The organism is Variovorax sp. AB1(2024) (assembly GCF_037482385.2).
Taxonomy (GTDB): domain Bacteria; phylum Pseudomonadota; class Gammaproteobacteria; order Burkholderiales; family Burkholderiaceae_C; genus Variovorax.
The window spans coordinates 3435839-3547322 of sequence record NZ_JBBHKP020000001.1 but is presented as its reverse complement, the minus strand read 5'-3'; the positions used below and the strand labels follow the sequence as shown (position 1 = coordinate 3547322).

The 111484-nt window shown below is 67.8% G+C and carries 112 protein-coding genes and 1 tRNA gene (2 of these 113 cut by a window edge); 57 read left to right on the top strand and 56 right to left on the bottom strand.

Translation table 11 applies throughout. From position 1 onward, the window contains the following. On the bottom strand, positions 1-127 hold the beginning of the coding sequence (hrpA, locus tag WIX39_RS16595; protein WP_409195417.1) for an ATP-dependent RNA helicase HrpA. Its footprint begins 3857 nt before the window's first position; 127 of the gene's 3984 nt are visible here — the first part of the coding sequence; it begins with the start codon at positions 125-127; the stop codon falls past the left edge of the window. Between hrpA and argA the strand changes: the two genes are divergently transcribed. The 10 genes from argA to WIX39_RS16545 all read left to right on the top strand — a co-directional run bounded on the left by argA (position 126) and on the right by WIX39_RS16545 (position 11359). Then, the gene (gene argA, locus WIX39_RS16590) at positions 126-1472 is read left to right on the top strand and encodes an amino-acid N-acetyltransferase (RefSeq protein WP_409195416.1); all 1347 of its coding nucleotides are present in this window, start codon (positions 126-128) and stop codon (positions 1470-1472) included. The genes hrpA and argA overlap by 2 nt on opposite strands. Before the next feature lie 17 nt (positions 1473-1489). Next, the gene (locus WIX39_RS16585) at positions 1490-2128 is read left to right on the top strand and encodes a LysE family translocator (RefSeq protein ID WP_409195415.1); all 639 of its coding nucleotides are present in this window, start codon (positions 1490-1492) and stop codon (positions 2126-2128) included. 79 nt (positions 2129-2207) lie between these two features. Beyond that, positions 2208-3218: a DUF3829 domain-containing protein gene (locus tag WIX39_RS16580; RefSeq protein ID WP_409195414.1), complete on the top strand. Its 1011-nt coding sequence runs from the start codon at positions 2208-2210 to the stop codon at positions 3216-3218. 51 nt (positions 3219-3269) lie between these two features. After that, the gene (gene dapC, locus WIX39_RS16575; protein WP_409195413.1) at positions 3270-4490 is read left to right on the top strand and encodes a succinyldiaminopimelate transaminase; all 1221 of its coding nucleotides are present in this window, start codon (positions 3270-3272) and stop codon (positions 4488-4490) included. Between the two features lie 40 nt (positions 4491-4530). After that, positions 4531-5364, top strand: a complete 834-nt coding sequence (gene dapD, locus WIX39_RS16570; RefSeq protein ID WP_081270524.1) for a 2,3,4,5-tetrahydropyridine-2,6-dicarboxylate N-succinyltransferase — start codon at positions 4531-4533, stop codon at positions 5362-5364. A gap of 64 nt (positions 5365-5428) precedes the next feature. After that, the gene (locus WIX39_RS16565) at positions 5429-6577 is read left to right on the top strand and encodes a PilT/PilU family type 4a pilus ATPase (protein WP_285410251.1); all 1149 of its coding nucleotides are present in this window, start codon (positions 5429-5431) and stop codon (positions 6575-6577) included. Positions 6578-6607: 30 nt separating this feature from the next. Next, positions 6608-7798 (top strand): succinyl-diaminopimelate desuccinylase, encoded by a 1191-nt coding sequence (gene dapE, locus WIX39_RS16560; protein ID WP_409195412.1) that lies wholly within the window; start codon positions 6608-6610, stop codon positions 7796-7798. After that, positions 7795-8673: a 50S ribosomal protein L3 N(5)-glutamine methyltransferase gene (gene prmB, locus WIX39_RS16555; RefSeq protein ID WP_409195411.1), complete on the top strand. Its 879-nt coding sequence runs from the start codon at positions 7795-7797 to the stop codon at positions 8671-8673. The genes dapE and prmB overlap by 4 nt, the downstream gene beginning before the upstream one ends. 170 nt (positions 8674-8843) lie before the next feature. Continuing rightward, positions 8844-10826, top strand: coding sequence for an ABC-F family ATP-binding cassette domain-containing protein (locus tag WIX39_RS16550; RefSeq protein ID WP_409195410.1), 1983 nt, complete (start codon positions 8844-8846; stop codon positions 10824-10826). A 29-nt stretch (positions 10827-10855) separates the two neighbouring features. Continuing rightward, a complete protein-coding gene (locus tag WIX39_RS16545) occupies positions 10856-11359 on the top strand; it encodes a hypothetical protein (protein WP_081270519.1) in 504 nt (167 codons plus the stop codon). Here WIX39_RS16545 and WIX39_RS16540 read toward each other — a convergent pair. Further along, positions 11310-11546: a hypothetical protein gene (locus WIX39_RS16540; protein WP_155742639.1), complete on the bottom strand. Its 237-nt coding sequence runs from the start codon at positions 11544-11546 to the stop codon at positions 11310-11312. The two genes, WIX39_RS16545 and WIX39_RS16540, sit on opposite strands and share 50 nt — an antisense overlap. 4 nt (positions 11547-11550) lie before the next feature. Then, on the bottom strand, positions 11551-11808 hold the full coding sequence (locus tag WIX39_RS16535; protein ID WP_409195409.1) for a helix-turn-helix domain-containing protein: 258 nt from the start codon (positions 11806-11808) through the stop codon (positions 11551-11553). A 47-nt stretch (positions 11809-11855) separates the two neighbouring features. Here WIX39_RS16535 and WIX39_RS16530 point away from each other — a divergent pair, with 47 nt between their 5' ends. Further along, positions 11856-12572: a helix-turn-helix domain-containing protein gene (locus WIX39_RS16530; protein ID WP_285410246.1), complete on the top strand. Its 717-nt coding sequence runs from the start codon at positions 11856-11858 to the stop codon at positions 12570-12572. Between the two features lie 198 nt (positions 12573-12770). Here WIX39_RS16530 and WIX39_RS16525 read toward each other — a convergent pair whose 3' ends face one another. After that, a complete protein-coding gene (locus WIX39_RS16525) occupies positions 12771-13331 on the bottom strand; it encodes a fasciclin domain-containing protein (protein WP_409195408.1) in 561 nt (186 codons plus the stop codon). Positions 13332-13588: 257 nt separating this feature from the next. On the opposite strand from WIX39_RS16525, the gene WIX39_RS16520 reads away from it, so the two are divergent. From WIX39_RS16520 to WIX39_RS16510, 3 genes are all read left to right on the top strand, one after another. Then, positions 13589-15193, top strand: coding sequence for an efflux transporter outer membrane subunit (locus tag WIX39_RS16520; RefSeq protein WP_409195407.1), 1605 nt, complete (start codon positions 13589-13591; stop codon positions 15191-15193). 81 nt (positions 15194-15274) lie between these two features. Continuing rightward, on the top strand, positions 15275-16453 hold the full coding sequence (locus tag WIX39_RS16515) for an efflux RND transporter periplasmic adaptor subunit (protein WP_081270515.1): 1179 nt from the start codon (positions 15275-15277) through the stop codon (positions 16451-16453). Between the two features lie 10 nt (positions 16454-16463). Beyond that, positions 16464-19556: an efflux RND transporter permease subunit gene (locus WIX39_RS16510; protein ID WP_285410242.1), complete on the top strand. Its 3093-nt coding sequence runs from the start codon at positions 16464-16466 to the stop codon at positions 19554-19556. 70 nt (positions 19557-19626) lie between these two features. On the opposite strand, the gene WIX39_RS16505 is transcribed toward WIX39_RS16510, so the two are convergent. From WIX39_RS16505 to WIX39_RS16480, 6 genes are all read right to left on the bottom strand, one after another. Next, complete coding sequence (locus WIX39_RS16505) at positions 19627-19869, bottom strand: hypothetical protein (protein ID WP_409195406.1); 243 nt, start codon at positions 19867-19869, stop codon at positions 19627-19629. Between the two features lie 66 nt (positions 19870-19935). After that, the gene (locus WIX39_RS16500; protein ID WP_409195405.1) at positions 19936-20799 is read right to left on the bottom strand and encodes an isocitrate lyase/PEP mutase family protein; all 864 of its coding nucleotides are present in this window, start codon (positions 20797-20799) and stop codon (positions 19936-19938) included. Positions 20800-20837: 38 nt separating this feature from the next. Beyond that, complete coding sequence (prpF, locus tag WIX39_RS16495; protein ID WP_285410237.1) at positions 20838-22028, bottom strand: 2-methylaconitate cis-trans isomerase PrpF; 1191 nt, start codon at positions 22026-22028, stop codon at positions 20838-20840. A 28-nt stretch (positions 22029-22056) separates the two neighbouring features. After that, positions 22057-24663 (bottom strand): Fe/S-dependent 2-methylisocitrate dehydratase AcnD, encoded by a 2607-nt coding sequence (gene acnD / locus WIX39_RS16490; RefSeq protein ID WP_409195404.1) that lies wholly within the window; start codon positions 24661-24663, stop codon positions 22057-22059. Positions 24664-24727: 64 nt separating this feature from the next. Then, complete coding sequence (gene prpC / locus WIX39_RS16485; protein ID WP_285410235.1) at positions 24728-25891, bottom strand: bifunctional 2-methylcitrate synthase/citrate synthase; 1164 nt, start codon at positions 25889-25891, stop codon at positions 24728-24730. Beyond that, complete coding sequence (locus WIX39_RS16480) at positions 25888-26298, bottom strand: acyl-CoA thioesterase (protein WP_285410233.1); 411 nt, start codon at positions 26296-26298, stop codon at positions 25888-25890. Before WIX39_RS16480 ends, prpC begins: the two co-directional genes overlap by 4 nt. Before the next feature lie 138 nt (positions 26299-26436). On the opposite strand from WIX39_RS16480, the gene WIX39_RS16475 reads away from it, so the two are divergent. Further along, a complete protein-coding gene (locus WIX39_RS16475; protein ID WP_285410231.1) occupies positions 26437-27858 on the top strand; it encodes a short-chain fatty acyl-CoA regulator family protein in 1422 nt (473 codons plus the stop codon). 167 nt (positions 27859-28025) lie between these two features. Here the strand turns inward: WIX39_RS16475 and WIX39_RS16470 are convergent, their stop codons facing one another. Beyond that, the gene (locus WIX39_RS16470; protein ID WP_409195403.1) at positions 28026-29081 is read right to left on the bottom strand and encodes an RNA methyltransferase; all 1056 of its coding nucleotides are present in this window, start codon (positions 29079-29081) and stop codon (positions 28026-28028) included. A gap of 74 nt (positions 29082-29155) precedes the next feature. On the opposite strand from WIX39_RS16470, the gene WIX39_RS16465 reads away from it, so the two are divergent. Continuing rightward, positions 29156-29428 carry a helix-turn-helix domain-containing protein gene (locus tag WIX39_RS16465; RefSeq protein ID WP_081270505.1) on the top strand — a complete coding sequence of 91 codons (273 nt, stop codon included), beginning with the start codon at positions 29156-29158 and terminating at the stop codon, positions 29426-29428. Here the strand turns inward: WIX39_RS16465 and WIX39_RS16460 are convergent. Further along, positions 29425-30810 carry an MFS transporter gene (locus tag WIX39_RS16460; protein ID WP_409195402.1) on the bottom strand — a complete coding sequence of 462 codons (1386 nt, stop codon included), beginning with the start codon at positions 30808-30810 and terminating at the stop codon, positions 29425-29427. The two genes, WIX39_RS16465 and WIX39_RS16460, sit on opposite strands and share 4 nt — an antisense overlap. A 177-nt stretch (positions 30811-30987) precedes the next feature. On the opposite strand from WIX39_RS16460, the gene WIX39_RS16455 reads away from it, so the two are divergent. Further along, positions 30988-31488: a pyridoxamine 5'-phosphate oxidase family protein gene (locus tag WIX39_RS16455; RefSeq protein ID WP_409195401.1), complete on the top strand. Its 501-nt coding sequence runs from the start codon at positions 30988-30990 to the stop codon at positions 31486-31488. 94 nt (positions 31489-31582) lie between these two features. Here WIX39_RS16455 and WIX39_RS16450 read toward each other — a convergent pair. The 5 genes from WIX39_RS16450 to tolB all read right to left on the bottom strand — a co-directional run bounded on the left by WIX39_RS16450 (position 31583) and on the right by tolB (position 35091). Continuing rightward, positions 31583-31658 (bottom strand) — tRNA-Lys (locus WIX39_RS16450). Positions 31659-31707: 49 nt separating this feature from the next. After that, positions 31708-32553 (bottom strand): tRNA threonylcarbamoyladenosine dehydratase, encoded by an 846-nt coding sequence (locus tag WIX39_RS16445; protein ID WP_409195400.1) that lies wholly within the window; start codon positions 32551-32553, stop codon positions 31708-31710. Positions 32554-32572: 19 nt separating this feature from the next. After that, positions 32573-33322 (bottom strand): tol-pal system protein YbgF, encoded by a 750-nt coding sequence (gene ybgF / locus WIX39_RS16440; protein WP_081270502.1) that lies wholly within the window; start codon positions 33320-33322, stop codon positions 32573-32575. Beyond that, positions 33322-33840, bottom strand: coding sequence for a peptidoglycan-associated lipoprotein Pal (pal, locus tag WIX39_RS16435; protein WP_106934644.1), 519 nt, complete (start codon positions 33838-33840; stop codon positions 33322-33324). Before pal ends, ybgF begins: the two co-directional genes overlap by 1 nt. A 24-nt stretch (positions 33841-33864) precedes the next feature. After that, positions 33865-35091 (bottom strand): Tol-Pal system beta propeller repeat protein TolB, encoded by a 1227-nt coding sequence (gene tolB, locus WIX39_RS16430; protein ID WP_409196350.1) that lies wholly within the window; start codon positions 35089-35091, stop codon positions 33865-33867. A gap of 252 nt (positions 35092-35343) precedes the next feature. Here tolB and msbA point away from each other — a divergent pair, with 252 nt between their 5' ends. Next, entirely contained in the window at positions 35344-37128 is a 1785-nt protein-coding gene (gene msbA, locus WIX39_RS16425; protein ID WP_409195399.1) for a lipid A export permease/ATP-binding protein MsbA, read from the top strand. Positions 37129-37147: 19 nt separating this feature from the next. Here msbA and rng read toward each other — a convergent pair whose 3' ends face one another. The 8 genes from rng to WIX39_RS16385 form a co-directional block, all read right to left on the bottom strand. Further along, positions 37148-38674 carry a ribonuclease G gene (gene rng, locus WIX39_RS16420; protein WP_081270498.1) on the bottom strand — a complete coding sequence of 509 codons (1527 nt, stop codon included), beginning with the start codon at positions 38672-38674 and terminating at the stop codon, positions 37148-37150. A gap of 10 nt (positions 38675-38684) precedes the next feature. Continuing rightward, positions 38685-39287, bottom strand: coding sequence for a Maf family protein (locus WIX39_RS16415; RefSeq protein WP_081270497.1), 603 nt, complete (start codon positions 39285-39287; stop codon positions 38685-38687). Positions 39288-39385: 98 nt separating this feature from the next. Then, positions 39386-39853, bottom strand: a complete 468-nt coding sequence (gene rlmH, locus WIX39_RS16410; RefSeq protein WP_081270496.1) for a 23S rRNA (pseudouridine(1915)-N(3))-methyltransferase RlmH — start codon at positions 39851-39853, stop codon at positions 39386-39388. Then, on the bottom strand, positions 39850-40545 hold the full coding sequence (gene rsfS, locus WIX39_RS16405; protein ID WP_081270495.1) for a ribosome silencing factor: 696 nt from the start codon (positions 40543-40545) through the stop codon (positions 39850-39852). The genes rlmH and rsfS overlap by 4 nt, the downstream gene beginning before the upstream one ends. Further along, positions 40545-41174 (bottom strand): nicotinate-nucleotide adenylyltransferase, encoded by a 630-nt coding sequence (nadD, locus tag WIX39_RS16400; protein WP_409196349.1) that lies wholly within the window; start codon positions 41172-41174, stop codon positions 40545-40547. Before nadD ends, rsfS begins: the two co-directional genes overlap by 1 nt. Beyond that, the gene (gene hemF, locus WIX39_RS16395; protein ID WP_409195398.1) at positions 41174-42091 is read right to left on the bottom strand and encodes an oxygen-dependent coproporphyrinogen oxidase; all 918 of its coding nucleotides are present in this window, start codon (positions 42089-42091) and stop codon (positions 41174-41176) included. Before hemF ends, nadD begins: the two co-directional genes overlap by 1 nt. After that, a complete protein-coding gene (gene purD, locus WIX39_RS16390) occupies positions 42091-43389 on the bottom strand; it encodes a phosphoribosylamine--glycine ligase (protein ID WP_081270493.1) in 1299 nt (432 codons plus the stop codon). The genes hemF and purD overlap by 1 nt, the downstream gene beginning before the upstream one ends. 48 nt (positions 43390-43437) lie before the next feature. Continuing rightward, positions 43438-44163: a YebC/PmpR family DNA-binding transcriptional regulator gene (locus WIX39_RS16385; protein WP_081270492.1), complete on the bottom strand. Its 726-nt coding sequence runs from the start codon at positions 44161-44163 to the stop codon at positions 43438-43440. A 116-nt stretch (positions 44164-44279) separates the two neighbouring features. Here WIX39_RS16385 and WIX39_RS16380 point away from each other — a divergent pair, with 116 nt between their 5' ends. The 4 genes from WIX39_RS16380 to WIX39_RS16365 are packed head-to-tail and all read left to right on the top strand — an operon-like array spanning position 44280 to position 47683. Further along, positions 44280-45068 carry a class I SAM-dependent methyltransferase gene (locus tag WIX39_RS16380; protein ID WP_081270491.1) on the top strand — a complete coding sequence of 263 codons (789 nt, stop codon included), beginning with the start codon at positions 44280-44282 and terminating at the stop codon, positions 45066-45068. An 8-nt stretch (positions 45069-45076) separates the two neighbouring features. Then, complete coding sequence (locus WIX39_RS16375; RefSeq protein WP_409196348.1) at positions 45077-46111, top strand: hypothetical protein; 1035 nt, start codon at positions 45077-45079, stop codon at positions 46109-46111. A 31-nt stretch (positions 46112-46142) separates the two neighbouring features. Continuing rightward, positions 46143-46940, top strand: a complete 798-nt coding sequence (locus tag WIX39_RS16370; protein WP_081270489.1) for a lysophospholipid acyltransferase family protein — start codon at positions 46143-46145, stop codon at positions 46938-46940. Then, the gene (locus tag WIX39_RS16365; RefSeq protein ID WP_106934650.1) at positions 46907-47683 is read left to right on the top strand and encodes a glycosyltransferase family 2 protein; all 777 of its coding nucleotides are present in this window, start codon (positions 46907-46909) and stop codon (positions 47681-47683) included. Before WIX39_RS16370 ends, WIX39_RS16365 begins: the two co-directional genes overlap by 34 nt. Positions 47684-47799: 116 nt before the next feature. On the opposite strand, the gene fabG is transcribed toward WIX39_RS16365, so the two are convergent. Genes fabG through WIX39_RS16315 form a run of 10 tightly spaced genes read right to left on the bottom strand, consistent with a single transcriptional unit; the run spans position 47800 to position 57327 of the window. Continuing rightward, the gene (fabG, locus tag WIX39_RS16360) at positions 47800-48531 is read right to left on the bottom strand and encodes a 3-oxoacyl-ACP reductase FabG (protein ID WP_081270487.1); all 732 of its coding nucleotides are present in this window, start codon (positions 48529-48531) and stop codon (positions 47800-47802) included. Further along, positions 48528-49001: a hydroxymyristoyl-ACP dehydratase gene (locus tag WIX39_RS16355; protein ID WP_106934651.1), complete on the bottom strand. Its 474-nt coding sequence runs from the start codon at positions 48999-49001 to the stop codon at positions 48528-48530. Before WIX39_RS16355 ends, fabG begins: the two co-directional genes overlap by 4 nt. After that, entirely contained in the window at positions 48998-49774 is a 777-nt protein-coding gene (locus WIX39_RS16350; protein WP_106934652.1) for a class I SAM-dependent methyltransferase, read from the bottom strand. The genes WIX39_RS16355 and WIX39_RS16350 overlap by 4 nt, the downstream gene beginning before the upstream one ends. Further along, on the bottom strand, positions 49771-50592 hold the full coding sequence (locus WIX39_RS16345; protein ID WP_199851920.1) for a polysaccharide deacetylase family protein: 822 nt from the start codon (positions 50590-50592) through the stop codon (positions 49771-49773). The genes WIX39_RS16350 and WIX39_RS16345 overlap by 4 nt, the downstream gene beginning before the upstream one ends. A gap of 17 nt (positions 50593-50609) precedes the next feature. After that, on the bottom strand, positions 50610-53006 hold the full coding sequence (locus WIX39_RS16340; protein ID WP_106934654.1) for an MMPL family transporter: 2397 nt from the start codon (positions 53004-53006) through the stop codon (positions 50610-50612). Next, positions 53003-53635 (bottom strand): LolA-related protein, encoded by a 633-nt coding sequence (locus WIX39_RS16335; protein ID WP_106934655.1) that lies wholly within the window; start codon positions 53633-53635, stop codon positions 53003-53005. Before WIX39_RS16335 ends, WIX39_RS16340 begins: the two co-directional genes overlap by 4 nt. Continuing rightward, entirely contained in the window at positions 53607-54638 is a 1032-nt protein-coding gene (locus tag WIX39_RS16330) for an acyl-CoA synthetase (protein WP_081271699.1), read from the bottom strand. Before WIX39_RS16330 ends, WIX39_RS16335 begins: the two co-directional genes overlap by 29 nt. Next, complete coding sequence (locus WIX39_RS16325; protein WP_234382614.1) at positions 54638-56350, bottom strand: AMP-binding protein; 1713 nt, start codon at positions 56348-56350, stop codon at positions 54638-54640. The genes WIX39_RS16330 and WIX39_RS16325 overlap by 1 nt, the downstream gene beginning before the upstream one ends. Before the next feature lie 16 nt (positions 56351-56366). After that, positions 56367-56996, bottom strand: coding sequence for a hypothetical protein (locus WIX39_RS16320; protein ID WP_409195397.1), 630 nt, complete (start codon positions 56994-56996; stop codon positions 56367-56369). A 19-nt stretch (positions 56997-57015) separates the two neighbouring features. Then, positions 57016-57327, bottom strand: a complete 312-nt coding sequence (locus tag WIX39_RS16315; RefSeq protein WP_081271696.1) for a phosphopantetheine-binding protein — start codon at positions 57325-57327, stop codon at positions 57016-57018. Positions 57328-57419: 92 nt separating this feature from the next. On the opposite strand from WIX39_RS16315, the gene WIX39_RS16310 reads away from it, so the two are divergent. Continuing rightward, positions 57420-58937 carry a helicase HerA-like domain-containing protein gene (locus WIX39_RS16310; RefSeq protein ID WP_106934657.1) on the top strand — a complete coding sequence of 506 codons (1518 nt, stop codon included), beginning with the start codon at positions 57420-57422 and terminating at the stop codon, positions 58935-58937. 22 nt (positions 58938-58959) lie between these two features. On the opposite strand, the gene WIX39_RS16305 is transcribed toward WIX39_RS16310, so the two are convergent. Then, positions 58960-59601, bottom strand: a complete 642-nt coding sequence (locus WIX39_RS16305; RefSeq protein ID WP_106934658.1) for an NrsF family protein — start codon at positions 59599-59601, stop codon at positions 58960-58962. Continuing rightward, positions 59598-60188, bottom strand: a complete 591-nt coding sequence (locus tag WIX39_RS16300) for a sigma-70 family RNA polymerase sigma factor (RefSeq protein WP_106934659.1) — start codon at positions 60186-60188, stop codon at positions 59598-59600. The genes WIX39_RS16305 and WIX39_RS16300 overlap by 4 nt, the downstream gene beginning before the upstream one ends. Before the next feature lie 111 nt (positions 60189-60299). On the opposite strand from WIX39_RS16300, the gene WIX39_RS16295 reads away from it, so the two are divergent. The 14 genes from WIX39_RS16295 (at position 60300) to WIX39_RS16230 (ending at position 76225) form a co-directional block, all read left to right on the top strand. Then, positions 60300-61610: a GTP cyclohydrolase II gene (locus WIX39_RS16295; protein ID WP_199851921.1), complete on the top strand. Its 1311-nt coding sequence runs from the start codon at positions 60300-60302 to the stop codon at positions 61608-61610. Continuing rightward, positions 61607-63013 (top strand): URC4/urg3 family protein, encoded by a 1407-nt coding sequence (locus tag WIX39_RS16290; protein ID WP_409195396.1) that lies wholly within the window; start codon positions 61607-61609, stop codon positions 63011-63013. Before WIX39_RS16295 ends, WIX39_RS16290 begins: the two co-directional genes overlap by 4 nt. 38 nt (positions 63014-63051) lie before the next feature. Further along, a complete protein-coding gene (upp, locus tag WIX39_RS16285; RefSeq protein ID WP_081265876.1) occupies positions 63052-63681 on the top strand; it encodes a uracil phosphoribosyltransferase in 630 nt (209 codons plus the stop codon). A 154-nt stretch (positions 63682-63835) separates the two neighbouring features. After that, positions 63836-64840 carry a BMP family protein gene (locus tag WIX39_RS16280; RefSeq protein ID WP_106934661.1) on the top strand — a complete coding sequence of 335 codons (1005 nt, stop codon included), beginning with the start codon at positions 63836-63838 and terminating at the stop codon, positions 64838-64840. A 16-nt stretch (positions 64841-64856) separates the two neighbouring features. Next, positions 64857-67676, top strand: a complete 2820-nt coding sequence (locus WIX39_RS16275; protein ID WP_409195395.1) for a polysaccharide deacetylase family protein — start codon at positions 64857-64859, stop codon at positions 67674-67676. After that, positions 67676-68644, top strand: coding sequence for a 5'-methylthioadenosine/S-adenosylhomocysteine nucleosidase (locus tag WIX39_RS16270; RefSeq protein ID WP_234382622.1), 969 nt, complete (start codon positions 67676-67678; stop codon positions 68642-68644). The genes WIX39_RS16275 and WIX39_RS16270 overlap by 1 nt, the downstream gene beginning before the upstream one ends. 44 nt (positions 68645-68688) lie before the next feature. Next, positions 68689-69387 (top strand): alpha/beta fold hydrolase, encoded by a 699-nt coding sequence (locus WIX39_RS16265; RefSeq protein WP_240204896.1) that lies wholly within the window; start codon positions 68689-68691, stop codon positions 69385-69387. Further along, positions 69384-70991 (top strand): ABC transporter ATP-binding protein, encoded by a 1608-nt coding sequence (locus WIX39_RS16260; protein ID WP_106934663.1) that lies wholly within the window; start codon positions 69384-69386, stop codon positions 70989-70991. The genes WIX39_RS16265 and WIX39_RS16260 overlap by 4 nt, the downstream gene beginning before the upstream one ends. Beyond that, on the top strand, positions 70991-72055 hold the full coding sequence (locus tag WIX39_RS16255) for an ABC transporter permease (protein WP_199851959.1): 1065 nt from the start codon (positions 70991-70993) through the stop codon (positions 72053-72055). The genes WIX39_RS16260 and WIX39_RS16255 overlap by 1 nt, the downstream gene beginning before the upstream one ends. A gap of 133 nt (positions 72056-72188) precedes the next feature. Further along, a complete protein-coding gene (locus WIX39_RS16250) occupies positions 72189-73112 on the top strand; it encodes an ABC transporter permease (protein WP_409195394.1) in 924 nt (307 codons plus the stop codon). A 2-nt stretch (positions 73113-73114) separates the two neighbouring features. Next, positions 73115-73573 carry a hypothetical protein gene (locus WIX39_RS16245; RefSeq protein WP_409195393.1) on the top strand — a complete coding sequence of 153 codons (459 nt, stop codon included), beginning with the start codon at positions 73115-73117 and terminating at the stop codon, positions 73571-73573. A gap of 9 nt (positions 73574-73582) precedes the next feature. Further along, complete coding sequence (locus WIX39_RS16240) at positions 73583-74056, top strand: hypothetical protein (RefSeq protein ID WP_409195392.1); 474 nt, start codon at positions 73583-73585, stop codon at positions 74054-74056. Positions 74057-74084: 28 nt separating this feature from the next. Then, the gene (locus WIX39_RS16235; RefSeq protein ID WP_409195391.1) at positions 74085-75365 is read left to right on the top strand and encodes an amidohydrolase family protein; all 1281 of its coding nucleotides are present in this window, start codon (positions 74085-74087) and stop codon (positions 75363-75365) included. Positions 75366-75379: 14 nt separating this feature from the next. Next, the gene (locus tag WIX39_RS16230; RefSeq protein WP_409195390.1) at positions 75380-76225 is read left to right on the top strand and encodes an alpha/beta hydrolase; all 846 of its coding nucleotides are present in this window, start codon (positions 75380-75382) and stop codon (positions 76223-76225) included. Here the strand turns inward: WIX39_RS16230 and WIX39_RS16225 are convergent. From WIX39_RS16225 to icd, 7 genes are all read right to left on the bottom strand, one after another. Next, entirely contained in the window at positions 76178-76774 is a 597-nt protein-coding gene (locus tag WIX39_RS16225; protein ID WP_409195389.1) for a GNAT family N-acetyltransferase, read from the bottom strand. The two genes, WIX39_RS16230 and WIX39_RS16225, sit on opposite strands and share 48 nt — an antisense overlap. Positions 76775-76847: 73 nt before the next feature. After that, positions 76848-77576, bottom strand: coding sequence for a CatB-related O-acetyltransferase (locus tag WIX39_RS16220; protein WP_409195388.1), 729 nt, complete (start codon positions 77574-77576; stop codon positions 76848-76850). A gap of 41 nt (positions 77577-77617) precedes the next feature. Continuing rightward, positions 77618-79057 (bottom strand): exodeoxyribonuclease I, encoded by a 1440-nt coding sequence (sbcB, locus tag WIX39_RS16215; protein ID WP_106934670.1) that lies wholly within the window; start codon positions 79055-79057, stop codon positions 77618-77620. Beyond that, entirely contained in the window at positions 79058-80503 is a 1446-nt protein-coding gene (gene cls, locus WIX39_RS16210) for a cardiolipin synthase (protein ID WP_106934671.1), read from the bottom strand. It abuts the gene before it with no gap. 116 nt (positions 80504-80619) lie between these two features. After that, on the bottom strand, positions 80620-82941 hold the full coding sequence (clpA, locus tag WIX39_RS16205; protein ID WP_106934672.1) for an ATP-dependent Clp protease ATP-binding subunit ClpA: 2322 nt from the start codon (positions 82939-82941) through the stop codon (positions 80620-80622). 67 nt (positions 82942-83008) lie between these two features. After that, entirely contained in the window at positions 83009-83368 is a 360-nt protein-coding gene (clpS, locus tag WIX39_RS16200) for an ATP-dependent Clp protease adapter ClpS (RefSeq protein ID WP_042674481.1), read from the bottom strand. A gap of 241 nt (positions 83369-83609) precedes the next feature. Continuing rightward, on the bottom strand, positions 83610-84869 hold the full coding sequence (gene icd, locus WIX39_RS16195) for an NADP-dependent isocitrate dehydrogenase (protein ID WP_081270366.1): 1260 nt from the start codon (positions 84867-84869) through the stop codon (positions 83610-83612). 220 nt (positions 84870-85089) lie between these two features. Here icd and WIX39_RS16190 point away from each other — a divergent pair, with 220 nt between their 5' ends. From WIX39_RS16190 to WIX39_RS16180, 3 genes are all read left to right on the top strand, one after another. Next, positions 85090-85413, top strand: coding sequence for a cell envelope biogenesis protein TolA (locus WIX39_RS16190; protein WP_081270367.1), 324 nt, complete (start codon positions 85090-85092; stop codon positions 85411-85413). A 154-nt stretch (positions 85414-85567) separates the two neighbouring features. Then, positions 85568-85759: a hypothetical protein gene (locus WIX39_RS16185; protein ID WP_081270368.1), complete on the top strand. Its 192-nt coding sequence runs from the start codon at positions 85568-85570 to the stop codon at positions 85757-85759. Positions 85760-85860: 101 nt separating this feature from the next. Continuing rightward, the gene (locus WIX39_RS16180; RefSeq protein ID WP_409195387.1) at positions 85861-86319 is read left to right on the top strand and encodes a DUF192 domain-containing protein; all 459 of its coding nucleotides are present in this window, start codon (positions 85861-85863) and stop codon (positions 86317-86319) included. A 70-nt stretch (positions 86320-86389) separates the two neighbouring features. Here WIX39_RS16180 and WIX39_RS16175 read toward each other — a convergent pair whose 3' ends face one another. Both WIX39_RS16175 and xseA read right to left on the bottom strand, forming a co-directional pair. Then, on the bottom strand, positions 86390-86971 hold the full coding sequence (locus WIX39_RS16175) for a Fe-Mn family superoxide dismutase (RefSeq protein WP_081270370.1): 582 nt from the start codon (positions 86969-86971) through the stop codon (positions 86390-86392). Positions 86972-87020: 49 nt separating this feature from the next. Further along, positions 87021-88334, bottom strand: a complete 1314-nt coding sequence (xseA, locus tag WIX39_RS16170) for an exodeoxyribonuclease VII large subunit (RefSeq protein WP_409195386.1) — start codon at positions 88332-88334, stop codon at positions 87021-87023. A 313-nt stretch (positions 88335-88647) separates the two neighbouring features. Here xseA and WIX39_RS16165 point away from each other — a divergent pair, with 313 nt between their 5' ends. The 6 genes from WIX39_RS16165 to adk all read left to right on the top strand — a co-directional run bounded on the left by WIX39_RS16165 (position 88648) and on the right by adk (position 92479). Continuing rightward, complete coding sequence (locus WIX39_RS16165) at positions 88648-89280, top strand: MotA/TolQ/ExbB proton channel family protein (protein ID WP_081270371.1); 633 nt, start codon at positions 88648-88650, stop codon at positions 89278-89280. A gap of 19 nt (positions 89281-89299) precedes the next feature. Next, positions 89300-89725 carry an ExbD/TolR family protein gene (locus WIX39_RS16160; RefSeq protein ID WP_409196347.1) on the top strand — a complete coding sequence of 142 codons (426 nt, stop codon included), beginning with the start codon at positions 89300-89302 and terminating at the stop codon, positions 89723-89725. After that, entirely contained in the window at positions 89726-90751 is a 1026-nt protein-coding gene (gene lpxK, locus WIX39_RS16155) for a tetraacyldisaccharide 4'-kinase (RefSeq protein ID WP_409195385.1), read from the top strand. Next, positions 90732-90914: a Trm112 family protein gene (locus tag WIX39_RS16150; RefSeq protein WP_007836935.1), complete on the top strand. Its 183-nt coding sequence runs from the start codon at positions 90732-90734 to the stop codon at positions 90912-90914. The genes lpxK and WIX39_RS16150 overlap by 20 nt, the downstream gene beginning before the upstream one ends. Next, positions 90911-91684, top strand: a complete 774-nt coding sequence (gene kdsB / locus WIX39_RS16145) for a 3-deoxy-manno-octulosonate cytidylyltransferase (RefSeq protein WP_409195384.1) — start codon at positions 90911-90913, stop codon at positions 91682-91684. The genes WIX39_RS16150 and kdsB overlap by 4 nt, the downstream gene beginning before the upstream one ends. 138 nt (positions 91685-91822) lie before the next feature. Further along, positions 91823-92479 (top strand): adenylate kinase, encoded by a 657-nt coding sequence (gene adk, locus WIX39_RS16140; RefSeq protein WP_081270374.1) that lies wholly within the window; start codon positions 91823-91825, stop codon positions 92477-92479. 34 nt (positions 92480-92513) lie between these two features. Here the strand turns inward: adk and WIX39_RS16135 are convergent, their stop codons facing one another. Continuing rightward, positions 92514-93476 carry an asparaginase gene (locus tag WIX39_RS16135; protein ID WP_409195383.1) on the bottom strand — a complete coding sequence of 321 codons (963 nt, stop codon included), beginning with the start codon at positions 93474-93476 and terminating at the stop codon, positions 92514-92516. A gap of 73 nt (positions 93477-93549) precedes the next feature. On the opposite strand from WIX39_RS16135, the gene lexA reads away from it, so the two are divergent. From lexA to WIX39_RS16090, 9 genes are all read left to right on the top strand, one after another. Then, entirely contained in the window at positions 93550-94233 is a 684-nt protein-coding gene (gene lexA, locus WIX39_RS16130) for a transcriptional repressor LexA (protein ID WP_013541704.1), read from the top strand. A gap of 129 nt (positions 94234-94362) precedes the next feature. Next, a complete protein-coding gene (locus WIX39_RS16125) occupies positions 94363-94725 on the top strand; it encodes a hypothetical protein (protein WP_409195382.1) in 363 nt (120 codons plus the stop codon). Positions 94726-94815: 90 nt separating this feature from the next. Next, positions 94816-95823 carry a D-2-hydroxyacid dehydrogenase family protein gene (locus tag WIX39_RS16120; RefSeq protein ID WP_409195381.1) on the top strand — a complete coding sequence of 336 codons (1008 nt, stop codon included), beginning with the start codon at positions 94816-94818 and terminating at the stop codon, positions 95821-95823. Further along, complete coding sequence (locus tag WIX39_RS16115; RefSeq protein WP_409195380.1) at positions 95820-96977, top strand: MFS transporter; 1158 nt, start codon at positions 95820-95822, stop codon at positions 96975-96977. Before WIX39_RS16120 ends, WIX39_RS16115 begins: the two co-directional genes overlap by 4 nt. A 131-nt stretch (positions 96978-97108) precedes the next feature. Continuing rightward, positions 97109-98629 (top strand): 3-hydroxyacyl-CoA dehydrogenase, encoded by a 1521-nt coding sequence (locus tag WIX39_RS16110; protein WP_409195379.1) that lies wholly within the window; start codon positions 97109-97111, stop codon positions 98627-98629. A gap of 11 nt (positions 98630-98640) precedes the next feature. Then, entirely contained in the window at positions 98641-99420 is a 780-nt protein-coding gene (locus tag WIX39_RS16105) for an oxepin-CoA hydrolase, alternative type (protein WP_081270380.1), read from the top strand. Between the two features lie 61 nt (positions 99421-99481). Beyond that, a complete protein-coding gene (locus WIX39_RS16100; RefSeq protein WP_081270381.1) occupies positions 99482-100201 on the top strand; it encodes a Crp/Fnr family transcriptional regulator in 720 nt (239 codons plus the stop codon). Between the two features lie 17 nt (positions 100202-100218). Further along, on the top strand, positions 100219-101328 hold the full coding sequence (locus WIX39_RS16095) for a phosphotransferase (RefSeq protein ID WP_081270382.1): 1110 nt from the start codon (positions 100219-100221) through the stop codon (positions 101326-101328). 31 nt (positions 101329-101359) lie between these two features. Continuing rightward, positions 101360-102631 carry an acyl-CoA dehydrogenase family protein gene (locus tag WIX39_RS16090; protein ID WP_081270383.1) on the top strand — a complete coding sequence of 424 codons (1272 nt, stop codon included), beginning with the start codon at positions 101360-101362 and terminating at the stop codon, positions 102629-102631. 82 nt (positions 102632-102713) lie between these two features. Here WIX39_RS16090 and WIX39_RS16085 read toward each other — a convergent pair whose 3' ends face one another. The 5 genes from WIX39_RS16085 to WIX39_RS16065 form a co-directional block, all read right to left on the bottom strand. Next, entirely contained in the window at positions 102714-103208 is a 495-nt protein-coding gene (locus WIX39_RS16085) for a GNAT family N-acetyltransferase (RefSeq protein WP_409195378.1), read from the bottom strand. Continuing rightward, positions 103205-104554 (bottom strand): phosphoglucosamine mutase, encoded by a 1350-nt coding sequence (gene glmM / locus WIX39_RS16080; RefSeq protein WP_106934683.1) that lies wholly within the window; start codon positions 104552-104554, stop codon positions 103205-103207. Before glmM ends, WIX39_RS16085 begins: the two co-directional genes overlap by 4 nt. Continuing rightward, positions 104551-105369 carry a dihydropteroate synthase gene (gene folP / locus WIX39_RS16075; RefSeq protein WP_409196346.1) on the bottom strand — a complete coding sequence of 273 codons (819 nt, stop codon included), beginning with the start codon at positions 105367-105369 and terminating at the stop codon, positions 104551-104553. The genes glmM and folP overlap by 4 nt, the downstream gene beginning before the upstream one ends. A 109-nt stretch (positions 105370-105478) precedes the next feature. After that, positions 105479-107395, bottom strand: a complete 1917-nt coding sequence (ftsH, locus tag WIX39_RS16070) for an ATP-dependent zinc metalloprotease FtsH (RefSeq protein ID WP_081267244.1) — start codon at positions 107393-107395, stop codon at positions 105479-105481. A 167-nt stretch (positions 107396-107562) separates the two neighbouring features. Continuing rightward, positions 107563-108231 carry an RlmE family RNA methyltransferase gene (locus WIX39_RS16065; RefSeq protein ID WP_106934684.1) on the bottom strand — a complete coding sequence of 223 codons (669 nt, stop codon included), beginning with the start codon at positions 108229-108231 and terminating at the stop codon, positions 107563-107565. A 33-nt stretch (positions 108232-108264) separates the two neighbouring features. On the opposite strand from WIX39_RS16065, the gene WIX39_RS16060 reads away from it, so the two are divergent. Then, positions 108265-108744, top strand: a complete 480-nt coding sequence (locus tag WIX39_RS16060; protein WP_106934685.1) for a YhbY family RNA-binding protein — start codon at positions 108265-108267, stop codon at positions 108742-108744. Between the two features lie 41 nt (positions 108745-108785). Further along, positions 108786-109505 (top strand): glycosyltransferase, encoded by a 720-nt coding sequence (locus WIX39_RS16055; protein ID WP_409195377.1) that lies wholly within the window; start codon positions 108786-108788, stop codon positions 109503-109505. Between the two features lie 40 nt (positions 109506-109545). Here WIX39_RS16055 and WIX39_RS16050 read toward each other — a convergent pair whose 3' ends face one another. The 4 genes from WIX39_RS16050 to carB all read right to left on the bottom strand — a co-directional run. Further along, entirely contained in the window at positions 109546-109962 is a 417-nt protein-coding gene (locus WIX39_RS16050) for a DUF4149 domain-containing protein (RefSeq protein ID WP_409195376.1), read from the bottom strand. A 14-nt stretch (positions 109963-109976) separates the two neighbouring features. Continuing rightward, positions 109977-110453 (bottom strand): transcription elongation factor GreA, encoded by a 477-nt coding sequence (gene greA / locus WIX39_RS16045; protein WP_081267249.1) that lies wholly within the window; start codon positions 110451-110453, stop codon positions 109977-109979. A 66-nt stretch (positions 110454-110519) separates the two neighbouring features. Beyond that, the gene (locus tag WIX39_RS16040; protein WP_409195375.1) at positions 110520-111389 is read right to left on the bottom strand and encodes a Kdo hydroxylase family protein; all 870 of its coding nucleotides are present in this window, start codon (positions 111387-111389) and stop codon (positions 110520-110522) included. 11 nt (positions 111390-111400) lie between these two features. Next, positions 111401-111484, bottom strand: partial view of a carbamoyl-phosphate synthase large subunit gene (carB, locus tag WIX39_RS16035; protein ID WP_409195374.1) — the 3' portion only. 3165 nt of this gene lie beyond the right edge of the window; 84 of the gene's 3249 nt are visible here — the last part of the coding sequence; its start codon lies beyond the right edge, outside the window; its stop codon occupies positions 111401-111403.

Genomic DNA, 111484 nt, shown 5'->3' with positions numbered 1-111484 from the left:
AGGGGAAACAGTCGTCGGAACCGGCGCGGCGGGCAAACCGTCGATTATCGGTGCGAGCGGGGCGTGGCCGCCCGACTTCGGCCAGGTCAGGCAAACGCCTTTTCATGAATGCACAATCACGCCCCATGTCCACCGTCTTCAATTTCACCTTCGTGCCCTGGTTCCGCTCGGTCGCGCCCTACATCCACACGCATCGCGGTAAGACTTTCGTGGTCGGGCTGGCGGGTGAGGCGATCGCGGCTGGCAAGCTGCAGAACATCGCGCAAGACCTGGCGCTGATCCAGAGCATGGGCGTCAAGATCGTGCTGGTGCACGGCTTCCGCCCGCAGGTCAACGAGCAGCTCGCGGCCAAGGGCCACGAGGCAAAGTACTCGCACGGCATCCGCATCACCGACGAAGTGGCGCTCGACTCCGCCCAGGAAGCCGCCGGCCAGTTGCGCTACGAGATCGAGGCCGCCTTCAGCCAGGGCCTGCCGAACACGCCGATGGCAGGCTCGACGGTGCGCGTGATCTCCGGCAACTTCATCACCGCGCGCCCCGTGGGCGTGGTCGACGGCGTCGACTTCAAGCATTCGGGCCTGGTGCGCAAGGTGGACGCGGCGGGCATCCGCCGCACGCTCGACTTCGGCGCGATGGTGCTCATGTCGCCCTTCGGCTTCTCGCCGACCGGCGAGGCCTTCAACCTGACGATGGAAGAAGTCGCCACCAGCGTGGCCATCTCGCTGCAGGCTGACAAGCTGATCTTCCTGACGGAGATCCCGGGCATCCGCATCGACAGCGAGCTGCCCGAAAGCGAAGACAACCCCATCGACACCGAACTGCCGCTGGACGCCGCCGAAAAGCTGCTCGCCTCGCTGCCGCCGCCGCAGAAGCCGACGGACACAGCCTTCTACCTGCAGCACTGCGTGAAAGCCTGCAAGGCCGGCGTGGAGCGCAACCACATCCTGCCGTTCGCGCTCGACGGCTCGCTGCTGCTCGAGGTCTACGTGCACGACGGCGTTGGCACCATGGTGATCGACGAGAAGCTCGAAAGCCTGCGCGAAGCCACGGTGGACGACATCGGCGGCATCCTGCAGCTGATCGAGCCCTTCGAGCGTGACGGCACGCTGGTCAAGCGCGACCGCAACGAGATCGAGCGCGACGTGGGCCACTACACGGTGATCGAGCACGACGGCGTGATCTTCGGCTGCGCGGCGCTCTACCCCTATCCCGAGGAGCGCACCGCCGAGATGGCCGCGCTCACGGTGTCGCCGCATACGCAGTCGCAAGGCGACGGCGAACGCATCCTCAAGCGCATCGAGCACCGCGCCAAGGCCATGGGCCTGGACAGCATCTTCGTGCTCACCACGCGCACCATGCACTGGTTCCTCAAGCGCGGATTCCAGCAGGTCAACCCCGACTGGCTGCCCGAGGCCCGCAAGCGCAAGTACAACTGGGACCGCAAGAGCCAGGTTCTGGTCAAGAAGATCTGACGCGAAGGAAACCCGCGATGACGCTCGCCACCGCCCTGCTGTTCGCCATCGTGGCCTTCGCCGCCATCGCCACGCCCGGCCCCACGGTGCTGCTGGCGCTGAGCAACGGATCGCGGCACGGCGTGCGGCGCGCGCTGCCGGGCATGCTCGGCGCGGTGCTTTCCGACTTCGTGCTGGTGGGCGCCGTGGCGCTCGGGCTCGGCGCGCTGCTGGCGGCGTCGGAGTTCTGGTTCTCGATGCTGAAGTGGGTCGGCGCGGTGTACCTGGCATGGCTGGGCCTGCGCATGCTGCGCTCCAAGGGCGGCTTGCACCTGCCGGCGGCCGATTCCGCCGCATCGGTGACGGCGGGCGAAAGCCGCCGGATCTTCTTCAAGTCCTTCCTGGTGGCGGTGACCAACCCGAAGGGCTACATCTTCTGCTCGGCGCTGTTGCCGCAGTTCATCGATCCTTCGGCTGCGCAGGCACCGCAGTACCTGATCATTGCGCTGATATTCGCGGGCCTGGACATGGCCGTGATGCTGGCCTATGCCTTCGTCGGCGCCCGCGCGATCCGGCTTCTGACCGTGTCGGCCACCCGCTGGATCGACCGCGCCTGCGGCGGCATGCTGCTGGCGCTGGCCGGTTCGCTGGCCTTCTACCGGCGCAGCGCGGCCTGAGCGCCCCTGCCCCCCCAATGTTCCCGCCTGGCCGGCCAGGCATGTCTGCGCGTTTCTTTTTAACGGAGGAGAAGAAAGAATGAATCACTGGAACTGGAAAACTGCCCTGGGCGCGTCGCTCTTCGCGGCATCGGCACTGCTGGCCGGCTGCGGCGACAAGACGGCACCGGCCGACAAGACAGGCGCGGCCCCGCAGGCCAAAGCCGCGCCCGCCGACACCGAGCAGCAGCAGATCGAGAAATACAACATCTACGTCGACGTATCGAACAACCTGCGCACCTCCTTCCAGCAGGCGCGCGAGGAATACATCGCGCAACAGGTTCCGCTGCTGCAGGCCAAGGCGCCGCTGACCAGCCTGCGCATCCAGAACGACATCCTGATCGACCGCTCGGCGAAGAAGCTCGACACGGCCGCGGCCATCGGCGTGCCGATGCCAGAGATCGATGAATCGGCCAAGGCGTTTTCCGCCGCGCTCAAGGTGCTTTCGCCGCTGAGCCGCGAGCTCAACAACTATGCCAACTCCAAGGGCTACCTTGCCGACAACGGCGACAAGGCCCGCCAGATGAACACCGACTACCTGGCCGCGCTCACCAGCGTCGCGAAGGCCGAGGCCGCGTTCGACGACGGCCTGAGCGCCCGCGACCGGGCGCTGACCAAGGAGGCCTTCGAGAAGGCTCCGAAAGACACCGCCGCCTACTACCGCGCCGGGCTCATCTACCACGGCAAGCTCAACCACGCCGACGCCAATGCGTTGTTCGAATCGCCCAACGACCCCAAGGCGCTGGCTGCCTTCGAGGCCTCGCTGGCGCTGGTGGCCCAGTCGGCCGAGGGCTGGAGCAGGAAGATGGGCGAGCAGTCGGCCAAGAGCGGCAAGGTCTGCGACGGCGGCATGCTGAAGATCAACGAGTTCATCGGCCAGTCGCGCTCGATGGCCAAGGACATCAAGGACGGCGTGTTCAAGCGCAAGGAAAGCGGTGCGATGGCACGGCTGCCGGCGCACATGCGCAGCTCCAGCATCGTCAACTCGGCCAACCGCTACAACCAGAACTTCGCGAACATGATCGGCCAGTTCAACCACCCGCTCTGCTGAAGCCCTGCCGGCCGCCATCGGCGGCCCGGGCTGTCGCCGATAATCCGGGCCATGAATCCCTTGCTCTCCAGGTTGCAGCCCTATCCCTTCGAGCGGCTGAAGCAACTGTTCGCGGGCGTCACGCCCAACCCCGAATTCCCCGCCATCAGCCTGGGAATCGGCGAACCCAAGCACGCCACGCCGGCGTTCATCAAGGAGGCGCTGAGCAACAGCCTGGGCGCGCTGGCGGCCTACCCGGCCACCGCCGGCGACCTGAAGCTGCGCACCGCCTTCACCGACTGGCTCCAGACCCGCTACAGCCTGGCGCTCGACCCGGCCACCCAGGTGCTGCCGGTCAACGGCTCGCGCGAGGCGCTGTTCTCGCTGGCCCAGACCGTGATCGACGCCACCGTGTCGCCGCAGCCGGTGGTGATCTCGCCCAATCCGTTCTATCAGATCTACGAGGGCGCGGCCCTGCTGTCGGGCGCCGAGCCGTACTACGCGCCGAGCATTCCCGCGCGCAATTTCGCGGTCGACTGGGACAGCGTGCCCGAAGCCGTCTGGGCACGCACCCAGCTGGTGTTCGTGTGCTCGCCGGGCAACCCGACCGGCGCGGTGATGTCGCTCGACGAATGGAAGAAGCTCTTCGCCCTGTCGGACCGCCATGGCTTCGTGATCGCGGCCGACGAGTGCTACAGCGAGATCTACTTCCGCGACGAGCCGCCGCTCAGCGGCCTGGAGGCCTCGGCGAAGCTGGGCCGGCCCGACTTCAGGAACCTGATCGCGCTGACCTCGCTTTCCAAGCGCAGCAACGTGCCCGGCCTGCGCAGCGGCTTCGTGGCCGGCGACGCGGCCATCATCAAGAAGTTCCTGCTCTACCGCACCTACCACGGCAGCGCCATGAGCGGCACCGTGGCGGCGGCCAGCATCGCCGCGTGGGGCGACGAGGCCCACGTGGTCGAGAACCGCGCCATGTACCGCGCCAAGTTCGCGGCCGTCACGCCGCTGCTCGAACCGGTGCTCGACGTGCGGCTGCCCGACGCCAGTTTCTACCTCTGGGCCGGCGTGCCCCAGGTGTGGGCTGGCGACGACGAAGCCTTCGCCCGTGCGCTCTACGCTCAATACAATGTCACGGTTCTGCCGGGCAGCTATCTGGCGCGCGACACCAGCCACAGCGCCAACCCCGGCCGGGGCCGCATCCGCATGGCGCTGGTGGCCGAGACGGCCGAGTGCGTCGAGGCCGCCGAGCGCATCGTCCGCTTCTGCAACGACAACACGGCCGGCCGCCGCTGAACCGCGCCCCGGCTCCCATTTTTCACACGAGACCTTCTCCATGACCCAGCAACTGCAACAAATCATCGACGCCGCGTGGGAAGACCGCGCCAACATCTCGCCATCCGCCTCGTCGGCCGAAGTGCGCGACGCCGTCGATCACGTCATCACCGAACTCAACAACGGCAAGCTGCGCGTGGCCACCCGCGAAGGCGTGGGCCAGTGGACCGTGCACCAGTGGATCAAGAAGGCCGTGCTGCTGTCGTTCCGCCTGAAGGACAACGAGCAGATCCAGGCCGGCTCGCTCGGCTTCTACGACAAGGTGCCGACCAAGTTCTCGCACCTGTCGGCCAGCGAGCTGAAGGAATCGGGCGTGCGCATCGTGCCGCCGGCCGTGGCCCGCCGCGGCAGCTACATCGCCAAGGGCGCGATCCTGATGCCCTCGTACGTGAACATCGGCGCCTACGTGGGCGAGGGCTCCATGGTCGACACCTGGGCCACCGTGGGTTCCTGCGCGCAGGTCGGTGCCAACGTGCACCTGTCGGGCGGCGTGGGCCTGGGCGGTGTGCTCGAGCCCCTGCAGGCCAACCCGACCATCATCGAGGACAACTGCTTCATCGGCGCGCGCTCCGAAGTGGTCGAAGGCGTGATCGTCGAAGAGAACTCGGTGCTCGGCATGGGCGTCTACATCGGCCAGAGCACCCCCATCTTCAACCGCGACACCGGCGAAATCTCCTACGGCCGCGTGCCGAGCGGCAGCGTGGTCATCAGCGGCAACCTGCCCAAGAAGACCAAGTCGGGCCAGGACTACAGCACCTACGCCGCGATCATCGTCAAGACGGTCGACGCGCAGACGCGCTCCAAGACCAGCCTGAACGACCTGCTGCGAGACTGACCGCTCCCCCCGGAGCGAGCGCCTTTCCGCCTGAGAGAACAACAGCACCCGAGGAGAGAGACCGATGAACATGATGGAGCGAATCCTTCGCCTGATGGCCGAGCGCAGGGCCTCCGACATCTATCTGTCGGCCCACTCCCCGGTGCTGATCCGCATCAACGGCAACTGCGTGCCCATCAACGCGCAGGTGCTGCCGCCCACGGCGCCGCTGGCGCTGCTGTCCGAGGTGGCGCCTCCCGAGCGCATCCAGGAACTGGAGAGCACCGGCGAGCTCAACATGGCGCTGGCCCTCGAGGGCACCGGCAACTACCGCATCAGCGCCATGCGCCAGCGCGGCTCCTATGCGGTGGTGGTGCGCTACATCAGCCACACCATTCCGCGCTTTGCCGACCTGAACCTGCCCGACATCCTGAAGACGCTCATCATGGAACGCCGCGGGCTGATCCTGATGGTGGGCGCCACGGGCGCGGGCAAGACCACCACGCTGGCCTCGATGCTGGACTACCGCAACGAGAACGCCAGCGGCCACATCATCACGGTCGAAGAGCCGATCGAGTTCACCTTCACCAACAAGAAGTCGGTGGTGAACCAGCGCGATGTGGGCAGCGACACCGCTTCGCTGCATGTCGCGCTGAAGAACGCGCTGCGCCAGGCGCCCGACGTGATCCAGATCGGTGAAATCCGCGACCGCGAGACCATGACGGCCGCCATCGCCTACGCGCAGTCGGGCCACCTGTGCGTGGCCACGCTGCACGCCAGCAACAGCTACCGCGCGCTCAACCGCATCCTGGGCTTCTACCCCGTCGAGGTGCGCGCCACGCTGCTGGGCGACCTGGGCGGCGCGCTGCGCGCCGTGATCTCGCAGCGCCTGCTGCGCACCCAGGCCGGCAGCCGGGTGCCCGCGGTCGAGGTCATGCTCAACACCGCGCTGGTGGCCGAACTCATCGAAAAAGGCGACTTCTCCGGCGTCAAGGAAGCCATGGAGAAGTCGATGGCCGAGGGCTCGCAGACCTTCGAGGAAGACATCGCCCGCCTCATCACCGAAGAGCGCGTGACCCGCGAAGAAGGCCTGGCCCAGGCCGACTCGCCCACCAACCTGCTGTGGCGCCTGCAGAACCGCGCCGCGCCCAAGGCGGCGGCCGACGACCGCAGCCTGACCGACCAGGTCGACGAACCCACCTTCACGGACATCACGCTCGACGTCCGCTTCTAGTTTCCAGCGCCCCTCTCTCCGCCCTCCGACATGTCCCGCACCCTCCAGCTCGTCGAACAACTCATCTCGCGTCCCTCGGTCACTCCCGACGACGCGGGCTGCCAGCAGATCCTCGGCGAACGGCTGGCGCAACTGGGCTTCACGCTGGAGACCATCGAGAGCGGCCCGGCGGACTTCCGCGTGACCAACCTCTGGGCCGTGCGCCGCCCGGCCAACGCCGCCGCCGCTACAAAGACGCTGGTGTTCGCCGGCCACACCGACGTGGTGCCCACCGGCCCCGTCGAGCAATGGACCAGCCACCCGTTCACGCCCACGCACCGCGACGGCAAGCTCTATGGCCGCGGCGCCTGCGACATGAAGACCTCGGTGGCCGCATTCGTCACCTCGATCGAAGAATTCCTGCAGGCCGTGCCGCAGCCCCGGCTCACCCTGGCCCTGCTGCTCACCAGCGATGAAGAAGGCCCCGGCGTCGACGGCACGGTCGTCGTCTGCAATGCGCTGGCCGCGCGCGGCGAGGTCATCGACTACTGCATCGTCGGCGAGCCCACGGCCGTGGAGCGCTGCGGCGACATGATCAAGAACGGCCGCCGCGGCACCATGAGCGGCAAGCTCACGGTCAAGGGCGTGCAGGGCCACATCGCCTACCCGCATCTGGCGAAGAACCCGGTGCACGCCGTGGCGCCCGCGCTGGCCGAGCTGGTGGCCATCAACGCCGCCGGCGGCTGGGACGCCGCGAGCAACCCCTACTTCCAGCCGACCAGCTGGCAGATCAGCAACTTCCACGCAGGCACCGGCGCGAGCAACGTGATCCCGGGCAGCGCGGTGATCGACTTCAACTTCCGCTTCTCGACCGAATCCACGCCCGAGTCGCTGCAGCAGCGCGTGCAAGCCGTGCTCGACGCGCACCAGGTCGACTGCACGCTGGCCTGGACCATCGGCGGCCTGCCCTTCCTGACCACGCCGGGCGAGCTCGTCACGGCCGTGCAGGGCGCCATCCGCGACGAGACCGGCATCGAGACCGAGCTGTCGACCAGCGGCGGCACCAGCGACGCGCGCTTCATCGCCAAGATCTGCAGGCAGGTGGTCGAACTCGGCCCGGTGAACGCCAGCATCCACAAGATCGACGAGCACATCGACGTGGCCGAGATCGAGACGCTGAAGAACATCTACGTGCGCACGCTGAAGCAACTCGATGCTGCGCTTGCCGCCCTTGCCGCATGAGCACCGTCATCGAGCTCATCGAATCGGGCGCTAACCAGCTCGAAGCCGCCGGCGTGGCTTTCGGTCACGGCACCGCCAACGCCTTCGACGAAGCCGCCTGGCTGGTGCTGTGGCGGCTGAAGCTGCCGCTGGACGACATCGACGCCGTGGCCGACAAACCCGTGTCGCCCGCCGACGCCGCCAAGGTGGCCGCGCTGATCGACGAGCGCATCGCCAGCCGCAAGCCCGCCGCCTACCTCACGAAAGAAGCGTGGCTGCAGGGCGTGCCCTTCTACGTGGACGAGCGCGCCATCGTGCCGCGCAGCTTCATCGCCGAGCTGATTGCCGACGGCAGCATCGACTACTGGCTGGGCGAGCACACCAGGCGCGTGCTCGACCTGTGCACCGGCAACGGCAGCCTGGCGGTGCTGGCCGCCCTCACCTATCCGGACGTGAGCGTGGACGCGGCCGACCTGTCGACCCCGGCGCTGGAGGTGGCGGCCATCAACGTCACCCGCCACCAGCTGGATGCGCGCGTCACGCTGATCGAGTCGGACGGGCTGAAGAACCTGCCCGGCCCCTACGACCTGGTGCTGTGCAACCCGCCCTACGTCAACAGCGCGAGCATGGCCGCGCTGCCCGCCGAATACCGCGCCGAGCCCGAACTGGCCCTGGCCGGCGGCGCCGACGGCATGGATTTCGTACGCCAGCTGTTCGCCGACGCGCCTTCGCGCATGAGCGAGCAGGCGGTGCTGGTGCTGGAAATCGGCAACGAGCGCGACTACTTCGAGGCGGCGTTTCCGCAGCTCGAGGTGGTATGGCTCGAAACCTCCGCGGGCGAAGACCAGGTGCTGCTCGTGACCCGGGCGGCCCTGGCGTCGCTCACCACGCCATGAGGGCCGGTGCCGGCGTGCGTTAGCTGCGCCAGTCCACGCCCCCCTTTCAGCCGCTTTCTCGCAGCAACTGGCTGCGAATCCCCCTTTACCGGGCGATTCCCCCGCGCCCAAGCCCCTTTTCGCCGAGCCGGAGGGGCCGGGCGGGATAATCGCCCCTACGGTTCTTTTTCATGATCACTCTCAAAAACGTCATTCTTCGCCGCAGCGCCAAGGTCCTGCTCGACGGCGCCACCGTCACCCTCAACCCCGGTGAAAAGGTCGGCCTGGTGGGGCGCAACGGCGCCGGCAAGTCGACCCTGTTCGCCCTGCTCAACGGCACGCTGCACGAAGACGGCGGCGATTTCTACGTGCCCAAGCAGTGGCGCATGGCCCAGGTGGCGCAGAACATGCCCGAGACGGACGAGTCGGCCACCGACTTCGTGGTCGGCGGCGACACCCGCCTCACCGAGCTGCGCGAGGCGCTCGCCACCATCGAGGCCGCCTACGCCGAGAACCCCGACGACGCCGACATCGGCATGCAGCTGGCCCATGCCTATACCGACCTGGCCGACGCCGGCGAGCACGACGCCGTGCCGCGCGCGCAGGCGCTGATCCTGGGCCTGGGCTTCAAGGCGCACGAGGTCGACGAGCCGGTCAACAGCTTCTCGGGTGGCTGGCGCATGCGCCTGCAGCTGGCCCGCGCGCTGATGTGCCCGAGCGACCTGCTGCTGCTCGACGAACCCACCAATCACCTGGACCTGGACGCCCTGGTCTGGCTCGAAGCCTGGCTGCAGAAGTACCCCGGCACCATGATCGTCATCAGCCACGACCGCGAGTTCCTCGACGCCGTGACCGACGTCACCCTGCACATCGCCAACGCCCAGCTCACGCGCTACGGCGGCAACTACAGCAAGTTCGAGGACATGCGCGCGCTGCAGATGGAGCAGCAGCAGCAGGCCTTCGTCAAGCAGCAGGACAAGATCGCCCACCTGCAGAAGTTCATCGACCGCTTCAAGGCCAAGGCCAGCAAGGCCAAGCAGGCGCAGAGCCGGGTCAAGGCGCTGGAGCGCATGGAGCGCGTGGCGCCGCTGCTGGCCGAAGCCGACTTCACCTTCGAGTTCAAGGAGCCCGGCAACATTCCCAACCCGATGCTGTCGATCACCAACGCGAGCTTCGGCTATGAGATCGAGAACGAAGAGCCCAAGACCATCCTGCGCGGCGTGAGCCGCTCGGTGCTGGCCGGGCAGCGCATCGGCATCCTGGGCGCCAACGGCCAGGGCAAGTCGACGCTGGTGAAGACCATCGCGCGCGAAATGGGCGCGCTGGCCGGCCAGGTGACCGAGGGCAAGGGCCTGAACATCGGCTACTTCGCGCAGCAGGAACTCGACGTGCTGCGCCCGCAGGACACCCCGCTCGAGCACATGGTGCGCATGGCGCGCGAGCTCGGCAGCAATGCCAAGGAAGCCACCGGCGAGCAGGCCCTGCGCGGCTTCCTGGGCAGCTTCAACTTCAGCGGCGACATGGTCAAGCAGCCCGTGGGCACCATGAGCGGCGGCGAAAAAGCCCGCCTCGTGCTCGCGATGATGGTGTGGCAGCGCCCCAACCTGCTGCTGCTGGACGAACCCACCAACCACCTGGACCTGGCCACCCGAGAGGCCCTGGCCGTGGCGCTGAACGAGTTCGAGGGCACGCTGATGCTGGTGAGCCACGACCGCGCGCTGCTGCGCTCGGTGTGCGACGAGTTCTGGCTGGTCGGCCGCGGCGTGGTCGGCGACTTCGACGGCGACCTGGACGACTACCAGCGCTACCTGCTCGACGAAGCCAAGCGCCTGCGCGAAGAAGCCAAGGTCGCCACGCGCGAGGCCGTCTCGGCGGCGGCCGCCGCACCGGTGGCCGCGCCCGCCGCGCCGCAGCAGCGCAAGCAGGACGCCCAGGAGCGCCAGCAGCGCAGCGACCAGGCCAAGCCGATCAAGCGCGAGATCGCCCAGATCGACGAACGCCTGGCCGCCGCCGGCACCGAGCGCGCCGCGCTCGAGGCTCGCATGAGCCAGCCGCTGCCTTCCGCCGAGATTGCCGAAGCCGGCAAGCGGCTGAAGGCACTGAACGACGAAATCGGCCGCCTCGAGGAGCGCTGGCTGGCCCTGTCGGACCAGCTCGAAGCGCTCGCGGCCTGACCCAACCTGGAACCTGAAAGGGGCACTGGATGCCGTCTGCCATCGAACTGGCCCGGGGTGACGAGAAGCTCGTCGCCGCCGTGCACCGCGCGCGCCGGCTGATCGGCCGCAAGGCCCTCATGGCGGCCGCGGCCAGCGCCGTGCCCCTGCCCGGCGTCGACTGGATGGCCGACGCGGCGCTGCTCTCGCGGCTGGTGCCGCAGATCAGCGCCGAGTTCGGCCTGTCGGTCACCCAGGTCGAACGGCTCGCGCCGCACCAGCGCGAGCGCATCCAGAAAGCCGCCACCACGGTGGGCGCCCTGCTGGTGGGGCGGCTGGTCACGCGCGACCTGCTGATCCGGCTGGCCAAGCATGCGGGCGTGCGCCTGACCGCCAAGCAGGCGACCAAATACGTTCCCATCGCCGGGCAGATCGTTTCGGCGGCGCTCGGCTATGCCGCGCTGCGCGCGCTGGGCGAGCAGCACATCAAGGACTGCGTGCGCGTCAGCGCCACTCTCGCCTTAACGCCGCCCGAACCGCACGCGAGCGCCTGAGCGCATCGCCGTCCAGCAGCACCATCGCGGCCTGCAGCGCACCGGCCAGGCCGAACACGCCCGCGCCCGAAAAGGCCGGCCTCGCGGCGCACAGCCCGTAGATCAAGGACAAGGCCGACAGCAGCGCCAGCAGCACGCACAACACGCGGTCGAGGCGCGGCCCCGACGGCAATGGAAGGCGGCGCACCGCTTCACTCGCCGGCCCGCTTGCGCGGCGTGTAGACCCGGGCCGGCTGCACGAGCTGGCCCGTCACCTCCTGCTCATAGACCTTCAACAGCGCCAGGTAGTGGCGCGACATCACGTCGCGCACCCGCCCGAGGCCGATCTTGCTGATCGTCGGTTGCGGAATACCTGTTCTCGCCTCGATCTGCTTCTGCGTGAGCCCCATGGCTCTCAGCGCCTGTACCAACTCGCGTGGTTTCACGGCAATTTCCTCCCTGTTTTTCATATTCTAGAGTCCACTCAGAATATTCATTTGAGCTTAAATCCCGGCGCATGGACAGCATTGCCAGCCGCGCCCTTGCAGCGCGCAAATTCGCGAAGATGACGCAGAAGCAGGCGGAAGCCGTGTCGGGCGTCAAGCAGTCGAGCATTTCGAAGATCGAGCGCGGCGACACCAGCCGTTCGATGAGCGTGCTCGCACTGGCGCGCGCCTACCGTGCCGACCCGAACTGGCTCGACACCGGCGACGGCCCCGCGCCCTGGGACGAAGACCAGGTCCGCCCCGCACGGGACCGGGCCAACGAGCCGCCCGGCCCTTACCGCGTGACCCGCACGCCGCCCGCGGGCCCTTCGTACAACCCGCGCACCCCGCAGACCGTGCCGCTCATCGAGTGGACGGATGCCGCACGCTGGGACAGCCGCGAAGTTTCGGACCAGCCCCGGGCCGAGCGCTGGATTCCGTGCATCGCCCACCACAGCCTGCAGACCTACGCGCTGCGCATGCGCGGCGACAGCATGACCGCGCCCAGCGGCCACCTCAAGAGCTACCCCGCCGAGTCGATCATCTTCGTCGACACCCAGCTCAGAACGCCGGCCGACGGCGAGCGCATCGTCGCCAGGCTGGAGGACACCGGCGAAGTCACCTGCAAGGTCTACAAGGAAGAAGACGGGCGCCGCTGGCTGCTGCCGCTGAACCCGAGGCACGAGCCCATACGCACCGCCTTCACCGTGCTGGGCACGGTCATCGGCAAATGGGAAGACGAGGACTGACCGCGCTGGCCGCCCTGGCCACGCGAGGCGCGGGCAAAAAAAAGCCCGCACGAAGGCGGGCTTCAAGGTGACCTGCTGGAGGAGGGAGGATCAGAGGATTGCAGGCCACAGGGAGAAACTTGAATATCGCTTGCGAACCTGCTTGCAACCTGACCTCGCCGGAATCTAATTTCCGGCTAATTGTTCTCCCGCGCTGCCTTACTTGGGCAGCAGCACCTTGTTCACGACGTGGATCACGCCGTTCGACTGGTAGACGTTGGGGATCGTCACCGTGGCGGTACCGCCCTTTTCGTCGGTGATCATGATCTTGCCGCCCTTTTCCTTGGCCACGAGCACGCCGCCGGCCACGGTCTTCAGCTCGGCGGAGCCCTTGCCGGCCTTGATTTCCTTCTTGAGCTCGGCCGCGTCGAGCTTGCCCGACACCACGTGGTAGGTCAGCACGCCGGTCAGCGCGTCCTTGTTCTCGGGCTTGAGCAGGGTGTCGACGGTGCCGGCCGGCAAGGCGGCGAAGGCCGCGTTGGTGGGAGCGAACACGGTGAACGGGCCCGGGCCCTTGAGGGTGTCGACCAGGCCCGCGGCCTTGACGGCGGCCACCAGCGTGGTGTGGTCCTTCGAATTGACGGCGTTGTCGATGATGTCCTTGGTCGGCAGCATCGGTGCACCGCCCACCATGACCGATGCCGCGATGGCCGAAACGGCACCGGCGGATATGGCGAATGCGAGAGTGACGGCTGCGAGACGATGAAGTTTGCGTTGCATGGAAATGCTCCAGGTTGTTGAATGGACCCCCGTGAAAATCGCGGCGGCTGCGATCAGTACGGCGCCACGTGCACAACAGATTCGGCCCGGGCGATAAAAAAGCCGGCCGCGTCCGCCCGCACTTGACGCCGCGCCGATGCATTTCGCGCCGGGTAATACCAATTTCGTCGCGCCGGCCTCGCGGCATGAAGCGATTGCTGCGAGATTCACGAAAGAGTCAGGTCTCCCGGCGTTTCCGGGTGTACAACCGCTGCCCCATGCATATCCAAGAAAACAAAGCGTCGGAGGATCACCCCGTCGAGCCGCGCGCGGTTGCTGCGCGCCGGCTCGCCAGGTGGCCCGTTCAAGGTGCCCTGCTCGGCACCGCCCTGCTGCTGGGCGCCTGCGCGGTCGGCCCGGACTTCAAGCCCCCGGAGCTGCCCGCCGCCGCCCAGGGCCCTGACTACACGCCCGCGCCGGTGCCCGCGCGCACGGCGCAGGCCGAAGGCCCGTCCGGCCAGGCACAGGAGCTGGTGGCCGGCCGCGACATTCCGGCCCAGTGGTGGGACGTGTTCCGCTCCGAGCCGCTCGATCAGCTGATCCGCGCATCGCTGGCCCAGAGCCCCACGCTCGCGTCGGCCCAGGCTGCGCTGCGCCAGGCCGAGGCCACCTACGAGGCCAGGACCGGCAGCCTGTGGCCGCAGGTCTCGGCCCAGCTCGGCGCGCAGCGCGAGCGCGCTTCCGAAATCACAAGCCAGGTGCCCGGCGGCCAGTTGCTCACGCTGTACAACGCCAGCGTCAACGTCTCCTACAACCTCGACGTGTTCGGCGGCACGCGCCGCCAGATAGAAGGCGCGCAGGCCGCCGTCGACACGCAGCGCTACCAGGTGGAGGCGGTGTACCTTACGCTCACCTCCAATCTGGTGACCACCGCCATCCGCGAGGCCTCGCTGCGCGCGCAGCTGCAGGCCACGCGCGAAGTGCTGCAGGCGCAGACCGAGCAGCTCAACGTGATCGAAAAGCAGTTCGACACCGGCGCGATCCCAAAGTCGATCGTGCTGCAGCAGCGCACGCAGGTGGCGCAGACCCAGGCCACCCTGCCGCCCATCGAGAAGGCGCTGGCGCAAACCCGCCACCAGCTCGCGGTGTTCGCCGGCCGGCTGCCGTCCGAGGCGGGCCTGCCCGAATTCGACCTCGCCAGCCTCACGCTGCCGCAGGCGCTGCCGCTCTCGCTGCCGTCCGAACTCGCACGCCAGCGGCCCGACGTGCGCGCCAGCGAAGCGCAGCTGCACCAGGCCAGCGCGGCGGTCGGCGTGGCCACCGCCAACCTCTATCCGCAGATCCAGCTGAGCACGAGCTACGGCAACAACGCGCTGCGCGCGCGCGACCTGTTCACCGGCCCGACCACGCTGTGGAGCATCGGCGCCGGGCTCACGCAGCCGATCTTCAACGGCGGTGCACTGCGCGCGCAGCAACGCGCCGCGGTGGCGGCCTACGACTCGGCGGCGGCGCAGTACCGCAACACCGTGCTCGGCGCCTTCCAGAACGTGGCCGACGCGCTGCGCGCACTGGAGCTGGACGCCGTCGCGCTGCAGAACCAGGCCGCGGCCGAATCGCTCGCCAGGCAGTCGCTCGACCTGTCGACCGCGCAGTTCCGCGCCGGCGCGGTGAGCTACGTCACGCTGCTCACCGCGCAGCAGGCCTGGCTGCAGACGCACACCGCGCTGGTGCAGGCGCAGGCCGCGCGCTATGCCGACACCGCCGCGCTCTTCCAGGCGCTGGGCGGCGGCTGGTGGAACCGCGCCGAGCTGGCCAACGCGACCTTGGCGCCGACCGTGCCCGCGACGCCCGCTGCGGCAACCGCGGCCCCGGTCCGCAACTGACCCCATCGACCCCGCGACGGCACCCCACTCCCCTGCCGCCGCGCCCAACCCCTCATCCATAACTCGAAGAGAAGCCTACCCATGACCCGGAGAATGATCATCATGATCGGCTGCGTGCTGCTGCTGGTCGCCGCGCTGGCGCTCGGCAAGTTCCTGCAGATCCGCGCGCTGATTGCGGCCGTGCCCAAGCCGGGTCCGCAGACCGTGTCGACCGCCGAAGTGCAGAAGCTGCAGTGGCAGTCGCAGTTCACCGCCGTCGGCACGCTCAACCCGGTGCGCGGCGCCGACCTGAGCACCGAAGTCGCGGGCCTGGTGCGCACCGTGCATTTCAAGTCGGGCCAGGACGTGAAGGCCGGCGCGCTGCTGGTCGAGCTCAACGCCGATTCCGACATCGCCCTGCTGCACTCCGCCGAAGCCGCCGCCGCGCAGGCCGCCACCGTGCTCAAGCGCGACCAGGCGCAGCTCGCGGTGCAGGCCGTGAGCCAGGCGCAGATCGACGCCGACACCAACGACCTGAAGGCCAAGCGCGCGCAGGTGGAGCAGCAGGCCGCCGTCGTGGCCAAGAAGTCGATCCGCGCGCCCTTCGCGGGCCGCCTGGGCATCAGCGGGCTCAACCCCGGACAGTACGTGAACGCCGGCGACAAGCTGGTCACGCTGCAGACGCTGGACCCGATCTACGTCGACTTCACGCTGCCGCAGCAGCAGCTCGCAGGGCTCGCGGTCGGCCAGGTGGTGAACCTCACGGTCGACACCTTCCCGGGCCAGGGCTTCAGCGGCAAGATCAACGCGATCAGCCCCAAGGTGGACGCCGCCACGCGCAACGTGCAGGTCGAGGCCACCATCGCCAACCCCAGGCAGGTGCTGCTGCCGGGCATGTTCGCGAACGTGAAGATCGACATCGGCGGCATGCAGGAATACCTGACGCTGCCCTCCACCGCCGTGACCTACAACCCCTATGGCTCGACCGTGTACGTGGTGAAGCCGGCCGATCCGCCCAAGGCCGGCGCGCCCGGCACGCCAGGCACGCCGGCACCGGCGAGCGCCACCGACGCCTCCGGCAAGCCCCAGCTCGTGGCGCAGCAGATCTTCATCGAGACCGGCCCGACGCGCGGCGACCAGATCGCCATCGTCAAGGGCCTGCAAGCCGGCCAGGTGGTGGTGAGCAGCGGGCAGAACAAGCTGAAGAACGGCACGCCGGTCACGGTGGACAACAGCGTCAAGCCATCCAACGACCCGGCGCCGACGCCGCAGGAAAAGTGAGGCCCCGCGCATGAACTTCACCGACATCTTCATCCGCCGGCCGGTGCTGGCGATGGTGGTGAGCCTGCTGATCGTGGTGCTGGGGCTGCGTGCGCTGGCGGGCCTGCCCGTCAACCAGTACCCCAAGACCGAGAACGGCGTGGTCACCATCAGCACCGCCTACTACGGCGCGGACGCGGCCACGGTCGCGGGCTTCATCACGCAGCCGCTCGAAGCCGCCGTGTCGCAGGCGCAGGGCATCGACTACCTGTCGTCATCGAGCAGCCTGGGCGTGTCGACCATCACCGCCACGCTGCGGCTGAACTACGACTCCAACCGCGCGCTGACCGAGATCAACACGCAGGTCAACTCCGTGCGCAACCAGCTGCCGCCGCAGGCGCAGCAGCCGGTGCTCACGGTGGCCACGGGCCAGACGACCGACGCGATGTACATCGGCTTCTACAGCGACACGCTGCCCAACAACAACGTGACCGACTTCCTGGTGCGCGTGGTGCAGCCCAAGCTGAACGCCATTGCGGGCGTGCAGACCGCGGAAATCCTGGGTGCGCGCACCTTCGCGCTGCGCGCCTGGCTGGACGCGCAGAAGATGGCCGCCTTCGGCGTGACCGCCACCGACGTGAGCGCGGCGCTCTCGGCCAACAACTACCTGGCCGCCGTCGGCCAGAGCAAGGGCCAGATGGTGAGCGTGCCGCTCACGGCCGGCACTTCGCTGCACAGCGTGGACGAGTTCAAGCAGCTGTCCATCAAGAGCAGCAACGGCGCCATCGTGCGGCTGCAGGACGTGGCCAACGTGACGCTGGGCTCGGAGAACTACGACTTCAACGTGGCGTTCAACGGCGTGCGCTCGGTGTTCATCGGCATCAAGGTCGCGCCCGAGGCCAACATCCTGGACGTGGCCAAGCAGGTGCGCACCGTGTTCCCCGACCTGCAGTCGCAGTTGCCCTCGGGGCTGACGGGCAAGATCGTCTATGACTCGACCGACTTCATCAACACCTCCATCAGCGAAGTGATCAAGACGCTGGTCGAGGCGCTGGTGATCGTGACGGTGGTGATCTACCTGTTCCTGGGCAGCTTCCGCGCGGTGGTGGTGCCCGTCATTGCGATGCCGCTGTCGCTCATCGGCACCTTCTTCATCATGCTGGTGCTGGGCTACTCCATCAACCTGCTCACGCTGCTGGCGCTGGTGCTGGCGATCGGGCTGGTGGTGGACGACGCGATCATCGTGGTGGAGAACGTCGACCGGCACATGCGGGAGGGCAAGTCGCCCATGCAGGCCTCGCTGCTCGCGGCGCGGGAGCTGGGCGGGCCCATTCTTGCCATGACGGTGGTGCTGGTGGCGGTGTACGTGCCCATCGGCTTCCAGGGCGGGCTGACCGGATCGCTCTTCACCGAGTTCGCGTTCACGCTCGCCGGCTCGGTGGTGGTGTCGGGCATCGTGGCGCTCACGCTGTCGCCGATGATGTGCTCGCGCTTCTTCAAGCCCGAGCAGGACAGCGGCAAGTTCGCGATGAAGATCGAGCACATCTTCGAGCGGGTGCACCACCGCTACCAGCTCATCCTGCGCAGCGTGCTCAAGACCTGGCCGGTGATGATCGTCATGGGCGTGATCCTGGTGGCGCTGCTGTTCGTGATGTTCAAGATGTCGAAGTCGGAGCTCGCGCCCGAGGAAGACCAGGGCATCGTGCTGTCGCAGGTGGTGGGCGCGCCCACGGCCACCATCAACCAGATGCAGACGTACGCCGACCAGATCTTCAAGGTCGCGCACGACACGCCCGAATACGCGCAGCTGTTCCAGCTCACCGGCGTGCCCAGCACCAACGCGGGCATTGCCGGCGTGCTGCTCAAGCCCTGGGACGAGCGCACCCGCAGCGCGCACGACATCCAGACCGACCTGCAGAAGCGCTGGAACGGCATTGCCGGCGCCAAGGTGGTGGCCTTCCAGTTCCCGGCGCTGCCGGGCGCCTCGGGCCTGCCGGTGCAGTTCGTCATCAAGACGACCGAGCCGTTCGAGAACCTCAACACGCTCGCGCAGCAGGTCATGGACAAGGCGCGCGCCGACGGCAAGTTCTACTACATCGACGCCGACCTGAAGATCGACCTGCCGCAGGCCACCGTGGTGGTCGACCGCGACAAGATCGCCACGCTGGGCATCACCCAGCAGGACGTGGGCAACGCGATGGGCGCGGCGCTGGGCGGCGGCTACGTCAACTACTTCTCGATCTCGGGGCGCTCCTACAAGGTGATTCCGCAGGTGCAGCAGGTCGACCGGCTCAATCCGTCGGATGTGCTCAACTTCTACATCAAGACGCCCAACGGCGTGGTGCCCGCGAGCACCGTGGCGAGCCTGAAGTACTCGGTGCAGCCGGAAACGGTCAACCACTTCCAGCAGCTCAACTCGGTGACCATCCAGGGCGTGCCCAGCGGCACCCAGGGCGAGACGCTGGAGTACCTGCGCGGCGTGGTGCAGCAGCTGGCGCCGAGCGGCTATTCGGTGGACTACTCGGGCCAGTCGCGCCAATTCGTGCAGGAGTCGGGCAACTTCGCCGTCACCTTCGTGTTCGCGCTGATCATCGTGTTCCTGGCGCTGTCGGCGCAGTTCGAGAGCTTCCGCGACCCGGTGGTGATCCTGGTGTCGGTGCCGCTCGCGCTCTTCGGCGCCATGATCTTCATCTTCTGGGGCTTCGCCTCGATGAACATCTACACGCAGGTGGGCCTGGTGACGCTGATGGGCCTCATCAGCAAGCACGGCATCCTGATCGTCGAAGTGGCCAACCGGCTGCAGAAGCAGGGCCTGAGCAAGCTCGACGCCATCGTCGAGGCGGCCGGCACCCGGCTGCGCCCGATCCTGATGACCACGGCCGCGATGGTGTTCGGCGTGCTGCCGCTGGTGATTGCCTCGGGCGCGGGCGCCGCCGGCCGCAAGGCGATGGGCATCGTGATCTTCAGCGGGCTGTCGATCGGCACGCTGTTCACGCTGTTCGTGGTGCCCGCGATGTACTTGGCCATCGCGGCGCGGCACCAGAAGGAAGACAAGGAAGACGAAGAGAAACGCAACGCCAACGGCGCGCCCGCACTGCCGGGCAGCGTGGCGCCGGAGGCCTGAGCGCCGGGCTCATCCATTCATCCGGCATGAAGAAGCCCGCAGTCGAGAAGGCCGCGGGCTTTTTTTTGCTTCAGTCGCAGCGGTAGAACACCTCGCCCTCGGAAACGCGCCTGGCCGGGTCTTCCGCCCCCTGGTTGGCCAGGAAGCGCATCGGCGCGCCGAAGTTGCGGCAGTAGTTCTCGGCATCCTGCGCGGTCGGCGACTTGAAGACGCCGTTGCCGAGCGGTGTGTAGCGAGGCGCCGTGCGGGTGACGCAACCTGTGGCCAATGCCGCGGCCAGGACGAGGACGGGAAGAGAAATGGAGTTGCGCATCGGAAAGGTCGGTGGCCGCACGACGAGCCGGCCGGAGATGGGGAACGGGCGACTGTAGCCGCTTCCTCAGCTCGCGTAGCGCTTTTCGAGCGCGTCCAGCTCGGGCTTGCGCACCAGCCGCTGGCGCTCTGCGAAGGGCACGACCAGCGCCGGGTCTTCGTCCACGCGCCTGGTCTCGCGCAGCACCGTCAGCGCCTTCTGCATGCCCGCGACCGCGCCCTGCAGCGCCGCATTGGCGTACAGCACGATGCCGTAGCCCAGGCCGGCCAGTTCCTCGGCGCCGAAGATCGGCGTCTTGCCGCCGATCACCATGTTCATGAGCTGCGGCTTGTTCAGCCGCTTCGGCAGCGCGCGGATTTCGTCGGCCGTGGTCACGGCCTCCACGAACAGGATGTCGGCGCCGGCCTCGCTGAACTTCTGCGCACGCTCGATGGCGGCCTCGAAGCCCAGGGTGGCGGCTGCGTCGGTGCGGGCCATGATGAGCAGGTCGGCGTCGGTGCGCGCATCGACGGCGGCCTTGATCTTGTTCACCGCTTCCTCGGTGGAGATCACGTCCTTGCCCGAGAAATGGCCGCAGCGCTTGGGCGCGACCTGGTCCTCGAGCTGGATGCAGTCGGCGCCCGCGCGCTCGAGCACGCGCACCGTGTGGCGCACATTGAGCGCATTGCCGAAGCCGGTGTCGGCATCGACGATCAGCGGCAGGCCGACCGCGTCGCGGATGCGCGCGGTGTGGTCGGCGATTTCGTGCAGGCCCATGAAGCCCTGGTCGGGCAGGCCGAACCACATGTTGGTGACGCCCGCGCCGGTGACGTAGATGGCTTCGAAGCCCAGGTCTTCGATCACGCGCGCCGACAGTGCATTGAAGGCCCCCGGCACCAGCACGCCGCGGCGCGCCTCGGCCAGGGATCGGAGGGTCTTGCGAGTCGACATCGGTTTTTCCTGTGTATGAGTCGATGAAAAAGGAGAGGTCAGATGGCGTCGCCGGGCACGCGTACCCAGCCTTCCATCAGCACGCGGGCGCTGCGGCTCATGACCGCCTTGGTCACTTGCCATTCGCCGTCCACCTTGCTCGCCTGCGCACCCACGCGCAAGGTGCCCGAAGGATGACCGAAGCGCACGGCCTCGCGCTCGCCGCCGCCGGCCGCAAGGTTCACCAGCGTGCCCGGAATGGCGGCGGCCGTGCCGATGGCCACGGCCGCCGTGCCCATCATGGCGTGGTGCAGCTTGCCCATGGACAGCGCGCGCACCAGCAGGTCGACATCGCCCGCGCCCACCTGCTTGCCGCTGGAGGCGGTGTAGCACGCGGGCTTTGCCACGAACGCGACCTTGGGCGTGTGCTGCCGGCCGGCCGCTTCGCCGATGTGCCTGATGAGGCCCATGCGCACCGCGCCGTGGGCGCGTATGGCCTCGAACCTGGCCAGCGCGGCGGGGTCGCCGTTGATCGCGTCCTGCAGTTCGGTGCCGGTGTAGCCGATGGCTTCCGCATTGACGAAGATGGTCGGGATGCCGGCGTTGATCATCGTTGCCCGCAGCGTGCCGACGCCCGGAACCTCCAGTTCGTCGACAAGCTGGCCGGTGGGGAACATCGCACCGCCAGCGCCCTCTTCTTCCGCCGCGGGGTCCATGAATTCGAGCTGCACTTCGGCCGCCGGGAAGGTCACGCCGTCGAGTTCGAAGCCGCCGGTTTCCTGAACCTCGCCGTCGGTCATGGGCACGTGCGCCACGATGGTCTTGCCGATGTTGGCCTGCCAGATGCGCACCACCGCCACGCCGTTGCGCGGAACCCGCTCTGCGTCGATCAGGCTGTTGCTGATGGCGAAGGGCCCGACGGCGGCCGAGAGGTTGCCGCAGTTGCCGCTCCAGTCGACGAAGGGCTGGTCGATCGACACCTGGCCGAACAGGTAGTCCACGTCGTGGCCCGGCCGCTCGCTCTTCGAGAGGATGACCGTCTTGCTCGTGCTCGAGGTGGCGGCGCCCATGCCGTCGATCTGCTTGCCGTAGGGGTCGGGGCTGCCGATGACGCGCAGCAGCAGTGCGTCGCGCGCCTTGCCGGGCACCCGGGCCGCCTCGGGCAGGTCCTGCAGGCGGAAGAACACGCCCTTGCTGGTGCCGCCGCGCATGTAGGTGGCGGGAATCCTGATCTGTGGTGCGGAAGCCATGATGCGTGTGATTGTCGGTTCTGTCGGTTCAGGAGGCCGCGGAGGCAGCCTTGGTAGAAGCCAGGAAGTCCTGCGCGAAGCGCTGCAGGACGCCGCCGGCTTCGTAGATCGACACTTCCTCGGCAGTGTCGAGTCGGCAGGTCATGGGCACGTCGAGCCGTTGGCCGTTGCGGCGGTGGATGACGAGGATGAGCTCGGCGCGCGGCTTGCGCTCGCCGGTCACGTCGTAGGTCTCTGTGCCGTCCAGGCCCAGCGTCAGGCGGTTGGTGCCGGGCTTGAACTCCAGCGGCAGCACGCCCATGCCGATCAGGTTGGTGCGGTGGATGCGCTCGAAGCCCTCCGCCGCAATGGCTGCCACGCCCGCCAGCCGCACGCCCTTGGCGGCCCAGTCGCGCGACGAGCCCTGGCCGTAGTCGGCCCCGGCCACGATGATGAGCGGCTGCTTGCGCTGCATGTAGGTCTCGATGGCCTCCCACATGCGCATGACCTGCCCTTCCGGCTCCACACGCGCCAGCGAGCCGGCCCGCACCGTGCCGTCGGCGTTGCGCACCATCTCGTTCCTGAGCGTGGGGTTGGCGAAAGTGGCGCGCTGCGCGGTGAGGTGGTCGCCGCGGTGGGTGGCGTAGGAATTGAAGTCTTCCTCGGGCAAGCCCATCCTGTGCAGGTACTCGCCGGCCGCGCTGTCCATCATGATCGCGTTGGACGGCGACAGGTGGTCGGTGGTGATGTTGTCCGGCAGCACCGCCAGCGGACGCATGCCGCTGAGCGTGCGTTGGCCGGCCAGCGCGCCTTCCCAGTACGGCGGGCGGCGGATGTAGGTGGACGCGGCGCGCCAGTCGTACAGCGGCGTCACCTTCTCGCCGGTGTCGGGCTGGATGGCGAACATCGGTTCATACACCTGGCGGAAGTGCTCGGGCTTGACGCTCGACTTCACGATGGCGTCGATCTCTTCGTCGGCCGGCCAGATGTCCTTCAGGCGAATCTCCTTGCCGTCGACCACGGTCAGCACGTCTTTCTCGATGTCGAAACGCACCGTGCCGGCAATGGCATACGCCACCACCAGCGGCGGCGAGGCAAGAAAGGCCTGCTTCGCATACGGGTGTATGCGGCCGTCGAAGTTGCGGTTGCCCGAGAGCACGGCCGTCGCGTACAGGTCGCGCTCGACGATCTCCTGCTGGATGACGGGGTCCAGCGCGCCCGACATGCCGTTGCACGAGGTGCAGGCATAGGCCACCACGCCGAAGCCGAGCTTTTCCAGCTCGCCCATGAGGCCCGCTTCCTGCAGGTACAGCGTCACGGCCTTGGAGCCGGGCGCCAGCGACGACTTGACCCAGGGCTTCCGGGCCAGGCCGACGCGGTTGGCGTTGCGCGCCAGCAGCCCGGCGGCGATCACGTTGCGCGGATTGCTGGTGTTGGTGCAGCTGGTGATGGCCGCAATGATCACGGCGCCGTCGGGCATGCGGCCCGGCTCGTCCTTCCACGGCGCGGCAATGCCACGGGCCGCGAGGTCGGCGGTGGCCACGCGCGCATGCGGGTTCGACGGGCCGGCCATGTTGCGCACAACCGTTGAAAGGTCGAACTGCAGCACGCGTTCGTACTGAGCGTCTTTCAGCGCGTCGGCCCACAGGCCGGTGTGCCTGGCGTAGGTCTCGACCAGCCGCACCTGCTCGTCGGCACGGCCTGTGAGGCGCAGGTAGTCGATGGTCTGCGGGTCGATGGCGAACATGGCCGCGGTGGCGCCGTATTCGGGCGCCATGTTGGAGATGGTCGCGCGGTCGCCGAGCGTGAGGCTCGAGGCGCCCTCCCCGTGGAACTCCAGGTACGCCCCCACCACCTTCGACTTGCGCAGGAACTCGGTCAGTGCCAGCACCACGTCGGTGGCCGTGATGCCCGGCTGCGGCCGGCCCGAGAGCTTCACGCCGACGATGACGGGCAGGCGCATCCACGAGGCGCGGCCCAGCATCACGTTCTCGGCCTCCAGCCCGCCCACGCCGATGGCGACAACGCCCAGCGCATCGACGTGCGGCGTGTGGCTGTCGGTGCCGACCAGCGTGTCGGGGAAGGCCACGCCGTCCTGCGCATGCACCACGGGCGACATCCGCTCCAGGTTGATCTGATGCATGATCCCGTTCCCCGGCGGTATCACCTCCATGTTCTTGAAGGCCCGCTTCGTCCACTCGATGAAGTGGAAGCGGTCTTCGTTGCGCCGGTCTTCGATGGCGCGGTTCTTCTCGAAGGCATCGGGGTCGAAGCCGCCGCACTCCACCGCCAGCGAATGGTCGACGATGAGCTGCACCGGCACCACCGGGTTCACCTGGGCCGGGTCCCCGCCCTGCCGGGCAATGGCGTCGCGCAGGCCGGCCAGGTCGACCAGCGCAGTCTGGCCGAGGATGTCGTGGCACACCACGCGTGCAGGGAACCACGGGAAATCGTGTTCCCTCTTGCCCTCGACGATCTGCGTCAGGCTCTGCCGGAGGATGGCCGGATCGCAGCGGCGCACGAGGTTCTCGGCATGCACGCGCGAGGTGTAGGGCAGCGTGGCCCAGGCGCCCGGGCGGATGGCCTCGACGGCTTCGCGCGCGTCGAAATAGTCCAGCGAGGTGCCGGGAAGCTGCTTGCGGTATTGCTTGTTCATGGGGCGGCGCTCGGGCCCGCACATCGCGTGCGGACCTGCTTTCTCTCTTGTCTCTTCTCGAGTTTTACTTCCGATCCTGGATCGGCGCGAACTTCAGGTCTTCCGGCCCGGTGTAGTTGGCGCTGGGCCGGATGATCTTGTTGTCGATGCGCTGCTCGATGATGTGCGCGGCCCATCCCGAGGTGCGCGCGATGACGAACAGCGGCGTGAACATGGCCGTGGGCACGCCCATCATGTGGTAGCTCACGGCGCTGAACCAGTCGAGGTTGGGGAACATCTTCTTGACCTCCCACATCACGCCCTCCAGCCGCTCGGCAATGTCGAACATCTTGGTCGAGCCGGCCTCTTCGGACAGCGACTTCGCCACGCCCTTGATGACCACGTTGCGCGGATCGCTCACGGTGTAGACCGGGTGGCCGAAGCCGATCACCACTTCCTTCGCCTCCACGCGGCGGCGGATGTCGGCCTCGGCTTCGTCGGGCGAGTCGTAGCGCTTCTGGATCTCGAAGGCCACCTCGTTGGCGCCGCCATGCTTGGGGCCGCGCAGCGCACCGATGGCGCCGGTGATGGCCGAGTACATGTCGGAGCCGGTGCCGGCCACCACGCGCGCGGTGAAGGTGGAGGCGTTGAACTCGTGCTCGGCGTAGAGGTTGAGCGACGTGTGCATCGCCCGCTCCCAGCTCGCCGAGGGCTTGCGCCCGTGCAGCAGGTGCAGGAAGTGCGCGCCGATCGAGTCGTCGTCGGTCTCCACGTCGATGCGCCTGCCCTGCGTCGACCAGTGGTACCAGTACAGCAGCATCGAGCCCAGCGACGCCATCAGCCGGTCGGCGATGTCGCGGGCGCCGGGCAGGTTGTGGTCTTCCTTCTCGGGGAGCATGCATCCCAGCGACGAGACGCCGGTGCGCATCACGTCCATCGGGTGGGCGCCGGCGGGCAGTTGCTCCAGCGCTTCCTTCAGGCTCGCGGGCAGGCCGCGCATCGACTTGAGCCTGGCCTTGTAGGCGCGCAGTTCCGCCGCCGTGGGCAGCTTGCCGTGCACCAGCAGGTGCGCGATTTCCTCGAACTCGCAGACCTGCGCGATGTCGAGGATGTCGTAGCCGCGGTAGTGCAAGTCGTTGCCGGTTCGCCCGACCGTGCACAGCGCGGTGTTGCCGGCGGCCACGCCGGACAGCGCTACGGATTTCTTGGGCTTGAAGCCGGGGGCGGCGAGGGTTGCGGTGTCGTTCATGCTTCTTCCTTTTCCGGATTCGGGTGTGCTGGATATGCCTTGGGTATGCGCGTGGGCCGTCCGCTCTTGTCGACGACGACCATCTCGAAGAAGGAGCGCAGCGCCTCGCGCGCCGGCTGCCCCGGTCGCTCGAAGGTGCCGGTGACGCTGACCGTGAGCGAGCTGCGGCCCTGCCGGCTGACCCACGCGCGCAGCCGCAGCACGCTGCCGACCGGCACGGGTGCGAGGAACTGCGCGTCGCCGCAGCCGGCCATGACCACGTCGGCCTGCGCGAAGGCGCGCGCCGCCAGGAAGGCCGCCTTGGACATCAGCATCAGCGCGTTGCCGCCGAACAGCGTGCCGTAGTGGTTGGCGTGCTCCGGGAACACGATTTCCATGAGTTCGAGCGCCGCGTCCTGGTTTGTCATGGTTCGCAATTTACGCAAATGCGTGGCCATAATGAAGGACTGAATTAGCCAATCATTGCGAATGAGAAAGCCCTGTTTTGCAAATCTTGCGAATGCACAGGTTTCGCAAAACGGCGCGCATTCCGAAGGAGCTTCACGATGAGCAAGACATTCATGGGCGTGCGACTGCGCAAGCTGCGCGCCGAACGCGGCATGACGCAGGTGGCGCTTGCCCAGGCGCTGGGCCTGTCGCCCAGCTACCTCAACCAGCTGGAGCAGAACCAGCGGCCGCTGACCGTGGCCGTGCTACTGAAGATCAGCCGCACGCTCGGCGTCGACGTGCAGCAGTTCTCGGAAGACGAGGAAGCCCGGCTCGTCTCGAGCATGCGCGACGCGCTGGCCGACAACCCCGGCGGAGAAGCCGTCGCCCTGCCCGAGCTGCGCGAAGTGGCCTCGCAGATGCCCGCGGTGGCGCGCGCGCTGCTCGCGCTGCACCGCCGCCACCAGGAAGCGATGGAGCGCCTGGAGATCATGGCCGGCGAACTCGGCGACGGCCGGGGCGAACTGACGAATGCGCGTCCCATGCCCTTCGAGGCGGTGCGCGACTTCTTCTTCGCCCACCAGAACCATTTCGAGGAACTGGACCTGCTCGCGGAAAAGCTCGCGGACGAGGCGCGCGGCCACGGCGGCTCGCTGTCCGAATGGCTGCAGTCGCGGCTCATGAACCAGCACGGCGTGCGCGTGGTGCCCACGGACGACGACGCCATCGACAGCCAGCGCCGCTACGACCCCGCCAGCCGCGTGCTTCGCCTGTCGGGCAGCCTGGAGCCCGGCCAGCAGTCGTTCCAGCTGGCAACCCAACTGGCTCTGCTGGAGCAGACGACGCTGATCGAATCACTGCTGCAGAGCGCCAGCTTCAACGACGCCCCCACGCACGCGCTGGCCCGCATCGGCCTCGCGAACTACTTCGCCAGCGCCGTGCTGCTGCCCTACGGCCTTTTCCTGAAGGCCGCGGAAACCCTGCGCTACGACATCGACCTGCTGGCGCGCCGCTTCGGCGTCGGCTTCGAGACCATCTGCCATCGCCTGAGCGCCATGCAGCGGCCCGGGGCACCCGGCGTGCCCTTCTTCTTCATTCGCGTGGACCGCGCCGGCAACATCTCCAAGCGGCAGTCGGCCACGCACTTCCACTTCTCGAAGACCGGCGGCACCTGCCCGCTGTGGAACGTGTACGAAGCCTTCGCGCAGCCCGGGCGCGTGCTGCGGCAGCTCGCGCGCATGCCCGACGGGCGCACCTACCTGTGGGTGGCGCGCACGGTATCGCACGGGCAGCGCGGCTTCGCCTCGCCCAGCAAGACCTTCGCCATCGGCCTGGGATGCGACATTCGCCATGCGCCGCGCTTGATCTATTCCAAGGGCCTGGACCTGACCGACCAGGACGTGCCCACCCCCATCGGCATGGGCTGCAAGGTGTGCGAGCGCGTCGCCTGCCCGCAGCGGGCGTTTCCGTTCATCGGGCGGCCGCTGGACGTGAACGAGAACGAAAGCCGGTTCACGCCCTACGCAGTGGCGGATGCCTGAACCCCCCAAAAAAAGCAGCCCGCACGAAGGCGGGCTGAATGGCCCCCATCTCGCAAAGGGCCTGTGGAGGGAGGTGCCCGCCGGAGGAATCGAACGGGCAACGCGATGATCGCGGCCAATCTGGGAGACTTCGTGGAGGACGCCAGCGCCGGCGGGCTCTTCGGCGGCTATTTGCGGTTCGCGGCTCTTGTCGGCATCGCGACCCGCACTTCAGCCACTGCGGCCACTTCGGCGGCGCGCGCCCTCAGCTGGCCGCAGCCGCCGTCGACATCCTGCCCCGCCGAATTCCGCAGCTTGGTCAGGATGCCGCGCTCGTGCAGCGTGCGAGCCACCTGCTCGCAGCGCTCCCACGACGGCCGGCTGAACGCCACGCCGTCGACCGCGTTGAAGGGAATCATGTTCAGCACGCAGTACTTGCCGGAAAGCAGCCGCACGATGCCGTCGATCTCGTCCTGCCCGTCGTTCACGCCTTCGAGCAGCGTCCACTGGTACTGGATCGGGTAGCCCGTAGCGCGCGCATAGCATTCGCCTTCGGCGACCAGTTCTTCCGGCGTCATGTTCGGCGCGCGCGGAAGCAGCTTCCGGCGCAGCTCGGCCTTGGTGGTGTGCAGCGAAAGCGCCAGCGCGGGCCTCACGCGCTCCTGCAGCAGCCGCTCGAACACGCGCGGATCGCCCACGGTGGAGAACACCAGGTTCTTGTGGCCGACGTTGCCCACGGTGCCGAGGAGCTCGATGGCTTCCAGCACGTTGTCCAGGTTGTGCGCCGGCTCGCCCATGCCCATGAACACCACCTTGCGCACCGGCCGGCGCATGCGCGCGAGCGCCACCTGGGCAATGATCTCGGCGCTGCCCACCTGGCGCAGCAGGCCGTCGCGGCCCGTCATGCAGAACTGGCACCCGACGGCACAACCGACCTGCGAGGAAACACAGAGGCCATCGCGCGGCAGCAGCACGCTTTCGACGGTCTGGCCGTCCGCGAGCGCGACCAGCAGCCGCTCGGAACCGTCGGCGCCCGGGTGGACCGCATGGATGCGCGCCAGCCCGGCGAGCTCGGCTTCGATGGACGGCAGCGCTTCCATCAGCGACGACGGGAAGAAGCTCGCCGGCAGGCGCCTGCCGCTGTTGCGCGGCAGCGCATGGGACCACAGCCGCAGGATCCGCTGCTCGTGGCTGGGACCCGCGCCGGCTTCCCGGAGTCGTCGTTTCAGTTCGTGGATTCGCATGCAATGTGGGGGCTGTAGCCCCGGATTGTGCCCGCCGGGCGCCGCGCGCCCATCCGGTGGCAGACAATGCGCAAATGGCCCAAGGCAAACGAATTTCAGTCGATATCGGGGAAGACGCCCTCCAGACCATCAAGGCGCTGGGCGCCGCGGCCAAGCTGGCGCGCACGAGCGCCGGCGAAGGCCAGGCCGCCGCGGGTGCGCGGCTGGGCGTGCATGTGCAGACGATCGCGCGCATCGAATCGGGCGAGCCCGGGGTTTCGGTCGGGCACATGGTGGGGCTGCTGGCGCTCTATGGCATCTCGGTGAAGCTGGAGCAGCCCGGGGCGAATGAATCGCAAAAGCCCTAGCGCAAGCCCGCGCCCTCTTCCTTCGACAGCTTGGTGAACGACAGCAGCGACAGCAACGTCATCGCTCCCACTACGCCAAATGCCGGAGAAAAATCTTCCGCCGTGAGCCGATCCGCGCCGCTGCCGTTCCACCACGCGGCCAGCGTGACCAGCGTGGCGCCGAGCGTCACGCCCAGGCTCAGCGACAGCTGCTGCGCCATGCTGTTGAGCGTGGCCGCGTGGCTCATGCGTGGCTTGGGAATCTGCGAGAAGCCGAGGGTCTGCAGCGACACCATCGCCATCGAGTTCACCAGCCCGCCGAACAGCAGCGTGACGAAGATCTGCACATGCGGGGTGGTCGGGTGGAAGTGGCCGTAGCTCACGTAGCAAAGGCTGGTCAGGCAGGTCGCGCCGATGAGCAGCGAGCGGAAACCGATCGTGCGGATCGCCTTGGCCATCAGGGTGCGCGTGGCCAGCGAGCCCAGCGCGGTGGCCATCGTCAGGCTGCCCGAGGCCAGCGGCGATAGCCCGAAGCCCAGCTGCAACATCAGCGGCAGCAGGAACGGCGAGGCACCGATGGCGATGCGCAGTGGCGTGCCGCCGATGATCGATGCACGGTAGGTACTGAACCGCAAGATGCCCAGGTCGATCAGCGGCGCTGCCTTGTTGCGGCTTCGCAGGTGATACACCAGCGACACCAGCAAGCCGAAGCCCGCCATCGCCCAGATCGCCTGCACCGGCAACAGCGACTTGCCGACCATCTCCAGGCTGCCGAGCAGCGACGTCAGGCCCACGGCCAGCAGCACGAAGCCCTCGATGTCGAAGGGCGCGGGCGAGCTGTCCTCGGGCAGGTCGTTGATGAAGCGCAGCGCACCGGCAATCGCCAGCAGGCCGAACGGGATGTTGACGAGGAAGATCCACCGCCACGAAGCCAGCGTGACGATGGCGCCGCCGAACAGCGGACCGGCCAGCCGGCCGAACGCGGGCGGCACGGTGAACCACACCATGGCCGACACCATCCGCGCCGGCGGCACGCTGCGCAGAAGAATCAGCCGCCCCACCGGCAGCATCATCGCGCCGCCCAGCCCCTGCAGCACCCGGAACGCCACCAGCTGCGGCAGCGTCTGCGCGGCGCCGCACAAGGTCGAGCCCAGCGAGAAGAAAGCCACCGCCACGCAGAACACCCGCCTGGGCCCGAAGCGCTCGGCCAGCCAGCCGCTCACGGGAAGAAACACCGCCAGGCTCAGCAGGTAGGAAGTGATCGCGAGGTTCAGGTGCAGCACGCTCACATCGAGCGCACTCGCGATGGTCGGCAGCGCCGTTGCCATGACCGAGGTGTCGAGGTTCTGCAGGAACAGAGGCGAGGCGACGATGAGGGGAACGATGCGGTGGCGGGGCGGCATGAGGACATTGTCAACGGCGAGCGTTGCCCCTGGCAGGTCTTGTCGGCGTGGGACCACACGGCTGTGCGCCGTGTGTCCTCACGGCGCGGCGTGCGGCGCGCTTACGGTGAGGTCTCTTCCTGATCGCACACATCCATCGCGATCCCTTCTTTAGCTTCACTTTTCTGGAGTTTCGACATGACGACGACCACCAACGACCAAAGCAAGCTCTGGGACCTCATCAAGGACACCCGCTTCGGCATGCTGACCCACCGCCACGGCGACGGCCAGCTGCACAGCCATCCCCTGACCACGCAGAACAAGGACGGCGACGACGTGCGCACGCTCTACTTCTTCGTGCCCAAGAACGGCGATATCGCGCGCCACATCGCCAGCGACCCGGTGGTGAACCTCGCGTATGCGAACACCGACGACGACAGCTACGTGTCTGTGTCGGGCAATGCCGCGCTGCTCGAAGACCAGGCGAAGAAAGAGGCGCTCTTCAACAAGATGGCGCAGGCCTGGTTCCCCAACGGCCCGACCGACCCCAACCTCGGCCTGCTCGCCGTGACCGTGGTCGGTGCGGAATACTGGGACGTGGACGACAGCAAGATGGTGCAGCTGTACAAGATGGCGAAGGCCGCCATCACGGGCGAGCCGCCGAAGGATCTCGGCGAACACAAGAAGGTCGCGATCTGAGCAGAGCGTAGAGGGCTGCGCGCCGTTGATATTGCGAGCTGGCCCGCCGCAAAAAAAAGAGCGCTCGGCCTGTATGGCGAGCGCTCTGGAGTTCTGGTAGGACGTACTGGATTCGAACCAGTGACCAACGGATTAAAAGTCCGCTGCTCTACCAACTGAGCTAACGTCCCGGAACCATTCTTTGCTTCTTGCCGGCGTTGAATCCAGCAAAGCCTAAGATTATAGCGTGAGGTTTGAGGCGATTTTGTCGAGAACCCAACCTGCCGCACATTGGCCGAAAGTCGCAGTCACGCTGACGACTGATCCATAGCCGTGGCAGTTGAGCGACCCGTCGCCTTCTATAGCGCACGAAGCATCGGGCGGCGCCACGCTCTCGCGGCTGAAGACGCAGGTCACACCGATCTTGCGGCCTTCGCGTGGAGCGCCGTGCTCTTTGCGCAGGCGCTGGCGCAGTTGCGCCAGCAGCGGGTCGTGCGTGACGAGCGACAGGTCGTCGATGTCGACCTTGTGTGCCTGCCGCTTGCCGCCCGCCGCGCCCACGGTGATGAAGGCGGCGCGCGAAGCGCGCGCCCATGCGGCCATCGTCAGCTTGGCCTTCACCTGATCGCATGCGTCGACGACGGCAGTCACCGGCCCGTTCGCTGCCTGCGCCGCCTCGAGCACGCTCGTCCAGTTGCCCGGCTCCACGAACTCGTCCACCGCGAGCACCCTGCAGTCCGGGTTGATCTGCGCAATGCGGTCGCGCATGGCCTCGACCTTCGCCTGGCCCACGGTCGCATCGAGCGCGTGGATCTGGCGGTTGATGTTGGATTCGGACACGTGGTCCAGGTCGACCAGCGTCAGCCGCCCGACCCCGCTGCGTGCCAGCGCCTCGACCGCCCACGACCCCACCCCGCCGATGCCGACGACCAGCACGTGCGCATGGCGGATGCGTGCCGCACCCGCCACGCCGTACAGGCGCTCCAGTCCGCCGAAGCGGCGCGCATGGTCAGGCGCCGCGGTGTCGATGACGACATCCGCGGCGGCAGGAGGAGTGGTGATTGCGGCAGTGATGATCGCGCTCAAGCGGAAAGCTCCGCCTGCATCAGCGCAAACGCGAAAGGCGCTCGCGGCCGGCTTGCGCGGCTTCCGACTGCGGGTAGGCCTTGGTCAGGTCTTCCAGCGTGCGGCGAGCGGCGCGCGTGTCCTTCAGTTCGATCTGGCAGTTCGCGATCGACAGCACGGCCTCGGGGGCCTTGGCATGGTCGGGCGCGAGCGACAGCATCGAGCGGAAATTCGCGATGGCTTCGTTGTAGTTGCGCGTGGCGTACTGGGCGTTGCCCAGCCAGAACAGCGCCGAGGCGTTGTAGCCGCTCTGCGGGTAGCGCTTGACGAATTCGGCGAACGCGGTCTGCGCCTGCGCGAACTGGCCCGAGCGGAACACACCGAGGGCAGCGTCGAAATCGGCCTTTTCCTTCGGATCGGCGTTGAACTCGCGGCCGTCCACCGACACCTTCGAAGGCTCGCTCTGCTTGAGCTTGTCGTCGAGGGTGGTCTGGCGCGACTGCATTTCGCTCACGGTGCGCGTGAGCTGCTCGTTCTGGCCGGTCATGCGCGCCAGGTCGCCTCGCATCTGCTCGATCTGGTTCTGCAGATCGAGCAGGCTGCGACGCAATTGGCCGTTCTCGTCGGTCAGTCGCTGGTCGGTTTGCTGGCGCATGGCCTCGACGCGCTGGCGCAAGTCGAGGATGGCGCGGCGAGCCTCGTCATCCTCGAACAGTGCGGCCTGCGACCCCACCGAGACACAAAGCAAGGCGGCAGCCAGCGCCGCGCCTCGCAACACAGCGCGGTGCATCACTGGCGGTACGTGATTTCGGCGCGGCGGTTCTGCGCCCAGACTTCTTCACCCGAACCCTGGACGGCCGGCTTTTCCTTGCCGAAGCTCACGGCTTCGATCTGGTTGTCGTTCACGCCCAGCAGGGTCAGTGCACGACGCACGGCTTCGGAGCGCTTCTGGCCCAGTGCCAGGTTGTATTCACGGCCGCCGCGTTCGTCGGTGTGACCTTCGATCGACACGCGGCGCTGCGGGTTGGCCTTGAGGAAACGTGCATGACCGTCGATGGCCGACTGGAACTCGGGCTTGACCGTGTAGCTGTCGTAATCGAAGTAGATGATGCGCGCCACGCCCACCGGACCTTGCGCGGTGCCCGCGTTCGGATCGATGGTCACGGGAGCCACGGCGCTAGCGCCACCTTGCTGGCCGCCGGCGGTGCCGGAGCGGTCGGTCACCGGCGTTTCGTTGAGCTTCGTGCCCGACGAGCAACCGGCAATAAGAGCCACGATGGCCAGCGAATAGATCGTACGTTTCAACATTTGGAACTCCTCAAGTAAACCTAATCATTGCTTTTGAAACGGACCCCAGTCCGGTTCTCTTATGTCTCCCGCCTGCCCAGCCAGTCGTGCCTTTATTTTTCCATCCAAAGTGGTCGTCATCAGGGCCTCGCGGCCTTGCAGCTGCGTGGCGTAGACGATCAATTTGCTGTTCGGGGCAAAACTCGGGCTCTCGTCGGCGGTGGTATCCGTGATGGCGCTGACATTGCCGGTGGCCAACTCCATCACATGGAGTTTGAATGCACCTCCCACACGGGAGATGTAGGCCAACCACCGGCCATCGCCGCTGACAGCCGGAGAAATGTTGTAGGTGCCGCTGAAGGTCACGCGCGTCGGGTTGCCGCCACCAGCGCCCATCTTGTAGATCTGCGGGGCACCGCCACGGTCGCTGACGAAGTAGATGGTGCTGCCGTCGGCCGAGAACGCCGGCTCGGTGTCGATGCTCGAGCTTTGCGTGAGGCGGCGCGGTTCGCCGCCGCCGGCCGGAATGGTGAAGAGCTGCGAGCCGCCGTCACGGCTGAGGGTGACCGCCAGCGAATTGCCATCGGGCGCCCATGCAGGTGCGCTGTTCGATCCCTTGAAGTTCGCGAGCAGGCGGCGCTGGCCGCTGGCCACGTTGTGCACGTAGACGACCGGCTTGCGCGACTCGAAGGACACATACGCCAGTTGCTGGCCGTTGGACGACCAGCAGGGCGAGATGATCGGCTCGGGGCTGGCCAGCGCGGCTTGCGCGTTCTCGCCGTCGGCGTCGGCCACCCACAGCGAATAGCGGCTGCCGGCCTTGGTGACGTAGGCGATGCGGGTCGAGAAGATGCCTTTTTCGCCGGTCAGCTTTTCATAGACGTAGTCAGCGATGCGGTGCGAAGCCAGGCGCAGGTCGCCTTGCGGCACCGTGTAGCTCTGGCCGCCGAGGTCCTGGCCCTTGACCACGTCCCACAGGCGGAAACGCACGTCGAAACGGCCGTCGGCCAGGCGGCTGACGCTGCCCACCACGAGCGAGTCGGCGGTGCGCTGCCGCCACAGCGACAGGTCGGGGCGCGATGCTTCGTCCAGCGCCTGGCCGGAAGCATCGACGCCACGGAACTGGCCGCTTCGCTCCAGGTCGGCCTGGACGATGTCGGAGATTTTGTGCGGGGAGGATTCCTGGCCCTTGAAGGGAACAAGCGCGATTGGCAGCTGCGTCAGCCCGACGCCCGACACTTCGACCCGGAATTGGGCCAGTGCAGGAAGCATGGGAGTGGCGGCAAGTGCCGCAATGAGAGTGCGGCGTGCAAATAGCGATGAAGAAGGAGTTGGAATTGGAGTTGGCAACGGCTTGTTCATGCGGTTCGGAGAGGTTTCCGGGTAAAAAGTTCTCCCCGGCTTGACGGGCCACATGTTACACACTGGTTTGGAGACGCCGTCACAAAACGTTTATCCAGCGGCGCGGTCCTACAGAATCACTTCAGGAAGCCCGAAACGGGCCCACCCGTAGAATCCGCCGCCATGCAAGCTTCCCCCGGCGGCGAGACTCCTCGCCCTCCCCTGATGCGCCGCCTGGCGCGACTCATGACCTGGTTCGGCGGCTCGCGCCAATGGTGGGCCCTTGGATTGAGCGGGGCGATGCTGGCGGCAATCACCGAGCCGCTCATGGCCGCCCTGCTCAAGCCGCTGCTCGACCGCGGCTTCACACGCGGCGAGATGCCGCTCTGGTTCGTGCCCGCCGCCGTGCTGCTGCTGTTCGCGGTGCGCGGCATCGCCCAGTTCATTTCCCAGTACGCCCTCTCGCGCATCGCCAACGAGGGCATGCAGAAGCTGCGGCGGGTGATGTTCGAGCGCCTGCTCGGCGCCGAGCTCGCGCTGTTCGCGCGGCAGTCTGCCAGCGCGCTTTCGAACACCGTGGTCTACGAAGTACAGACCGGCGCGATGCTGCTGGTGCAGGCGCTGCTCGGCCTGTCGCGCGACGGCTTCACGCTGATCGCGCTGCTGGGCTATCTGGTCTACCTGAACTGGAAGCTCACCCTCATCGTCGCCTTCCTGGTGCCCAGCATCTCGTGGATCATGAAGGTGTTCTCCAAGCGGCTCTACCGGCTCACGCAGCAGGGCCAGCAGGCCACCGACGAGCTGGCCTACGTGGTCGAGGAAAACGTGCTCGCCCACCGCGTGGTGCGCCTGCACGGGGCCGAAGGCGCGCAGGGCCATCGCTTCGAACAGCTGAGCCAGCGCCTGAACCGCCTGGCCGTGAAGTCGACCATCGCCCAGGCCGCGACCACGCCGCTCACGCAGATGATGGCCTCGCTGGCGCTGTCGGTGGTGGTGATGATCGCGCTGTGGCAAAGCGGCAAGCAGGGCTTCACGGTGGGCGGCTTCGTGGCCTACATCACGGCCATGCTGATGCTGATCGCGCCCATCCGCCGGCTGGCCGAGGTGGCCGGGCCGATCACGCGCGGACTGGCCGCGCTGGAGCGCGGACTGGTGCTGATCGACGAGGTCGCCCCGGAGTCGCAGGGCACGTTCAGCCTCGAGCACGCCGATGGCCACATCGAACTGCGCAATGTGCAGGTCAGCTACCGCGGCGACGACGAGCAGCGCGCCCTCGACGGCGTGAGCCTGACGATCCAACCCGGCCAGGTGGTGGCCTTCGTCGGGCCTTCGGGTTCGGGCAAGACCACGCTGGTGAACCTGCTGCCACGCTTCGTGCAACCCAGCAGCGGCCAGGTGCTGCTCGACGGACACGACACCAGCGAATGGCAGCTGAAGAGCCTGCGTGCGCAGTTCGCGATGGTCAGCCAGGACGTGGTGATGCTCAACGAGACCCTCGCGGCCAACGTGGCGCTGGGCGCGGAAATCGATCGCGAACGCGTGCTGCAATGCATAGAGGCGGCCAACCTGAGCTCGCACGTGGAGAACCTGCCCCAGGGCATCGACACCGTGCTGGGCCACAACGCCACGCAGCTCTCGGGCGGCCAACGCCAGCGCTTGGCCATCGCCCGTGCGCTCTACAAGAATGCGCCGGTGCTGCTGCTCGACGAGGCCACCTCCGCGCTCGACACCGAATCGGAGCGCCTCGTGCAGGACGCCCTGCAGCGCCTGATGCAGAACCGCACCACGCTGATCGTGGCCCACCGCCTGTCGACCATCCAGCACGCGGACCGCATCATCGTGATGGAGCAAGGCCGCATTGCCGAGCAAGGCAGCCACGAGCAGCTGATGCAGCTCGACGGCCTGTATGCGCGGCTGCAGACGCTGGCGGTGCGCAGCGCGCCGCCGGGGCAAGACCCGACGCTCTGATCAGCGCAATGCGGTCAGGTCAGAGCAGCACGATGTCGTACTGTCCCTGCCCGATCGCCGGCTCGGACTGCAGCGAAATCGGCTTGCCGATGAAGTCGCTCAGGCCCGCCAGGTGCTGGCTTTCCTCGTCGAGGAACAGTTCGATCACCTGCGGCGACGACACGATGCGGAACTCGCGAGGCGTGAACTGGCGCGCCTCGCGCAATATCTCCCGCATCACGTCGTAGGCCACGCTGCGCGCGGTCTTCACGATGCCCTGCCCGCCGCAGGCCGCGCAGGGTTCGCACAGCATGTGCGCCAGCGATTCACGCGTGCGCTTGCGCGTCATCTCGACCAGGCCAAGCTGCGAGAAGCCGCCAGCCGTCGTCTTCACCCGGTCGCGCGCCAGTTGCTTGCGGAATTCGGCCAGCACCTGCTCGCGGTGGTCGTCGCGCCCCATGTCGATGAAGTCGACGATGATGATCCCGCCCAGGTTGCGCAGCCGCAGCTGCCGCGCAATGGCCTGCGCCGCCTCCAGGTTGGTCTTGAAGATGGTGTCGTCGAAGTTGCGTGCGCCGACGAAGCCGCCGGTGTTCACGTCCACCGTGGTCAGCGCCTCGGTCTGGTCGACCACGAGGTAGCCGCCCGACTTGAGCTCGACGCGCCGCCCCAGTGCCTTGGCGATTTCCTCGTCGACCGAATACAGGTCGAAGATCGGCCGCTCGCCCTTGTAGTGCTGCAGCTTGCCCGCCGCCTTGGGCATGAATTCGAGGCCGAACTTCAGCAGCACCTCGAACTGCTCGCGCGAGTCGATGCGGATGGTCTGCGTGTCTTCGCCCGTCATGTCGCGCAGCACCCGCTGCAGCAGGCTCAGGTCCTGGTGCAGCAGCGACATCGCCGGCATGCGCATCGAGGCGTCGCGGATGCGCGACCATGTCTTGCGCAGGTAGGCGATGTCTTCGGCCAGCTCGGGGTCGGAGGAATCCTCGCCGTTGGTGCGCAGGATGAAGCCGCCGGTGTTGGCCGGCACCACGCCGCCGCTGTCGGCCGCCGCGGCCGCCTCGATCAGCGCCAGCATGCGGTTGCGCAGCGACTCGCGCTGGTCCGAAGGGATCTTCTGCGACACGCCGATGTGGTTGTCCTGCGGCAGGAACACCAGCAGCCGCCCGGCGATGCTGATCTGCGTCGACAGCCGCGCGCCCTTGGTGCCGATCGGGTCCTTGATGACCTGCACCAGCAGCGACTGGCCTTCGAACACCTGCTTCTCGATGGGCACCATCGGCCCGCCGTTGCGGTGGTCCCGTTCCGGCGCCGGCGCGCTGGGCCGCGAGCCCGGCGTGAACGGCGCCACGATGTCGGCCACGTGCAGGAAGGCGGTGCGCTCCAGGCCGATGTCGATGAAGGCCGACTGCATGCCCGGCAGCACACGCGACACCTTGCCGAGATAGATGTTGCCGACCAGCCCGCGCTCCAGCGTGCGCTCGACGTGCAGCTCTTGCACCGCGCCGTGCTCGACCAGCGCCACACGGGTCTCCTGCGGGGACCAGTTGATCAGGATGTCTTGCATGGAATTCTTGTTAGGTATTGAAACCGGCGCCACGGAGCAGCTCGGCGGTCTCGAACATGGGAAGTCCCATGATGCCCGAATAGGACCCGCTGATGTGCTCGATGAACGCAGCCGCCGCGCCCTGGATGGCATAGGCCCCGGCCTTGCCGAGCGGCTCGCCGCTTTCGGCGTAGCGGGCAACCTGCGCCTCGGTGATCTTCGCGAAGCGCACGCGCGAGACGCTGAGCGCGGCATGGCGCCGGTCGCCGTCCTGCAGGGCCACGGCCGTCAGCACGCGGTGCGTGGTGCCCGAGAGCATGGCGAGCATGCGCGCGGCATCCGCCGCGTCTTCGGGCTTGCCGAGGATGGTGCGGCCCAGCGCGACGGTGGTGTCGGCGCAGAGCACCGGCGCGCTGGCCAGCCCCCGCCGCTGCAGCCGCGCAACGGCCGCATCGAGCTTGAGGGCGGTCACGCGCTGCACGTAGGAGGCCGGCGCCTCGTTCGGCAGCACCGCTTCGAGCGACTCTGCGTCTTCGTCGGCGTCGGCGAGCAGCAATGCATGGCGAATACCGAGCTGGCCGAGCAGCTGCGCACGGCGCGGGCTTTGCGAGGCGAGGTAGATGAAATCGGACAAGGTTCAGTTCTCCTGCGAAGCTGCTGCCCGCCGCGCCGCAGCCGGCCGGCCTGGTGGATGAAGCCGCGCAGCGGCCGCATCCCGCCCGCCGGGGCGCTTCATTCGCGGTGGTAGGGATGGCCTGCGTTCACCGACCAAGCCCGGTACAGCTGCTCGACCAGCAGTACCCGCGCCATCGCGTGAGGCAGGGTCAGGTCGGACAGCCGGATGCGCTCGTGGGCCGCGGCCTTGAAGGCCGGATCGAGTCCGTCGGGACCGCCGATGACAAGCGCGACATCGTCGCCCTCGCCTTGCCAGGACTGCAGCCGGGCCGCCAGCGCCTTGGTGGTCAGCGCGGTGCCGCGCTCGTCGAGCACGACGATTCGCATGCCGCGCGCAATGGCGCCTTCGATGCGCTCGCGCTCGGCGGCGTAAAGGGTTTCGAGTGATTTGGAGCCGCGCGGCTCGGTCTTGACCGCGCGCAGCTCGAGCTTGAGTTCGGGCGGAAAGCGCTTGGCGTAGTCGTCCCAGGCAGTCTGTGCCCAATCGGGCATGCGCTGCCCGACGGCAACCACCAGCAGCTTCATGCGCGGCGGGCTGGCGCCTTCTTGGCTGCCGCCTTCTTGGCAGCGGGCTTCTTGGCCGCCGGCTTGCCGACGACCTTGACCGGCACGCGCGCCGTGGTGGAGCCGGCCTTCTTGGCGGGCGCCTTCTTCGCTGCAGTCTTGGCCGTGGTCTTGGAGGCAGCCTTCTTCGCCGGTGCCTTCGCTGCCTTGGCTTCCTGCTCGGCTGCGCGGATCGCGGTCTTGGCGGCGCTCGAGCGGCGCAGCGTGGGCTCCTTGGCGGCGCCCTTCTTCTTGGTTTCCGGCTCGTCCTTGGTGGACGAACTCGTGGACGCGGCGGGCTTGGCACCGCCGAGCTTGGCGCGCACCGGCTTGTCGCCCCAGATCTCTTCGAGGTGGTAGTACTGGCGGATGGCCGGCTGCATGATGTGCGCGACCGCGGCGCCGCAGTCCACGATGATCCACTCGCCGTTTTCCTCGCCCTCGATGCGCGGCTTGCCGAAACCGGCTTCGCGCACGGCGTCGCGCACGCTGGCGGCAAGCGCCTTGGTCTGGCGGTTCGAGGTGCCCGACGCGACGATCACGCGCTCGAACAGCGGTGACAGATGCTCCGTGTCGAATACCTGGATGTCCTGCGCCTTGACGTCTTCGAGACCATCGATGATGGCTCGCTGGAGTTTCTGGGTGTCTTTTTTGGCGGCGGCTTCAGTGGTCATCAGGCAGAGCGGTAGAGGTGGTGTTGGTCAATATAGCGTGCAACCGTGGCCGGAACCAGCGAGGAAATGTCCACGCCAAGCGCCGCGCGCCGCCGAATCTCGGTGGCGCTGATGTCCATAGGTGGCAATTCGAGCGCCTCGAAACGCGCACCGGCCGGGAGGCCGGGCAGCATCTTCGGATCAAAACGAGCAGTGTCGCCCGTCGATAATGCGCGATACGCTACAGAAACGATAGCAATGCCGAGTATATCCTGCCAGCCATGCCAGGTCGGCAGCGCGCTCGCCTGGTCGGCTCCCATGATCAGCACGAGCTGCGCGCCGGGCTGCTCTTTCTGCAGTTCGTGCAGGGTGTCGAGCGTGTAGGTGGGCCCGTCGCGCAGCACTTCGCGGCTGTCGACGACGACGGTGCCTTTCAGTCCCGCGAAGGCGAGCCGCGTCATCGCGAGGCGGTCTTCCTTCGGCGTGAGCGCCCTGCTCTTGTGCCAGGCCTGGCCGGTGGGAATGACATGCAGCTCGGACAGATCGAGCTGCGCAAGCGCGGCATCGGCCAGCGCCACATGGGCGTTGTGCGGCGGATCGAACGCGCCGCCGAAGACACCGATGCGCGGCACCTTGCCGGAAGAGGAAATCACAGCCAGTCGCGCCGCACGATGAAGTCGCTGTACAGCGCGGCTTCCGGGCTGCCCGGCTCGGGCCGTTGCTGGTAGGCCCAGCTCGCCAGCGGCGGCATCGACAGCAGGATCGATTCCGTGCGCCCACCGGACTGCAGGCCGAAGTGCGTGCCGCGGTCCCACACGAGGTTGAACTCGACATAGCGTCCGCGACGGTAGAGCTGGAAGTTGCGCTCGCGCTCGGTGTAAGGCATGGCGCGGCGGCGCTCGACCACGGGCAGGTAGGCAGGCAGGAAGCCGTCGCCCACCGAACGCATCAAGGCAAAGCCGTTCTCGAAGCCGCCTTCCGAAAAGTCGTCGAAGAAGATGCCGCCGATGCCGCGCTGCTCGTTGCGGTGCTTCAGGAAGAAATACTCGTCGCACCACGTCTTGAAGCGCGGGTATTTGTCTTCGCCGAAGGGCGCGAGCGCATCGCGGCACACGGTGTGGAAGTGCACCGCGTCTTCCTCGTAGCCGTAGCACGGCGTGAGGTCCATGCCGCCGCCGAACCAGCAGACCGGTTCGCCGCCTTCAGGAAGTGCCGCGAGCATGCGCACGTTCATGTGGACGATCGGCACATAGGGGTTGCGCGGATGGAACACCAGCGACACGCCCATCGCCTCGAAAGGCGCGCCCGACAGCTCGGGCCGGTTCTGCGTGGCCGATGGCGGCAGCCTGGGGCCGCGCACCTGCGAGAAGCCGCAGCCGGCGCGCTCGAACAGTTCCCCCCCTTCGAGGATGCAGGTCAGGCCCTGGCCCTGCAGCGGCTCACCGGGCTCTTTTTGCCAGGCGTCGCGCACGCAGGCGCCACCGTCGGCCTTTTCCACCGCTGAAATGATCGACTGCTGCAGACCGCGCAGGTAGTCGCCGACCGCCGCCGGGTTGGTTTGCTGCATCAAGCGTTGGGTGTGTTGCGCGCGTGCACGGCGCGGAATCCGATGTCCTTGCGGTATTGGGCGCCGTCGAAATTGACGCGCGCCGCCACCTCGTAGGCTCGCTGCTGCGCAAGCTTGACGCTGTCGGCCAGCACGGTGACGCAGAGCACGCGGCCGCCGCTGGTCTTGAGCTCGCCGTTTTCCAGCGTGGTGCCGGCGTGGAACACCACGGCATCGGGCGCCTCGGCCGGGATGCCGGTGATGCGGTCGCCCTTGCGCGGCGACAGCGGGTAGCCGTGCGCGGCCATCACCACGCCCAGCGCCACGCGGCGGTCCCACTGCAGCTCGACCTGGTCGAGCGTGCCGTCGGTGGCGTGCCAGAACACCTCGAACAGGTCGGACTTCAGCCGCATCATGATGGGCTGCGTCTCGGGGTCGCCCATGCGGCAGTTGAATTCGAGCGTCTTCGGATGGCCGGCCGCGTCGATCATCAGGCCGGCGTACAGGAAGCCGGTGTAGGGAATGCCGTCTTTTTCCATGCCGCGGATGGTCGGCAGGATGATTTCGCGCATGGCGCGCGCATGCACCTCGGCCGTGACCACCGGCGCGGGCGAATACGCGCCCATGCCGCCGGTATTGGGGCCTTCGTCGTTGTCGAGCAGGCGCTTGTGGTCCTGGCTGGTGGCCAGCGCGGTGACGTTCTTGCCGTCGCACAGCACGATGAAGCTGGCTTCCTCGCCCTGCAGGAATTCTTCGATGACGACGCGCGCGCCGCCTTCGTTGTGCGACACGCCAAACTTGTTGTCGACCAGCATGAAGTCGACCGCCTCGTGCGCTTCCTGCGCGGTCATGGCCACCACCACGCCCTTGCCTGCCGCCAGGCCGTCGGCCTTGACGACGATGGGCGCGCCCTTGGCGTCGATGTAGGCATGCGCCGCGGCGGCGTCGGTGAAGGCTTCGTATTCGGCCGTGGGGATCTTGTGGCGCTTCATGAACGCCTTGGAGAACGCCTTGGAGCTCTCGAGCTGCGCGGCGGCCTGCGTCGGCCCGAAGATGCGCAGGCCGTGCGCGCGGAACTCGTCGACCACGCCCGCGGCCAGCGGCGCCTCGGGGCCGACCACGGTCAGCGCGATCTTTTCCTTGATGGCCCATTCGCGCAGCGCGGCGGGCTCGGTGATGTCGATGCAGTCGTAGCGCTCGTCGCTCGCGGTGCCGCCGTTGCCCGGCGCCACGTACACGCGGCTCACCCGGGTGGCCTGCGCCAGGCGCCACGCCAGAGCGTGTTCACGGCCCCCTCCCCCAATTACCAGTACCTTCATTCGCGGGCCTTCATTTCTCGCTGTGATTCAACAAACATTCATTCGTGCCTACTCGGACAACGAGGCGTTGTGATAAACGTCCTGCACGTCGTCCAGGTCCTCGAGCACGTCGAGCAATTTCTGCATTTTCGCGGCGTCTTCGCCGGTGACTTCGACCGGGTTCTCCGCGCGCATGGTGACTTCGGCCACCTCGGGCTTCAGGCCGGCGGCCTCGAGCGCGTTCTTGACGGCTTCGAAATCCGCGACCGCGGTGAGCACCTCGATGGCGCCGTCGTCGTCGGTGACGACGTCTTCGGCGCCGGCTTCGAGCGCCACTTCCATCACCTTGTCTTCGTCGGTGCCGGGCGCAAAGACGATCTGGCCGCAGTGCTTGAACTGGAAGGCCACCGAGCCTTCGGTGCCCATGTTGCCGCCGTGCTTGGAGAAGGCGTGGCGCACTTCGGCCACAGTGCGCACGCGGTTGTCGGTCATGGTGTCGACGATGATGGCCGCGCCGCCGATGCCGTACCCTTCGTAACGAATTTCTTCGTAGTTGACGCCTTCGAGGTTGCCGGTGGCCTTGTCGATGTTGCGCTTGATGGTGTCGATGGGCAGGTTCACGGCCTTGGCCTTTTCCACCGCCAGCCGCAGCCGGGGGTTGGAGCCGAGGTCAGCGCCGCCTGCGCGTGCCGCCACCGTGATTTCGCGAATGGCACGGGTCCAGAGCTTGCCGCGTTTTTCGTCCTGGCGGCCCTTGCGGTGCTGAATGTTTGCCCATTTGCTATGTCCGGCCATGGCTTTCTATCTCGCTGTCTTGTGTTTTCAAAGCAAGCTCCGAGTTTACTGTCCGGCGCACGCAACGCCCGGCGCCCCCCGGATTTCGCGCCCGGGCTTTTGGTGATAATCGTTCGATGACACCATCGCCTACAGGCGGCCCCGCGACACCCGTCGTCCTGCCGCCACACGCTCCCCTGCCGCTGTACTACAGCAACGAGGCAGAGCACCAGGCGTTCCTGCGTCGAATCTTCGACGACACGGCGGCCGACTACGATCGCATCGAGAGCGTGCTTGCTTTCGGCACCGGCCCCGCCTACCGCCGTGCGGCACTGCAGCAGGCGGGCCTCGCGACCGGCGCCGAGGTGCTCGACGTGGGCATCGGCACCGGCCTGGTGGCGCGCGAGGCGCTGAAGCTCATCGGCCCGGCCGGCAAGCTCGTGGGCGTGGATCCAAGCGCCGGCATGATGGACCAGGTGAAGCTGCCCGGCGTGGAACTGGTGCAAGGCGTGGCCGAGGCCCTGCCCCGGCCCGACGCCAGCTGCGACTTCGTGAGCATGGGCTACGCCATGCGCCACATCAGCGACGTGGCCGCCGCCTTCGGCGAATTCCATCGCGTGCTGCGCCCCGGCGGGCGCGTGGTGGTGCTTGAAATTACCAAGCCCGAGGGCCGCGTCGCGACGGCGCTGCTCAAGGGCTACATGCGCGCCGTGGTGCCGCTGATCGCCCGCGTGGTCGGTCGCCGGCGGGACACCTCGGAACTGTGGCGCTACTACTGGGACACGATCGAGGCCTGCATTCCCCCCGAGCAGGTGGTGCAGGCGCTGGCCGACGCGGGTTTCCGCGACGTGCGCCGGAATGCCAGCCTCGGCGTGTTCTCTGCCTATACCGCCATCAAACCAGACCACATCGTCGAGGCAAGGTGACAGTGACAGTGCAAGTCCAGGACGCAAGCTCTTCTTCCCATCTGCGCGTGGAGCGCCTTTCGTTGCCCGACAGCCTGGCGCTTGCCGCCGGCGGCAAGGCGCCCTTCGCGGCGCTGGGCTACGGCACGCCGCACGGCGTGGCGTGGATGCCGACGGTCAATGCCCGCGTGCTCTCGCCCAACGGCGCAATGGCCGACGTGTGGCACCTCACGGCCCCGCACATCGAGTCGGGTACCACCGGCATTGCGCGCTGGCGCACCGACGGCCACTGGCTGCTGGGCGCCATCGACCTCGACGAGGCGGCCGAGAAACAAGGCCTGACCGAACTCGCGCACCGCGCCTACAGCGACCTGTTCAAGACCCTCGACCAGGCCGGCACGCCGCACCTGCAGCGCATCTGGAACTACTTGCCGCAGATCAACGCCGACGGTGGCGGGCTCGAACGCTACCGCCAGTTCAATGCCGGCCGCCAGGAAGCCTTCCTCGAAGCCGGGCGCGCCGCCTTCGAGGGCGCGCCGGCGGCCTGCGCGCTGGGCATCCACCAGGGCGCGCTGTCGATCCGCTTCCTGGCGGGCAAGCAGGCGCCGCTGCCGGTGGAAAACCCGCGGCAAGTCTCCGCCTACCGCTACCCCGAAACCTACGGCCCGCGCTCGCCGACCTTTTCGCGCGCGGCGCTGTCGGACATCGGCGACGGCAACATCGCGCTATTCATTTCCGGCACCGCGAGCATCGTCGGGCACGAAACCGTCCACCACGGCGACGTGCTCGAGCAGACCCGCGAAACGCTGCGCAACCTGCAGGCCGTGATCACCGCCGCCAATGAGCGCGGCACTGCGAAATTCGCGCTGGCAGAGCTCGACTGCGTGGTGTACGTGCGGCACCCATCGGACACCGAGGCGGTGCGCGGCATCATCGAGAGCACGCTCGGCGCCGACGCGCCCATGGCGCGCCACGCCGTGTACCTGGAAGCCGACATCTGCCGCAGCGACCTGCTGGTCGAGATCGAGGCGCACACGGTCGCCGCCGGTCGATTGCGGGCCTGAATTGCCGGTGCCCGATCGCCCGACTGACTCAATGACCCGAGTGCTGCGTATTCTCACGTCGATCCCGCTTGCGTTGATGCTTTACGCACTGCTGCTTTTCCTGGGCCTGATCTCGCTGGTCTGGAATTTCGTGGCCATGCTGATCTACCCCGTGATGCCCACGCGGCCGGCCCGCGCGCTGGGCCGCATGACCATCGCGTTCGCCTACCGCATGTTCTGGTGGCTCGCGTCGGTGACGGGCATGATGCGCATCGACTCCACCTGCCTCGACCCGATGCGCAACGAGCCCGGCGTGATCTTCGTGGCCAACCATCCGACCATGCTCGACGCCCTCCTGCTGGTGGCGCGGCTGCCGCGCAGCGCCTGCATCATGAAGGCCGACCTGATGGGCAACATCTTCCTCGGCGCGGGTGCGCGGCTGGCGCGCTACATCAGCAACAAGTCGGCGCGCATGATGGTGCGGCTGGCGGTGAACGACCTGCGCAACGGCGGGCAGCTGGTGATCTTCCCCGAGGGCACGCGCACGGTGACGCCGCCGCTCAACCCATTTCGCCCCGGCGTGACGCTGATCGCCAAGCTGGCGCAGGCGCCGATCCAGACGGTGTTCATCGACACCGACTCGCCCTACCTCAGCAAGGGCTGGCCGCTGTGGCGCGTGCCGCCGCTGCCCATCGTCTTCACGCTGCGGCTGGGCAAGCGCTTCGCGGCCACGCAGGACAGCGACGTGCTGCAGGCCGAGCTGGAACACTACTTTCGCCAAAACATGGAACAGCGCGCCACCGACGCGTCCCCCGAATGCCAGACGCCTCGCGCACCCACCTTGTCCTGATTCCCAGCTACAACACGGGAGAACGCGTGTTCTCCACGGTCGAGGCCGCGCGCGCGCAGTGGAACCCGGTGTGGGTGGTGGTCGACGGCAGCGACGACGGCACGGGCGAGCGGCTGCAGCAGATGGCGGCCAACGACCCCGGCCTGCGCGTGTGGGTGCTGCCGCAGAACCAGGGCAAGGGCTCGGCGGTGCTGCATGGGCTGCGCGCCGCGCAGGACGCGGGTTTCACGCATGCACTGACCATGGACTCCGACGGGCAGCATCCGGCGGACCTGATCCCCGCGTTCATGAAAGCCTCGCTGGAGCGGCCCGAGACGATGGTACTGGGGCGTCCGGTGTTCGATGCGAGCGCGCCGCTGTTGCGCGTGCGCGGGCGGCGCGTGTCGAACGGGTGGACGCAGCTGGAAACCCTGTTTGCCGGCGTGGGCGATTCGCTCTACGGCTTTCGCGTGTATCCCGTGGCCGACCTGATCGCGGTGATGGCAAAGCAGCCGTGGATGCGGCGCTTCGACTTCGACACCGAAGCCGTCGTTCGGCTCGCGTGGCGCGGGGTCAAGCCGGTAAACATCGATGCGCCGGTGAAATACCTGAGCGCCGAGGAAGGCGGGGTTTCGCACTTCCGCTATGGACGCGACAACGTGCTGCTGACGTGGATGCACACGCGGCTGATGGTGGAGTTCGTGCTGCGGCTGCCGGGTTTGGTGTTTCGGAAGCTGGCTGGGAAGCCGCCGTTTCAGGACTGAATCTTCGTTCTTGTTGAGTAGCGCCCGTCGCGAGCAGCGCAGGGAAGCCCGAAGGGCCGGTGACGTCGGCCGCCCAAGGGCACAGCACCCACCGCCGCACCCCAAAAGTCAAAGCGTCAGATCATCCCGCCGTTGACAGAAATCACCTGCCCAGTGATGTACCCGGCCTCGTCACCAGCCAGGAAAGCAGCCAAGGCAGCCACCTCTTCCGGCGTCCCCGCCCGCTTCACCGGCACCATCTGGTTGATGACTGCCGGATCGAACACCGCGTCAGCCATGGGCGAGGCAATGATCCCCGGCGCGATCGCATTCACCGTCACGCCGCGCGACGCCACCTCGAGCGACAGCGCCTTGGTCGCGCTGTTGAGCGCGCCCTTGGCTGCCGCGTAGTTGACCTGCCCCCGGTTGCCCGCGATGGCGGCGACCGACGAGATGTTCAGGATGCGCCCCCAGCGCGTGCGCATCATCGGCAGCAGCAAGGGCTGCGTGACACGGAAAAAGCCGTTGAGCGACACGTCGATCACCTTGTGCCACTGCTCGGCGCGCATGCCCGGGAGCACCGCGTCGTCGTGCACCCCCGCGTTGTTGACGAGGATCTGGACCGGGCCGCCTTCCAGGATGCGCGCGCATGCCGCCGCGCAAGCCTCGTCGCTGCGCAGGTCGAACACATGGCATTCGGCCTTGCCGCCTTCGGCCGAGATGGCCGCGGCCAGTTGCTCGACCGCTTCCGGCCGCGAGTTGGCGTGCAGCAGCACCGTGGCGCCCTCGCGCGCGAAGCGGCGGGCCATGGCCGCGCCGAGCGCGCCGCTGGCGCCGGTGATCAGGGCGCGTTTTCCTTCGAGACTCATGACGATGTGCTTTCTTCCGCAGCCAGCGGCGTGTTCAGGACCACCACGGCTCGCCCCTCGGCCAGCGATCGGCCGTCGTCGGCCTTCACCGTGAATTCATAGAGAACCTGGCGGTCGTCGCCCGACAGGCGCTTCGCCCGTACCTGCAACGCGCCGTCGACGTCGTCCAGCCGCGCCACCGCCAGCTTGACGTTGCGCGCACTCGCCAGGAAGCCGGCCGATGGCGTGCTGCCCTCGGCAGCCAGCAGGCTGCCGTGCAGTGCCATCGCCTGCGCGGCGTATTCGATGGCGTTCGGCGCAAGCAGGCCACTCTCGGTGCGCAGCGGGTTGCCGGCTTGCGCGTGCGTGGTGGTGCTGCAATGGATCGCGTCGGCGTCCCAGCTTTCGAGGCGCTCCAGCAGGCACATGCTGCCGCTGTGCGGAATGCGCTGCGCGATGCCGGCGCGGTCGAGCGTCTGTGGTGCGGTCATGCGGCCTGTCTCTCCTCGAGGTCTGCCACCAGCAGCACGTTGGCAAAGGGCGTGCCCTCGCTCATCGGAATGCTGTGCACGCGAAAGCCCAGGCGGTCGAGCAATGCGGTCCATTCGGCCAGCGGCCGGCCCCAGGTCGGCGATACCTTGTGGCCGCGGATGCGCGTCACGGTGCGGTCGACCCACTGGCTGATCGCAAAGCCGCGGCGGCTCGACGCATCGCCCACGCGCAGCAGCAGGCGCGCCTGCGGATTGCCGCCGCGGCGCAGCGCGTCGCGCACGCGCGTCAGCACGCCTTGTTGCGCTTCGAGGTCCACGTAGTGCAGCACGTCGAGGATCACGACAAGGTCGCAGTCCGGCAGTTCGGCCGAGCACATGTCGGCGCAGACCAGCTTGGGCGCCGGCTGCAGATGGCCGATAGACGCCTCGGCGCGCGCCACGTCCTTGGGCATCAGCTCGATGCCGGTGTAGTCGGCGCTTTCCGGCGTGGCGGACCACGACGCGGGCCAGCGGCCGTTTTTCTGCATTGCGCTCATCGATGCGAGCAGGCTGGCGAACAGGCCCTGCCCGCAGCCGATGTCGACCACGCGACGGTGCTGCGCATCGATCAGCCCGCGCTCGAGCAGGCCGCGGAACACCGGGTCGCGACCCAGCTTGCCGCGCGCGAAATGCCAGGCAAAGCTGCCGCCCTTCTTGTAGGGGATGGTCGCGGCTTCGTGCAGCTCGCGCCACGCTTTGTCGGTGGCGCCCCGCGAAGGCAGCACCGCACTCATGATTTCATGCCCTCGGGCAAGGTGACAGCGCGCAGTCCATCGGCGCGCAGGCGTTCGAGCAACAAGGGCAATACCTCCAGCAAAACGGGTTGTCCCGCAGCGGTGCGCGCGGCGTTGCCGTCGTGCAGCAACAGGATGTCGCGCGCCTGCAGGTTGCGGTCCAGGCGCGCCATCACCTTGGCGGCGTCGCCTTCGCGCGTGTCGAAGCCGCGCCGCGTCCAGCTCACCAGCGAAAGGCCGAGGCGGTGCAGCACGGGCTCCAGGAAGGGGTTGCGCAGGCCGGCCGGCGCGCGGAAGCAGGTCGGACGCTGGCCGGTCACGTCGCTCAGGATGTCCTGCGCGCGTGCGATTTCGGCGGCGAAGCCGCGCGGCCCGAGGAAGGAGAAGTTGTGCCGGTGCCGCGCCGTGTGGTTCTGGATGCTGTGGCCGCGCGCCACGATCTCGCGCGCCAGGGCGGGCTGCGCCAGCACGCGCTCGGCGATGCAGAAGAAGGTGGCGCGCTGGCCGTGCGCGTCGAGCAGGTCGAGCACGCGCGGCGTGACCTCGGGCTCCGGTCCGTCGTCGATGGTGATCGCCACCTCGCGGCGCTTGCCCGCCGCTTCGGGCAGGCGCGTCATGTTGGGGCCCAGCAGGCTGCTGCGCGGCGTCAGGCCGGCGCCGGTGATGAGCGCATGGTTGAGCACGATGGCGCCCACGGCCCACGGCAGCGCGCCCGGCACCAGCACGCCCGCGCCGATGGCCGCCACATGCCATGCCGCACTGGCGCGTATGGCCGGCGGCCAGGGCCAGGATTCACGAGGGGCGGAGGCGGAAGACATGGGCCCGGATTTTCCCCTCATCGACCGCGCGCGGCCTTCGAAGGCCCCACGCTGCGTGCGAATGCCGCCGACAGCAGCAGCGCCAGCAGCGCGCCCGGCGCGACCACGCGGCCGATCGAAGACAGCGCGGGAATGTCGGAAATCGCGATCAGCCCGAAGGACACCACCGTCGTCAGGTTGGCCAGCATCAGCGATGCGAGCGTGTCTTCGTCGGCCTGGCCCGTGGTGCGCAACTGGTCGAAGAACAGCGCGTAGTTGGATCCCACCGCCACGATCAGCAGCAACCCCACCAGATGCAGGATGCCCAGCGCAGCCTGCAGCACCGCCATGCCGCCCAGCGTGAGCACCACCGCGAACAGCAGCGGCTGGCACACGGCCAGCAGCCGGCGCCACGAGCGCAGGTAGATGCCCAGCAGCACCACCACCGCCAGCGCGCCCAGCAGCACCTGGACGAAAGCTTCGTGCAGATAGCGTTGATACAGGCCGGCCAGCTCGCGGCCGACGTCGACCACCTGCACGTCGGGCAGGCCGGCCAGTGCGGTTTCGAGCCGCTTCTGGTCGAACTTGGTGCCCGGATGCAGCACCACCAGCGTGCCCCAGCCGCCGCCCGGGCGCTGGTACATCAGCGTGTTGAGCACCGAGCCCAGCGGACCACCGGCCAGATCGGCACGCTGCACGGGTTGCAGCTTGCGCGCCGCCTCCACTTCCTGCACGAAGGGCTCCAGGCGCGACGCCGGCAGCGGCATCCCCTTCGTCGCTTCGGCGAGATTGGCGCGCAGGACTTCGCTGGTCGGCAGGCTGGCGATGCGCGCCGCCTGGGTCTGCGCGCTCGGCAGCACCCGCGTGACGGTCTCGTAGCCCATGAGCTCGCCGCTGTCCACCAGCGCGTCGAGCCGCGCGGCCGCGGCTTCGGTGTTGCGGAGCGCGGCCTGTTCGTCGTCGCCATAGGCCACCACCAGCACGCCGCCGTCGCTGGCGCCGATGTCGTTGCGCAGCATCTCGTCCATCTGCTGGGCTGCCTTGGGCACCGGGCTCATCGCGCCCAGGTCGGCGCGCCACAGGTGGCCGCCCTGCCACAGCACCAGCCCCAGCGCCGCCACGCCGAGCGCGGCCAGCGGCCAGCGCAGGCGCGGCAGGCCGCGCACCAGCGCGCCCGCGAGCTGCGCCATGTAGCGGCGCATGCCCATGCCGGTGGCGCCGTCGGGCGCCAGCATCGGCAGCACGTAGCGCGTGGCCAGCGCGGCCGACACCAGCCCGGCAATGGAGAACACCCCCAGCTGCGCCAGCCCCGGGAAGCCCGAAAACACCAGTGCCGCGAAGCCGCACACCGAAGTCAGCAACCCGAGCCGCACCGTGGGCCAGTTGAGGTCGCGCCAGCGCTGCCAGCCGGTGCCGGCCACCGCGGCGCCGCGCGCCTGGATGAGGTAGTAGATGGCGTAGTCGACCGTCTCGCCGATCAGCGTGCTGCCGAAACCCAGCGTCAGGCCGTGCACCGAGCCGAACACCAGGCTCACGCTGGCGGTGCCGACCACCACGCCCGTGGCCACCGGCAAAAAGGCGATGACCAGCGCGCGCGGCGACGCAAAGGCCAGCAGCAGCAGCCCGCCCATCACGATGCCGCCCACCACCGCGAGATGGATGGCTTCGGTCTTGATCTTGTCGCGGCTCATCACCGAGAACACCGGCGGGCCGCTCAGCAGCAGCTTGGGCGCGTCGGCACCCATGCCGCGCGAGGCGGCCTCGTAGGCCGAGTTCACCCGCGCGATGGCCACGGCCTGCGCGTCGAGGTCGCCGCCGGCGGCGCGCGTGGTGGCGATCATCAGCGCGCGCGGCGCGGTGCGCGACATCCATACGCCGTCCTCGCTGCGCGGCGCGCTTGCAGGCACCAGTTCCATCGCGATGCGCTGCGTCTCGCCGGTCGGATCGCGGTCGAGCAGCGGCTTGATGACGTTGCCGGCGGGCGTACCGAGCATCGACAGCGTTTCATTGATCGCGTCGCGCAGGCCCGCGGCGGTGAACTGACCCGGCACCACGCCCGGCGAGAGCTGGTAGCGATGCTCGAAGACCCAGGTGCCGGAGTCGCTCCAGTCGCTGACGTCGCCGTTCTGCACCAGGTCGAACAGCTGGCTCTCGCGCATGCTTTTGGCCACCGCGCGCGACACCGTGGCGCGCTGCTCGACGCTGCCGCCCTCGATGCCGAGCATCAGCGTGCGCGAGGCCACGCCGCTTTGCAGCTGCTCGATCAGCACGCGCTGGCGCACGTCGGGGCTCTTGGGCAGGAAGGCCGACAGGTCGGCGCCGATCTGCGTGCGCGCGATGACCACGGCGCCGCACACCAGCACCAGCAGCCATGCCAGCAGCACGACCGCCCTGCGCCCCCAGCTGGGCGGCCCGCCCGCCTGCCCCACGGTCACGGCGCGCCGCGGCCTGCCGCGCCAGCAGGCGCCGCGTTGGGCGCGCTCGGCGTGATGTTCATGACCGAGCGGTCACCGCCGATGAATTCCATTTCGAGGCCCAGCACGTCGCTTGCGCGGCCGCTGATGCGCATGCTGCGCACCTGGGCGGCCAGCCGGCTGTCGAGCGGCACGAGGTCGAGCGTCCATTTGCCCGCCGAGCCGGTTACGGTGCTGCGAAAGTAGCGCTGCAGCGTGGCGCCGTCGCCGGTCAGCGTGCCGCGCATGGCTTCGACCAGGCCTTGCAGCTCGGGCATGCTGTCCAGCGCCAGCGTGCGTGTGCGTCCGCCGCGCGAAAGGGTCAGCGTGTTGCCTTCGACCGCCATGGTCTCGACGCGCGGCGACAGGGTTCGGCGCACCAGCTTGTCGGGCGCGTCGAAGTTCAGCGTGCCGCTGGCGTCGAGCGGGCCTTCGAGGCCGTGCACGAAGCGTTGTTCAGTGAAGCGGGCTTCGCCGCTCTTCTGCCTGGCCAGCAGGGTCATCAGTTCGGGCAGGTCGAACGCCGCCCAGGCCGGCACGGCGCAGAAGGCCAGTGCCAGCACGAATACCTTGCAGAGCCGGTCAAGCCGCATCTTCGAGCCAGAAATCATGGAAATTGAACCAGTTGTAGGGGTGGGCGCGGCACAGCGACTCGAGCCGCGCGACATAGGCCTCCAGCGCGGCGCGGATGCGCGCTTCGCGCTCCGCCATGCCCGACATCGGCTCGCCGAAGTCGGCCAGCGCATCGAACTGCACGTCGTAACGCGCGCCGCCGCCGTAGAGGCCCGCCATGAAGAACACCTTGCGGCGCAACAGCGCCGCAAGCCGGAAGGGACCGTCATTGAAGCACGCCGGCTGCCCCAGGAACGGCAGCACGATATTGTTGCCGCGCTGGTGCTGCGCCTGGTCTTCGCTGCCCGGCAGCGTGCGGTCGGCCAGGATGCCGGCAAGGCCGCCGCCGTCGAGCCAGTCGCGCAGCGCCAGCATCGAATGCGGCCGGCCCAGCGCGATGACGTGCGGCCGCAGCTCGGGCACCGCGATGGCGTCGAGCGTGGCGTTGATGCGGCGTGCGTTGTCCGGGTACATCAGCATCGCGACGCGCAGGTCCTGCTGGCGCGTCTGCTGGCGGCAGGCGCCCAGCGCCTCGAAGCTGCCGACGTGGGCGCCGAGCAGGAAGGCGCCGCGGCCTTGGGCGAGCTCGTTGTCGATCGGCGGGGTGCCGTCGATCCTGACCTTGAAGAGATCCATGCGCCCGCGCAGGAAGTACACCCGGTCGAGCACCGTCGAGGCAAAGGCGTGCAGCAGGCGGTAGCCGTCGATCCAGCCGGCGTGCGGGCCGATGGCCCTGAACAGGTAGCGCTTGATGTGCCGCCGCTGCGCAGGCAGGAACAGCAGGAAATAAAGGCTGATGGGCGGCAGCAGCAGCCGCGTGACATGGCGCCCGCACACCACCGCCATGAAGCAGATGAAGCGCAGCGCGAGCATGTTGCTGCGCTCGGGCGCGTGGGCCCAATCGCCCTTTTCGCCCTTTTCACTCTTTTCCCCCTTCGGCGCGGACCGGGGCGCCTGGGCCGCCTCGTTCACGGCGCGCGCTTCGACATCGGTGTGCTTCATCACGCCGACTCTTGCACGGCCGTCCATCGTCCGGTGACAGCCACCACGCCGTCGCAACGCACGTCGAAGCGCACGCCGCGTCCCGCGCCGGCCTCCGGATGCAGCTCTATGGAGAGCGTGCTGCCGGGCCGCACGGGCGCCAGGAACTTGGCGGCGGCCAGCGTCGGGTTGGCGCCGAGCCGGGCGGACAGGGCCGGCACGCGCCGCACGGCCTCCAGCACTTCAGCCAGCAGCAAGGCGCCAGGCACCAGGGGCTGGCCCGGGAAATGGCCGGCAAAGACCGGGTGATCGGCCGGCACCGTGAGGCCCAGCTGCACCGGCGTGTCGTCCTCGGCGAGTTGCGCCAGCGCGAATTCGCGCAGCGCGCGCACCGTGAGCTTGCCGGTGCCCTCGCGCGGGAAGGCCTTGACCTGCACCACGCGGCGCGGCACGAACACGGCTTCGAGCCGCTGCCGCAGCGCGGCGACGATGTCCCCCGCCGAAAGCGTCGGCGCCACCACGAAGGCCACCGGCCGCACCACGCCGTCGGCCACCTCGTCGGGCAGCCAGAAGGCGCCGTCTTCCACGCCGGCAATGCTGTTGAGGTGGTAGTTGAGGTGCGCCAGCGAGCTGCGCCGGCCCGCCACGTGGATCAGGTCGTTGGCGCGCCCGAAGAGGCGGAAGCGGCGCTCGTCGAGCAGTTCGAGCACGTCGGCCATGGGCGTGGGCTCGGGTATGAAGTCGCCGCTGAAGATGAAGCGCTCGGGCCCGCCCTCCTCGCCCGGCTCGGCGTGCACGCGGATGTCGCCGAAGGTTTCCCAGACTTCGCTTTCGGTGGTGCGGCGCGTGGCGACCTGGCCCGACTCGGTGCTGCCGTAGATCTCGAGCAGCACGGCGCCCATGGCCTGCTCGGCCTGCAGCGCGAGCTGCGGCGACAGCGGCGCGGTGGCCGAGAGAATCAGGTCCACCGGCGGCAGCGCGATGCCCGACAGCAGCAGCGTCTTGAGGTGGAACGGCGTGGTCACCAGCGCGCGCGGGCGCGGCACCGAGGCCAGCGTCTGCGCCACGTCGGCGGGAAAGAACGGCCGCCCGCTTTCGAAGGCCGCGCCACCCAGCATGGCCAGCAGCGCCGACGATTCGATGCCGTAGCTGTGCTGCACCGGCACGGTAGCGACCAGCGTCAGGCCTTCGAGCGAGGACCGCCCGAGCACGCGGCACAGCCGCTTGACCGCCACCGCCACGTCGCCCACCAGCGTGCCCCAGGTCTTGGCATGCGGCTGAGGCACGCCGGTCGAGCCCGAGGTCAGCAGGCTGACGGCGTGCAGGCCGGCCTCTATCCGGGGCACTGCAGCGTTCGGGTTGCCTTCGAGGCTGGAGCGGTCTTCGATCAGCACGCGCCGCATGCCTGGGGTCTGGAGCTTCGGGTCGTCGACGAGCGTGAACAGCCGCGGCCCGCCGGATTCGGCCAGTCGCGCCAGCGTATCGGGCCGGGCATCGGGCGGCAGCAGGCTCGCGTGGCCGCGCATCAGGGCGGCGCCCAGGCTCACGGCAAAGGCATAGCGATCGACGCACAGGTTGACCGCGGGGCCGTCGTCAGGCAGTTCCGGGGCGAAGCGGGCCACGTCGGCCAGGAATTGCCGGGCGCTCACGGGCACGCCGGCTCGCCAGGCCAGGGGCGCATCGGGGTCGCGGTCCGCGAGCAGCGGCAGGAGGGAGTTGTCTGTCGTCGTCACGCGGGCAGCGCCTGTGTCATTGGCCGCCGGCGCTGGAATCCACCGACGACGTGCCATAGAACGCACGCACCGCATCGACCAGGCGCGTACGTTCGAATTCGGGATGCAGCCGGTAGCGCACCAGGTGTTCGCCGACGAACAGCACGCCCACCATGATGGGAGACAGCACGTTGGCGAACAGCGACCAGTCGGCGAAAGGCCGCGTCAGGTAGATGGCGATGGACGCCAGCACCACGACCGCGAAGTACGCCGTCCAGATGCGCGTGAGCTGCGTGGTGTAGGCCAGCATGTGGCCCTTGAGCGGGTGCACGCGCTGGGCGAACTGGGTGATCAGCGGCAGGCCGCGGCCGCGTAGCGTGGAGCCGAACCAGCCGCACAGCAGCGCGTTGATGCCCACGTGCTGGAGCACGTAGAGGCGGTTCGGGTCGCCGGCCTCACCGAGGAAGACGAGCACGAAGCCGGCAATGCCCAGCGCAACCGCGCCGGCGCAGCCCCAGCCGCCGAAGCGGCTGGCGGCAAAGCCCACGGCGGCAAGCCACAGCGGCCCCAGCAACACCACCACCGCCCACGGCTCGGTGGCGTGGAACAGCGTCATCCAGTGAGAGAGGCCGGCATAAGCGACTCCCATCAGCAGCAGGAGCGCCAATCGCCATCGAGACATGGGGTCAGGTGGCGACGCGGTGCTGGGCGACGTGGGTCGCGAGCGTGCGCAGCGACTGGAAGATCTGCTGGTTGCGCTCGTCGTCCGAGCGCAGCTGGAAACCGTAGCGGCGCGAGACTTCGAGCGCCACTTCGAGGATGTCGATCGAATCGAGTCCCAGGCCTTCGCCGTACAGGGGATCGGTGGGCACGATGTCCTCGGGGGCGATCTCGAGGTTCAACGCATTCACCAGCAACACGGCCAGCTCTTTTTCGATGGGCGACTGTTCAGGCGAATCGCCTACGGCGGAAGAATTGGTTTGGACGGTCGAGGACAACACGTGCTCCGTTTTGCGTTTGAATGAAAATTCACGGCAATTGTAAAGGCGGGGCTTGGATAGACTGCCGCCAGCCAACATTTGGGGACCCCATGACAGAGCCATTGTTAGTCGCACGCCACGAGACTGTCGAGTGCGCCCTCCTCCCCGGCCTGGCCAACCGCCACGGCCTGATCACCGGCGCCACCGGCACCGGCAAGACCGTCACGCTGCAGACCATTGCCGAAAAGCTGTCCGGCATCGGCGTGCCGGTGTTCATGGCCGACGTGAAGGGCGACCTGACCGGCATCAGCCAGAAAGGCAGCATCGGCGCCAAGCTGGCCGCCACGCTGAAGGAGCGCGGCATCGACGTTCCGGAACCCTCCGCCTGCCCCGTCACGCTGTGGGACGTGTTCGGCGACCAGGGCCACCCTGTGCGCGCCACCATCTCAGACATGGGCCCGCTGCTGCTGAGCCGCATGCTGGACCTGAACGACACCCAGGCCGGCGTGCTGAACCTGGTGTTCAAGATAGCAGACGACAACGGCCTGCTGCTGCTCGACCTGAAGGACCTGCGCGCCATGCTGCAGTACGTGGGCGAGAACACGAGCCAGTTCACCACGCAGTACGGCAACATCAGCGCCGCCAGCGTGGGCGCCATCCAGCGCGGGCTGGTGCAGATCGAGACCCAGGGCGGCGACAAGTTCTTCGGCGAGCCGATGCTCAACATCGCCGACTTCATGCAAACGGTGGGCGGCAAGGGTGTGATCAACATCCTGGCGGCCGACAAGCTCATGAATTCGCCGCGGCTCTACGCCACCTTCCTGCTCTGGATGCTGTCGGAGCTGTTCGAGCAACTGCCCGAAATCGGCGACCCCGAGCAGCCCAAGCTGGCCTTCTTCTTCGACGAAGCCCACCTGCTGTTCAACGAGGCGCCCAAGGCGCTGGTCGAGCGCATCGAGCTGGTGGTGCGGCTGGTGCGCTCCAAGGGCGTGGGCGTGTATTTCGTCACCCAGAACCCGCTGGACATTCCCGACACGGTGCTCGCCCAGCTCGGCAACCGGGTGCAGCACGCGCTGCGCGCCTTCACTCCGCGCGACCAGAAAGCGGTGAAAGCGGCCGCCAGCACCATGCGGCAGAAGCCGGGGCTGGACATCGAGACCGCCATCACCGAGCTCGCGGTGGGCGAGGCACTGGTCAGCTTCCTCGACGAGAAGGGCCGCCCCAGCGTGACCGAGCGCGTGTTCGTGCTGCCGCCGGGCAGCCAGCTCGGCCCGATCACCGCCGACCAGCGCAAGGCGCTGATCGCCAATTCGCTGGTGGCCGGCGTCTACGAGAAGGCTGTGGACCGCGAGTCGGCCTACGAAAAGCTCAAGGGCCGGGCCGAGAGCGCGCCCGGTGCGCCGCCGGCCACGCCGGCGGGCGGCAAGCCGGCGGCCGAAGCCTCCGGTTCGGGCATGGGCGGCATGCTCAACGACATGCTCTTCGGCACCACAGGCCCGCGCGGCGCCAAGCACGACGGCCTGATTCAGACCATGGCCAAGTCGGCGGTGCGCACCATGGGCACGTCGGTGGGCAAGGAGATCCTGCGCGGCGTGCTCGGCGGGATCTTCGGCAGCAAGAAGCGCTGAGCCTGCGCCCCGCGCGCCGCGCCTACCAGCGCAGCAGGCGCGGGCCCAGCACGGCGCCCACCAGCACCGGCACGGCAATCCCGCTCACATACCAGACGGCAAGGAACGGCGCGGTCAGCTCCATGCAGTGCAGCGCATAGACCGCTGCGCCGACGCCGCCGGCCAGCGCTCCGGCCGCCGCGCCGGCCAGCGCCGGCCGCGTGGGCGCCAGCCCCCTGAGCGCCACCATCGTGGCCGCGAACACCGGCAGCGCCATCAGCCCGATGCTGACCGCGCAGATCCGCCACGACTGCCCCATGAGCGACGGCATGCGCTCCTGCGCCGGCACGCTGAACCAGGCGATCGCCGCCAGCACCCAGATGCCGGCCACCGGCAGCGCGGCGCCCATCCACGCATGCCGCGCGGGCACGCCGGGCCGCGAGAGGCGCTGCACGGCCACGAAGCCGGCCGCCGCAATGCACAGCGGAAACGTCACCTTGACCCAGAACATCGGCCAGAACATGGCCTGCACGATGTCGCGCCGCATGCCGTATTCGGCGAACAGGATGAAGAGCGAAAGCGGCAACCCGGCCAGCACCGCCAGGCCGATGCGCCTGCCCGCGCTGCGGCGCGGCACGGCCACGTCGCCGGCGGACAGCATCGCCACGAGGTCGTCGGTCTTCATGCGGCGTCTCCCCAGCGGTTGCCGAAGCGTGCGGCCAGCGCCTTCAGGCCGCGGTGGATGCCGACCTTCACCGCCGACTCCGACATGCCCGTGAGGCTCGCGGCCTCGGCCACCGAAAGGCCCTCGATCTTCACGTGCACGATCGGCAGGCGCTGCCGCTCCGGCAGGGTCTGCAGCAGCCCGCCCAGGTCGCGCCGGGCGTCGCTGGCCTCCTCGGCCGAGTCGGCGAACACGGCAAGGTCGTCGTCCAGCGGGTCGTGCAGGTCTTCGCGGACCGACTTGGCACGCAGCAGGTCGATCATCTTGTAGCGGGCAATGGCATGCACCCAGGCCGTCAGCGGCTGGTCGCTCTGGTAGGTGTGGCGCTGGTTGTGCATGGCGAGCAGGCATTCCTGAACAAGGTCTTCCACTTCATCGGGCCAGCCAAAGAGGCGCTTGCCCAGAAAGGCGCGCAAGTGCGCGCTGAGTCGCTGCAGGAAGTCGCGGTAGGCCTTCGCGTCGCCGTCCAGACCGCGAAGGAACAGGCTGCGCAGCGCCGCTTCCGCGTCGCCCGGGTACGTCCTGCTGCCTGTTGTGTTTCGTGCCATCCGGTCGGCTGGTTACAGCCTCGCCCAAAAAAGTTTCGGCCGATTGTGCCGAAGCCGTCTGCTTGCAAGCACCACGCACCATCGATACATTGTGTTTTTTGAGGGCCCCCAATGTCTGCAGACAGCACAACGATCCCTTCCTCCCCGGGCAGCACCACGCCCATCCCCCCGCTCCACCCTTCGTCGTCGACCGGCCACATACGCCTGACCTCGCATGCCGGCGGCTTCGGCGCGCTGCCCATCCATTGGGGCGCGGCCACACCGGCCGAGCGCGGGCCGGTGGTCGGCACCACCACCAAGCGGGCGCATCGCAACGTCATCGGCACGCACAGCGGCTCCTACAGCGTGTATCGCGCGCTGGCCGTGGCCTCGGGCGCGCTCAAGCGCGAGCACAAGGCCGACCTGACCAACACCTCCCCCACCGACGTGATAGGCCCCTACCCGCAATGGAGCGAACCGGGCCGAATCGTGTCGCTCGACCCCTGGGGGGCGCAGGTGGCCGACGTGTTCGCCACCGAACTGGCGGCCGGCTACGACATCCGCCCGACCATCGCGATCACCAAGGCCCACGTGATCCTGCCCGAGGTGATCGAGGCGCTGCAAAGCGGCCGGCTCAAGGCCGACGGGCATTTCCTCACGTCCGGCGGCGCGGCCATGGTCACCAAGGCCGCGATCGAGCCCGTGTGGTATCTGCCCGAGGTGGCGCGCCGCTTCGGCTGCTCCGAGACCGACCTGCGCCGCACCCTGTTCGAGGAAACCGGCGGCATGTACCCCGAACTGGTCACGCGCTCCGACCTCGAGGTGTTCCTGCCGCCCATCGGCGGGCAGACGCTCTACATCTTCGGCAACCCGCGCGACCTGGCCAACCCCGAGGTCGAGCTCACCGCGCGCATCCACGACGAGTGCAACGGCTCCGACGTGTTCGGCTCCGACATCTGCACCTGCCGGCCCTACCTCACGCACGCGATCGAGGAATGCATCATGGGCGCGCAGCGCGGCGGCGTGGGCCTCATCGCCTACTCGCGCAAGGAAGGCCGGGCGCTCGGCGAAGTGACCAAGTTCCTGGTCTACAACGCCCGCAAGCGGCAGGTGGGCGGCGACACGGCCGACCAGTATTTCGCCCGCACCGAATGCGTGGCCGGCGTGCAGGACATGCGCTTCCAGGAGCTCATGCCCGACGTCTTCCACTGGCTGGGCATCAAGAAGATCCACCGGCTGGTGTCGATGAGCAACATGAAGTTCGACGCGATCACCGGCTCGGGCATCGAGATCGGCGAGCGCGTGAACATTCCCGATGCGCTGATCCCGGCCGACGCCCGCGTCGAGATGGACGCCAAGATGGCGGCCGGCTATTTCACACCCGGCCCGGTGCCGGACGCCGAAGAACTGAAAAAGGCCAAGGGCCGAGGACTCAGCGAATGACGACAAGCCGCAACAGCGATCCCAACATGCCCGTCGACGGCTCCGGCAGCCTGCCGCCCGGCGGCGCGGGCAAGGTCGATCCATCGATCGAATTCACCGCCGACACCGCCCATCCGGCCGGTGCCGCCAGCCTGCTGCGCACCACGGCGGCCATCCGCCAGCGCGCCGGCGCCCTGCTGGCGCGCGCGCGGCGCGGCGAATCGCAGTGGTTCCGCATCGGAGAGGACGACAAGCTGGAAGACGCGGCGCGCAACGTGGCCGAGGTCACGCGCGAGCGCTATCCCTGGGACACCATTCCGTACCACAGCCGCTGGCGCCACTTCGAGGCCGGCGGCATCAAGCGCATCGAGGAACTCGACACCCTGCTCGGCGAAGCCGACGCGCGGCAGCGCGCCCGCGCGCACATCGACCTCGTGCTGGTGAGCGTGCTGCTGGACGCCGGCGCCGGCCCCGACTGGCACTACACCGAAGCCGCCACCGGCGAACGCTTCACCCGCTCCGAAGGGCTGGCCGTGGCCAGCTACCACGCCTTCATGGCCGGGCTGTTCTCGTCCGACCCCGACCACCCTTACCAGGTGGACGCGGCCGGCCTGCGCGGGCTGGTGACCGACCGCCTGGGCGACGCCTTCCAGGTCAGCGAGGCCAACCCGCTGGTCGGGCTGGCGGGCCGCGCCACGCTGCTGCGCCGCCTGGGCGAGGCCATGAACGAACAGCCCGAGACCTTCGGCGACGAAGGCCGCCCGGGCCGGCTGTTCGACGCGCTGGTCGGCCCCTACGGCCCGGCCGCGCCGCCCACGGCCGAAATCACCGCGCACCAGATCCTGTCGCTGCTGCTCGATACGCTGTCGCGCATCTGGCCCTCGGCCAACTCGGTGGACAGCATCGCGGCCGACGCCAGCGACAGCCCTGGCGGCATCGGGTCGGGCGACCCCGCGCTCGCGCTGGGCGACTGCTGGCGCCACAGCGCCGTGAGCGGGCCCGGGCTCACCAACGGCTGGATGCCCTTCCACAAGCTGTCGCAGTGGCTCACCTACTCGCTGCTCGAACCCTTCGAATGGGCCGGCGTGAAGGTGCGCCACCTCGACGCGCTCACCGCCCTGCCCGAGTACCGCAACGGCGGCCTGTTGATCGACAGCGGCGTGATCGTGCCGAAGGACCCGGCCTTCCTCACCCGCCGATGGAAGGCGGGCGACGAGTTCATCGTCGAATGGCGCGCGCTGACCGTGGCGCTGCTCGACGAGCTTGCGCCCCGGGTGCGCAAGGTGCTCGACCGCACCGAAGACGAATTGCCGCTGGCCTGCGTGCTCGAAGGCGGCACCTGGGCCGCGGGCCGGGCGCTGGCACAGCGGTTGCGCGACGGTGCGCCGCCGCTGTCGATCGAGAGCGACGGCACTGTCTTTTAGACTCCGGTGTTCACCCAGCAACGTCAAACACAATTCCAATGAGCAACGTCCACCTCGTCAACCACCCCCTCGTCCAGCACAAGCTGACGCTGATGCGCCGCAAGGACGCCTCGACCAACAGCTTCCGCCGGCTCCTCAATGAAATCAGCATGCTCATGGCCTACGAGGTCACGCGCGACATGCCGATGCAGGACATCGAGGTCGAAACCCCGCTGGAGACCATGCAGGCCAAGGTCATCGACGGCAAGAAACTGGTGCTGGTGTCCATTCTTCGCGCCGGCACCGGCATCCTGGACGGCATGCTGACCGTGGTGCCCGGCGCCCGCGTCGGCCATATCGGCCTGTACCGCGACCCCAAGACGCTGACGGCCGTCGAGTACTACTTCAAGATGCCCGGCGAAATGGAGAACCGCGACGTGATCGTGGTCGACCCGATGCTGGCCACCGGCAACTCGGCCGTGGCCGCGGTCGAGCGGCTGAAGGAGCTGAACCCGAAGTCGATCAAGTTCGTCTGCCTGCTGACCTGCCCCGAAGGCGTGAAGACGATGCAGACCGCGCACCCCGACGTGCCGATCTACACCGCCGCCATCGACCGCGAACTCGACAGCCACGGCTACATCCTGCCGGGCCTGGGCGACGCGGGCGACCGCATCTTCGGCACGAAGTAGGGCTCGCCCCCAGGCTTCGCGCACTTCGTGTCGCTACGCCTTCCCCCTGCCGGGGGCAACACCTGAGGCCCGGCGGAGCCGGTTCCTCGGTGTTCTGGCTAGGAAGGCGCGGTTTTTGCGAGCCTAAGATTTCCATAACTCGAGGAGAAGCATCGTGGCAGCACGCCGTCAATTGATCATCCGTTCCGTCGCCATTGCCGCCGCGCTCGCGGCAGGCGCCCCGGGCCTTGCGCTCGCGCAGCAGGCCAAGCTGAAAGTGGCCGCGGTGTACACCGTGCCGTTCGAGCAGCAATGGGTGGGTCGCATCCACAAGGCGCTGAAGGCGGCCGAGGCGCGCGGCGAGATCGAATACAAGGCCACCGAGAACGTCAGCAACGCCGACTACGAGCGCGTGATGCGCGAGTACGCCACCGGCGGCAACCAGCTGATTCTGGGCGAGGTGTTCGGCGTGGAAGCGGCGGCGCGCAAGGTCGCCAAGGACTTTCCCAAGGTCGCCTTCCTGATGGGCTCGTCGCTCAAGCCGCAGGCGCCCAATTTCAGCGTGTTCGACAACTACATCCAGGAGCCCGCCTACCTGAGCGGCATGGTGGCCGGCGGCATGACCAAGACCAACCGCATCGGCATGGTCGGCGGCTTCCCGATTCCCGAAGTGAACCGGCTGATGAACGCCTTCATGGCGGGCGCCAGGGAAACCAACCCGAAGGTCGAGTTCAGCGTGAGCTTCATCAACAGCTGGTTCGACCCGCCGAAGGCCAAGGAAGCCGCCTTCGCCATGATCGACAAGGGCGCGGACGTGATGTACGCCGAGCGCTTCGGTGTCTCCGACGCGGCCAAGGAAAAGGGCAAGCTCGCCATCGGCAACGTGATCGACACGCAGAGCCAGTACCCCGACACGGTGGTGGCGTCGGCGCTGTGGAACTTCGAGCCCGCGGCCGACCGCGCGATCAAGCTGGTCAAGGAAGGCAAGTTCGCGGCCGAGGACTACGGCGTGTACGCGCAGATGAAGCACAAGGGCTCCGAGCTCGCGCCGCTCGGCACCTTCGAGAAGAAAGTGCCGGCCGACATCATCGCCAAGGTGAAGGCCAGGCAGGCCGACATCCTCGCGGGCAAGTTCACCGTGAAGGTGGACGACGGCCAACCCAAGTCCACAGCCAAGTAAACGCCTCCAAGTGCCCATGAATCCTGCGCGATGGCGCACCGCAATCCGGGGCGTGGCGATTGCGGCGCTGGCCGTCGCCGGACTGGCCGCCTGCCAGCCTGAATCCGCCGGTACGGCGGCGCCCGCGGTGGCCGCACCCGCCGCTCCCGCTGCCGCCGCGGCGCCCCTGCCGGCCGCCGCCGTCCCCGCAGGCATTCCGGCGGCGCTGCAGGAGCGCGCCGACGCCCTGCTCGCCGCCCACCGGCAGATGATCGTGCTGATGACCGGCGAGCGCACGCTCGACGCGGCCGAGAAGCGCGCGGTGGGCGCGGTCGGGCAACTGCTGTTCCACGACATGCAGGAGCGCCAGCAGGCGCTCATCGCGCAGGCCGGCGAGATGGCCGACCCGGCCACCGTGCCGGCGCTGAACGCGCTGCTGGACCGCATCGAAAGCGAACCCAGCTGGTTCGACGCCGACCGCCTCGCATTCAAGGAATTCCTCACCGAGCTGAGCACGCGCTACGCCCAGGCGCAGTCGCTGCCCGGCCTCAAGCTCGGCCGCCGCGCCAGCGAAGACCTGGCCGTGCTCGCAGAGATCGAACAGGCCTACGACCGTGAGCTGAAAGACGTGTTCGGCCGCTTCGCGCAGCGCGGCATCGAGCCCAGGCGCGAGAAGTGGTCCGACTACGTGGCCAAGCTGCAGGGCCTGTATTCGCGCGAGAAGATCCTGAAGGACTTCGGCGCCATCGTCCCCTACACGCAGGCAACCCAGCCCGCCGGCACCGGCGCCAAGGAGAAGGAAGGCGCCGACACCCGGGAGATCTTCGGCACCTCGCTGCCGCCCAGGACCGTGGTGCTGACCTTCGACGACGGCCCGCACGCCAGGCACACCGACGAGATCCTGGAGATCCTCAAGCGCTACGACGCGCCCGCCATCTTCTTCGAGCTGGGCCGCAACCTCGGCAGGCTCGACGCGCAGGGCAAGGCGCAGCTGGGCGCCAACGGCGCGGTGGCCAAGCGCGTGCTGGCCGCCGGCCACGTGCTCGCCAATCACAGCTTCAGCCACGGCGTGATGGCCAAGATGAGCGACGACACGGTGCGCACCGAGGCCTCCGAGACCGAGGCCCTGCTCGACGCCACCGGCCGCCCGCAGTCCACCCTGTTCCGCTTTCCCTACGGCGCGCGCAACGAAGACAAGCTGAGCACGGTCGAGGCGCTCAAGTTGCGCTCGATGCTCTGGACCGTCGACTCCATGGACTGGGCCGACCCGGTGCCCAAGTCGATCGCCGACCGCGTGCTGGCCGAGGTCGACAAGGCCAAGCGCGGCGTGATCCTGTTCCACGACATCCAGGGCCGCACCGTGCAGGCCCTGCCCACGGTGCTCGACCAGCTGGTGGCCGACGGCTACCGCTTCGCCACCTGGCGCGACGGCAAGTTCGTCGTCAACGCGCCCAAGCGGCCCGCGCCCGACGACGGCGTGGCCGCCGCCGGCAGCGGCGACACCCTCTACCGCGACAGCCACGCACTGGTGATCGGCATCGACAAGTACGCCAAGTGGCCCGGCCTGCACCACGCCGTGCCCGACGCCAGGTCGATGGAGCAACTGCTCGTCACCCGCTTCGGCTTCAAGCCCGAGAACGTCACCTCGCTGTACGACGGCGAGGCCACGCGCGCCAACATCCTGCGCGTGCTGAACGACAAGCTGGCCGACACCAAGCGCGTGAAGCGCGACGACCGCGTGCTGGTGTTCTTCGCCGGCCACGGCAGCACCCGCAAGCTCGCGAGCGGGCGCGACGTGGGCTACATCATCCCGGTCGACGCGGCGCTGGACGACCTGGCCTCCGACGCCATCTCGATGCCGCAATTGCAGGAGGTGGCCGAGGCGCTCTCGGCCAAGCACGTGCTGTTCATGGTGGACGCCTGCTATTCGGGCCTGGGCCTCACGCGCGGCGGTGCGCCGCGCGGCAGCAAGAACTTCCTGAGCGACAACGCGCGCCGCGTCGGCCGCCAGATGATCACCGCCGGCGGCGCCGACCAGCAGGTGGCCGACGACGGCCCCGGCGGGCATTCGGTCTTCACGTGGACCGTACTGCAGGCGCTGTCGGGCAAGGCCGACCTGAACGGCGACGGCGTCATCACCGGCACCGAGCTTGCCGCCTACGTGGCGCCGGCCGTGTCGGCCATCGCGCGACAGACGCCGGCGTTCGGCAGCCTGCCGGGCTCGGAGGGCGGCGAGTTCGTGTTCGAGCTGCCCACCGAGCGCGAGGGCCTCAGCGGCGACATCGTGCAGCTCGACGCGGCGGCCAGCCAGGTCAACAAGCGCATCGACGAGGCCAACGAGCAGGCCGTGCACACCGCGGCGGCCACACCCAAGACCGGCCCCGCTGCCATCGAGGTGGTGGTGAAGAACCTCGAAGGCGCCGACGCCAGGCTGACCATGCCGGCCGCGGCGCCGGTGTCGCCGCGCGTGGCCGCCCAGCGCGCCAACGACCGCGGCCTCCAGCTGTACCGCGAGCGCCGCTACGACGAAGCCGAAGCCGCCTTCACCGAGGCGCTGAAGCTGCAGCCGCGCTTTGCGCTGGCGGCCAACAACCTGGGCTTCGTGTACTTCAAGCGCGGCAAGCCGGTGGAGGCCGCGCGCTGGTTCGAGCAGGCCATCGAGATGGACGGCAGCCGCGCCCTCGCCTACCTGAACCTGGGCGACGCCTACCTGCAATCGGGCAACGACGCCAAGGCGCTGGCCGCCTACACCACCTTCGTCGGCCTGGCGCCGAAGCACGCGCGCGTCGCGTCGCTGCAAGCCTGGATCGCCACGCCCGACGCCGCGCACCGCCCGCAACTACCGACGAACTCATGATGAAGAACCACACATCCTCCCTGCTGCGGCGCCTGCGCGCCCCCGTGCTGGCCGCCACGCTCGGGGTGCTGCTGGCGGGCTGCGCCGGCGTCTACAAGTCCGGCGCGGTCAGCATCAACAGCGGCACGCGGCTCGACGACACGCCGCGCATCGCGGTGCTGTCGGCCTTCGAGCCCGAGCTGAAGCTGCTGCTGACCCGGCTGCAGGGCCCGGTGAAGCACAGCGTGAACGGCGTGGAGTTCACCACCGGCACGCTCGAAGGCAAGCCCGTGGTGCTGTTCCTGTCGGGCATCAGCATGACGAACGCGACCATGAACACGCAGTTGGTGCTCAACCGCTTTCGAATCACCAACATCGTGTTCAGCGGAATCGCGGGCGGCGTGAACCCGCAGCTGCACGTGGGCGACGTGACCGTGCCCGCGCAATGGGGCCAGTACCTCGAAGTGCTGATGGCGCGCGAGACCGCGCCGGGCAAGTACAGCGCGCCGCCCTTCATCACCGACGCCACGCTGCCCAACTTCGGGATGATGTTCCCGCGCCCGGTCGAGGTGCGCTCGGCGGCCAACCCGCAGATCGTGCGCAAGTTCTGGTTCGAGGCCGACCCGAAGATGCTCGAGGTGGCGCGCAGCATCCGCAACGTCGACCTGGCGAACTGCGGCGCCGGCAAGTGCCTGCCGCGCAAGCCGCAGCTGGTGGTGGGCGGCAACGGCGTGTCGGGCCAGGCCTTCATGGACAACAAGGCCTACCGCGAATACACCTACAGGACTTTCCAGGCCAACGTGCTCGACATGGAAACCGCCGCCGTGGGCATGGTCGCCTACAGCAACGGCGTGCCCTTCATCGCCTTCCGCTCGCTCAGCGACCTCGCGGGTGGCGGCGACGGCGAGAACGAAATGGGCACCTTCATGAGCATCGCGGCGGACAACTCCGCCAAGGTGATGCTGGCGTTCCTGGCCGCGTGGAAGTGACGGCGGCGCCCGCTGGTTCCATCCGCCTTGTTCTGCTTCCGGGCATGGACGGCACCGGCGAGCTGTTCGAGCCCCTGGCCCAGGCCATGGGATGGCAACACGACGCCATCGACGTGGTGCGCTACCCCGGCACCGAGCCGCTGGGCTATGACGAACTCGAACGGCTTGTGCGCGCGCGGCTCCCCGCCGGCCAGCCCTTCGTGCTGCTGGGCGAATCCTTCTCGGGCCCGCTCGCCATCTCCATCGCGGCGGCCCCGCCGCCGGGGCTGCGCGGGCTGATCCTTTGCTGCAGCTTTGCCCGCAGCCCCAAGCCGGGGCTGGCGCTGCTGCGTGGCGGCCTGCTCGAACTGTCGATGATGTTCATGCACTCCGGCCTGATGCGCGGCCCCATGCGCCACATGCTGCTGGGCCGCTTTGCCACGCCGCGCCTTTGCGGCTTGCTGCAGGGTTCGCTGCGGCAGGTGTCGACCGCCGTCATGACGCGCCGCATGAGGGAAGTGCAGCGCGTGAACGTGGTCGACAGGCTCGCGCAGGTGCGCGTGCCGGTGATGTACTTGCAGGCCATCGAGGACCGCATCGTTCCCGGCCAGGCCGCCCGTACCATCCAGCGCGCGCTGTCGGGCCTTCGCATCGTCCGGCTGGAAGGCCCGCACGGCCTGCTGCAGGCCGTGCCCGTCGCTGCCGCCCAGGCCATCGAAAACTTTTGCCGCGAGCTCGGCAGCCCCGAGCCCGCCACCCCATGAACCCTCTTGTGCTCCGGCTCACAGGCATCACCAAGCGCTTCGGCGCCCTGGTGGCCAACGACGCCATTTCCCTCGACCTGCAGGCCGGCGAAGTGCTCGCGCTGCTCGGCGAGAACGGCGCGGGCAAGTCGACGCTGATGTCGATCCTGTTCGGCCACTACGTCGCCGACGAAGGCGGCATCGAAGTGTTCGGCGCGCCGCTGCCGCCGGGCAACCCCAAGGCCGCGCTGGCCGCCGGCGTGGGCATGGTGCACCAGCATTTCACGCTGGCCGACAACCTCAGCGTGCTCGACAACGTGATGATGGGCACCGAGCCGCTGTGGCGCCCGGTGTCGCGCCGGGCGGCCGCGCGGGCCAGGCTGCTCGAGGTGGCGCAGCGCTTCGGCCTGCCGGTGCAGCCGGACGCGAAGATCGGCAGCCTGTCGGTCGGCGAGCGCCAGCGGGTGGAAATTCTCAAGGCGCTGTACCGCGGCGCGCGCATCCTGATCCTCGACGAGCCGACCGCCGTGCTCACGCCCCAGGAAAGCGAGGCGCTGTTCGCCACGCTGGCGCAGATGGTGGCGCAGGGCCTGTCGGTCATCTTCATCAGCCACAAGCTCGGCGAGGTGCTGCGCGTGTCGCACCGCGTGGCGGTGCTGCGCGGCGGCAAGCTGGTGGCGCAGGCGCGCACGGCCGACACCACGCAGGCGCAGCTCGCGCTGTGGATGGTGGGCCATGCGGTCGAAGCGCCGCAGCGCCGGCCGGCCAAGTCGGTGGGCGACGCGGTCTGCGTGCTCGACCATGTGAGCACCGCCGCCGGCAAGGACGGCGGGCAGGACCATTCGGCCGGCCTTCGCGAGGTGTCGCTGACGCTGCGCGCCGGCGAAATCACCGCCATCGCGGGCGTGTCCGGCAACGGGCAGGTCGCGCTGGCCGAGCTGCTGTGCGGCACGCGCCGGGTTTCGTCCGGCTCCGCGCAGCTGATGGGCCGCGCCTTGCCGCCCTCGCCTGCCCGGCTGGTGCAGCGCGGCGTCGCGCGCATTCCCGAAGACCGGCACGCGGTAGGCGTGGTCGGCGACCTGCCGGTGTGGGAGAACGCGGTATCGGAGCGGCTGCGCAGCCCGGTGTTCTCGCGCTGGTCTTTCATCGTGAAGCGCGCCGCCGCGCGGCTGCATGCGCGGCGCATAGAAAAGGCGTTCGACGTGCGCGGCGCCGGGCTGATGGCGCCGGCCCGCTCGCTCTCCGGCGGGAACATGCAGAAGCTGATCCTAGGCCGCGCCCTGCTCTCGCCCGAGCAGCCCGAAACGGCCAAGGGCGACGACAACAGGAAGTATCCGAACCGCGCGCCGCGCCTCATCGTCGCGCACCAGCCGACCTGGGGCCTGGACATCGGCGCGGTCGCCTATGTGCAGCAGCAGCTCATCGCCGCACGAGACGCCGGCGCGGCCGTGCTGGTGATTTCGGACGACCTCGACGAAGTGCTGGCGCTCGGCGACCGGGTGGCCGTGATGCACGGCGGCCATCTGGGCGAAGCGCGCCCCGCCGCCGCATGGACGCGCGAGGCCATCGGCCTGGCCATGGCCGGCGCAACCGCGGCGCCGCAGCGCAACGGAGCGGCCTCATGATGCGGCTCGAGAAACGCCACCAGGCATCCCGCGCCGCGCTGGTGCTGGCACCCGTGGGCGCGGTCGTGTTCACCATGCTCGTCAGCGCACTGCTGGTGCTGTGGGCCGGCGCGCCGGTCGGCCGCACCTATGCGCTGCTGCTGCAGGGCGGTTTCGGCTCGGTGTTCGCCTGGAGCGAAACGCTGACGCGCGCCATTCCGCTGATCCTCACCGGGCTGGCGGCCACGGTCGCCTTCAAGGCGCGGCTCTTCAACATCGGCGCCGAGGGGCAGCTCTACGCGGGTGCGCTGGCCGCCGTCGCCGTGGGCGGCATGCATGGCGGCACGGGCTTCGAGCTGTCGCCCTGGCTGCTGTTCCCGCTGATGATGCTGGCCGCCGCCGTGGCCGGCGCGCTGATGCTGCTGGGCCCGGCGCTCATGAAGAACAAGCTGGGCGTGGACGAGGTCGTGACCACGCTGCTGATCAATTTCATCGTGCTGCTGGGCGTGTCTGCGCTGCTCGACGGGCCGATGAAAGACCCGACCGCCATGGGCTGGCCGCAGAGCGTGTCGCTGCAGTCCGACCTGGAGCTGGGCAAGCTGATCGCGCAGACGCGGGTGCACACCGGGCTCTTGTGGGCGGTGTCGCTCGCGGTGATGGTGTGGGCCGTCTTCAAGTACACGGTGCTTGGGTTCGACATCCGCGCGGTGGGCGCCAATGCGCGCGCCGCCGCCTTCGCGGGCGTGCCGGTGACGCGCACCGTGGTCATGGTGGCACTGCTTTCCGGCGCGCTGGCCGGGCTGGCGGGCGCCATCGAGGTGGCGGGCCGCACCAGCTACGTCACGCTCGACATGTCGCCGGGCTACGGCTACACCGGCATCGTGATCGCCATGCTCGCCGGCCTGCATCCCCTGGGCGTGATCGCGGCCGGCGTGTTCGTGGCGGGCGTGCTGGTGGGGGCCGACACCATGAGCCGAGCGGTGGGCGTGCCGACCTACATCGCCGACGTGATCGTCGCGGCATCGCTGATCGCGGTGCTGGTGGCGACCTTGCTGACGCAGTACCGGGTGAGGATGAAGAAATGACGGCAGCCTTCGCATCTTCCGCATTGCTCCTTCCCCCGCTGGGGGAACGCCGGGATAGGGGCATCGGCCGCCCCTGCGAGCGCCGCCTGCCCCCACCCCAGCCCTCCCCCGGAAGGGGAGGGAGAAATACGCAATGACCGACCTGCTCGACATCCTCGCCAACCCCGCCTTCTGGGTCGCGGTGCTGCGCATCGCCACCCCGCTGATCCTCGGCACGCTCGGCGTGCTGCTGTGCGAGCGCGCGGGCGTGCTCAACCTCGGCATCGAAGGGATCATGGTCGCGGGCGCCTTCACCGGCTGGCTCGCGGTGTATGCCGGCGCGCCGCTGTGGGTGGGCGTCGGCGTGGCCGCGCTCACCGGCATGGTGTTCGGCCTGCTGCATGCCTTCCTGACCGTGGGACTCGCGCTTTCGCAGCACGTGTCGGGGCTGGGCATCACGCTGCTGGCGACCGCGCTCAGCTACTTCGGCTACCGCGTGAGCTTTCCCAAGGTGAACACGCCGCCGACCATCACGCCCTTCGCGCCGATGGACTGGCTGCCGGTGCCCATCCTCGACGCGCAGACCGCGCTCACGCTGTTCGCGCTGCTGCTGGTGCCGGTGGTGGGCTGGGTGCTGTACCGCACGCCGCTCGGGCTGGCGCTGCGCATGGCCGGCGAGAACCCGCAGGCGGCCGAGAGCCAGGGCGTGTCGGTCGCGGCCACGCGCACCGGCGCCATCGTCGCGGGCTCGGCGCTGATGGGCATGGCGGGCTCATTCCTCACGCTGTCGGCCTTCAACGCCTTCTTCTTCAACATGGTCAACGGGCGCGGCTGGATCTGCGTGGCACTGGTGGTGTTCGCTTCGTGGCGGCCGGGCAAGGCACTGCTGGGCGCGCTGCTGTTCGCGTTCTTCGACGCGCTTCAGCTGCGGCTGCAACAATCGGGCGACGCCGTGCTGCCCTACCAGCTGTACCTGATGCTGCCGTACCTGCTGTCGATCCTGGCGCTGGTGCTGGTGGCACGCAAGGCCAGCTATCCGCAGGCACTGATGAAGCCCTACCGCAAGGGAGAACGTTGACGATGACCGCAGCTTCCGCCATTCGAGCCCGGTTGCTCTCCGCCCTGCTGGCCGTGTGCGGCGGCGGCGCCCACGCATTGGGAGCCGACATCACCTACGAGAACTTCAAGACGCCCGACGCGGTCAACTGGGTGCAGCTGTGCGGCACCTGGGACAACGACCACCAGGGCGTGTACCGGGTGATCCACGCCGAGCAGTTCGCGCAGTCGTTCCTGTACGTGCAATGGATGAAACGCGATGCCGAAGGCAGCCTGCAGGCCGCGCACACCGTGTCCATCGCGGAACTCGACAACGACCACGCGGAGATCGGCCTGTCGGAGCTCACCTGCCGGACCACGCCGCGCGGCATCGTGGTGACTGCAAAGGCCAGTTCGGGGCACGACGACAAGCTGCGCCGCGTGACCATCGAGGTCGGGCCGAAGCCGGGGCAGTACCTGTTCCGGGCGCAGCGCACCCGCTAGGCCCGGCCCATGACGCCGCCCCTGGCACTCGACGCCGCGACCGGCCGCATCGAAGCCTTCGGAGCGGTCATCGACGCGGACAGCCGGGCGGACGATCTTCCACCCCTTTTCCTGAAAACCTGGCAGATGGTGACCGTGGAAGGCCGGCAGGTGGAATGCGTGTTCGCCACTGCCGGCGACACGACTACCGACCGCAAGGCCGTCGAACTGACCCTTCGCTTCGAGCAGGAACAACTGGCCAGCGCCTTCATCACGCTCAAGCCGCATCGCCACCGCAGCCTGGATTCGGAAGCCTTCCACGCCAGCGTCGACGAGCGCTACCGTTTTCACGAGCGCTGGCTGGCATCGGCGGGCGTACCGCGCCAGCCGGCCAGGTTTTGCTGGGGCGAAACCGGCGTGGCGCGCGACCGCAGCGAGAACGTGCACATCTATCTTCACTGGACGCCGCGGCTCGTGCCTGAAGAAAGCGGCGACGGAAAATAGCCCCGATCGATTCAAAAAGGCCCCTACGATGCTCGACCTCCTCATCACCAACGCCACCCTCCCCGACGGCCGAACCGGCATGTCGATCGCCGTGCAGGACGGCTGCATCGCCGAAGTCACCGAGGGCCTGGACGCTCCCGCGCACGAGAAGCTGGATGCGCAAGGCATGCTGCTCGCGCCGCATTTCGTCGATCCGCATTTCCACATGGACGCCACGCTGAGCTACGGCCTGCCGCGCGTCAACCAGAGCGGCACGCTGCTCGAAGGCATCGCCCTCTGGGGCGAGCTGAAGCCGCTGCTCACGGCGGAGGCGCTCATCGAGCGTGCGCTGGCCTACTGCGACTGGGCCGTGGCCAAGGGGCTGCTGGCGGTGCGCTCGCATGTGGACACCAGCGACCCGAGCCTGCTCGCGGTCGAGGCGCTGCTCGAAGTGAAGCGCCAGGTGGCGCCCTACCTCGATCTGCAACTGGTGGCCTTCCCGCAGGACGGCGTGCTGCGCTCGCCCGGCGGCGTCGAGAACCTGGAGCGCGCGCTCGACAAGGGCGTGGACGTGGTCGGCGGCATTCCCCATTTCGAGCGCACCATGGCCGACGGCGCCGCCAGCGTGAAGCTGCTGTGCGAAATGGCGGCCGAGCGCGGCAAGCTGGTCGACATGCATTGCGACGAGTCCGACGACCCGCTGTCGCGCCACATCGAGACGCTGGCCTTCGAGGCGCAGCGCCTGGGCATGCAGGGCCGCGTGACGGGCTCGCACTGCACCTCGATGCACTCGATGGACAACTACTACGTGAGCAAGCTGCTGCCGCTGATCGCGCAGAGCGGCGTGGCCGTCATCTCCAATCCGCTGATCAACATCACGCTGCAGGGCCGCCACGACAGCTACCCCAAGCGCCGCGGCATGACGCGCGTGCCCGAGCTGATGGCAGCCGGCGTGAACGTCGCCTTCGGCCACGACTGCGTGATGGACCCCTGGTACGGCATGGGTTCGGGCGACATGCTCGAAGTGGCGCACATGGGCCTGCACGTGGCGCAGATGACCAGCCAGGCCGGCATCCGCCAGTGCTTCGAGGCGGTGACGACGAATGCGGCGCGCGTGATGCACCTGCAGGGCTACGGCATCGAGGCCGGCTGCGACGCGAGCTTCGTGCTGCTGCAGGCGCGCGACCCGGTCGAGGCCATCCGCCTGCGCGCCACGCGGCTCAAGGTATTCCGCAAGGGCCGGCTGGTGGCGCAGACGCCGGCCGCCACCGCCACGCTGCATCTGCCGGGGCGCGGCGGCGAGACCGGCTGGATGATCCCGAAAGCCTGATCGGGCGCTTTCCCATGAAGCGCTTTCTGCCGTACTGCATCGCCTGGTTGCTGGCACTGGCGCTTGCCCCCGCATTGGCGCAGCCCGACGTTCGCCGGCTGGCCGACCTGCCCTACGGCCCCGACGCGGCGCAGCGCATGGACTTGTACCTGCCGCCGAACGCGCACGGTGCGCCGGTGCTCGTGATGGTCCACGGCGGCGCCTGGATGTTCGGCAAGAAAGACGCCGCCTCGGTGGTGGATCTCAAGGTCGATCACTGGGTGCGTGCGCAGGGCTACATCCTGGTGTCGGTGGCCTACCGCTTCGTGCCGCAGGTCGATGTGATGCAGCAGGCGCAGGACGTGGCGCGTGCGGTGGCCGCGGTGCAGGCCGGCGCGGCTTCATGGGGCGGCGACGCGGGCCGGCTCGTGCTCATGGGACATTCGGCGGGCGCGCACCTGGTCGCGCTGCTGAGCGCGTCGCCCGGCATCGCGCGGCAACAGGGCGCGCAGCCCTGGCTGGGCGCCATCGCGCTCGACAGCGCCGCGCTCGACACCGCGGCCCTGATGCAGCGGCGCCACCTGCCCTTCTACGACCGCGTGTTCGGCAGCGACCCGGCCTTCTGGCGCAGCGTGTCGCCGACCGATGCGCTGGCGCCCGGCGCGCCGCCGATGCTGCTGGTGTGCTCGACGCAACGCCGCGACGGCTCCTGCACGCAGGCCGCTCAGTTCGCGGCACGCGTCACGGCCACGGGCGCACGCGCGCAGGTGCTACCTGAAGACCTGTCTCACGCGCAGATCAACGCCGAACTCGGCCTGCCCGGCGCCTACACCTCAGCGGTGGACGCCTTCATTGCCTCGGTCGACCGGCGGCCTCGCTGAGGCGGGCGCCGCCAGGTCGCACCACATGTGGACCTTGCCGAGCAGTTCGCCATCGACGTCGATGGCCAGCGGCTCCACGCCGAAGGTGCGGAAGCCGCAGTCTTCGTAGAGTTTTTGCGCCGCGTCGTTGCCTTCGGTGACGGTGAGCTGCACCAGCCGCAGCCCGTCGCGGGCCCGCGCGTGGTCGAGCAAGGCGAGCACCAGCCGGCGGCCGAAGCCCGAACGGCGCGCCGACGCTGCCACGGTCATGCCGAACAGGGTGGCCTTGTGGCGCTCCCGGTTTCGCACGCCGAAGGCGAGCCCCGCCGCGCCTGCCAGCATGCCGGTGTCATCGAATGCACCGTAGACCACGCTGGCCTCCGTCGCATCAGCAATGGCGCCGAGCCGCTCTTCCCACCAGCTCAGCGGCAGGCCTTTGCGCTCCTCAACGGTGGAAGTGAAGGCGCTGGGGTGGCTGGCATAGGCATCCAGCATCACGGCACGGTAGGCCGCCGCATCGGAGACCGTGAGCCGGCGGACGAGGTTTCTATCTTTGTCGGAAGCGGACACAGGTGGATTGCCTTTCATGCAGCACCACGCGCTTCGACGGTTCGCGCCCCCGCTTCGCCCGATGCGCCGCGCATCATTCCACCCGCACCACGAGCGGCCGCGCCTGGCCTTCCTCGGCCGGGGTGCCGTGCTCCAGCACGCGCCAGCCCGGGCTCCAGCGCACCACCCGCCCTTCGGCCACGGCGGCTTCGAGCAGGGTCTGCGCCTCTTCGGGCTTGCGCCAGTCGAGCGTGAGGTGGCGCAGGTCCCAGTCCCACCACGGGCAGGCCTGGATGCGTTCGATGAGCGCGTCGGAAAAGCGGCGGCGGATCATGCGCGCGGGCACACCGCCCATCACGGCGAACGGCGGCACGTCCCTGGTCACGACCGAGCCCGCTCCGATGATCGCGCCGTCGCCGATGGTCAGGCCGCTCTTCATGCTCACGCGCGAGCCGATCCACACGTCGTTGCCGATCACGGTCCGTTCGAGCTGCGGGTACTCGTGCGTGGACACATGGCTGAACGGCGGCGGAAAGAACGGCTGGTGCGACACCGGGTGCGTCGTCAGCCAGTCCGACGGGTGCTGGGTCAGCACGTTCAGGTTGTCGCCGACCGAGCAGTAGCGCCCCATGCGGAACTGGTGCAGCTGCACCAGCGGCGCGACGTAGGAGTACGCCCCCATCGACACGCCGTGGGTATGCACGTTCACGAACAGCCGCACCGGCGGCTCGAAGCGAAACGGCAGCGCCACCATCGCGCCGGTGGCGAGGAACAGGCCGTATTCCTCCAGGGCGGCAGACAGCTCGGGATTGATTTGCAGCATGGTTCGTTCGTTCTTCCGTTCGATCGGCCTGCGGGCCTCGGTCAGGCTTCCGGCGCGATCGCCTCTGCGTATTCGTAGAGGGCGCCGAGGATCTCCTCGCCGCGCTCGTCGGCGTTCTCGGAGAGCGCATCGACCTCGCTGAACAGCATCTCGATGGTGCGCGCCCCGCCCTCGCCCTTGAAGAGCTTTGCCACGCGCAAGGCTTCCCAGCGCTCGTTCTCTTCTTCGCTCAGCAGCTCGGGCCAGTTGCGCGCGCGGTAGCGGAACAGGATCTCGTCGAGCCGGCCGTCGTCGAAGCCGGTGCGGTCCTTGGCCAGCTCCTCGGGCGACAGGCTGCGCAGCTGGTTCAGGCGGCGGCGGTCTGCGTTGCCGACGAAACCGCCGTAGAGGTCTTCGTCGACATCGGGTGTTTCTTCCTTCGGGCGGGCATAGACCTTCGACCAGATGGCGCTCATGTCGGGCAGGTCGCGCGCGATGGCGGCGTGGCGCATGGCTGCATCGAGGTCGACACCCCAGCGATCGGCCATGGGCGGCGCCAGCGTGCGCAGGTTGCCGACCACCATCGGCGACTTGTTCAGGTGGATGCCCTTCACGGGCAGGCGCACCACGCCCTCGGGCAGGTCGGCCGTGCGGGTGAACAGGCGCAGGCGAAGGGTGTCGGCGTCGATGTCGCGCAGCTCGCTCGGGTCGTGGGCCAGGTCCCAGGCCAGCAGTTCGTTCTTGTTGGTCGGATGGCTCGCCAGCGGCCACATCACGGCCAGGCAGCCGCGCTCGACCGGGAACATGCCCGAGACGTGCAGGAAGGGCTTGGCGGTCTCGCGCATGGCGGGCAGCCCCAGCTCGACGGCCACGCGGTCTTTCCTGTGCAGGCCGAAGGCGAAGTCGAACAGCTTGGGCTGCCTGTCGCGGATCAGCCGGGCCAGCGCGATGGTGGCGCGCACGTCGGAGAGCGCGTCGTGCGCCGACTCGTGCAGCAGGCCGTTGGCGCGCGCCAGGTCTTCGAGCTTGAAGCTGGGCTTGCCGTCTTCCTTCTTCGGCCATTCGATGCCGTCGGGGCGCAGCGCGTAGGTGAGGCGCACCACGTCGAGCAGGTCCCAGCGGCCGCAGTCGTTCTGCCATTCGCGCGCATAGGGGTCGATCAGGTTGCGCCAGAACAGGAATCGCGTGACCTCGTCGTCGAAACGGATGGTGTTGTAGCCGACGCCGATGGTGCCCGGCTGCGAGAAGGCGCGCTCGATGTGGCCGGCGAATTCATGCTCGGGAATGCCGCGCTCCAGGCACACCTGCGGCGTGATGCCGGTGATCAGGCAGGCCTCGGGGCTGGGCAGGTAGTCCGGCGCGGGCTTGCAGTAGATCATCAGCGGCTCGCCGACTTCGTTGAGCTCGGCATCGGTGCGGATGGCCGCGAACTGCGAGGGGCGGTCGCGGCGCGGCACCGCGCCGAAGGTTTCGTAGTCGTGCCAGAGAAAGGTGTGGTTCATTCAGAGCAAGGGTGAAAACAGGCGCGCAATCGCATCGCCGAGGCGGCGCCAGAAGCCCAGGCGCCGGTTGGCGCGCACCGCGCCGGAACTGTGCAGGTCGGTCTCGAACTGCGCCGCCAGCGGGCCGGCCAGTTCCGGACCATAGACCACGGCGCAGACCTCGAAGTTGAGCCGGAAGCTGCGGTTGTCGAAATTCGCGGTGCCGATCATCGCGCAATGGTCGTCGACCACCAAGGTCTTGGAATGCAGCATGCGGGCCTTGTACTCCCACACCTTCACGCCGGCGGCGATGAGCTCGTCGAAGTAGGAGCGCGCGGCGGCGCTCACGATGGCCGAGTCGCTGCGGCGCGGCACCAGCAGGCGCACGTCGACGCCGCGCAGCGCGGCGCTGGTGAGCGCCATGAGCGCGGGCTCGCCGGGCACGAAATACGGCGTGGTCAGCCAGGCCCGGTGCGTGGCCGAATGGATGGCTTCGACGTGCATGCGGTGGATGGCTTCGAGCGCGTTGTCGGGGCCGCTGGTGACGATCTGCACGGGAATGTTGCCGGCCTCGAGCTGCGGGAGCATCGCGTCCAGGGCGTCGTCCATGCCGCGCGGGTCTTCGCCGGTGGCGTAGGTCCAGTCCTCGAGGAAGGTGGTCTGCAGCCAGCGCACCGCGCTGCCCTCGATGCGCAGGTGCACGTCGTGGTAGGCGTCGGGGTTGGTGCGCTTGTCTTCCTCGTCGGTGATGTTCACGCCGCCCGTGAAGCCGACCCGGCCGTCGCACACCACGATCTTGCGGTGGGTGCGGTAGTTGGTCACCGGGCGCAGGCGGCGGCCGATCTTGGTGTCGTGGAACAGCGCCACCTTCACGCCGGCATCGTGCAGCGGCGCCATGAACTTGCGGCCGATGCGCTTGGAACCGAGCGCATCGATCAGCAGGCGCACCGTCACGCCCTGCCTTGCGCGCTCGACCAGCAGGTCGCGCAGCGCGGTGCCGATCCTGTCGGGCTCGAAGATGTAGTACTCGAGGTGGATGTGGTTCCGAGCGGCACGCACCGCCTCGAAGATCGCGTCGAAGGTGCGCGCGCCGCCCGAGAGCAGCTCGACGCCGCCCGCGCTCGACACCGGCAGGCCGCAGGTGGCCATGCCCAGCCTGGCCATCTGCTGGAGCGCGGGCGGCGCATTGTGTGCCGCGTCGCGCAGCCGGGCCACATCGGCCTGGGCGGAGGCGCCGGCACGGCTGCGCAGGCGCTTGAGCCGCTGCTTGCGCAGGCGCTGCGGCCCGAGGAAGTAATAGACGACGAAGCCCGCGAACGGCAGCAGCGCCAGCGACAGGATCCAGCTCATGGTGGACACCGGCGCGCGCTTCTGCATCACGATCCAGACCGACAGCACGGCGATGTAGCCGCTCCATGCGAGGGAGAGGCCGGTTTTCCATTCGGGACTGAGGACGGGGAGGATCAAGGCTTCAAACGGTGGATGGATGCACGCGCCCAAAGAAAAAGGCCGGCAGCGCGATGCTACCGGCCTTTGGAGGCTGTTCCGTGGCCTCATCGGCCACGGATTGCCTGCTGGGGTTGTCAGCCTGCGGCGGTTTCCTCGGCCTCGGGCTTGGACTTGCCTTCCTTCTTGGGAAGCGGCTGGATGTCGAGCAGCACTTCGTCCTTGTCGTCGAGGTCGACTTCGAGGCGGCCACCGTCGGTCAGGCGACCGAACAGCAGCTCGTCTGCCAGTGCACGACGGATCGTGTCCTGGATCAGGCGCTGCATCGGGCGGGCGCCCATCAGCGGATCGAAGCCCTTCTTCGCCAGGTGCTTGCGCAGCTTGTCGCTGAACGTGACTTCCACCTTCTTCTCGCTGAGCTGGGTTTCCAGTTGCAGCAGGAACTTGTCGACCACGCGCAGGATGATGTTCTCGTCCAGTGCCTTGAAGTTGACGATGGCGTCCAGCCGGTTGCGGAACTCGGGCGAGAACAGGCGCTTGATGTCGCCCATCTCGTCGCCCGCCTGGCGCGGGTTGGTGAAGCCGATGGTCGCCTTGTTCATGGTCTCGGCACCCGCGTTCGTCGTCATGATGATGATGACGTTGCGGAAGTCGGCCTTGCGCCCGTTGTTGTCCGTCAGCGTGCCGTGGTCCATGACCTGCAGCAGCACGTTGAAGATGTCCGGGTGCGCCTTCTCGATTTCGTCGAGCAGCAGCACAGCGTGCGGCTTCTTCGTGACGGCCTCGGTCAGCAGGCCACCCTGGTCGAAACCGACGTAGCCCGGAGGCGCACCGATCAGGCGGCTCACCGCATGGCGCTCCATGTACTCCGACATGTCGAAGCGGATCAGCTCGATGCCCATGATGTAGGCGAGCTGCTTTGCGGCTTCGGTCTTGCCGACGCCCGTGGGGCCGGAGAACAGGAACGAGCCGATCGGCTTGTCGCCCTTGCCCAGGCCCGAACGCGCCATCTTGACCGCCGAGGCGAGCACTTCGAGCGCCTTGTCCTGGCCGAACACCACGCTCTTGAGGTCGCGCTCGATGGTCTGCAGCTTGCTGCGGTCGTCGTTGCTGACGTTGGCCGGGGGAATGCGCGCGATCTTCGCCACGATTTCCTCGACCTCGGTCTTGCTGATGGTCTTCTTGCGCTTGCTCGGCGGCAGGATGCGCTGGGCGGCACCGGCTTCGTCGATGACGTCGATCGCCTTGTCGGGCAGGTGACGGTCATTGATGTACTTGGCGCTGAGCTCGGCCGCGGCCTGCAGGGCCGCCACCGCGTACTTCACGCCGTGGTGTTCCTCGAAGCGCGACTTCAGGCCCTTCAGGATGTCGACGGTTTCCTGCACCGACGGCTCGACCACGTCGACCTTCTGGAAGCGACGCGACAGCGCCGCGTCTTTTTCGAAGATGCCGCGGTATTCGGTGAAGGTGGTTGCGCCGATGCACTTGAGCTGTCCGCTGGAGAGCGCCGGCTTGAGCAGGTTCGACGCATCGAGCGTGCCGCCCGAAGCCGCGCCCGCACCGATCAGCGTGTGGATCTCGTCGATGAACAGGATGGCGTTCGGCTTGTCCTTGAGCGACTTGAGCACGCCCTTCAGGCGCTGTTCGAAGTCACCGCGGTACTTGGTGCCGGCCAGCAGCGCGCCCATGTCGAGCGAAAACACGTTCGACTCGGCCAGGATTTCCGGCACGTCGCCCTGCGTGATGCGCCATGCGAGCCCCTCGGCGATGGCGGTCTTGCCCACGCCGGCCTCGCCGACGAGCAGCGGGTTGTTCTTGCGCCGGCGGCACAGGATCTGGATGACGCGCTCGACCTCGTACTCGCGGCCGATCAGCGGGTCGATCTTGCCGTCCTTGGCGAGCTGGTTGAGGTTCTGGGTGAACTGCTCGAGCGGCGATGCCTTCTCGTTGCGTTCGCCGCCGCCCTCTTCGCCCTCGCTCGAAGGCGCTTCGCCCGCGCCCTTGACGGCTTCCGGCGGGTCGCTCTTCTTGATGCCGTGGGCGATGAAGTTGACCACGTCGAGGCGGGTCACGCCCTGCTGGTGGAGGTAGTAGACAGCGTGCGAGTCCTTCTCACCGAAGATCGCGACCAGCACGTTGGCGCCGGTGACTTCCTTCTTGCCGTTGCCGGTGGACTGCACATGCATGATGGCGCGCTGGATGACGCGCTGGAAACCCAGGGTCGGCTGGGTGTCGACATCGTCGGTACCCGCCACCTGTGGCGTGTTGTCCTTGATGAAGTTGGTGAGCGACGCCCGAAGGTCGTCGACGTTGGCCGAGCAGGCGCGCAGAACTTCCGCGGCGCTCGGGTTGTCCAGCAAAGCGAGCAGCAAATGCTCCACGGTGATGAACTCGTGGCGCTGCTGCCGGGCCTCGACGAAGGCCATGTGCAAGCTGACTTCCAGTTCCTGGGCAATCATGTGATTTCCTTTTGCCTTGCTGTAAATAAGTTCTCAGATGGGTTGGAGCTTGCGCAATTCAACAGGTTCACGCAACAGGTTCGCTGACACATTGCAGCGGATGCCCTGCTTGCTGAGCGGCCTCCATCACCTGATTGACCTTGGTAGCCGCCATGTCGCGGGAATAGACCCCACAGACACCGCGGCCATCGAGGTGGATCTTGAGCATGATCTGGGTCGCGGTTTCGCGGTCCTTGCTGAAGTATTCCTGCAGCACGACGATCACGAACTCCATTGGCGTGTAGTCGTCGTTCAGCATCACCACCTGGTACATCTGGGGCGGCGCTGTTTTCTGCGGCCGGCGCTCCAGGACGACCGAATCTCCGTCATCCCCGGCCGGTTTCTGGGCCGGCGGGGTGCTGGGAGTTTTGGGAATTCTCGTTGCCATGAAAAAGATTCTATAGAGCGTGCAAGCACCGTGCCGGCGCATGAAGACTTGGTGGCGCATATTCGACAAATCAAGGGGCTTGCGCCGTGTGCGACAGCCCGGCAGGCATAAAAAATGGCACGCTGCTCGTCTTTCCTGATGTTTCCTGTATATCGCAAAGAAAAAGCCCCTGGATTCCTTTCGAAGATCCAAGGGCCCGACTGCCGTGTGCGCGAGGCCACGGCCAGCGCTTCTTGCGCAATTACATGTTGTCGATCATGACCTGGCCGAAACCGGAGCAGCTCACCTGCGTGGCGCCGTCCATCAGTCGCGCGAAGTCGTAGGTGACCTTCTTGCTGGCGATCGACTTCTCCATCGAGCTGATGATCAGGTCGGCGGCTTCGGTCCAGCCCATGTGGCGCAGCATCATTTCGGCCGAGAGGATCTCGGAGCCGGGGTTGACGTAGTCCTTGCCCGCGTACTTGGGCGCCGTGCCATGCGTGGCCTCGAACATCGCGACGGTGTCGCTCAGGTTCGCGCCCGGGGCGATGCCGATGCCGCCGACCTGCGCAGCCAGGGCGTCGGACACGTAGTCGCCGTTGAGGTTGAGTGTGGCAATCACGCTGTACTCCGCGGGGCGCAGAAGGATCTGCTGCAGGAACGCGTCGGCAATGCTGTCCTTGACGGTGATGTCCTTGCCCGTCTTCGGATTCTTGAACTTCATCCACGGGCCGCCGTCGATCAGCTCGGCACCGAACTCTTTGGCGGCGAGGTTGTAGGCCCAGTCACGGAAGCCACCCTCGGTGAACTTCATGATGTTGCCCTTGTGGACGATGGTCACGCTGGGCTTGTCGTTGTCGATGGCGTACTGCAGCGCCTTGCGCACCAGGCGTTCGGTGCCTTCGATCGACACGGGCTTGACGCCGATGCCCGAGGTGTTCGGGAAACGGATCTTCTTGACGCCCATTTCGTCCTGCAGGAACTTGATGAGCTTCCTGGCCTTGTCGCTCTCGGCTTCGAACTCGATGCCCGCATAGATGTCTTCCGAGTTCTCGCGGAAGATCACCATGTTGGTCTTGTGCGGCTCGCGCACCGGGCTGGGCACACCCTCGAAATAGCGGATGGGGCGCAGGCAGACGTAGAGGTCGAGCTCCTGGCGCAGCGCGACGTTGAGCGAGCGGATGCCGCCGCCGACCGGCGTGGTGAGCGGGCCCTTGATGGAGATGACGTACTCGCGCACGGCCTGCAGCGTTTCTTCGGGCAGCCAGACGTCGGGGCCGTAGACCTTGGTCGACTTCTCGCCGGCGTAGACCTCCATCCAGTGGATCTTCTTCTTGCCGCCGTAGGCCTTGGCCACCGCGGCGTCCACTACCTTGAGCATCACCGGCGTGATGTCCAGTCCGGTCCCGTCGCCTTCGATGAAGGGGATGATCGGTTGGTCAGGCACATTGAGGGAGTTGTCAGCATTGACCGAGATCTTCTGGCCTTCGGTCGGGACTTTGATGTGCTGATAGCTGGACATGAGGGGGTTGGGCTCCGGGGGAGTGGCGTAATTTTGACGAGTGTCAGCGAATTCAGACAGCCGTGAGGAATCGCTTACAGGACGTGAACAAATCGCTGTACATTTTAGACGCAACCCATCAGCGAGGGTTTGTCAACCATCAGGCCAATGGCCTCGTTAGTGTCTGACCTTCTGCTCGCCGGGAGGCGTTTCCAATCAATTCTCGAATAGAGGAATCTCAATGAGCAAAATTCTCGCAGTCATGATCGCCGGCCTGTTTGCAGCTGGCGCTTACGCCCAAAACCCGGCTGGCACCACGCCCGAACAAGGGAACGCCACGAACAGCAAGTCGCAGCAACGTGCCGAAGCCAAGAAGGCTGCAAAGCCCGCCGGCCAAGTCAAGGCTGCTGCTGGCGACGAAGCCAAGACCCCCGAAGGCGGCGCCATCGGTGGCGACAAGGCTGCAGCTTCCGGCGAGAAGCGTGCTGAAACCCGCGACCAGCGTCGTCGCAACAAGGACGGCAGCGTCAAGCGCAAGTCGACCCAAGGCGGCACCCCGAAGTAATTCGGCAAGCCCACGAAAAAGGAGCGCTCTTCGGAGCGCTTTTTTTTCGCCCGCATCGGTCTCGTTGCTGTCAACCGCGCGGAACGGCCTTCGTTGAATGTCTACCTTCCGCAGGGAGGGCAATCCAGATCAACGAATTTCAAAGGATATCCTCATGAACAAGCTGCTCGCAGCCCTGGTCGCCGGTCTCTTCGCCGTCGGCGCTTTCGCTCAACAAGCCGAACCCACCACGGCCGCTCCCGCAGCCAAGGTCGCCAAGCATGCTTCCGCCAAGAAGCACGCAGCCAAGAAGCACAAGGTTCGCCACGTCGCCAAGGCCCACACGGCCGCTTCCAAGAAGGTGTAAGCTTTCAAGCTCACCGGCAATGCCCGCATCAGCGGGCATTTTCATTTGCATATCTGGTTGAGGCCGGACCTGCACGGTTCCCGCCCTGAAAGAGTCGTCCGATGTTCCAGCGTCTAGCCGCCCTGCTCCTCGTATCCGCGTCCTTCATGATGACGGCGCATGCCCAGCAGCAACCCCAGACCGATCTGCCGCGCACCCAGTTGTCGGTCGGCCTGTACAAGATCGATGCGCAGATTGCGCAGACCCCCCTGCAGCGCGAGATCGGCTTGATGTTCCGCAAGGAGATGCCGCAAGCCGAAGGCATGATCTTCGTGTTCGAGCAGCCTGCCACGCAGTGCTTCTGGATGCGCAACACGATCCTGCCGCTGACCGCCGCCTTCGTGGCCGACGACGGCCGCATCGTGAACCTGGTCGACATGCAGCCCATGACCGAGAACTCGCACTGCTCTCTGGAGCCGGTGCGCTACGTGCTTGAGATGAATCAAGGCTGGTTCGCCAAGAAGAACATCAAGAAGGGTGCAAACCTCGGCGGAGAACTGTTCACAGCCAACAAGCGCTGAGTTCTTGCTGGCTTGAGCCCACAAAAAAAGCCGACCCGCGGGTCGGCTTTCTTCATTGGAAGACCTAGGCTCAGCCGAAGTTCTTCTCTGCGAATTCCCAGTTGGCCAGCTTGGCCAGGAAGGTTTCGACGAACTTCGGGCGCAGGTTGCGGTAGTCGATGTAGTAGGCGTGTTCCCAGACGTCCACCGTCAGCAGCGCGGTGTCCGCGGTGGTCAGCGGCGTGCCGGCGGCGCCGGTGTTCACGATGTCCACCGAACCGTCGGCCTTCTTCACCAGCCACGTCCAGCCCGAGCCGAAGTTGCCCACGGCCGACTTCACGAAGGCTTCCTTGAAGGCGTCGTAGCTGCCCCACTTGGCTTCGATGGCCTTGGCCAGCGCGCCGCCGGGAGCGCCGCCGCCTTGCGGCTTCATGCAGTTCCAGAAGAAGGTGTGGTTCCAGATCTGGGCTGCGTTGTTGTAGATGCCGCCGCTGGATTTCTTGACGATCTCCTCGAGCGTCATCGCTTCGAATTCGGTGCCCTTCTGCAGGTTGTTGAGGTTCACCACGTAGGCGTTGTGGTGCTTGCCGTAGTGGTACTCGAGGGTTTCCTTCGAATACTCGGGTGCCAGTGCGTCGAGTGCGTACGGCAGGGGTGGGAGCACATGTTCCATGGTTTTTTCTCGTGGGTTGGTTGTGGGAATCGTGGATTCTAGGAATTAATCATTGAGGTCGCGTCGGACGTGTTCCCGTGACACCGCCCGGAGAGACGGTCATGTCGACCTCTCCGTCGGCGAGCCTTGCAACGACCGCGTCGCCCGGTGCCAATTGCTTCGCGCTCACGACCGCGCGTCCGTCGGCATCGGTGAGCCAGGCGTAGCCGCGTTGCAGGACCAATGCCGGGTCGAGCAGCCTCAGCCGCAGCGCCATGCGTTCCAGCCGGTCATGGCGTTGCGTCATCGCTCTTTCGAGCTTCTGGGGAAAGCCCGCGGCCACGGCGCGCGGCGCATGCGCCAGGCGCTCGCGCCTCGATCGCATCGCGTATTGGAGGCGCTGTGCATGGTGCGCCAGCCGCAGTTGCTGGCGCGCCACGAGGTTCGACGGACGCCCGAGCCGCCCCGCCGCCTGGTCGAGCCGCTGTCCGAGCACATCCAGGCGACCGCCGAGGGAATCGTCGAGCCGCTCTTCGAGCAGGTCGAGTGCGCCCAGCCACAGGTCACGCGGCGCGCTGACGAGTTCAGCCGCCGCGGTCGGCGTGGGCGCGCGCAGGTCGGCGCAGAAATCGGCGATGGTGAAGTCGGTCTCGTGTCCCACGCCGCTGACCACGGGCACCGGGCTCTGCACGATCGTGCGCGCCAGGGTCTCGTCGTTGAACGCCCACAGGTCTTCGATCGACCCGCCCCCGCGCACCAGCAGGATCACGTCGACCGCCGGCTCGAGCGCGTAGAGCGAGTTCAGCGCGCGAACGAGTTCACCCGGCGCGTTCGCTCCCTGCACGGCGGCGGGCGCCAGCACCACCGGAATGTGCGGTACGCGGCGCCGCAGCGCCGTCACGACGTCGTGCAGCGCAGCCGCGCCGAGCGACGTGACAACGCCCACCGAACGCGGCATGGCGGGCAAGGCACGCTTGCGCGCCGGATCGAACAGTCCCTCGGCCTCCAGACGCGCCTTGCGCTGCATGAACTGCTCGAACAGGGCACCCTGCCCCGCGCGCCGCAAGCTCTCCACGACGAGTTGCAGATCGCCACGCGGCTCGTACACAGCGAGCCGGCCGCGCACCTCGACCTGGTCGCCGTCGCGGGGCGAAAAATCGAGCAGGCCGGCAGCGCGACGAAACATCGCACAGCGCAGTTGGCCCGATTCGTCCTTGAGGGCGAAGTAACAATGTCCACTTGAGGCGCGGGAAAAACCCGAGATTTCGCCGCGCACCGTCACCGGGTTGAAACGCGCGTCGAGCGCTTCGGCAACCGCATGGCACAACGCGCCGACAGCCCAGACGCGCGGCCCTGGCGCGGAATTCATGTCACGCAAGCTCACGAAGTGCACGCTCGGCCAGATGCCACTCTTCCACAACGCGCGGCCCGCCCCCTAGCGCCAGCCCCCAATGCGGGACAGGTGCACGGTTTTCCGTGCAAGCCATTGATTTCATTGAAAAAAGTGCTGCTCAAAATTCAGTCGTTCTAGCGAAAAGCCCATTCCATGCGGGTTCGGACACGTTGCGCAGCAGGTTAGTCACAAAGTTATCCACAGAATCTGTGCGTCCTTGCCGACACCAAAACAAGGCGCGTGCCGATGGTGGGCTCAGTGGATAATCGCCGCGCATTTGCAGTCTACGGGCCGGAGGATTTACTTGTTTTCCATCATAGTTGCCGCGGGTTGGCCGATCTGGCCATTGCTCGCTTGTTCGGTCATTGCGCTCGCGCTGGTTATAGAACGTTTCACGAGTCTGAAGACCGTGAGGGTACTGCCGCCGAAGCTGCTCGACGAAACCATCACGGTGTCTCAGGGAGCCATTCCCGGCCCCGACGTGGTGACCAAGCTCGAACGCAACTCGATGCTCGGCCAGGTGCTCGCCGCCGGCCTGCGCGCGCTGAACGCCAACCCCCGCTGCACCGAAGACGACCTGCGCGCCGCCATGGAGGCCTCCGGCCGCACCGTGGCGCACAAGCTGGAGCGCTACCTGCCGGCACTGGCCACCATCGCTTCCGCCGCCCCGCTGCTGGGCCTGCTGGGCACGGTGATCGGCATGATCGAGATCTTCGGCTCGCAGTCGCCCGGCAGCGGCGCCGTCGGCTCGGGCAACCCGGCGCAACTGGCGCACGGCATCTCGATCGCGCTGTACAACACGGCGTTCGGCCTGATCGTGGCGATTCCGACGCTCATTTTCTGGCGCTATTTCCGCAGCCGGGTCGACGAATACCTGCTGAACCTCGAGTTGTCGGGCGAGCGCTTCGCCCGCCATCTGAACGCCCTGCGCAAGTGACGCCATGACCCGAGGCCGCATGCAGTTCCGCCACGGTGCGCGCGACGAGCCGGAGATCAACCTGATTCCGTTCATCGACGTGCTCTTGGTGATCCTGATCTTCCTGATGCTGTCGACCACATACAGCAAGTTCACCGAAATGCAGCTTCGGCTGCCGACCGCGGACGTCGACGCGCAGCGCGACTATCCGAAGGAAGTGATCGTGGCGGTGTCGGCCGACGGCCGCTATTCGATCAACAAGACGCCCCTGGCCGACCGCAATGTCGATGCCGTGGCCGCCGCGCTCGCCGCCGCGGCCACCGGCGGCAAGGACAGCGTGGTGATCATCAGCGCCGACGCGACCAGCCCGCACCAGGCCGTCGTCACGGTGATGGAGGCAGCACGCCGCGCCGGCCTGATGCAGATCACCTTCGCAGCCCAGTCGACGGCGCAAGCCGGGCGCTGAGTGCCGTCCGAAGGCCGCAGCAGCACGCAGGCGCCCGCCGCCTCGCGACTGCAGGAAGCGTGGCTGCGCCGCGGCCTGCTGGCCTGCCTGCTGCGGCCGCTATCGCTGCTCTATGCAGCTCTCTTCGCCGTTCGGGGATGGCTCTATCGGCTCGGGTGGCTTAGGTCGGAGCGCGTGCCCGTGCCGGTGATCGTCGTCGGCAACGTGATCGCGGGCGGCGCCGGCAAGACGCCCGTGGTGATGGCGGTGGTGCGCCATCTGCGTGCGCGCGGCATCCAGGTGGGCGTGGTGTCCCGTGGCTACGGCCGGCGCACCGACGACTGCCGTGAAGCGACGGCCGACAGCGATCCCCGCGACGTCGGCGACGAGCCCGCCCTGATTCACCACGCCACGAAGGCCCCCGTGTTCGTCGCGCGCAGGCGCATCGAGGCGGCCCTTGCGCTGCTGGAGCGGCATCCCGGCACACAAGTCATCGTCAGCGACGACGGGCTGCAACACCTGGCGCTCGGCCGCGACATCGAGATCTGCGTGTTCGACGACCGCGGCATCGGCAACGGCTGGCGCCTGCCGGCGGGCCCGCTGCGCGAGGCGTGGCCACGCCGCTGCGACCTGGTGCTGCACAGCGGCGAACACCCCGCATTCGCAGGCGGCTACACCGCCACGCGGCGCCTTGCGGACTACGCCCTCACGAGCGAGGGGCAGCGCGTGCCGTTGAGCACGCTGGCAGGCAAACCGGTGACCGCGCTCGCGGCCATCGCGCGCCCGGAGGCCTTCTTCGCCATGCTCCGGGGCCGCGGCCTCACGCTCGCCGAAACCATCGCGCTGCCCGACCACTACGACTTCGACGCCTGGCAACACCCGGCCGGTGCTGGCGGCCCTCTCGTCTGCACCGAAAAAGACGCGATCAAGCTGTGGCAAAAGGCACCCGACGCACTGGCGGTGCCACTGCTCTTCGCACCCGCTCCGGAATTCTTCACCGCGCTCGACGCAAAGCTATCATCGCTCGATGGATACCAAGCTGCTTGAACTGCTCGTCTGCCCCGTCACCAAGGGTCCGTTGACCTGGAACCCCGAAAAGCAGGAGCTCTGCTCGCGCAGCGCGCGCCTGGCCTACCCGGTGCGCGACGGCATTCCCGTGCTGCTGGAAAACGAGGCACGCACGCTTTCCGACGAAGAGCTCGGGCTGTGAGCTTCACGGTCCTGGTGCCGGCGCGCCTGGCGTCGACAAGGCTCCCCAACAAGCCCCTGGCCGACATCGCCGGCGTGCCGATGGTGGTGCGCGTGGCCCGGCGCGCCAGCGAGTCCGGTGCCGTGCGCGTGGTGGTGGCCGGCGACGACGTCTCGATCATCGATGCCTGCAAGGCGCACGGCGTCGATGCGATCCTGACCCGCCAGGACCACCCCAGCGGCACCGACCGGCTGGCCGAGGCCTGCGAGCAGCTCGGCCTCGATGGCGACGACATCGTCGTCAACGTGCAGGGCGACGAGCCCCTGATCGACCCGGCGCTGATCGATGCCGTGGCCTCCACGCTGGCCACCCATGCGGAGGCCGCCATGAGCACCGCGGCCCACGAGATCGATTCGCCGGCCGACTTCATGAATCCGAACGTGGTGAAGGCCGTGCTCGATGCACAGGGCAACGCCATGTACTTCAGCCGTGCGCCCATCCCCTGGTGGCGCGACGGTTCCGCCAACGGCGCCGCGCCCACGGTGCTGCCCACGCCAGCCCCCCTGCGCCACATCGGCATCTACGGCTACCGCGCAGGCTTCGTGCGCAAGTTTCCGTCGCTGCCGCCTTCGCCCGTCGAGGCGACCGAGGCGCTCGAGCAGTTGCGGGCGCTGTGGCACGGACACCGCATCGCCGTCCACGTGAGCCACGTGGCGCCCGGCCCGGGCATCGACACGCCCGAAGACCTGGCGCGCGTGCGCGCGGTCTTCGCCGCCGGCCCGACGGCCTGAGGAGCTCGACGTGCCTGTCGGGGCAGCGACAAATCCCGGGGAGCACGCGTGCTATCCTCGAAGCAACTCCGCCCTGCCCAAAGCCCCTGAAGCCGACGCCTGGCGCGACACAAAATCTAAGAACCGTCCGAGGACACCATGAGACTAATTTTGCTGGGCGCGCCCGGGGCGGGCAAAGGCACGCAAGCGGCCTTCATTTGCCAGAAGTACAGCATCCCCCAAATCTCGACCGGCGACATGCTGCGCGCCGCCGTCAAGGCCGGCACGCCGCTCGGGCTGCAGGCCAAGGCCGTCATGGATGCGGGTGCACTGGTCAGCGACGACCTGATCATCAATCTCGTGAAGGAACGCATCGCCCAGGCCGATTGCGCCAGCGGCTTCCTGTTCGACGGCTTCCCCCGCACCATTCCGCAAGCCGACGCCATGAAGGCGGCGGGCGTCAAGCTCGACTACGTGCTCGAGATCGACGTGCCCTTCGGCGACATCATCGAGCGCATGAGCGGCCGCCGCTCGCATCCGGCTTCGGGCCGCACCTACCACGTCAAGTTCAACCCGCCCAAGGTGGAAGGCAAGGACGACGTCACCGGCGAAGACCTGATCCAGCGCGAGGACGACAAGGAAGAAACCGTGCGCAAGCGGCTCGACGTGTACAGCCAGCAGACGCGTCCGCTGGTCGACTACTACTCGGCCTGGGCCAAGACCGACCCGGCCGCCGCGCCGAAGTACCGCGCCATCAAGGGCGTGGGCACGGTCGATGAAATCACCCAGCGCGCACTCGCAGCGCTGAGCAGCTGATTGCCGGCCGCCCTCCGTCAGGGCGGCCACCACCTCACCCGAGCAACTCGAGCATCAGCGCGATGCGCGCCTTCACCGGCGTGAGCGTGCCCGCGTCCCGCAGGCGGTCATCGGCTTTCGGCAGGATGCGCCCGTTCATGCAGCGCGTCGCGCGAACCACCGCCACGCCCGCCTCCTGCGCCTTCAGCGCAGCCGCTTCGAGCGCGTGATGCAGCGTGCCGTTGCCGGTGGCGGCCAGCACCAGTCCACGGACCGGTTCGGCGTTGCCGGGCTGCAGCAGCGCCTCGACGACCGCACCGCTCGCGCCGGCATGGCTCATGACGATCTCCACGCGAGGCCACTGGACGGCGGCCGCCTCGAAGATCTTCGAAGCCGGCAGCGCCCCGCCCTCGGGCCACGCCCTCACGCGGCGCACTTCACCTTCTTCCACATAGCCAACCACGCCTGCATCGCCTGATGCGAAGGCATCGAGTCTGTAGGTGTGGACTTTCTGCACGTCGGCGCCACTGTGGATCGCGCCGGCGCACACCACGGTCACACCCCTCGCACCCGCTGCCAGAGCCACGCCGATGGCATCGCGCACGTTCTGCGGACCATCGGGCGACAGCGCGCTCGCCGGGCGCATGGCGCAGGTCAGCACCACAGGCTTCGCGCACGCCAGTACGGAATGCAGGAAGAAGGCCGTCTCCTCCAGCGTGTCGGTGCCGTGCGTAACCACCACGCCCGCCACGTCGGGCTCGGCCAGCCAGTGCGCGCAGCGCTGCGCGAGCTTTTGCCAGGTCTCGAAGGACATGTCCTTGCTGTCCAGTTGCGCGACCTGCTCCGCCACCAGCGTCACGCCCTGGGGCGCCTCGATGCCGCCCAGAAGGTCCGCTACGCCTACCTGCCCGGCCGTGTAGCCGATGTTGTCGCCGCTGCTGGCGGCCTTGCCGGCAATGGTGCCGCCGGTGCCCAGCACGACCACGCGGCGCAGTTCAGGCGAGGGGAAATCGGGCATGTCTTGTCAACTTTTTAAAACTGGTTAAAAATACAGGTACTGGATATCTAGCCAGTGCCGCAAGGAACCACATATGCAGTTCGCCGTGAAGCTTACAGCCCGCCAGCAGCAGATCCTGGACTTGATCCAGAGCGCCATCGCCCGAACCGGCGCGCCACCCACGCGCGCCGAAATCGCCAATGAACTCGGGTTCAAGTCGGCCAACGCGGCCGAAGAGCACCTGCAGGCATTGGCCCGCAAAGGTGTCATCGAACTCGTCAGCGGCACCTCGCGCGGCATCCGCCTCAAGGGCGACGCCCTGCGCTCGCTGAACGAAACGCGTCACCGCGAAGGCGGCCAGTTCTCGCTCTCGCTGCCCGGCATGGCGCAACTGGCGCTGCCGCTCATCGGCCGGGTCGCCGCGGGCTCGCCCATCCTGGCGCAAGAGCACGTCGACCAGACCTACTACGTCGAGAACACACTGTTCCAGCGCCAGCCCGACTACCTGCTCAAGGTGCGCGGCATGTCCATGCGCGATGCCGGCATCATGGACGGCGACCTGCTCGCCGTGCAGGCCACCAAGGAAGCGCGCAACGGCCAGATCGTGGTGGCGCGCCTGGGCGACGAGGTCACCGTCAAGCGCCTGAAGCGCAACAAGCAGGTCATCGAGCTGCACGCCGAGAACCCCGACTACCCGACCATCATCGTCCAGCCCGGCGAGCCCTTTGAGATCGAAGGCCTCGCCGTGGGCCTCATCCGCAACACCATGCTGATGTAGGCCTGCTGGCAGCAGCACTCACCCGGCCGCGACAGGTGGCGGGCGTATGGCGCGAAGTCGCCATCACCCTGTCGCGGCCGATTCAAGAAATCCTGCCTGTGTTCAACCTCATACTTTTTTGGAGTTCACATGGGAATCGCCCTCCTCGCCATCGCTGATTTCTGGATGCCGCTGCAATCGCTCGCCAACCGTTTGATTCCGGCACGCCGCCCTCATCGCCACGCCCCGCTCGACCACAGCGAGAGTTCCGCCGGCCTGCGCTATGTCGCGGTGCGACCCTCTTGCGGCGCGACGCCACCGGCGGCTGCAGCCACCGCGCCGGCGCGCCCGTTGCGCGTGGTGCGCGTGGTCGACGGAAAGGGCCAGCAGCGCAGCAACCGTGTCGTGATCTCCGGCCGCATGGACGACGTGTGCGCGGAGCTCGACCGTCTGGCGGCCCTCGAAGCGGCCGAAGCCATGGTCACCGCGCCCCGCTCCACACGCCTGCACTGAGGCGCGGCCCCCTGGGAGAGCCCGTCGGCAGTGGGTATCCAAACGTTCGGGGGTGCGACATCCCAATGCTGCGAGGCACAATGGCACGCCATGAATATTGTGATCCTCGACGACTATCAGGACGCCGTGCGCAAACTGCGCTGCGCCACCAAGCTGGACGCGTACGCAGCCAAGGTCTACACCAACACGGTCAAGGGCATCGGGCAACTCTCGGTTCGCCTCAAGGACGCCGACGTGATCGTGCTGATTCGCGAGCGCACACAGATCTCCCGGCAGCTCATCGAGAAGCTGCCCAAGCTCAAGCTCATTTCGCAAACGGGTCGCGTCGCGGGCCACATCGACGTGGCGGCCTGCACCGAGCGCGGCATCGCCGTGGCGGAAGGCTCTGGCTCCCCCCAGGCACCTGCCGAGCTCACCTGGGCGCTCATCATGGCCGCCATGCGCCGGCTGCCGCAATACATCAGCAACCTCAAGCACGGGGCGTGGCAGCAGTCGGGCCTCAAGTCGGCCTCGATGCCACCCAATTTCGGGCTGGGCTCGGTGCTTAAGGGCAAGACGCTCTGCATCTGGGGCTACGGCCGCATCGGCCAGCTGGTCGCGCGCTACGGGCAGGCCTTCGGCATGCAGGTCGTGATCTGGGGGCGTGAAGCCAGCTGCGCCAAGGCCCGCTCCGACGGCTTCCAGGTGGCGCAGAACCGCCAGGAGTTCTTTGCAGCCGCCGACGTGCTGTCGGTCCACCTGCGGCTCAACGACGAAACCAACGGTCTCATCACGCTCGAGGATCTCTCGCGCATGAAGCCGACGGCGCTGTTCGTCAACACCTCGCGTGCCGAGCTGGTCGAGGCCGACGCGCTGCTCGCGGCGCTCAACCGTGGCCGCCCCGGGCTGGCCGCCATCGACGTGTTCGAGAGCGAGCCGCCGCTGCAGGGCCACGCGCTGCTGCGGCTGGAGAACTGCATCTGCACCCCGCACATCGGCTATGTCGAGCAGGAGAGCTACGAGAGCTACTTCGGCCAGGCCTTCGACAACGTCGTGAGCTACATCAACGGCAATCCCACGAACATCGTGAATCCCGGCGCGCTGCAGGTTCGCCGGTGAGCCGGCCCGCGCCCAAGGGTGCGCTCTGGGCGCTGCTGGTCGGCAACTTCGTGATCGGCACGGGCGTGATGGTCGTGCCCGGCACGCTCAATGAAATCAGCGCTTCGCTGGCCATTTCGGTCGCCACCGCAGGCCAGTTGATCACCGCCGCGGCGGCGGTGATGTGCATCGGCGCGCCGCTGCTGGCCGCCGCCGTCGCGGGGTGGGACCGCCGCCAGCTGCTCGCGCTCACCCTGCTCTGGTATGCGGCGGGCCACGCTCTCGCGGCGCTCATGCCGAGCTTCGGCGCGCTGCTGCCGGTACGCATGCTCACGGTGATCGCGCCGGCCATCTTCACGCCCCAGGCCGCAGCCTGCGCCGGCCTGCTGGTACCGCCCGAGCAGCGCGGGCGCGCCGTCACCTTCGTGTTCCTGGGCTGGTCGATGGCCTCGGTGCTGGGCCTGCCCATCGGCGCGCTGATCGGCGGGCACCTGGGCTGGCGCATGGCCTTCGTGGCGGTTGCGCTGCTCAGCGTCGTGAGCGCGGCATCGATCTGGCTCACCCTGCCCGCCGGCATTCGCCCGGCGGCACTCACAGCCGCCGCCTGGTCGCGTGTGCTGCGCAGTCCGGTGCTGATGGGCATCGTGGCGGTGACGGCGCTGCAGGGTGCCGGGCAGTTCGTGCTGTTCAGCTATTTCGGCCCCATCCTCAAGCAGAGCTTCGGTGCGGACGCCACCACGCTGAGCGTGATGTGGGCCCTGTTCGGCGCCTGCGGGCTCATCGGCAACATGGTGGTCAGCCGCTTCATCGACCGCGTCGGGGCCGGGCGCATGGTGCTGGTCACTACCTCGCTGATCGCGCTGAGCCTGCTCTTGTGGCCGACCGCTTCCACGCTCGCCTGGCTGGCCGTGCTGCTGGTGCCCTGGGGGTTGGGCTGCTTCGCCACCAATTCGGCCCAGCAGGCCCGCTTGGTGGGCCTGGCGCCGGCCCTCGCGCCGGGCTCGGTGGCGCTCAACAGCTCCGGCATCTATACAGGCCAGGCCGTGGGCGCTGCGCTCGGCGGCTGGCTGCTGGCGCACGACGCGGCGGCCTGGATGAGCTGGGTCGGTTTCGGCGTCATGCTGGTGGCCATCTCGCTCAGCACCGCCATCAACCGCAGCCGCCGCCCGGCCTGAAATCGCGCCCCCGCGTAAAACCCGTCACGCCCCGCCCGCGCGCAACTGCAAAATCGCAGGTGACGACAGCGCTTGCGTCGACGCCTGCGCGGCAGGCCGGATACCCCTCAACCAGCGAAAATCTTCAGCAAATGACAGTGAACTACACCCGAATCGGCGTCATAGGCGCCGGCGCCATGGGTCGCGGCATCGCGCAGATCGCCGCCCAGGCAGGCAGCGAAGTGCTGCTGCTCGACAGCTTCGCGGGCGCCGCGGAGCGCGGCCGCGAAGCCCTCGCCGCCCAATGGAACAAGCTGCACGAAAAAGGCAAGATCGACGCCGCCGCGCGCGACGCGTACGTCGCCCGCGTCAGGGCGGTCGATTCGATCCAGGCGCTCGCCGGCTGCGACCTGGTGGTCGAGGCCGTGGTCGAAGACCTGGAAGTCAAGCGCAAGCTGTTCCGCGAACTCGAAGGCGTGGTGGCCGAGAGCGCCACGCTGGTCACCAACACCTCTTCGCTGTCGGTGACGGCCATTGCGGCCGGGCTCGCCCGCCCCGAGCGCGTTGCGGGCTTCCACTTCTTCAATCCCGTGCCGCTCATGAAGGTGGTCGAGGTGGTGGCTGGCTTCAAGACCGCCCCCGCGGTCTGCGCGCAGCTGGCGGGCTACGCCAGGCAGATGGGCCACAGCGCCGTGCAGGCGCAGGACACCCCCGGCTTCATCGTCAACCACGCGGGCCGCGGCTACGGCACCGAGGCGCTGCGCATCGTCAGCGAAGGCGTGGCCGATTTCGCCACCATCGACCGCATCCTCAAGGACCAGGCGGGCTTTCGCCTCGGCCCGTTCGAGCTGCTGGACCTGACGGCGCTCGACGTGTCGCACCCGGTGATGGAGTCGATCTACCACCAGTACTTCGAGGAACCGCGCTTCCGCCCGAGCGTGATCACCGCGCAGCGCCTGGCCGCCGGCGCGCTGGGCCGCAAGACGGGCGAAGGCTTCTACCGCTACGCCGACGGCGTGATGCAGCAGGTGCCCGAGACCCCCGCGCCCGTGGTCGACGGCACGCCGTCGGTGTGGGTGTCGCCACGCGCGGCGCGCCGCGCCGAACTCCTGCGCCTGGTGAACACGCTGGGCGCGCAGATCGACAGCGGCGCCGCGCCCGCGCCGCATTCGCTGATCCTGGTGGCACCGCTGGGCTTCGACGTGACCACGGTCGCCGCCGTCGAGCGCCTGGACGCCACGCGCACCATCGGCATCGACATGCTGATCGACGACGCCGCCACCAAGCGCCGCGTGCTCGCCACCAATCCGGCCACGCGCCGCGACATCCGCGACGCCGCGCACGCCCTCTTCGCGCGCGACGGCAAGGCGGTGAGCGTGATCCGCGACAGCGGCGGCTTCGTCACGCAGCGCGTGATCGGCACCATCGTCAACATCGCAGCCGACATGTGCCAGCAGCGCGTGTGCACGCCGGCCGACCTCGAGACCGCGGTGCAGCTGGGCCTGGGCTACCCGCGCGGCCCGCTGGCCATGGGCAACCTCTACGGCCCGACCAACATGCTCGAGGTGCTGTTCAACCTGCAGACGGTGTATGGCGATCCGCGCTATCGCCCGAGCCCGTGGCTGCGCCGCCGCGGCGCGCTGGGCCTGAGCCTGCTGCACGAAGAAGAATAAGCAGGCAAACCATGACCGCCGAACTCAAGAGCACCAGCGAAGGCAGCACCATGGTGCTGACCATCTCCAACCCGACCCAGCGCAATGCGCTGGGCCCCGAGATCTACGCCGCCGGCATCGAGGCGCTCAACGGCGCCGAGGGCAGCGCGGAGATCCGCAGCGTCGTCATCGTGGGCGAAGGCGAATGGTTCTGTGCCGGCGGCTCGCTGCAGCGGCTGCTGGCCAACCGCCAGCTCGACCGCTCGGTGCAGGCCGAGAGCATCGAGGGGCTGCACAACTGGATCGACTCGATCCGCACCTTCCCCAAGCCGATCATCGCGGCGGTCGAGGGTGCCGCCGCCGGTGCCGGCTTCTCGCTGGCGCTGGCCTGCGACTTCGTGGTGGCGGCGCGCGACGCCATCTTCGCGGCCTCCTACAGCAACGTGGCGCTGTCGCCCGACGGCGGCCTGAGCTGGCACCTGGGGCAGCAGCTGCCGCGCCAGCTGGCGAGCGAATGGCTCATGAACGGCGAGCGCATCGGCGCGCCGCGCCTGCATGCGCTGGGCATGGTGAACGAGCTGACCGAAAACGGCCAGGCGCTGGCCGGCGCGCTGGCACTGGCGGGCAAGCTCAACACCCGGGCGCCCAACTCGCTGGCCAGCATCAAGGAACTGCTGAGCGACGCGCGCGGCGCCACGCTGGCTTCGCAGCTCTCGCAGGAGCGCGACCACTTCGTGCGCAACCTGCACCATCCGAACGCGGGCATCGGCATTGCCGCGTTCCTCGAGAAGAAGCCGCCGCAGTACGAGTGACCGCGCGCTGCGTCGCTCCCGTGACACCCATCAGCTTTTCAGTCGCCGAGAGGACAGACCAATGGACGACCCCATTCTTACTATCGAAGAACGTGAAGCGATCAACAGTGGTCGCTGGTTTTCTTCCCTATCTCCATCGCTACGGCACGACATCCTCCGATGTGCTTTCGTCAAACGCTACAAGGACGGCGACCTGATCGCCGCCCGCGGCGACCCGCCCGATCACTGGATCGCCTGCGCCAAGGGCGCGGTGCGCGTCAGCTCGACGGCGGTCTCCGGCAAGCAGGTGACGCTGACCTACGTGGAGCCGGGCATCTGGTTCGGCGACGTGGCGATGTTCGACGGGGACCGGCGCACGCACGACACCTACTCGCACGGCGACAGCACCATTCTTTGCGTGGCGCGCGCCGATTTCCAGAAGATCCTGGCGTCGCACGTGGAGCTGTACGAAGCGCTGATGCGGCTGCAGGCGCGCCGCATCCGCACGCTGTTCGGGCTGGTGGAAGACCTCAACACCCTGCCCCTGCGGGCGCGGCTGGCCAAGCAGCTCATCCACCTGGTGCGCAGCTACGGCGTGCCCAACCTGGACGACGGCAGCCAGATGCGCATCGGCCTGCAGCTGGCGCAGGAAGAACTGGCGCAGCTGCTGGGCGCATCGCGCCAGCGGGTCAACCAGGAACTCAAGACGATGGAGCGCGAGGGCACCATCCGGATCGAGCCGGGCGGCCTGGTCGTGCTGGATCGCGCGGCCTTGATGCGCGTCTCGGAAGCTGAAAGCTAGAACAAAGACAAACTGACATGAGCCAGCAGGACTTCTCCAACTTCATCGGCACCCGCGCCGTCTCGCAACAGCACGCCTTCGACGTCGATGCGCTCTCCGCCTGGCTCGAGAAGAACCTCGACGGGTTCAAGGGCCCGCTGACGGTGGAGATGTTCAAGGGCGGCCAGTCGAACCCCACCTACAAGCTGGTCACGCCTTCGCAGAGCTACGTGATGCGCGCCAAGCCGGGCCCTGTTGCGAAACTGCTGCCCTCGGCCCATGCGGTGGAGCGCGAGTTCAAGGTCATGAGCGGCCTGGCCGGCACCGACGTGCCGGTGCCGCGCATGTACTGCCTGTGCGAAGACGAGGCAATCATCGGCCGCGCCTTCTACGTGATGGAGTTCATGCAGGGCCGCGTGCTGTGGGACCAGTCGCTGCCCGGCATGAGCAATGCCGAGCGCGCGGCCCATTACGACGAGATGAACCGCGTGATCTCGGCGCTGCACACGGTGAAGTTCGCCGAGCGCGGGCTGGCCGACTACGGCAAGCCCGGCAACTATTTCGAGCGCCAGATCGGCCGCTGGAGCAAGCAGTACAAGGCCTCGACCGACGGTGCCGGCGAGCTCTCGCAGCCCATCGAGGCCATGGAGCGGCTGATCGACTGGCTGCCCGCCCACATGCCGGCGAGCGCTCGCGACGAAAGCAAGGTGTCGATCGTCCACGGCGACTACCGCCTGGACAACGTGATGTTCCACGCCACCGAGCCGCGCATCATCGCGGTGCTCGACTGGGAGCTTTCCACGCTGGGCCATCCGCTGGCCGATTTCAGCTACCACTGCATGTCGTGGCACATGCCGCCGAGCACGGGCCGCGGCATCGGCGGCGTGGATGTCGCCTCGCTGGGCATTCCCACCGAGAGCGAATACATCCGCCGCTATTGCGAACGCACCCGCATCAGCACACCCGAGGCGCTGGCGCCCGACTGGAACTTCTACCAGGCCTACAACCTGTTCCGCATGGCCGCGATCCTGCAAGGCATTGCCAAGCGGGTCGAGGCCGGCACCGCATCGAGCGAACAAGCCGTGGCCTCGGCCCGCGGCGCGCGCCCCATGGCCGAAATGGCCTGGCAATTCGCCCAGAAGGCCTGACCGCCGCCCCCACACCCACAAGGAGACGAAGATGGATTTCGAATACTCGGCCAAGACCAAAGACCTGCAGAAACGCGTCAAGGCGTTCATGGACGAAAACATCTACCCGGCCGAAGCCGAGTACAGCGCCGAGCTGGCCGCCAACACGGCCGCGGGCAAGCGCTGGACGGCGCTGAAGACGGTCGAGAAGGTCAAGGAGAAAGCCAAGGCCCAGGGCCTGTGGAACCTGTTCCTGCCGGTCGACAGCGCTTCGGCCTCCGGTTACTCCGGCGCCGGCCTCACCAACCAGGAATACGCGCCGCTGGCCGAGATCATGGGCGCGGTGCCGTGGGCCAGCGAGGCCTTCAACTGCTCGGCGCCGGACACCGGCAACATGGAAACCATCGCGCGCTACGGCTCGGAAGAAATCAAGGCACGCTGGCTCAAGCCGCTGCTCGAAGGCCAGATCCGCTCCGCTTTCGCCATGACCGAGCCCGACGTCGCATCGAGCGACGCCACCAACATTTCCACGCGCATCGAGCGCCAAGGCGACGAGTACGTCATCAACGGCCACAAGTGGTGGATTTCCGGTGCCGCCGACCCGCGCTGCGCCGTGTTCATCACCATGGGCAAGAGCGACCCCGACGCACCCCGCCATTCGCAGCAGAGCATGGTCGTGGTGCCGGCCGACGCCAAGGGCATCCGCATCGTGCGACCACTGAACGTGATGGGCTACGACGACGCGCCGCACGGCCACGTCGAGATGTACTTCGAGAACGTGCGCGTGCCGGTGGGCAACATCCTGCTGGGCGAAGGCCGCGGCTTCGAGATCGCCCAGGGCCGCCTCGGCCCGGGACGCATCCACCACTGCATGCGCCTGATCGGCCTGGCCGAGCGCGCGCTCGAGCTGATGTGCAAGCGCGCCTCGTCGCGCGTGGCCTTCGGCAAGACCGTCGCTTCGCAGACCGTGACGCAGGAACGCATCGCCGAAGCGCGCTGCAAGATCGATATGGCCCGCCTGCTCACGCTCAAGGCCGCATGGCTGATGGACGTGGCCGGCAACAAGGTCGCCAAGAACGAGATCGCGATGATCAAGGTGGTGGCGCCGAGCATGGCCTGCCAGGTGATCGACTGGGCCATGCAGGTGCACGGCGGCGGCGGCATGTGCGACGATTTCCCGCTGGCTTACGCCTACGCCGGTGCCCGCACGCTGCGCTTTGCCGACGGCCCGGACGAAGTGCACCGCAACGCGATCGCCAAGTGGGAACTGGGCAAGTACGCACCGAACAAGGCCGACGCCGAAATGCCGGTGACGCGCTTCTGAATCTGTCTCGCACCCTCTCCCTTGCGGGACAGGGTTGCGGCAAGGGCCGACGGCGATCGATTCGCCCCGGCCCTTTTTCTTTTCAGAGCTTCTTCTGCAGGAACACCGCGTGCCCGAACTCCGGGTCGAGCTGGTAGCTCGCAAAGCCCTCGCGCTCGTAGGTGCGCAACGCGGGCTTGTTGTTCGACAGAACTTCGAGCGTGAGCTTGCAGGCGCCGCGCCTGCGCGCCTCCTGCTCGACCAGAGCGAACATCTTCTGCGCAACGCCCTGGCCGCGGTGGGTGGGCAGCACGACCACGTCGTGCACATTGACCAGCGGCTTGCAGGCGAAGGTCGAGAAGCCCTCCAGGCAGTTGATAAGGCCCACGGGCTGCCCGCCCTCGAAAGCGAGCACGCTGAAGGCCTGCGGACGCGCCGCCAGGGCCGCCGGAAGATCCTGGCGCACCGCGGGGTCGAGCGGCACGCCGCCGCCGGCCGGCTCGCTTGCATAGGCGTTGAGAAGATCCACCACGGCCGCGGCCTGGGCCGCGTCACGGTAGTCGGCAAGAAAGACCTCGATCTGCGTGCCCGCCGTCATCGCGCGGGTTCCAGGGTCGCAGCCAGGCGCTTGGCGCAGGATTCGGCCAGCTGCGCGTCGCGGGCTTCGACCATCACCCGCACCAGCGGCTCGGTGCCGCTCGCGCGGATCAGCACGCGGCCGGCATCGCCGAGTTCGGCCTCGATGCGTTCGGTTTCGGTGGCCAGCGCCTTGTTGTCCTTCCAGTTCTGGTCGGGGGCAATGCGCACGTTGATCAGCGTCTGCGGGAACAGCGTGACGCCGTCGAGCAACTGCGCCACGGTCTTGCCGCTGCGCACGCAGGCCTGCAGCACCTGCAGCGCACTGACGATGCCGTCGCCGGTGGTGTGGCGGTCGAGCGCCAGCAGGTGGCCGGAGCCTTCGCCGCCCAGCAGCCAGCCGCGCTTGTCGAGTTCTTCGAGCACATAGCGGTCGCCGACCTTGGCCCGCACGAATTCGATGCCGAGCCCGCGCAGGGCGACCTCGACGGCCTTGTTGGTCATGAGCGTGCCGACCACGCCCACGGGCTTCTCGCCGCGCGCAATGCGCTCCGCCACCATCAGGTAGAGCAGCTCGTCGCCGTTGAACAGGCGCCCGCTCGCGTCGACCAGTTGCAGGCGGTCGGCGTCGCCGTCGAGCGCGATGCCGTAGTCGGCTTTCTGCGCCGTCACGGCGGCCACCAGCGCTTCGGGATGGGTGGCGCCGAAGCCCTTGTTGATGTTCAGGCCGTCGGGCGAGACGCCGATGCTGCTCACCTCCGCGCCCAGTTCGTGGAACACGTTGGGCGCCACCTGGTAGGCCGCGCCATGCGCCGCATCGACCACCAGCTTCATGTCGCGCAGCGTGAGGTCGTTGGCGAAGGTGCTCTTGCAGAACTCGATGTAGCGGCCGGGCGCGTCGTTGAGGCGGCGGGCCTTGCCGAGGTTCGCGGAATCGACCCACACCGGGTCTTCTTCCAGCGCGGCTTCGACCGCCAGCTCCCAGGCGTCGTCGAGCTTGGTGCCCTGCGCGCTGAAGAACTTGATGCCGTTGTCGGGGTAGGCGTTGTGGCTCGCGCTGATCACCACGCCCAGGCTCGCGCGCTGGGCGCGCGTGAGGTACGCCACGCCGGGCGTGGGCAGCGGACCGAGCAGCACCACGTCGACGCCGGCCGAATTGAAGCCCGATTCGAGCGCCGATTCGAGCATGTAGCCGGAAATGCGGGTGTCCTTGCCGATCAGCACCGTCGGGCGCGCCTGGCTCTTGGCCTGGCTCTTCTTGAGCACGCGGCCCACGGCATGCGCCAGGCGCAGCACGAAGTCAGGAGTGATGGGCGCCTGGCCGACAGTGCCGCGAATGCCGTCGGTGCCGAAATATTTACGTGTCATGGTTGCTGTGTGCCTTGTTGTGTTTGTGTTGGCTGTTCTTCCGCCCTCATGGCGCGCCATACGGCGATGGCTGCCACCGTGTCGCGCACGTCGTGCACGCGCACCACGGCTGCGCCGCGGTCCACCGCCAGCACCGCCGCGGCGACGCTGGGCACGATGCGCCCGCTTGCCGCTTCGATGCCCGTGACGGCACCGATCGACGATTTGCGCGACCAGCCCAGGAGCAGCGGCAGGCCGCCCTCGAGCAGTTCGCGCTGCCGCGCCAGCAGCGCGAAATTCTGCGCCACGGTCTTGCCGAAGCCCACGCCGGGGTCCAACGTGATGCGCGAAGAGTCGACCTTCAGCGCGCGCAGCAGCTGCACCTGCGCCTGAAGGAACGACAGCACTTCGGGGATCACGTCGCCGCTCATCGGCACGGCCTGCATCGTCTGCGGATCGCGGTGCATGTGCATCAGGCAGATGCCGCAGGACGGATGCGCCGCCACGGCCTCGCGCGCGCCGGGTTGGCGCAGCGCCCAGATGTCGTTGACGATGTCGGCACCCAGGTCGAGCACCGCGCGCATGACCTCGGGCTTGTAGGTATCGATCGACAGCGGTACGTTGAGCTTGACGGCCTCGCGCACCACAGGCAGCACGCGCGCCAGCTCTGCGTCGAGCGGCACTGCCGGGCTGCCGGGGCGGGTCGATTCGCCGCCGATGTCGAGGATGTCGGCGCCCTCTTTCAGCAGCTGCTCGCAGTGCCTGAGTGCAGCGCTGGTGGATGCATGCGCGCCGCCGTCGGAAAAGGAATCGGGCGTGACATTGACGATGCCCATCACGCGCGGCTGCGACAGGTCGATGCGAAAGCGCGAGGTCTGCCAGACGGCAGCGCCACCATGAAAAACGGGGCCAGAGGCCCCGTCATCGCTTGAGATCAAGCCCACCTCAGGCCGCGGTGGGCGCCGGGTCGGGATTGACGGCCGGCGTGCCACCACTGCCACCGCTGCCCGAAGGCGGAATGCGCGGCGTCCAGTCCTTGGGCGGACGCGGAGCGCGGCCGGCCATGATGTCGTCGAGCTGTTCGCTGTCGATGGTTTCCCACTCGAGCAGCGCCTTGGCCATGGCGTGCATCTTGTCGCTGTTCTCCTCGATCAGGCGGCGCGCCAGGGCGTACTGCTCGTCGATGATGCGGCGCACTTCCGAGTCGACCTTTTCCATGGTCTGCTCGCTCATGTTGGTCGTCTTGGTGACCGAGCGGCCCAGGAACACTTCGCCTTCGTTCTCGGCATAGACCATCGGTCCCAGCGCGTCGGTCATGCCGTAGCGCGTGACCATGTCGCGGGCGATGGAAGTCGCGCGCTCGAAGTCGTTGCTTGCGCCGGTGGTCATCTGGTGCATGAACACTTCCTCGGCGATGCGGCCACCGAACAGCATGCTGATCTGGTTGAGCATGTATTCGCGGTCGTAGCTGTAGCGGTCCTGCGACGGCAGGCTCATGGTCACGCCGAGGGCGCGGCCGCGCGGAATGATCGTGACCTTGTGGACCGGATCGCACTTGGGCAGCAGCTTGCCGATGAGGGCGTGGCCGGATTCGTGGTAGGCCGTGTTGCGGCGCTCTTCCTCGGGCATGACCATGCTCTTGCGCTCGGGGCCCATGAAGATCTTGTCCTTGGCCTTCTCGAAGTCCTGCATCTCGACCACGCGCGCATTGCGGCGGGCGGCCATCAGGGCGGCTTCGTTGCAGAGGTTGGCCAGGTCGGCGCCCGACATGCCGGGGGTGCCGCGGGCGATGACGCTCGGGTTCACGTCCTGGCCCAGCGGGACCTTGCGCATGTGCACGCCGAGGATCTGCTCACGGCCGCGGATGTCCGGCAGCGTGACGTACACCTGTCGGTCGAAACGGCCGGGGCGCAGCAGCGCGGCATCCAGGATGTCCGGGCGGTTGGTGGCAGCCACCACGATCACGCCGAGGTTGGTTTCAAAGCCGTCCATCTCGACCAGCATCTGGTTGAGCGTCTGCTCGCGTTCGTCGTTGCCGCCGCCGAGGCCGGCGCCGCGCTGACGGCCCACCGCATCGATTTCGTCGATGAAGATGATGCAGGGAGCATTCTTCTTGGCGTTCTCGAACATGTCGCGGACACGGGCAGCGCCCACGCCGACGAACATTTCGACGAAGTCGGAGCCGGAGATCGAGAAGAACGGCACCTTGGCTTCGCCGGCGATCGACTTGGCCAGCAGGGTCTTGCCGGTGCCGGGAGGGCCGACGAGCAGCAGACCGCGGGGGATGCGGCCGCCGAGCTTCTGGAAGCGCTGCGGGTCTTTCAGGAAGTCGACGACTTCACGGACTTCTTCCTTGGCCTCGTCGCAGCCCGCGACGTCGGCGAAGGTGACCGTGTTGTTGTTCTCGTCCATCATGCGGGCCTTGCTCTTGCCGAAGCTGAACGCCCCGCCCTTGCCGCCGCCCTGCATCTGTCGCATGAAGTAGATCCACACGCCGATCAGCAGCAGCATCGGGCCCCAGCTGACCAGCAGCGTCATGAGCAGCGAGCTCTCTTCGCGCGGCTTGACGTCGAACTTGACGTTGTGGTCGATCAGGTCGCCCACGAGGCCGCGGTCGAGCACCGTGGCGGTCGTGCGGATCTTGCGATCGTCGTTGGTGACGGCGATGATCTCGCCGCCGGCCGCGCCTTCGGGAATGACGGCGCTCTTGATTTGGTTATTCCGGACCTGGTCCAGAAACTCGGAGTAGCTGACTGCTCCCGAGCCGACGCCACCGCGGGTGTCGAACTGCTTGAACACAGTGAACAACACCATGGCAATGACGAGCCATACGGCAACTTTGGAAAACCACTGATTGTTCAAACGAAGCTCCAGTCGAAAGCGCGTGACGGGAAAATGAAAATACGCGCTGTGGGTACGCAATTGCGCCCCATTTTAGGCTTTTCAAGCTGCGAAAAGCGGGCATTTCCCTAAAGCAGCCATAGCCTGACAGGGGTTTGCGCCCTGTACGGGCAATCGGCGGCAAGGTATCAAGGCGTATCCGAGGCCTTCAGGCCCATTCCGACCAGGAAGGTCTCGGCCGATTTGTCCCGCGACGCCTTGGGCTTGAAGGGCTTCACGATGCGGAAATTGGCCTTGAAAAGCTTCACCAGGTCGTCGTAGCCGCTGCCGTGGAAGAGCTTGGCCACCAGAGCGCCTTCAGGCTTCAGGTGGTGCTGGGCGAAGTCGATTGCAAGCTCGATCAGGTGCGCCACGCGGGCGGCATCGGCCGAATGGATGCCCGACAGGTTGGGCGCCATGTCGGACACCACCAGATCGGCCTTGCGGCCGGCCAGCACGCCGAGCAGCTGTTGCAGCAACGCATCTTCGCGGAAGTCGCCCTGCAGGAAGGTCACCCCCTCGATGGGTTCCATCGGCAGGATGTCCAGGGAAATGATGGTGCCGTTGAGTTCGCCGGCCGCGGCGCCGTCCGGCGACATGCGCCGGCGCAGGTATTGGCTCCAGGCCCCGGGCGTGGAGCCGAGATCGACCACCAGCTGGCCCGGCTTGACGAGGCCGAGCGACTCGTCGATTTCCTTGAGCTTGTAGGCGGCGCGCGCGCGATAACCCTCCTTGGTGGCGAGCTTCACGTAGGGGTCGTTGATATGGTCGTGAAGCCACGCTTTGTTGACTTTTTTGCTTTTGGCTTTGGTGCTCATGGGGGTCTTCGTGTACGCGTCGATAATACGGGGATGCCCGCCATTCAACTTACCCCTGCCGAGCGCAAGGTGCACCGCGCCGAAGCTCACCACCTGGATCCGATCGTCATGGTCGGTGGAGACGGGCTCACCCCTGCCGTAAAAAAAGAAGCCGATGCGGCGCTCAAGGCCCATGGCCTGATCAAGATCCGCGTCTTCTCCGATGACCGCCTCGCCCGGGACGCCATGCTGCGCGAACTGGCTGAAGAGCTCGACGCCGCCCCCATCCAGCACATCGGCAAGCTGCTGGTGCTGTGGCGCCCGAAGCCCGAAAAAGAGCGCGTGATCGACGAAGACCGCATGCCCGGCCCGCGCGACGTGAAGATCGTCAAGTACAGCAAGCGCGGCGGCCAGCGCCCTGAGATCAAGACCCTGCGCGTGCTCGGCAACCAGCGCCTCACCCCCGGCGGCACCATCAAGCGCGCCAAGGCTAAGCGGCCGCTGTCGGCCAAGAAGCGCAACCAGTCGGACTGAGGCCGGTGGCAGCGCAGGGCGCCCAGCGCCATATCCTCTGCATGAAGTGGGGCACGAAATACGGCCCCGAATACGTCAACCGGCTCTACGCGATGGTGCGCCGCAACCTCAGCGGCGACTTCAAGTTCGTGTGCCTGACGGACGACGGCAACGGCATTCGCCCGGAGGTGACGTGCCTGCCGATTCCGCAGCTGAACCTGAACCTGGCCCCCGGCCAGCGCGACGGAGGCTGGAAGAAGCTCACCACGTTTGAAAAAGACCTGTACGGCCTGCGCGGCACCGCCCTCTTCCTCGACCTCGACGTGGTCGTCGTGGGCAGCCTCGACGCCTTTTTCGAGCAGCCCGGCGAGTTCCTGATCATTCACGACTACCCACGCCCCTGGCGGCGGGAGCGCATCACCGGCAACTCGTCGGTCTACCGCTTCGAGATCGGCGCCCATGCCGACATCCTGGCCTACCTGCGCGCCAACCTGGACAAGGTACAGGCGCAGTATCGCAACGAGCAGGCCTACCTGTCGGACATGCTCCACAAGCAAGGCAAGCTGGCGTACTGGCCCGCCGAATGGTGCCCGAGCTTCAAGTACCACGGCATCCCGACCTGGCCGACCAACTACTGGGAAGAGCCCTTCGTGCCCGAGGGCGCACGCGTCATGGTGTTCCATGGCGAATGCAACCCCCCGGACGCGCTGGCAGGCCGCCGCAACCGCGCCTTCCGGTTCATCCGGCCGGCAAGCTGGGTCGCGAAATACTGGAAAGAGTGAGGGATTGCGGAAGCGGCACCTGCCGCCTCCGCGCCACGAATCAGTCCGGCTTGCGCTCGCCCATGCGCCACAGCAACGCACCGGCACATATCCACTGCACCAGGTACATGCCGCTGCCGACGGCGTGCCACAGCTTGAGGTTGTCGCGCGCCACGATGCGCGGCGCCACGGCGTACTGCTGAAGCAGCGCCAGCAGCAGCGCCCCGAGGATCAGGAAAATCGCCGTCAACGCGGGACCGTCCATGCGGTCGTCGGCCTTGGCGCGAAAGTGGATCAGCAGGATCAGCCCGCAGGCAACGGCAATCCAGCTCTGCGCCTCGAACAGCTGCGCCGCGAAGTTGCCCGCCACCGACGGATTGCCGAGCCTGGCGAACAGCATCGGAACCACCAGGAAACCGATCGTGGTGAGGCTGCCCCACCAGAAGGCGGCCAGCATCAGCGCAACGCGATCTTTCATGGCTCGAAGAAGAATCAGATGTAGCGTACCGCCACGATTTCGTAGCGCTTGAGGCCGCCGGGCGCCTGCACTTCCGCGGTGTCGCCCTCTTCCTTGCCGATGAGCGCGCGCGCGATCGGGCTGGAGATGTTGATGAGGCCGAGCTTCAGGTCGGCTTCATCCTCGCCGACGATCTGGTACTTCACGGCCTCGCCGGATTCCTCTTCCTCCAGTTCGACCGTGGAGCCGAACACCACCTTGCCGCCGGCATCGAGCTCGCTCGGGTCGATGATCTGCGCGGCAGACAGCTTGCCTTCGACTTCCTGGATGCGGCCTTCGATGAAGCCCTGGCGGTCCTTGGCGACTTCGTACTCCGCGTTCTCGCTGAGGTCGCCCTGTGCGCGTGCTTCGGAGATCGCGTTGATGACCCAGGGACGGTCCACCGTCTTGAGCTGGTGCAGTTCGGCGCGCAGTTTTTCAGCGCCGCGCTTGGTGATCGGAATGGTGGCCATGTTGTTGTTTCTCCATAAAGCGAAACCGCCGAACGCTGCCGTTCGGCGGTCGATTGAGGGAATTGATCAGACGAGTGTGCGTCCGGTCAGCCGGCTCAGAATGGCGAGCGGGCTCGAGTCGGGATTGTATTGCTTCGATGCGGCCAGATGAAGCGTCTGCTCCAGCATGTATTGGCCCGCCATCACCGCGTGCGAGGTCTGGTCGGAGAAGCACACCCACACCGAACCCGGCGGGAACTTGGCGGTCTCCTGCGGCGAGCTTTCCTGGTACGCCATGTCCGACTTCATGCCGTCGTGCAACTGAAGCATCAGGTGGTCGTACTCGCTGCGGAACGACTTGGTCACGTGCAGCGCCTGCAGCAGCTTGGCCTGCCAGCGCACATAAGGCTTGGCACGCGGCAGGAAGCGTTTGGCGATGTCCTCGAAAGGCTCGCCCACGCGCCACACGCGCGGTGCGCCTTCGGGATTGACGTTGGTGAAGACGCGCAGGATGCGTTCGCCGTAGTTGGGACGCGACGGGAACGCATCGACGTGCAAACGCCGGTCATCCGCACGCCATGACTGCACGCGCGTCTCGACCTGCGCCGGCCGGTAGCTGGTGGGCGCGAGCCGCAGGGCCGGCGTGTAGTGCGGCAGCAAGCCGTGAATGAGCCGCGTGGCCTGCGCCCGGAAGCGCCCCACCATCGCGGCTGCCGCGCGCTGCACCGCCTCGTCGCCCACGACGCCCTTGAGCTTGCCGTTGGCATCGAGGCTGATGTTGCGCACGTCGGGCGACAGCAGGGTTGGCGTCAGCAGGCTGCGCTCTTCGGGCAGCAGCTCGAAGCCAAGGCGCGGAAAGTACAGCACCTTGCCCGCTTCCAGCTCCGCGATCCACGCCTCGTTGGGCGTGGCCGCGTTCCAGTCCGTCAGGTCCAGTTCGACGAGCTGCGTTTCCATGATGACGACGCTCAGGCGGCTGCCAGTTGCGCGTGCATCTCCTGCACCGAGATCACGCCCAGCTCGTCCATGAAGCCCATGCCCTCGACCGCCGC

What these genes read in the sequence shown, in the direction of transcription:
- prpC (WP_285410235.1), bottom strand. Translation starts at nt 25,891, where the DNA reads ATGAACGACACCGCAACCCTCGCCGCCCCCGGCTTCAAGCCCAAGAAA.
- WIX39_RS16220 (WP_409195388.1), bottom strand. Translation starts at nt 77,576, where the DNA reads ATGCTGCAAATCAATCCCGAGCTGTCTGCCGCCCTGGAGGAATACGGC.
- WIX39_RS16125 (WP_409195382.1), top strand. Translation starts at nt 94,363, where the DNA reads ATGGGAATCGCCCTCCTCGCCATCGCTGATTTCTGGATGCCGCTGCAA.
- WIX39_RS16510 (WP_285410242.1), top strand. Translation starts at nt 16,464, where the DNA reads ATGAACTTCACCGACATCTTCATCCGCCGGCCGGTGCTGGCGATGGTG.
- WIX39_RS16480 (WP_285410233.1), bottom strand. Translation starts at nt 26,298, where the DNA reads ATGACAAACCAGGACGCGGCGCTCGAACTCATGGAAATCGTGTTCCCG.
- WIX39_RS16310 (WP_106934657.1), top strand. Translation starts at nt 57,420, where the DNA reads ATGACAGAGCCATTGTTAGTCGCACGCCACGAGACTGTCGAGTGCGCC.
- WIX39_RS16380 (WP_081270491.1), top strand. Translation starts at nt 44,280, where the DNA reads ATGACACCATCGCCTACAGGCGGCCCCGCGACACCCGTCGTCCTGCCG.
- tolB (WP_409196350.1), bottom strand. Translation starts at nt 35,091, where the DNA reads ATGCTTCCTGCACTGGCCCAATTCCGGGTCGAAGTGTCGGGCGTCGGG.
- WIX39_RS16085 (WP_409195378.1), bottom strand. Translation starts at nt 103,208, where the DNA reads ATGACGGCGGGCACGCAGATCGAGGTCTTTCTTGCCGACTACCGTGAC.
- WIX39_RS16550 (WP_409195410.1), top strand. Translation starts at nt 8,844, where the DNA reads ATGATCACTCTCAAAAACGTCATTCTTCGCCGCAGCGCCAAGGTCCTG.
- WIX39_RS16500 (WP_409195405.1), bottom strand. Translation starts at nt 20,799, where the DNA reads ATGTCGACTCGCAAGACCCTCCGATCCCTGGCCGAGGCGCGCCGCGGC.
- WIX39_RS16065 (WP_106934684.1), bottom strand. Translation starts at nt 108,231, where the DNA reads ATGAGCACCAAAGCCAAAAGCAAAAAAGTCAACAAAGCGTGGCTTCAC.
- WIX39_RS16330 (WP_081271699.1), bottom strand. Translation starts at nt 54,638, where the DNA reads ATGAAGCACACCGATGTCGAAGCGCGCGCCGTGAACGAGGCGGCCCAG.
- WIX39_RS16060 (WP_106934685.1), top strand. Translation starts at nt 108,265, where the DNA reads ATGCCCGCCATTCAACTTACCCCTGCCGAGCGCAAGGTGCACCGCGCC.
- WIX39_RS16585 (WP_409195415.1), top strand. Translation starts at nt 1,490, where the DNA reads ATGACGCTCGCCACCGCCCTGCTGTTCGCCATCGTGGCCTTCGCCGCC.
- WIX39_RS16185 (WP_081270368.1), top strand. Translation starts at nt 85,568, where the DNA reads ATGAACAAGCTGCTCGCAGCCCTGGTCGCCGGTCTCTTCGCCGTCGGC.
- WIX39_RS16525 (WP_409195408.1), bottom strand. Translation starts at nt 13,331, where the DNA reads ATGCAACGCAAACTTCATCGTCTCGCAGCCGTCACTCTCGCATTCGCC.
- rng (WP_081270498.1), bottom strand. Translation starts at nt 38,674, where the DNA reads ATGCAAGACATCCTGATCAACTGGTCCCCGCAGGAGACCCGTGTGGCG.
- WIX39_RS16460 (WP_409195402.1), bottom strand. Translation starts at nt 30,810, where the DNA reads ATGCCGCCCCGCCACCGCATCGTTCCCCTCATCGTCGCCTCGCCTCTG.
- sbcB (WP_106934670.1), bottom strand. Translation starts at nt 79,057, where the DNA reads ATGAACCACACCTTTCTCTGGCACGACTACGAAACCTTCGGCGCGGTG.
- WIX39_RS16245 (WP_409195393.1), top strand. Translation starts at nt 73,115, where the DNA reads ATGACCGCAGCTTCCGCCATTCGAGCCCGGTTGCTCTCCGCCCTGCTG.
- WIX39_RS16275 (WP_409195395.1), top strand. Translation starts at nt 64,857, where the DNA reads ATGAATCCTGCGCGATGGCGCACCGCAATCCGGGGCGTGGCGATTGCG.
- WIX39_RS16160 (WP_409196347.1), top strand. Translation starts at nt 89,300, where the DNA reads ATGCAGTTCCGCCACGGTGCGCGCGACGAGCCGGAGATCAACCTGATT.
- prpF (WP_285410237.1), bottom strand. Translation starts at nt 22,028, where the DNA reads ATGGCTTCCGCACCACAGATCAGGATTCCCGCCACCTACATGCGCGGC.
- WIX39_RS16305 (WP_106934658.1), bottom strand. Translation starts at nt 59,601, where the DNA reads ATGAAGACCGACGACCTCGTGGCGATGCTGTCCGCCGGCGACGTGGCC.
- WIX39_RS16545 (WP_081270519.1), top strand. Translation starts at nt 10,856, where the DNA reads ATGCCGTCTGCCATCGAACTGGCCCGGGGTGACGAGAAGCTCGTCGCC.
- WIX39_RS16530 (WP_285410246.1), top strand. Translation starts at nt 11,856, where the DNA reads ATGGACAGCATTGCCAGCCGCGCCCTTGCAGCGCGCAAATTCGCGAAG.
- WIX39_RS16470 (WP_409195403.1), bottom strand. Translation starts at nt 29,081, where the DNA reads ATGCGAATCCACGAACTGAAACGACGACTCCGGGAAGCCGGCGCGGGT.
- WIX39_RS16230 (WP_409195390.1), top strand. Translation starts at nt 75,380, where the DNA reads ATGAAGCGCTTTCTGCCGTACTGCATCGCCTGGTTGCTGGCACTGGCG.
- dapD (WP_081270524.1), top strand. Translation starts at nt 4,531, where the DNA reads ATGACCCAGCAACTGCAACAAATCATCGACGCCGCGTGGGAAGACCGC.
- WIX39_RS16120 (WP_409195381.1), top strand. Translation starts at nt 94,816, where the DNA reads ATGAATATTGTGATCCTCGACGACTATCAGGACGCCGTGCGCAAACTG.
- purD (WP_081270493.1), bottom strand. Translation starts at nt 43,389, where the DNA reads ATGAAGGTACTGGTAATTGGGGGAGGGGGCCGTGAACACGCTCTGGCG.
- WIX39_RS16055 (WP_409195377.1), top strand. Translation starts at nt 108,786, where the DNA reads ATGAAGTGGGGCACGAAATACGGCCCCGAATACGTCAACCGGCTCTAC.
- WIX39_RS16105 (WP_081270380.1), top strand. Translation starts at nt 98,641, where the DNA reads ATGACCGCCGAACTCAAGAGCACCAGCGAAGGCAGCACCATGGTGCTG.
- argA (WP_409195416.1), top strand. Translation starts at nt 126, where the DNA reads ATGTCCACCGTCTTCAATTTCACCTTCGTGCCCTGGTTCCGCTCGGTC.
- WIX39_RS16565 (WP_285410251.1), top strand. Translation starts at nt 5,429, where the DNA reads ATGAACATGATGGAGCGAATCCTTCGCCTGATGGCCGAGCGCAGGGCC.
- WIX39_RS16505 (WP_409195406.1), bottom strand. Translation starts at nt 19,869, where the DNA reads ATGCGCAACTCCATTTCTCTTCCCGTCCTCGTCCTGGCCGCGGCATTG.
- WIX39_RS16335 (WP_106934655.1), bottom strand. Translation starts at nt 53,635, where the DNA reads ATGATTTCTGGCTCGAAGATGCGGCTTGACCGGCTCTGCAAGGTATTC.
- WIX39_RS16095 (WP_081270382.1), top strand. Translation starts at nt 100,219, where the DNA reads ATGAGCCAGCAGGACTTCTCCAACTTCATCGGCACCCGCGCCGTCTCG.
- WIX39_RS16050 (WP_409195376.1), bottom strand. Translation starts at nt 109,962, where the DNA reads ATGAAAGATCGCGTTGCGCTGATGCTGGCCGCCTTCTGGTGGGGCAGC.
- upp (WP_081265876.1), top strand. Translation starts at nt 63,052, where the DNA reads ATGAGCAACGTCCACCTCGTCAACCACCCCCTCGTCCAGCACAAGCTG.
- WIX39_RS16520 (WP_409195407.1), top strand. Translation starts at nt 13,589, where the DNA reads ATGCATATCCAAGAAAACAAAGCGTCGGAGGATCACCCCGTCGAGCCG.
- icd (WP_081270366.1), bottom strand. Translation starts at nt 84,869, where the DNA reads ATGTCCAGCTATCAGCACATCAAAGTCCCGACCGAAGGCCAGAAGATC.
- WIX39_RS16365 (WP_106934650.1), top strand. Translation starts at nt 46,907, where the DNA reads ATGCCAGACGCCTCGCGCACCCACCTTGTCCTGATTCCCAGCTACAAC.
- WIX39_RS16370 (WP_081270489.1), top strand. Translation starts at nt 46,143, where the DNA reads ATGACCCGAGTGCTGCGTATTCTCACGTCGATCCCGCTTGCGTTGATG.
- folP (WP_409196346.1), bottom strand. Translation starts at nt 105,369, where the DNA reads ATGGGCATCGTCAATGTCACGCCCGATTCCTTTTCCGACGGCGGCGCG.
- WIX39_RS16580 (WP_409195414.1), top strand. Translation starts at nt 2,208, where the DNA reads ATGAATCACTGGAACTGGAAAACTGCCCTGGGCGCGTCGCTCTTCGCG.
- clpA (WP_106934672.1), bottom strand. Translation starts at nt 82,941, where the DNA reads ATGATTGCCCAGGAACTGGAAGTCAGCTTGCACATGGCCTTCGTCGAG.
- rsfS (WP_081270495.1), bottom strand. Translation starts at nt 40,545, where the DNA reads ATGACCACTGAAGCCGCCGCCAAAAAAGACACCCAGAAACTCCAGCGA.
- WIX39_RS16465 (WP_081270505.1), top strand. Translation starts at nt 29,156, where the DNA reads ATGGCCCAAGGCAAACGAATTTCAGTCGATATCGGGGAAGACGCCCTC.
- fabG (WP_081270487.1), bottom strand. Translation starts at nt 48,531, where the DNA reads ATGAGTCTCGAAGGAAAACGCGCCCTGATCACCGGCGCCAGCGGCGCG.
- rlmH (WP_081270496.1), bottom strand. Translation starts at nt 39,853, where the DNA reads ATGAAGCTGCTGGTGGTTGCCGTCGGGCAGCGCATGCCCGATTGGGCA.
- ybgF (WP_081270502.1), bottom strand. Translation starts at nt 33,322, where the DNA reads ATGCACCGCGCTGTGTTGCGAGGCGCGGCGCTGGCTGCCGCCTTGCTT.
- WIX39_RS16385 (WP_081270492.1), bottom strand. Translation starts at nt 44,163, where the DNA reads ATGGCCGGACATAGCAAATGGGCAAACATTCAGCACCGCAAGGGCCGC.
- WIX39_RS16090 (WP_081270383.1), top strand. Translation starts at nt 101,360, where the DNA reads ATGGATTTCGAATACTCGGCCAAGACCAAAGACCTGCAGAAACGCGTC.
- WIX39_RS16260 (WP_106934663.1), top strand. Translation starts at nt 69,384, where the DNA reads ATGAACCCTCTTGTGCTCCGGCTCACAGGCATCACCAAGCGCTTCGGC.
- WIX39_RS16270 (WP_234382622.1), top strand. Translation starts at nt 67,676, where the DNA reads ATGAAGAACCACACATCCTCCCTGCTGCGGCGCCTGCGCGCCCCCGTG.
- WIX39_RS16040 (WP_409195375.1), bottom strand. Translation starts at nt 111,389, where the DNA reads ATGGAAACGCAGCTCGTCGAACTGGACCTGACGGACTGGAACGCGGCC.
- WIX39_RS16175 (WP_081270370.1), bottom strand. Translation starts at nt 86,971, where the DNA reads ATGGAACATGTGCTCCCACCCCTGCCGTACGCACTCGACGCACTGGCA.
- WIX39_RS16190 (WP_081270367.1), top strand. Translation starts at nt 85,090, where the DNA reads ATGAGCAAAATTCTCGCAGTCATGATCGCCGGCCTGTTTGCAGCTGGC.
- WIX39_RS16150 (WP_007836935.1), top strand. Translation starts at nt 90,732, where the DNA reads ATGGATACCAAGCTGCTTGAACTGCTCGTCTGCCCCGTCACCAAGGGT.
- WIX39_RS16100 (WP_081270381.1), top strand. Translation starts at nt 99,482, where the DNA reads ATGGACGACCCCATTCTTACTATCGAAGAACGTGAAGCGATCAACAGT.
- WIX39_RS16455 (WP_409195401.1), top strand. Translation starts at nt 30,988, where the DNA reads ATGACGACGACCACCAACGACCAAAGCAAGCTCTGGGACCTCATCAAG.
- dapC (WP_409195413.1), top strand. Translation starts at nt 3,270, where the DNA reads ATGAATCCCTTGCTCTCCAGGTTGCAGCCCTATCCCTTCGAGCGGCTG.
- prmB (WP_409195411.1), top strand. Translation starts at nt 7,795, where the DNA reads ATGAGCACCGTCATCGAGCTCATCGAATCGGGCGCTAACCAGCTCGAA.
- WIX39_RS16350 (WP_106934652.1), bottom strand. Translation starts at nt 49,774, where the DNA reads ATGAGTGCGGTGCTGCCTTCGCGGGGCGCCACCGACAAAGCGTGGCGC.
- msbA (WP_409195399.1), top strand. Translation starts at nt 35,344, where the DNA reads ATGCAAGCTTCCCCCGGCGGCGAGACTCCTCGCCCTCCCCTGATGCGC.
- WIX39_RS16290 (WP_409195396.1), top strand. Translation starts at nt 61,607, where the DNA reads ATGACGACAAGCCGCAACAGCGATCCCAACATGCCCGTCGACGGCTCC.
- WIX39_RS16180 (WP_409195387.1), top strand. Translation starts at nt 85,861, where the DNA reads ATGTTCCAGCGTCTAGCCGCCCTGCTCCTCGTATCCGCGTCCTTCATG.
- WIX39_RS16235 (WP_409195391.1), top strand. Translation starts at nt 74,085, where the DNA reads ATGCTCGACCTCCTCATCACCAACGCCACCCTCCCCGACGGCCGAACC.
- WIX39_RS16475 (WP_285410231.1), top strand. Translation starts at nt 26,437, where the DNA reads ATGAGCAAGACATTCATGGGCGTGCGACTGCGCAAGCTGCGCGCCGAA.
- dapE (WP_409195412.1), top strand. Translation starts at nt 6,608, where the DNA reads ATGTCCCGCACCCTCCAGCTCGTCGAACAACTCATCTCGCGTCCCTCG.
- WIX39_RS16300 (WP_106934659.1), bottom strand. Translation starts at nt 60,188, where the DNA reads ATGGCACGAAACACAACAGGCAGCAGGACGTACCCGGGCGACGCGGAA.
- WIX39_RS16515 (WP_081270515.1), top strand. Translation starts at nt 15,275, where the DNA reads ATGACCCGGAGAATGATCATCATGATCGGCTGCGTGCTGCTGCTGGTC.
- WIX39_RS16255 (WP_199851959.1), top strand. Translation starts at nt 70,991, where the DNA reads ATGCGGCTCGAGAAACGCCACCAGGCATCCCGCGCCGCGCTGGTGCTG.
- lexA (WP_013541704.1), top strand. Translation starts at nt 93,550, where the DNA reads ATGCAGTTCGCCGTGAAGCTTACAGCCCGCCAGCAGCAGATCCTGGAC.
- WIX39_RS16110 (WP_409195379.1), top strand. Translation starts at nt 97,109, where the DNA reads ATGACAGTGAACTACACCCGAATCGGCGTCATAGGCGCCGGCGCCATG.
- glmM (WP_106934683.1), bottom strand. Translation starts at nt 104,554, where the DNA reads ATGACACGTAAATATTTCGGCACCGACGGCATTCGCGGCACTGTCGGC.
- clpS (WP_042674481.1), bottom strand. Translation starts at nt 83,368, where the DNA reads ATGGCAACGAGAATTCCCAAAACTCCCAGCACCCCGCCGGCCCAGAAA.
- WIX39_RS16295 (WP_199851921.1), top strand. Translation starts at nt 60,300, where the DNA reads ATGTCTGCAGACAGCACAACGATCCCTTCCTCCCCGGGCAGCACCACG.
- WIX39_RS16250 (WP_409195394.1), top strand. Translation starts at nt 72,189, where the DNA reads ATGACCGACCTGCTCGACATCCTCGCCAACCCCGCCTTCTGGGTCGCG.
- adk (WP_081270374.1), top strand. Translation starts at nt 91,823, where the DNA reads ATGAGACTAATTTTGCTGGGCGCGCCCGGGGCGGGCAAAGGCACGCAA.
- WIX39_RS16135 (WP_409195383.1), bottom strand. Translation starts at nt 93,476, where the DNA reads ATGCCCGATTTCCCCTCGCCTGAACTGCGCCGCGTGGTCGTGCTGGGC.
- WIX39_RS16535 (WP_409195409.1), bottom strand. Translation starts at nt 11,808, where the DNA reads ATGAAAAACAGGGAGGAAATTGCCGTGAAACCACGCGAGTTGGTACAG.
- acnD (WP_409195404.1), bottom strand. Translation starts at nt 24,663, where the DNA reads ATGAACAAGCAATACCGCAAGCAGCTTCCCGGCACCTCGCTGGACTAT.
- hemF (WP_409195398.1), bottom strand. Translation starts at nt 42,091, where the DNA reads ATGCAGCAAACCAACCCGGCGGCGGTCGGCGACTACCTGCGCGGTCTG.
- greA (WP_081267249.1), bottom strand. Translation starts at nt 110,453, where the DNA reads ATGGCCACCATTCCGATCACCAAGCGCGGCGCTGAAAAACTGCGCGCC.
- WIX39_RS16355 (WP_106934651.1), bottom strand. Translation starts at nt 49,001, where the DNA reads ATGACCGCACCACAGACGCTCGACCGCGCCGGCATCGCGCAGCGCATT.
- pal (WP_106934644.1), bottom strand. Translation starts at nt 33,840, where the DNA reads ATGTTGAAACGTACGATCTATTCGCTGGCCATCGTGGCTCTTATTGCC.
- WIX39_RS16265 (WP_240204896.1), top strand. Translation starts at nt 68,689, where the DNA reads ATGGACGGCACCGGCGAGCTGTTCGAGCCCCTGGCCCAGGCCATGGGA.
- WIX39_RS16345 (WP_199851920.1), bottom strand. Translation starts at nt 50,592, where the DNA reads ATGTCTTCCGCCTCCGCCCCTCGTGAATCCTGGCCCTGGCCGCCGGCC.
- WIX39_RS16240 (WP_409195392.1), top strand. Translation starts at nt 73,583, where the DNA reads ATGACGCCGCCCCTGGCACTCGACGCCGCGACCGGCCGCATCGAAGCC.